The 106,878-nt window shown below is 62.7% G+C and carries 112 protein-coding genes, 4 tRNA genes, 1 pseudogene and 1 riboswitch (1 of these 118 running past the window's edge); of the genes and pseudogenes, 15 read left to right on the forward strand and 102 right to left on the reverse strand.

The genetic code is table 11. From position 1 onward, the window contains the following. The 4 genes from AB3X94_RS31130 to AB3X94_RS31145 form a co-directional block, all read right to left on the reverse strand. On the reverse strand, window positions 1–196 hold the 5' end (the start) of the coding sequence (locus AB3X94_RS31130; protein ID WP_176110155.1) for a cytochrome c1. The gene continues 560 nt to the left of window position 1, outside the view; 196 of the gene's 756 nt are visible here — the first part of the coding sequence; its start codon is at window positions 194–196; the stop codon falls past the left edge of the window. Window positions 197–219: 23 nt separating this feature from the next. After that, the gene (locus tag AB3X94_RS31135) at window positions 220–1,599 is read right to left on the reverse strand and encodes a cytochrome bc complex cytochrome b subunit (protein ID WP_368613574.1); all 1,380 of its coding nucleotides are present in this window, start codon (window positions 1,597–1,599) and stop codon (window positions 220–222) included. After that, entirely contained in the window at window positions 1,599–2,219 is a 621-nt protein-coding gene (petA, locus tag AB3X94_RS31140) for a ubiquinol-cytochrome c reductase iron-sulfur subunit (RefSeq protein WP_368613599.1), read from the reverse strand. Before petA ends, AB3X94_RS31135 begins: the two co-directional genes overlap by 1 nt. Window positions 2,220–2,439: 220 nt before the next feature. Beyond that, window positions 2,440–3,186 (reverse strand): Nif3-like dinuclear metal center hexameric protein, encoded by a 747-nt coding sequence (locus AB3X94_RS31145; RefSeq protein ID WP_176110152.1) that lies wholly within the window; start codon window positions 3,184–3,186, stop codon window positions 2,440–2,442. Window positions 3,187–3,205: 19 nt separating this feature from the next. On the opposite strand from AB3X94_RS31145, the gene AB3X94_RS31150 reads away from it, so the two are divergent. Continuing rightward, a complete protein-coding gene (locus AB3X94_RS31150) occupies window positions 3,206–4,426 on the forward strand; it encodes a Do family serine endopeptidase (RefSeq protein ID WP_176110151.1) in 1,221 nt (406 codons plus the stop codon). Between the two features lie 88 nt (window positions 4,427–4,514). Here AB3X94_RS31150 and tatC read toward each other — a convergent pair whose 3' ends face one another. From tatC to AB3X94_RS31290, 28 genes are all read right to left on the reverse strand, one after another. Then, window positions 4,515–5,300: a twin-arginine translocase subunit TatC gene (tatC, locus tag AB3X94_RS31155; protein ID WP_176110150.1), complete on the reverse strand. Its 786-nt coding sequence runs from the start codon at window positions 5,298–5,300 to the stop codon at window positions 4,515–4,517. A 34-nt stretch (window positions 5,301–5,334) separates the two neighbouring features. Next, window positions 5,335–5,877, reverse strand: a complete 543-nt coding sequence (gene tatB, locus AB3X94_RS31160; RefSeq protein ID WP_176110149.1) for a Sec-independent protein translocase protein TatB — start codon at window positions 5,875–5,877, stop codon at window positions 5,335–5,337. Between the two features lie 48 nt (window positions 5,878–5,925). Then, window positions 5,926–6,171 (reverse strand): Sec-independent protein translocase subunit TatA, encoded by a 246-nt coding sequence (gene tatA, locus AB3X94_RS31165; RefSeq protein ID WP_176110148.1) that lies wholly within the window; start codon window positions 6,169–6,171, stop codon window positions 5,926–5,928. Between the two features lie 272 nt (window positions 6,172–6,443). Then, complete coding sequence (locus AB3X94_RS31170; protein WP_013090689.1) at window positions 6,444–6,809, reverse strand: histidine triad nucleotide-binding protein; 366 nt, start codon at window positions 6,807–6,809, stop codon at window positions 6,444–6,446. A 93-nt stretch (window positions 6,810–6,902) separates the two neighbouring features. Beyond that, entirely contained in the window at window positions 6,903–7,298 is a 396-nt protein-coding gene (locus AB3X94_RS31175) for a DUF4870 family protein (protein ID WP_368613575.1), read from the reverse strand. Window positions 7,299–7,388: 90 nt separating this feature from the next. Next, window positions 7,389–7,784: a phosphoribosyl-ATP diphosphatase gene (locus tag AB3X94_RS31180; protein ID WP_176110146.1), complete on the reverse strand. Its 396-nt coding sequence runs from the start codon at window positions 7,782–7,784 to the stop codon at window positions 7,389–7,391. Further along, a complete protein-coding gene (gene hisI, locus AB3X94_RS31185) occupies window positions 7,781–8,191 on the reverse strand; it encodes a phosphoribosyl-AMP cyclohydrolase (RefSeq protein ID WP_090802086.1) in 411 nt (136 codons plus the stop codon). The genes AB3X94_RS31180 and hisI overlap by 4 nt, the downstream gene beginning before the upstream one ends. 1 nt (window position 8,192) lies before the next feature. Next, window positions 8,193–8,966: an imidazole glycerol phosphate synthase subunit HisF gene (gene hisF, locus AB3X94_RS31190; protein ID WP_176110145.1), complete on the reverse strand. Its 774-nt coding sequence runs from the start codon at window positions 8,964–8,966 to the stop codon at window positions 8,193–8,195. A gap of 247 nt (window positions 8,967–9,213) precedes the next feature. After that, window positions 9,214–9,966, reverse strand: a complete 753-nt coding sequence (gene hisA, locus AB3X94_RS31195) for a 1-(5-phosphoribosyl)-5-[(5-phosphoribosylamino)methylideneamino]imidazole-4-carboxamide isomerase (RefSeq protein WP_169500003.1) — start codon at window positions 9,964–9,966, stop codon at window positions 9,214–9,216. Between the two features lie 181 nt (window positions 9,967–10,147). Next, the gene (gene hisH, locus AB3X94_RS31200; RefSeq protein ID WP_176110144.1) at window positions 10,148–10,789 is read right to left on the reverse strand and encodes an imidazole glycerol phosphate synthase subunit HisH; all 642 of its coding nucleotides are present in this window, start codon (window positions 10,787–10,789) and stop codon (window positions 10,148–10,150) included. Between the two features lie 162 nt (window positions 10,790–10,951). Further along, window positions 10,952–11,539 (reverse strand): imidazoleglycerol-phosphate dehydratase HisB, encoded by a 588-nt coding sequence (gene hisB, locus AB3X94_RS31205; RefSeq protein ID WP_176110143.1) that lies wholly within the window; start codon window positions 11,537–11,539, stop codon window positions 10,952–10,954. 114 nt (window positions 11,540–11,653) lie between these two features. After that, window positions 11,654–12,724 (reverse strand): histidinol-phosphate transaminase, encoded by a 1,071-nt coding sequence (gene hisC, locus AB3X94_RS31210; RefSeq protein WP_176110683.1) that lies wholly within the window; start codon window positions 12,722–12,724, stop codon window positions 11,654–11,656. Between the two features lie 144 nt (window positions 12,725–12,868). Beyond that, window positions 12,869–14,203, reverse strand: coding sequence for a histidinol dehydrogenase (gene hisD, locus AB3X94_RS31215; protein ID WP_368613576.1), 1,335 nt, complete (start codon window positions 14,201–14,203; stop codon window positions 12,869–12,871). Window positions 14,204–14,261: 58 nt separating this feature from the next. Beyond that, window positions 14,262–14,963 carry an ATP phosphoribosyltransferase gene (gene hisG / locus AB3X94_RS31220; RefSeq protein WP_368613577.1) on the reverse strand — a complete coding sequence of 234 codons (702 nt, stop codon included), beginning with the start codon at window positions 14,961–14,963 and terminating at the stop codon, window positions 14,262–14,264. After that, the gene (gene murA / locus AB3X94_RS31225) at window positions 14,960–16,222 is read right to left on the reverse strand and encodes a UDP-N-acetylglucosamine 1-carboxyvinyltransferase (RefSeq protein WP_176124278.1); all 1,263 of its coding nucleotides are present in this window, start codon (window positions 16,220–16,222) and stop codon (window positions 14,960–14,962) included. The genes hisG and murA overlap by 4 nt, the downstream gene beginning before the upstream one ends. A 111-nt stretch (window positions 16,223–16,333) precedes the next feature. After that, window positions 16,334–16,573 (reverse strand): BolA family protein, encoded by a 240-nt coding sequence (locus AB3X94_RS31230; protein WP_013090701.1) that lies wholly within the window; start codon window positions 16,571–16,573, stop codon window positions 16,334–16,336. A gap of 15 nt (window positions 16,574–16,588) precedes the next feature. Beyond that, window positions 16,589–17,353 carry an ABC transporter permease gene (locus AB3X94_RS31235; RefSeq protein WP_176110139.1) on the reverse strand — a complete coding sequence of 255 codons (765 nt, stop codon included), beginning with the start codon at window positions 17,351–17,353 and terminating at the stop codon, window positions 16,589–16,591. Continuing rightward, window positions 17,350–18,282 (reverse strand): ABC transporter ATP-binding protein, encoded by a 933-nt coding sequence (locus tag AB3X94_RS31240; RefSeq protein ID WP_176110138.1) that lies wholly within the window; start codon window positions 18,280–18,282, stop codon window positions 17,350–17,352. Before AB3X94_RS31240 ends, AB3X94_RS31235 begins: the two co-directional genes overlap by 4 nt. Window positions 18,283–18,472: 190 nt before the next feature. Continuing rightward, window positions 18,473–18,793 carry a lipid asymmetry maintenance protein MlaB gene (locus tag AB3X94_RS31245; protein ID WP_368613578.1) on the reverse strand — a complete coding sequence of 107 codons (321 nt, stop codon included), beginning with the start codon at window positions 18,791–18,793 and terminating at the stop codon, window positions 18,473–18,475. Next, window positions 18,790–19,422 carry a phospholipid-binding protein MlaC gene (locus AB3X94_RS31250; protein WP_176110136.1) on the reverse strand — a complete coding sequence of 211 codons (633 nt, stop codon included), beginning with the start codon at window positions 19,420–19,422 and terminating at the stop codon, window positions 18,790–18,792. Before AB3X94_RS31250 ends, AB3X94_RS31245 begins: the two co-directional genes overlap by 4 nt. Before the next feature lie 113 nt (window positions 19,423–19,535). Further along, the gene (locus AB3X94_RS31255; protein WP_368613579.1) at window positions 19,536–20,654 is read right to left on the reverse strand and encodes an MlaA family lipoprotein; all 1,119 of its coding nucleotides are present in this window, start codon (window positions 20,652–20,654) and stop codon (window positions 19,536–19,538) included. An 11-nt stretch (window positions 20,655–20,665) separates the two neighbouring features. Beyond that, window positions 20,666–21,205 carry an outer membrane lipid asymmetry maintenance protein MlaD gene (mlaD, locus tag AB3X94_RS31260; RefSeq protein WP_176110134.1) on the reverse strand — a complete coding sequence of 180 codons (540 nt, stop codon included), beginning with the start codon at window positions 21,203–21,205 and terminating at the stop codon, window positions 20,666–20,668. A gap of 91 nt (window positions 21,206–21,296) precedes the next feature. After that, window positions 21,297–22,064 (reverse strand): lipid asymmetry maintenance ABC transporter permease subunit MlaE, encoded by a 768-nt coding sequence (gene mlaE, locus AB3X94_RS31265; protein ID WP_013090708.1) that lies wholly within the window; start codon window positions 22,062–22,064, stop codon window positions 21,297–21,299. Further along, window positions 22,061–22,882, reverse strand: a complete 822-nt coding sequence (locus AB3X94_RS31270) for an ABC transporter ATP-binding protein (protein ID WP_176110133.1) — start codon at window positions 22,880–22,882, stop codon at window positions 22,061–22,063. Before AB3X94_RS31270 ends, mlaE begins: the two co-directional genes overlap by 4 nt. 94 nt (window positions 22,883–22,976) lie before the next feature. Continuing rightward, window positions 22,977–24,080 (reverse strand): thiamine phosphate synthase, encoded by a 1,104-nt coding sequence (thiE, locus tag AB3X94_RS31275; protein WP_368613580.1) that lies wholly within the window; start codon window positions 24,078–24,080, stop codon window positions 22,977–22,979. Further along, a complete protein-coding gene (locus tag AB3X94_RS31280; RefSeq protein ID WP_176110131.1) occupies window positions 24,077–24,892 on the reverse strand; it encodes a thiazole synthase in 816 nt (271 codons plus the stop codon). The genes thiE and AB3X94_RS31280 overlap by 4 nt, the downstream gene beginning before the upstream one ends. A 107-nt stretch (window positions 24,893–24,999) precedes the next feature. Beyond that, window positions 25,000–25,197, reverse strand: a complete 198-nt coding sequence (gene thiS / locus AB3X94_RS31285) for a sulfur carrier protein ThiS (protein WP_026225709.1) — start codon at window positions 25,195–25,197, stop codon at window positions 25,000–25,002. Between the two features lie 65 nt (window positions 25,198–25,262). Continuing rightward, window positions 25,263–26,393: an FAD-dependent oxidoreductase gene (locus AB3X94_RS31290; RefSeq protein WP_368613581.1), complete on the reverse strand. Its 1,131-nt coding sequence runs from the start codon at window positions 26,391–26,393 to the stop codon at window positions 25,263–25,265. Window positions 26,394–26,614: 221 nt separating this feature from the next. Further along, a riboswitch (TPP riboswitch) is annotated at window positions 26,615–26,738 on the reverse strand. A 433-nt stretch (window positions 26,739–27,171) separates the two neighbouring features. Between AB3X94_RS31290 and AB3X94_RS31295 the strand changes: the two genes are divergently transcribed. The 4 genes from AB3X94_RS31295 (at window position 27,172) to AB3X94_RS31310 (ending at window position 31,209) form a co-directional block, all read left to right on the forward strand. Further along, window positions 27,172–28,923: an ABC transporter ATP-binding protein/permease gene (locus tag AB3X94_RS31295; RefSeq protein ID WP_368592743.1), complete on the forward strand. Its 1,752-nt coding sequence runs from the start codon at window positions 27,172–27,174 to the stop codon at window positions 28,921–28,923. 234 nt (window positions 28,924–29,157) lie between these two features. Continuing rightward, the gene (locus tag AB3X94_RS31300; RefSeq protein WP_368613582.1) at window positions 29,158–29,631 is read left to right on the forward strand and encodes a hypothetical protein; all 474 of its coding nucleotides are present in this window, start codon (window positions 29,158–29,160) and stop codon (window positions 29,629–29,631) included. A gap of 64 nt (window positions 29,632–29,695) precedes the next feature. Further along, complete coding sequence (locus tag AB3X94_RS31305; protein ID WP_368613583.1) at window positions 29,696–30,364, forward strand: hypothetical protein; 669 nt, start codon at window positions 29,696–29,698, stop codon at window positions 30,362–30,364. 101 nt (window positions 30,365–30,465) lie between these two features. After that, complete coding sequence (locus tag AB3X94_RS31310) at window positions 30,466–31,209, forward strand: response regulator (RefSeq protein ID WP_176110126.1); 744 nt, start codon at window positions 30,466–30,468, stop codon at window positions 31,207–31,209. A gap of 91 nt (window positions 31,210–31,300) precedes the next feature. Here the strand turns inward: AB3X94_RS31310 and AB3X94_RS31315 are convergent, their stop codons facing one another. The 3 genes from AB3X94_RS31315 to AB3X94_RS31325 all read right to left on the reverse strand — a co-directional run bounded on the left by AB3X94_RS31315 (window position 31,301) and on the right by AB3X94_RS31325 (window position 32,960). After that, on the reverse strand, window positions 31,301–31,972 hold the full coding sequence (locus AB3X94_RS31315; RefSeq protein WP_176110125.1) for a flagellar basal body L-ring protein FlgH: 672 nt from the start codon (window positions 31,970–31,972) through the stop codon (window positions 31,301–31,303). A gap of 112 nt (window positions 31,973–32,084) precedes the next feature. Continuing rightward, a complete protein-coding gene (locus tag AB3X94_RS31320; protein WP_176110124.1) occupies window positions 32,085–32,798 on the reverse strand; it encodes a hypothetical protein in 714 nt (237 codons plus the stop codon). A 3-nt stretch (window positions 32,799–32,801) separates the two neighbouring features. Further along, window positions 32,802–32,960 carry a DUF6726 family protein gene (locus tag AB3X94_RS31325; protein WP_368613584.1) on the reverse strand — a complete coding sequence of 53 codons (159 nt, stop codon included), beginning with the start codon at window positions 32,958–32,960 and terminating at the stop codon, window positions 32,802–32,804. Between the two features lie 82 nt (window positions 32,961–33,042). Here AB3X94_RS31325 and AB3X94_RS31330 point away from each other — a divergent pair, with 82 nt between their 5' ends. From AB3X94_RS31330 to AB3X94_RS31340, 3 genes are all read left to right on the forward strand, one after another. Next, complete coding sequence (locus AB3X94_RS31330; protein ID WP_368613585.1) at window positions 33,043–33,342, forward strand: hypothetical protein; 300 nt, start codon at window positions 33,043–33,045, stop codon at window positions 33,340–33,342. Window positions 33,343–33,595: 253 nt separating this feature from the next. After that, window positions 33,596–34,336: a response regulator gene (locus AB3X94_RS31335; protein WP_176110122.1), complete on the forward strand. Its 741-nt coding sequence runs from the start codon at window positions 33,596–33,598 to the stop codon at window positions 34,334–34,336. Then, the gene (locus tag AB3X94_RS31340) at window positions 34,333–35,640 is read left to right on the forward strand and encodes an ATP-binding protein (RefSeq protein ID WP_368613586.1); all 1,308 of its coding nucleotides are present in this window, start codon (window positions 34,333–34,335) and stop codon (window positions 35,638–35,640) included. Before AB3X94_RS31335 ends, AB3X94_RS31340 begins: the two co-directional genes overlap by 4 nt. A gap of 173 nt (window positions 35,641–35,813) precedes the next feature. Here AB3X94_RS31340 and AB3X94_RS31345 read toward each other — a convergent pair whose 3' ends face one another. The 4 genes from AB3X94_RS31345 to AB3X94_RS31360 form a co-directional block, all read right to left on the reverse strand. Then, window positions 35,814–36,689 (reverse strand): tyrosine-protein phosphatase, encoded by an 876-nt coding sequence (locus AB3X94_RS31345; protein WP_368613587.1) that lies wholly within the window; start codon window positions 36,687–36,689, stop codon window positions 35,814–35,816. 389 nt (window positions 36,690–37,078) lie between these two features. Continuing rightward, window positions 37,079–38,548 carry a glutamate synthase subunit beta gene (locus AB3X94_RS31350; protein WP_176110119.1) on the reverse strand — a complete coding sequence of 490 codons (1,470 nt, stop codon included), beginning with the start codon at window positions 38,546–38,548 and terminating at the stop codon, window positions 37,079–37,081. A gap of 102 nt (window positions 38,549–38,650) precedes the next feature. Then, on the reverse strand, window positions 38,651–43,354 hold the full coding sequence (locus AB3X94_RS31355; RefSeq protein WP_176110118.1) for a glutamate synthase-related protein: 4,704 nt from the start codon (window positions 43,352–43,354) through the stop codon (window positions 38,651–38,653). Between the two features lie 350 nt (window positions 43,355–43,704). Next, window positions 43,705–44,412: a transposase gene (locus AB3X94_RS31360; RefSeq protein WP_013090727.1), complete on the reverse strand. Its 708-nt coding sequence runs from the start codon at window positions 44,410–44,412 to the stop codon at window positions 43,705–43,707. Window positions 44,413–44,599: 187 nt separating this feature from the next. Here AB3X94_RS31360 and AB3X94_RS31365 point away from each other — a divergent pair, with 187 nt between their 5' ends. Further along, the gene (locus tag AB3X94_RS31365; protein ID WP_013090728.1) at window positions 44,600–45,325 is read left to right on the forward strand and encodes an OmpW family protein; all 726 of its coding nucleotides are present in this window, start codon (window positions 44,600–44,602) and stop codon (window positions 45,323–45,325) included. Between the two features lie 364 nt (window positions 45,326–45,689). After that, complete coding sequence (locus AB3X94_RS31370; RefSeq protein ID WP_176110117.1) at window positions 45,690–46,070, forward strand: YqjD family protein; 381 nt, start codon at window positions 45,690–45,692, stop codon at window positions 46,068–46,070. A gap of 102 nt (window positions 46,071–46,172) precedes the next feature. Here AB3X94_RS31370 and AB3X94_RS31375 read toward each other — a convergent pair whose 3' ends face one another. The 7 genes from AB3X94_RS31375 to pilM form a co-directional block, all read right to left on the reverse strand. Beyond that, a complete protein-coding gene (locus tag AB3X94_RS31375) occupies window positions 46,173–47,360 on the reverse strand; it encodes a deoxyguanosinetriphosphate triphosphohydrolase (protein ID WP_312883647.1) in 1,188 nt (395 codons plus the stop codon). A gap of 159 nt (window positions 47,361–47,519) precedes the next feature. Continuing rightward, window positions 47,520–48,605 (reverse strand): 3-dehydroquinate synthase, encoded by a 1,086-nt coding sequence (gene aroB / locus AB3X94_RS31380; protein ID WP_176110116.1) that lies wholly within the window; start codon window positions 48,603–48,605, stop codon window positions 47,520–47,522. After that, window positions 48,605–49,156, reverse strand: coding sequence for a shikimate kinase (locus AB3X94_RS31385; protein ID WP_026228368.1), 552 nt, complete (start codon window positions 49,154–49,156; stop codon window positions 48,605–48,607). Before AB3X94_RS31385 ends, aroB begins: the two co-directional genes overlap by 1 nt. A gap of 114 nt (window positions 49,157–49,270) precedes the next feature. Continuing rightward, window positions 49,271–50,989 (reverse strand): type IV pilus secretin PilQ, encoded by a 1,719-nt coding sequence (locus tag AB3X94_RS31390; protein ID WP_368613588.1) that lies wholly within the window; start codon window positions 50,987–50,989, stop codon window positions 49,271–49,273. After that, complete coding sequence (locus AB3X94_RS31395) at window positions 50,986–51,921, reverse strand: hypothetical protein (RefSeq protein ID WP_176110114.1); 936 nt, start codon at window positions 51,919–51,921, stop codon at window positions 50,986–50,988. The genes AB3X94_RS31390 and AB3X94_RS31395 overlap by 4 nt, the downstream gene beginning before the upstream one ends. Then, window positions 51,918–52,613, reverse strand: coding sequence for a fimbrial assembly protein (locus AB3X94_RS31400; RefSeq protein ID WP_368613589.1), 696 nt, complete (start codon window positions 52,611–52,613; stop codon window positions 51,918–51,920). Before AB3X94_RS31400 ends, AB3X94_RS31395 begins: the two co-directional genes overlap by 4 nt. Beyond that, a complete protein-coding gene (gene pilM, locus AB3X94_RS31405; protein ID WP_368613590.1) occupies window positions 52,610–53,599 on the reverse strand; it encodes a pilus assembly protein PilM in 990 nt (329 codons plus the stop codon). Before pilM ends, AB3X94_RS31400 begins: the two co-directional genes overlap by 4 nt. 249 nt (window positions 53,600–53,848) lie before the next feature. Between pilM and AB3X94_RS31410 the strand changes: the two genes are divergently transcribed. Then, the gene (locus AB3X94_RS31410; protein WP_368613591.1) at window positions 53,849–56,245 is read left to right on the forward strand and encodes a penicillin-binding protein 1A; all 2,397 of its coding nucleotides are present in this window, start codon (window positions 53,849–53,851) and stop codon (window positions 56,243–56,245) included. A gap of 100 nt (window positions 56,246–56,345) precedes the next feature. On the opposite strand, the gene cyaY is transcribed toward AB3X94_RS31410, so the two are convergent. Further along, the gene (cyaY, locus tag AB3X94_RS31415) at window positions 56,346–56,666 is read right to left on the reverse strand and encodes an iron donor protein CyaY (RefSeq protein ID WP_176110110.1); all 321 of its coding nucleotides are present in this window, start codon (window positions 56,664–56,666) and stop codon (window positions 56,346–56,348) included. 35 nt (window positions 56,667–56,701) lie between these two features. Between cyaY and AB3X94_RS31420 the strand changes: the two genes are divergently transcribed. Together AB3X94_RS31420 and lysA are read left to right on the forward strand one after the other, a co-directional pair. After that, entirely contained in the window at window positions 56,702–57,043 is a 342-nt protein-coding gene (locus tag AB3X94_RS31420) for a lipoprotein (RefSeq protein WP_368613592.1), read from the forward strand. Between the two features lie 9 nt (window positions 57,044–57,052). After that, window positions 57,053–58,315, forward strand: coding sequence for a diaminopimelate decarboxylase (gene lysA / locus AB3X94_RS31425; RefSeq protein WP_368613593.1), 1,263 nt, complete (start codon window positions 57,053–57,055; stop codon window positions 58,313–58,315). Between the two features lie 120 nt (window positions 58,316–58,435). On the opposite strand, the gene msrQ is transcribed toward lysA, so the two are convergent. The 5 genes from msrQ to AB3X94_RS31450 form a co-directional block, all read right to left on the reverse strand. Further along, window positions 58,436–59,137 carry a protein-methionine-sulfoxide reductase heme-binding subunit MsrQ gene (gene msrQ / locus AB3X94_RS31430; protein WP_184228107.1) on the reverse strand — a complete coding sequence of 234 codons (702 nt, stop codon included), beginning with the start codon at window positions 59,135–59,137 and terminating at the stop codon, window positions 58,436–58,438. A 10-nt stretch (window positions 59,138–59,147) separates the two neighbouring features. After that, window positions 59,148–60,143: a protein-methionine-sulfoxide reductase catalytic subunit MsrP gene (gene msrP / locus AB3X94_RS31435; protein ID WP_368613594.1), complete on the reverse strand. Its 996-nt coding sequence runs from the start codon at window positions 60,141–60,143 to the stop codon at window positions 59,148–59,150. A gap of 206 nt (window positions 60,144–60,349) precedes the next feature. Next, window positions 60,350–61,558 carry a c-type cytochrome biogenesis protein CcsB gene (ccsB, locus tag AB3X94_RS31440; RefSeq protein WP_368613595.1) on the reverse strand — a complete coding sequence of 403 codons (1,209 nt, stop codon included), beginning with the start codon at window positions 61,556–61,558 and terminating at the stop codon, window positions 60,350–60,352. Between the two features lie 4 nt (window positions 61,559–61,562). After that, window positions 61,563–63,773 carry a cytochrome c biogenesis protein ResB gene (locus AB3X94_RS31445; RefSeq protein ID WP_368613596.1) on the reverse strand — a complete coding sequence of 737 codons (2,211 nt, stop codon included), beginning with the start codon at window positions 63,771–63,773 and terminating at the stop codon, window positions 61,563–61,565. A gap of 118 nt (window positions 63,774–63,891) precedes the next feature. After that, window positions 63,892–64,545, reverse strand: coding sequence for a cytochrome c (locus tag AB3X94_RS31450; protein ID WP_026228372.1), 654 nt, complete (start codon window positions 64,543–64,545; stop codon window positions 63,892–63,894). 220 nt (window positions 64,546–64,765) lie between these two features. Between AB3X94_RS31450 and yihA the strand changes: the two genes are divergently transcribed. Continuing rightward, window positions 64,766–65,428 (forward strand): ribosome biogenesis GTP-binding protein YihA/YsxC, encoded by a 663-nt coding sequence (yihA, locus tag AB3X94_RS31455; RefSeq protein WP_368592722.1) that lies wholly within the window; start codon window positions 64,766–64,768, stop codon window positions 65,426–65,428. 286 nt (window positions 65,429–65,714) lie between these two features. Next, window positions 65,715–66,713, forward strand: coding sequence for a porphobilinogen synthase (gene hemB, locus AB3X94_RS31460; RefSeq protein WP_176110102.1), 999 nt, complete (start codon window positions 65,715–65,717; stop codon window positions 66,711–66,713). Between the two features lie 123 nt (window positions 66,714–66,836). On the opposite strand, the gene dsbD is transcribed toward hemB, so the two are convergent. The 50 genes and pseudogenes from dsbD to AB3X94_RS31710 form a co-directional block, all read right to left on the reverse strand. Further along, window positions 66,837–68,717 carry a protein-disulfide reductase DsbD gene (dsbD, locus tag AB3X94_RS31465; RefSeq protein WP_368613597.1) on the reverse strand — a complete coding sequence of 627 codons (1,881 nt, stop codon included), beginning with the start codon at window positions 68,715–68,717 and terminating at the stop codon, window positions 66,837–66,839. Further along, on the reverse strand, window positions 68,710–69,036 hold the full coding sequence (cutA, locus tag AB3X94_RS31470) for a divalent-cation tolerance protein CutA (RefSeq protein ID WP_176110681.1): 327 nt from the start codon (window positions 69,034–69,036) through the stop codon (window positions 68,710–68,712). The genes dsbD and cutA overlap by 8 nt, the downstream gene beginning before the upstream one ends. A gap of 232 nt (window positions 69,037–69,268) precedes the next feature. Then, a pseudogene (gene ltrA / locus AB3X94_RS31475) lies at window positions 69,269–70,637 on the reverse strand (group II intron reverse transcriptase/maturase). A 448-nt stretch (window positions 70,638–71,085) separates the two neighbouring features. Then, complete coding sequence (rplQ, locus tag AB3X94_RS31480) at window positions 71,086–71,478, reverse strand: 50S ribosomal protein L17 (protein ID WP_013090750.1); 393 nt, start codon at window positions 71,476–71,478, stop codon at window positions 71,086–71,088. A gap of 190 nt (window positions 71,479–71,668) precedes the next feature. Further along, window positions 71,669–72,646, reverse strand: coding sequence for a DNA-directed RNA polymerase subunit alpha (gene rpoA / locus AB3X94_RS31485; RefSeq protein ID WP_007730697.1), 978 nt, complete (start codon window positions 72,644–72,646; stop codon window positions 71,669–71,671). Between the two features lie 124 nt (window positions 72,647–72,770). Beyond that, window positions 72,771–73,394, reverse strand: coding sequence for a 30S ribosomal protein S4 (gene rpsD, locus AB3X94_RS31490; RefSeq protein WP_013090752.1), 624 nt, complete (start codon window positions 73,392–73,394; stop codon window positions 72,771–72,773). Between the two features lie 147 nt (window positions 73,395–73,541). Further along, window positions 73,542–73,946: a 30S ribosomal protein S11 gene (gene rpsK / locus AB3X94_RS31495; protein ID WP_006052224.1), complete on the reverse strand. Its 405-nt coding sequence runs from the start codon at window positions 73,944–73,946 to the stop codon at window positions 73,542–73,544. Between the two features lie 28 nt (window positions 73,947–73,974). Continuing rightward, window positions 73,975–74,340, reverse strand: a complete 366-nt coding sequence (gene rpsM / locus AB3X94_RS31500) for a 30S ribosomal protein S13 (protein WP_008923332.1) — start codon at window positions 74,338–74,340, stop codon at window positions 73,975–73,977. Between the two features lie 41 nt (window positions 74,341–74,381). Then, window positions 74,382–74,498: a 50S ribosomal protein L36 gene (gene rpmJ / locus AB3X94_RS31505; RefSeq protein ID WP_004199844.1), complete on the reverse strand. Its 117-nt coding sequence runs from the start codon at window positions 74,496–74,498 to the stop codon at window positions 74,382–74,384. 20 nt (window positions 74,499–74,518) lie between these two features. Further along, window positions 74,519–74,737 carry a translation initiation factor IF-1 gene (infA, locus tag AB3X94_RS31510; RefSeq protein WP_004521905.1) on the reverse strand — a complete coding sequence of 73 codons (219 nt, stop codon included), beginning with the start codon at window positions 74,735–74,737 and terminating at the stop codon, window positions 74,519–74,521. A gap of 8 nt (window positions 74,738–74,745) precedes the next feature. Next, window positions 74,746–76,092, reverse strand: a complete 1,347-nt coding sequence (gene secY, locus AB3X94_RS31515; RefSeq protein WP_013090753.1) for a preprotein translocase subunit SecY — start codon at window positions 76,090–76,092, stop codon at window positions 74,746–74,748. Window positions 76,093–76,138: 46 nt separating this feature from the next. Beyond that, entirely contained in the window at window positions 76,139–76,573 is a 435-nt protein-coding gene (gene rplO / locus AB3X94_RS31520; protein WP_018420156.1) for a 50S ribosomal protein L15, read from the reverse strand. Window positions 76,574–76,602: 29 nt separating this feature from the next. Further along, window positions 76,603–76,785 (reverse strand): 50S ribosomal protein L30, encoded by a 183-nt coding sequence (rpmD, locus tag AB3X94_RS31525; RefSeq protein WP_008923335.1) that lies wholly within the window; start codon window positions 76,783–76,785, stop codon window positions 76,603–76,605. An 11-nt stretch (window positions 76,786–76,796) separates the two neighbouring features. After that, window positions 76,797–77,315, reverse strand: coding sequence for a 30S ribosomal protein S5 (gene rpsE, locus AB3X94_RS31530; RefSeq protein WP_004197945.1), 519 nt, complete (start codon window positions 77,313–77,315; stop codon window positions 76,797–76,799). A gap of 14 nt (window positions 77,316–77,329) precedes the next feature. Next, on the reverse strand, window positions 77,330–77,695 hold the full coding sequence (gene rplR / locus AB3X94_RS31535) for a 50S ribosomal protein L18 (RefSeq protein WP_008923336.1): 366 nt from the start codon (window positions 77,693–77,695) through the stop codon (window positions 77,330–77,332). A gap of 12 nt (window positions 77,696–77,707) precedes the next feature. Beyond that, window positions 77,708–78,238 carry a 50S ribosomal protein L6 gene (gene rplF / locus AB3X94_RS31540; RefSeq protein WP_176110100.1) on the reverse strand — a complete coding sequence of 177 codons (531 nt, stop codon included), beginning with the start codon at window positions 78,236–78,238 and terminating at the stop codon, window positions 77,708–77,710. Between the two features lie 18 nt (window positions 78,239–78,256). Then, window positions 78,257–78,652, reverse strand: coding sequence for a 30S ribosomal protein S8 (gene rpsH / locus AB3X94_RS31545; RefSeq protein WP_006052216.1), 396 nt, complete (start codon window positions 78,650–78,652; stop codon window positions 78,257–78,259). Between the two features lie 14 nt (window positions 78,653–78,666). Then, on the reverse strand, window positions 78,667–78,972 hold the full coding sequence (rpsN, locus tag AB3X94_RS31550) for a 30S ribosomal protein S14 (RefSeq protein WP_090802162.1): 306 nt from the start codon (window positions 78,970–78,972) through the stop codon (window positions 78,667–78,669). Window positions 78,973–78,979: 7 nt separating this feature from the next. After that, window positions 78,980–79,519 (reverse strand): 50S ribosomal protein L5, encoded by a 540-nt coding sequence (gene rplE / locus AB3X94_RS31555; RefSeq protein ID WP_176110099.1) that lies wholly within the window; start codon window positions 79,517–79,519, stop codon window positions 78,980–78,982. Window positions 79,520–79,535: 16 nt separating this feature from the next. Then, window positions 79,536–79,844 (reverse strand): 50S ribosomal protein L24, encoded by a 309-nt coding sequence (gene rplX / locus AB3X94_RS31560; protein ID WP_008923340.1) that lies wholly within the window; start codon window positions 79,842–79,844, stop codon window positions 79,536–79,538. Between the two features lie 9 nt (window positions 79,845–79,853). Continuing rightward, on the reverse strand, window positions 79,854–80,222 hold the full coding sequence (rplN, locus tag AB3X94_RS31565; RefSeq protein WP_006998478.1) for a 50S ribosomal protein L14: 369 nt from the start codon (window positions 80,220–80,222) through the stop codon (window positions 79,854–79,856). Window positions 80,223–80,512: 290 nt separating this feature from the next. After that, window positions 80,513–80,785, reverse strand: coding sequence for a 30S ribosomal protein S17 (rpsQ, locus tag AB3X94_RS31570; RefSeq protein WP_007180129.1), 273 nt, complete (start codon window positions 80,783–80,785; stop codon window positions 80,513–80,515). Then, a complete protein-coding gene (gene rpmC, locus AB3X94_RS31575; RefSeq protein WP_007180130.1) occupies window positions 80,782–80,976 on the reverse strand; it encodes a 50S ribosomal protein L29 in 195 nt (64 codons plus the stop codon). The genes rpsQ and rpmC overlap by 4 nt, the downstream gene beginning before the upstream one ends. 10 nt (window positions 80,977–80,986) lie before the next feature. Then, window positions 80,987–81,403, reverse strand: coding sequence for a 50S ribosomal protein L16 (rplP, locus tag AB3X94_RS31580; protein WP_008923342.1), 417 nt, complete (start codon window positions 81,401–81,403; stop codon window positions 80,987–80,989). 2 nt (window positions 81,404–81,405) lie between these two features. After that, a complete protein-coding gene (gene rpsC, locus AB3X94_RS31585; RefSeq protein WP_176110098.1) occupies window positions 81,406–82,212 on the reverse strand; it encodes a 30S ribosomal protein S3 in 807 nt (268 codons plus the stop codon). 11 nt (window positions 82,213–82,223) lie between these two features. Beyond that, window positions 82,224–82,553 carry a 50S ribosomal protein L22 gene (rplV, locus tag AB3X94_RS31590; protein ID WP_007730533.1) on the reverse strand — a complete coding sequence of 110 codons (330 nt, stop codon included), beginning with the start codon at window positions 82,551–82,553 and terminating at the stop codon, window positions 82,224–82,226. Window positions 82,554–82,565: 12 nt separating this feature from the next. Beyond that, a complete protein-coding gene (gene rpsS, locus AB3X94_RS31595; RefSeq protein ID WP_006998484.1) occupies window positions 82,566–82,841 on the reverse strand; it encodes a 30S ribosomal protein S19 in 276 nt (91 codons plus the stop codon). 10 nt (window positions 82,842–82,851) lie between these two features. Next, complete coding sequence (gene rplB, locus AB3X94_RS31600) at window positions 82,852–83,679, reverse strand: 50S ribosomal protein L2 (RefSeq protein ID WP_008923344.1); 828 nt, start codon at window positions 83,677–83,679, stop codon at window positions 82,852–82,854. 2 nt (window positions 83,680–83,681) lie between these two features. Then, window positions 83,682–83,996 (reverse strand): 50S ribosomal protein L23, encoded by a 315-nt coding sequence (rplW, locus tag AB3X94_RS31605; RefSeq protein WP_008923345.1) that lies wholly within the window; start codon window positions 83,994–83,996, stop codon window positions 83,682–83,684. Beyond that, the gene (gene rplD, locus AB3X94_RS31610) at window positions 83,993–84,613 is read right to left on the reverse strand and encodes a 50S ribosomal protein L4 (protein ID WP_008923346.1); all 621 of its coding nucleotides are present in this window, start codon (window positions 84,611–84,613) and stop codon (window positions 83,993–83,995) included. Before rplD ends, rplW begins: the two co-directional genes overlap by 4 nt. Then, window positions 84,613–85,272, reverse strand: a complete 660-nt coding sequence (rplC, locus tag AB3X94_RS31615; RefSeq protein WP_176110097.1) for a 50S ribosomal protein L3 — start codon at window positions 85,270–85,272, stop codon at window positions 84,613–84,615. Before rplC ends, rplD begins: the two co-directional genes overlap by 1 nt. Window positions 85,273–85,471: 199 nt before the next feature. Beyond that, a complete protein-coding gene (gene rpsJ / locus AB3X94_RS31620; protein ID WP_006998489.1) occupies window positions 85,472–85,783 on the reverse strand; it encodes a 30S ribosomal protein S10 in 312 nt (103 codons plus the stop codon). A gap of 127 nt (window positions 85,784–85,910) precedes the next feature. Next, a complete protein-coding gene (tuf, locus tag AB3X94_RS31625; protein ID WP_013090760.1) occupies window positions 85,911–87,101 on the reverse strand; it encodes an elongation factor Tu in 1,191 nt (396 codons plus the stop codon). A gap of 48 nt (window positions 87,102–87,149) precedes the next feature. Then, window positions 87,150–89,252, reverse strand: a complete 2,103-nt coding sequence (gene fusA / locus AB3X94_RS31630) for an elongation factor G (RefSeq protein WP_013090761.1) — start codon at window positions 89,250–89,252, stop codon at window positions 87,150–87,152. Window positions 89,253–89,384: 132 nt separating this feature from the next. Next, window positions 89,385–89,855, reverse strand: coding sequence for a 30S ribosomal protein S7 (gene rpsG, locus AB3X94_RS31635; protein WP_006053291.1), 471 nt, complete (start codon window positions 89,853–89,855; stop codon window positions 89,385–89,387). Window positions 89,856–90,036: 181 nt separating this feature from the next. Next, window positions 90,037–90,417: a 30S ribosomal protein S12 gene (rpsL, locus tag AB3X94_RS31640; protein ID WP_006053290.1), complete on the reverse strand. Its 381-nt coding sequence runs from the start codon at window positions 90,415–90,417 to the stop codon at window positions 90,037–90,039. Between the two features lie 220 nt (window positions 90,418–90,637). After that, window positions 90,638–92,485, reverse strand: a complete 1,848-nt coding sequence (recQ, locus tag AB3X94_RS31645; RefSeq protein ID WP_368613598.1) for a DNA helicase RecQ — start codon at window positions 92,483–92,485, stop codon at window positions 90,638–90,640. Window positions 92,486–92,711: 226 nt separating this feature from the next. Continuing rightward, window positions 92,712–96,950, reverse strand: coding sequence for a DNA-directed RNA polymerase subunit beta' (rpoC, locus tag AB3X94_RS31650; protein WP_176110095.1), 4,239 nt, complete (start codon window positions 96,948–96,950; stop codon window positions 92,712–92,714). 21 nt (window positions 96,951–96,971) lie between these two features. Continuing rightward, window positions 96,972–101,078 carry a DNA-directed RNA polymerase subunit beta gene (gene rpoB, locus AB3X94_RS31655; protein ID WP_176110094.1) on the reverse strand — a complete coding sequence of 1,369 codons (4,107 nt, stop codon included), beginning with the start codon at window positions 101,076–101,078 and terminating at the stop codon, window positions 96,972–96,974. A 370-nt stretch (window positions 101,079–101,448) separates the two neighbouring features. Next, window positions 101,449–101,826, reverse strand: a complete 378-nt coding sequence (gene rplL / locus AB3X94_RS31660) for a 50S ribosomal protein L7/L12 (RefSeq protein ID WP_167045402.1) — start codon at window positions 101,824–101,826, stop codon at window positions 101,449–101,451. Between the two features lie 63 nt (window positions 101,827–101,889). Then, window positions 101,890–102,393, reverse strand: coding sequence for a 50S ribosomal protein L10 (gene rplJ / locus AB3X94_RS31665; protein WP_176110093.1), 504 nt, complete (start codon window positions 102,391–102,393; stop codon window positions 101,890–101,892). A 303-nt stretch (window positions 102,394–102,696) separates the two neighbouring features. Beyond that, entirely contained in the window at window positions 102,697–103,395 is a 699-nt protein-coding gene (gene rplA / locus AB3X94_RS31670) for a 50S ribosomal protein L1 (RefSeq protein WP_176110092.1), read from the reverse strand. After that, window positions 103,396–103,827, reverse strand: a complete 432-nt coding sequence (gene rplK / locus AB3X94_RS31675; RefSeq protein WP_008922976.1) for a 50S ribosomal protein L11 — start codon at window positions 103,825–103,827, stop codon at window positions 103,396–103,398. It abuts the gene before it with no gap. Window positions 103,828–103,987: 160 nt separating this feature from the next. Continuing rightward, window positions 103,988–104,545, reverse strand: coding sequence for a transcription termination/antitermination protein NusG (nusG, locus tag AB3X94_RS31680; RefSeq protein WP_075303275.1), 558 nt, complete (start codon window positions 104,543–104,545; stop codon window positions 103,988–103,990). 1 nt (window position 104,546) lies between these two features. Next, on the reverse strand, window positions 104,547–104,927 hold the full coding sequence (secE, locus tag AB3X94_RS31685; protein WP_176110091.1) for a preprotein translocase subunit SecE: 381 nt from the start codon (window positions 104,925–104,927) through the stop codon (window positions 104,547–104,549). Window positions 104,928–104,962: 35 nt separating this feature from the next. Continuing rightward, a tRNA-Trp gene (locus AB3X94_RS31690) sits at window positions 104,963–105,038 on the reverse strand. Window positions 105,039–105,102: 64 nt separating this feature from the next. Next, on the reverse strand, window positions 105,103–106,293 hold the full coding sequence (gene tuf, locus AB3X94_RS31695) for an elongation factor Tu (RefSeq protein ID WP_013090760.1): 1,191 nt from the start codon (window positions 106,291–106,293) through the stop codon (window positions 105,103–105,105). Between the two features lie 62 nt (window positions 106,294–106,355). Then, a tRNA-Thr gene (locus AB3X94_RS31700) sits at window positions 106,356–106,430 on the reverse strand. Window positions 106,431–106,446: 16 nt separating this feature from the next. Beyond that, a tRNA-Gly gene (locus tag AB3X94_RS31705) sits at window positions 106,447–106,520 on the reverse strand. 40 nt (window positions 106,521–106,560) lie between these two features. Beyond that, a tRNA-Tyr gene (locus AB3X94_RS31710) sits at window positions 106,561–106,646 on the reverse strand. Window positions 106,647–106,878 lie beyond the last annotated feature (232 nt).

Consider the following 106,878-nt stretch of genomic DNA (forward strand, 5'->3'; position numbering starts at 1 on the left):
AGCGCATCAGGTTCGCGCTGTGGCAATTCAGGCAGTAGTTTACAAACAATTGCGCGCCGCGCTGCAAAGAAGCGAAATTGTTCGTGTTGTCCGGCGCACGATTGAGCGGGAAATTCTCGTCCGCGTGGACCGGAGCGGCCAACATCGCAAGCACGGTCGCGCCGACCAGCGCGCACATCGAAAGCATTTTTTTCATCTTCGTGTTCTCCTGGCTCGCGATTAGTGAGGCTTGAACCGCACCCGTTCCGGCGGCTGCTTGAACTTGCCAAGCCGCGTCCAGAAGGGCATGCCGAGGAAAAACGCGAAGTACACCAGCGCGCAGATCTGGGCGATCAGCGTTGCGGCGGGCGATGGCGGCCGCGTGCCGAGGAAGCCGAGCGTCAGGAACGCGATCACGAAGATCCCGAAGAAAAGCTTGTGGAAGAACGGCCGGTAGCGAATCGACCTGACCGGCGAGCGGTCCAGCCACGGCAGGAAGAACAGCGAAATCACCGCGCTGCCCATCACGACGACGCCCCAGAATTTCGATTCGGTGAACACCATCGCGACGATCACCAGCACCGCGAGCACTGGCAACCCGATCTTCCACCTGCCGCGCGCGCGCACGAGCGCGAGCAGCCCCAGTAGCGCAATGACGATCATCAGGACGATCTTGAATGGATCGGTGGTGGCGCGCAGCATCGCATAAAAAGCGGTAAAGTACCAAACTGGCGCAATTTCCGGCGGGGTCTGCAGCGGATTCGCCGGAACGAAGTTGTTGGCTTCAAGGAAGTACCCGCCCATTTCCGGCCCGAAGAAGATGATGGCCGCGAAAATCAGCAGGAAGATCGCCACGCCCATGAAGTCGTGCACCGAGTAGTACGGGTGGAACGGAATGCCGTCGAGGGGCACGCCATCCGGCCCCTTCTTCGCCTTGATTTCGATGCCGTCCGGGTTGTTCGAGCCGACTTCGTGCAGCGCGACGAGGTGCGCGATCACGAGGCCGACGAGGACCAGCGGAATCGCGATCACGTGGAACGCGAAGAAGCGGTTCAGCGTGACGTCGGACACGACATAGTCGCCGCGAATCCACAACGACAGATCCGGCCCGATGAACGGAATCGCCGAGAACAGGTTCACGATCACCTGCGCGCCCCAGAACGACATCTGGCCCCACGGCAGCAGGTAGCCGAAGAACGCTTCGGCCATCAGGCTCAGGAAGATCAGGCAGCCGAAAATCCACACGAGCTCGCGCGGCTTGCGGTAGGAGCCATACAAAAGCCCGCGAAACATGTGCAAATACACGACGACGAAGAACATCGACGCACCCGTCGAGTGCATGTAGCGGATCAGCCAACCCCACGGCACCTCGCGCATGATGTACTCGACCGACGCGAACGCCATCGTCGCATCGGGCTTGTAGTTCATCGTCAGCCAAATGCCGGTGACGATCTGGTTGACCAGCACCAGCAATGCAAGCGAACCGAAGAAGTACCAGAAGTTGAAGTTCTTCGGCGCGTAGTACTCGGAAACGTGCTTCTTCCATGTGGCAGTCATCGGGAAGCGCCGGTCGATCCAACCAGCCAGCCCGGTCGTCTCTACTTCGTGTTCGCTCGCCATTACGCTTCTCCTTTTTCGTCCTTCCCGATCACAAGGGCCGTCGCCGACGTGAACATGAAGCGTGGGATGTCGAGGTTCTGCGGGGCGGGTTTGTTCTTGAAGACGCGGCCGGCCATGTCGTAGGTCGAGCCGTGGCACGGGCACAGGAAGCCGCCGGGCCAGTCGTCGGGCAGATTGGGCTGCGGGCCTTCCTGGAAGCGCGGCGTCGGCGTGCAGCCCAGATGCGTGCAAACGGCGACGGCAACCAGCAGGTGCTTGTTCTCGGCGCGTGAACGGAATTCGTTGTTGCAGTAGTCCGGCAGCGGCATCGAGAAGGGATTCTGCGTGTGAGGGTCCGCCACCTGGCTATCGGCTTTTTGAACATCGGCGAGCATGCGGTCCGTGCGGTTGATGATCCACACCGGCTTGCCACGCCAGGCGACCGTCATCATGTCGCCGGGCTTCAGACCACTGATATCGACTTCGACCGGGGCACCTGCAGCCTTGGCCTTTTCGGATGGTGCAAACGAACTAACAAAGGGTACGACAACGGCAACACCTCCTATGCCGCCTGCTACGGTCGTCGCTACCAGCCAGTTACGGCGGCTGCCATCGACGTGTTCCTCTTCTTTGTCTCGCATCACACGCCCCACTTCTGAGTTGGATTTTTCCTTCACGTCGCTTCTACCGCCGCTAGTTTGCTCGAATGGAGTCGCCATTTACAAGGGCCGATTGCCAAAAACCGTGCGAAGCCCTTGATAACTCAGGGTTTGTCCGTACCGATCGCAAACTTTTTTGTACCTCCTTTTAAGCGCCTTCTACGGTATTCGCGCCTTTTTCTTCGTTAATGCAATTCGCAATTCAAACGGGATTCGGAATGTCGATAAACAGGTGTTCGATATCGAACGATTCGGACAGATGCTTGCCCACCGCCTGCACGCCGAAACGTTCTGTCGCGTGGTGGCCGGCCGCAAGGAAGGCGACGCCGCTTTCCGCCGCCGTATGCATCACCGACTCCGATACTTCGCCGGTCACGTAGACGTCGACGCCCGCGTTGATCGCCGCGTCGAACATCCCTTGCGCGGCGCCCGTGCACCAGCCGACGCGGCGCAGCTGCATATCGGGATCGCCGAACACGAGCGGCGTGCGGCCCAGCGTTTGCTCGATTTCCGCGGTCAGGTGCGAAAGCGAGATCGGCATTGGCAACGTGGCGAGCCAGCCGAGGTCGTTGTCGCCGAAACGCGCGTCGCTGATCCAGCCCATCTTCTCGCCGATCTGCGCGTTGTTACCGAATTCGGGATGATCGTCGAGCGGCAGGTGGTAGGCGAACAGGTTCAGGTCGTTGGCGAGCAACAGCTTCAGTCGAGCGTGCTTGCGGCCGGTGATCTGCGGCGCCTCGTTGCGCCAGAAGTAGCCGTGATGGACCAGCACGGCGTCCGCGCCCCAGTCGAGCGCGGCCTCCAGGAAGGCCACCGACGCGGTCACACCGGTCGCGAGTTTGTTGATCCGGCGGCGCCCTTCGACCTGCAGTCCGTTCGGGCAATAGTCCTTGAAGCGCGCGGTTTCAAGGAGATTGTTCAAGTACAATTCAAGTTCAATCCGATCCATATAGACCTCTTGTCTTCAGATGCTTAGACGCTTTTGGCTGTTATTTGCCCAAGCGGTGACGGTGCTGTTGGCGCTGATGTTCATCATTGCGACCCTCAAACCGCAGTGGCTGCAGCGTCAAGGACAATTCGGCAGACAACTCGCCGAACCGATCGTGGCGCTGCGGGAAGTGGCGCCGGGCATCAGCAAAGGCCATGCCGAAACGTCCTATGCCGAAGCGGCGCAAAAGGCCATGCCCGCGGTCGTCAACGTGTTCTCCAGCAAGGATGGCTCGCTGCCGCCCGACCCGCGCGCCAAAGATCCGCTGTTCCGCTACTTCTTCGGCGACAGGAACAATCGCAAGCAGCAGGAGCAGCCTGCCTCGAATCTCGGCTCAGGCGTGATAGTGAGTTCGGAAGGTTACATTCTAACGAACCAGCACGTCGTAGACGGCGCCGATCAGATCGAAGTCGCGCTCGCCGACGGCCGCACCGCCAGCGCGAAGGTCATCGGCATCGACCCCGAGACCGATCTGGCGGTGCTCAAGGTCAACATGAGCAATCTGCCCACCATCACGCTCGGCCGGATGGACCAGACCCGCGTCGGCGACGTCGTGCTCGCGATCGGCAATCCGTTCGGCGTCGGGCAGACCGTGACGATGGGCATCGTCAGCGCACTGGGACGCAACCACCTTGGCATCAATACGTTCGAAAACTTCATCCAGACCGACGCCCCGATCAACCCCGGCAACTCGGGCGGTGCGCTCGTCGACGTGAACGGCAATCTGCTCGGCATCAACACCGCGATCTACTCGCGCTCGGGCGGCTCGCTCGGCATCGGCTTCGCGATTCCGGTGTCGACCGCGCGCAGCGTGCTCGAGAGCATCATCACGACCGGTACAGTCACGCGCGGTTGGATCGGTGTCGAACCGCAGGACGTGACGCCGGAAATCGCCGAGTCGTTCGGGCTCGATCAGAAGTCAGGCGCGATCGTCGCCGGGGTGCTGAAGAGCGGACCGGCCGACCGCGCGGGCATCAAGCCCGGCGACATCCTGACGAGCGTGAACGGCCAGGTGATCACCGATACCACGCGCCTGTTGAACGTGATCGCGCAGATTAAGCCGGGCACGGCGGCAAAAGTGCATCTGGTACGCAAAGGCCATCAGATCGATCTCGACGTGATGATCGGCAAACGCCCGCCGCCGCCGAAACAGCCGGAAGACGAAAACGGCGGCGATCAGCCAGACGACGAAGGTGGTTGAAGTCAAGGCCGCGACTAACGCAACGAAAAAGGGCAGTCCGTGATGGACTGCCCTTTTCATCTGACGCCTGGCACCGACTCACGGCACATCAATTAGACGGCGGCGGACTCGCATCCTCGACGACCACCGGCTGCTTGCCGACGATCAACCGCGCCGCGACGATGCCGGCTTCGTACAGCAGAATCAGCGGAACCGCGAGGATCAGCTGCGAAAACACGTCCGGCGGCGTCACGACGGCCGACACCACGAACGCGCCGACGATCACATACGGCCGGATCTCCTTCAGCTTCTTCAGGGTCACAACGTTCATCCGCACCAACAGGACGACGACGATCGGCACCTCGAACGTGACACCGAACGCGATGAACATCGTGAGCACGAAGCTCAGGTAATTGTCGATATCGGTTGTCATTTCCGCGCCGAGCGGCGCGTTGTAGTGCGCCATCACGCGGAAGATGGTTGGAAACACGACGAAATACGCGAACGCCATGCCGCACAGGAACAGCGTATAGCTGCTCGCCACGAGCGGCGCGACCAGCTTCTTCTCGTGCTGATAGAGTCCCGGCGCGACGAACGCCCAGATCTGGTACAGCACGACCGGCAGCGCGATCACGAAAGCGACCAGCATCGTCACCTTCATCGGCACGAAGAACGAGCCGGTGACGTCGGTGACGATCATCTTGCCGTCCTTCGGCAGATTCATCATCAGCGGCCGCGCGAGCAGTTTGAAGATGTCCGGCGCCCAGTACACGAGCCCGATAAACACGACGATGACGGCGAGCCCCGCACGGATGATGCGGTCACGCAGTTCGACGAGGTGGGAAATGAAGGTCTCTTCAGTGCCTTCGTTCTGGGATTGCTGGGGGTCGCTCACACCGGCCCTCGGTTAGGGATTGTCGATCTGAACATCAGAAAAACCGCGTCGGACGACGCAGGTTGGCAGGTGTGTGCCGCGCAACGCGCGCGGCGCCCGACTGCACGCGCGTGCGGCGCAGGCTCGCTCGCTTGTACCAGGTGGGGGTGGCGCTTTGCTGGACGCGCCAGTTCTTGCGTTTGGGCGCGGCGGCCGGTGTACTGACCGGCCACGAGGTAACACCGGTGCTGCCGCTGACGCCGCTGCCGGCGTCTTCGAGCGCGCCGCCGGCGATACTCGGCGACACCGACGTACCGCTCTTCCATGCCTCGTTCAGTTCATTCTCGTGCTTGCGCAGATTGTCCTGAACCGCCGTTTCGACGTTGCTCGCGGCCTTCTCGAAATCGGTCTTCATGCGCCGCAGTTCGTCGAGCTCGATTTCGCGCGTGACTTCGGCCTTCACGTCGTTGACGTACCGCTGTGCGCGGCCGAATAGCGCGCCGGCCGTGCGGGCGACACGCGGCAGGCGCTCAGGCCCGAGGACGACCAGCGCGACGACGCCGATCAGCGCCATCTTGGTTAGACCGAGGTCCAGCATGAAGTGAAATGTCCGTCAGAAACGCGGGAACGGCGCAAACGCCGCGGCTTAGCGGTAATCGCCCGATTGCTGCGTCTTTTCTTTCGCTTCGACGTCCACCGCGCCGTTGCGCGGCAACTCGCGCTGCTGCTGTTGCGCGTCGGCCGACGGCGATTCGGCTTCCTTCATGCCTTCCTTGAAGCCCTTCACCGCGCCGCCCAGATCGCTGCCGATGTTGCGCAGCTTCTTCGTGCCGAACACGAGCGCGACGATCAACAGAACGATCAACCAATGCCAAATACTCAACGAACCCATGACTACTCTCCTTAACCCCGACGCCGCATCTCGATGCGGCAAATTTGCCTAATCTGAAGCGCACGCGCTTCGTTTGCCTCTATCTCTACGTTACCGCAGGTCGCACCACCTCGCTCGCAAAGTGCGCCGCAATCTGAACCGCCGTCATTGTGGTCAGGCGATCGCGTCGACGGTATTACACAGCGGTAAAAATAACGGCGGCGCTATTGTCCTCGACCAAAACTCGCGGCGGTGTGCTCTCGCCACGCGGCGCGCATGACCCATGCGCCCGCTCAGCCCATGCGATGCCAGGGGCGCGGTCCCGCGAGAATGTGCGCGTGCAGGTGATACACCTCCTGACCACCGCCCGGACCGGTATTGATTACCGTGCGAAAGCCCGTTTCGCCGCCGCTATACGCGACCCCCAATTGCTCCGCCAGTCGAGCGGCCAACACAAGCATTCTACCAAGCAGAGGCGCGTCGCTTTCCGTGCAGTTCGACAGCGTTGCAATGTGCTTGCGAGGAATCACCAGCACATGCGTTTCGGCCGCCGGACGGATGTCGCGGAAGGCGACGAACTCGTCGTCTTCGTGGACTCTGGTCGAGGGGATTTCGCCAGCGGCGATCTTGCAGAAAAGACAGTTCGGATCGTGACTCATCGTATTCCTGACGCGGTATGACTTAGGCGAGCGAAGCCGCACGCGACGAGGTTCGACCCGAATGCCGGTCCGCGCGTGCGGACGGCCTAGCGTTCAGACCCAGCCGGCCGGATTCGCGAATGGCTTGTTATCGTACAGATACAGCCAGCCTTTGATAATACGGTACAACATCCATATGCTGACCGCCCACAGCACCGGGATGCCGATCACGACGACCAACAGCAATGCGCCGATCGCATAACCGACGAGGCCCATCCAGAACGTGCGAATCTGCCATTCGAAATGCGCTTCGTACGGCGTGCCGGCCACGTCGGCCCGTTTCACGTAGTTGATGATGATCGCGACCAGAACGGTGAGCCCACCGGTCAGCCAATGAACCGCATACAGCGCGTACAGCACGTGCGTGAGCGTGCGCAGGCTGCGCTCCCGCTCAGGTTCCATCGCGTGGCGGTAGACCGGCGGCGGATAGCTTCCTTGCGGCTGTTCCATGCTTGCGTCCTCACGAAGGTGCGGTTACCGCTATATAGGTGCCAGCGCGCGCGACTTCAAGCGGAAATGCCAGATTTCCGCTCCGGCTGCTCAGTCGCCGTTTTCCTCACGCTCGCGGCTCTTGCGCAGCGCCTTTTCCTCGATGCCCGACAGGCCTTCGCGACGCTCGAGTTCGGCGATCACGTCGGCGGGGCTCAGATTGAAATGCGACAACATCACGAGGCAGTGGAACCACAGGTCCGCGACCTCGCCGACCAGCGCCTTCGGCACGCCGCCGTGGCGCGCGTCCTTTGCGGCCAGCACGACTTCGGTGGCTTCTTCGCCGATCTTCTTCAGAATCGCGTCGTCGCCCTTGTGGAACAGACGCGAGACGTACGAGGTGTCTGGATCGCCGCCCTTGCGGCCATCGATCACCGCCGCGAGGCGCAACAGCGTGTCGAGCGTGGAAGCCTCAGCGGGCGACGGGTTTTGCGTGGATTGCGTCATTTGTAGATGTGTTCGGGGTCTTTCAGCACGGGATCGACGGCCTGCCAGTCGCCGTCGTCCACCGAGCCTTCGAATTTCTGGAAAAAGCACGAGTGGCGGCCGGTGTGGCATGCGATGCCCGACACCTGCTCGACTTTCAGCAGCACGACGTCTTCGTCGCAATCGAGCCGCACTTCGTGCACATGCTGCACGTGCCCCGACTCTTCGCCCTTGAACCACAGGCGCTGGCGCGAGCGCGAGAAATATACCGCGCGGCCGGTCTCGACTGTCTTCGCGAGAGCCTCGCGGTTCATCCACGCGAACATCAGCACGTCGTTCGTCGACGCTTCCTGCGCGATCACCGGCACGAGGCCGTTCGCGTCCCACTTGACCTTGTCGAGCCAGTTCACTGCCGAAGGATTCGTCACGTCACAACCTCACCGAAATGCCCTGGTCGGCCATGAAGCGCTTGGCCTCGCCGACCGTGTGTTCGCCATAGTGGAAGATGCTCGCGGCCAGCACCGCGTCCGCGTGACCGCTTTTGATGCCGTCGGCGAGATGCTGCAGATTGCCGACGCCGCCCGAGGCGATCACAGAAACCGGCACCGCGTCCGACACCGCGCGCGTCAGCGCAAGGTCGAAGCCGCTCTTGGTGCCGTCGCGATCCATGCTGGTCAGCAGGATTTCGCCCGCGCCGAGCTCGGCCATCTTGCGCGCCCATTCCACCGCGTCGAGACCGGTGGACTTGCGTCCGCCGTGCGTGAACACTTCCCAGCGCGGCGTTTCGCCGTCGGCAGACACGCGCTTCGCGTCGATCGCGACGACGATGCATTGCGAGCCGTATTTGTCGGTCGCGTCCTTCACGAGCTGCGGATTCGCGACCGCCGACGAGTTCATGCTGATCTTGTCCGCGCCCGCGTTCAGCAGGCGCCGCACGTCTTCGACCGCGCGCACGCCGCCGCCGACCGTCAGCGGAATGAACACCTGCGAGGCGACTGCCTCGATGATCGGCAGGATCAGGTCGCGCTGATCCGAGGTCGCGGTGATATCGAGGAACGTCAGTTCGTCGGCGCCCTGATCGTCGTAACGGCGCGCGATTTCGACCGGGTCGCCCGCGTCGCGCAGTTCGACGAAGTTGACGCCCTTGACCACGCGGCCCGCGGTGACGTCGAGACAAGGGATGATGCGTTTAGCTAGAGCCATGATCGTGCAATTCTGCCAATACCGCTGATGGGGCCGCTCGCTTGCGGGCAAGCGGCACGGTGCCGGCGCGAGCGGTTGCGTCGCGCCGCGAGTGAAGTGCTGGCCGCAGGCCGCCGAGGTTCCGGTTGCGTGATCGTGCGAAGCGCGCTACCCGGCAAGCCATCGGTCGAGCGAGTGCCGCAAGCCGAGGTGAGTGCCACGCCGGCACACGGCGCAAGCTTCCCGGCAAGCGCGGCCGACGCCGCGCTTAAGCGTCGTCCGCTTCGCGCAGCTTGTCCGCGAGCGTTTGCGCGGCCGCGAAGTCGAGGTCGCCCGAATAGATCGCGCGGCCGCAGATCACGCCTTCGATGCCCTCGCCTTCGACTTCGCACAGCGATTCGATGTCCGCGAGGTTCGACAGACCGCCGCTCGCGATCACCGGAATCTTGACCGCGCGCGCAAGGCGCACCGTCGCTTCGATGTTGATGCCTTGCAGCATGCCGTCGCGGCCGATGTCGGTGTAGATGATCGACTCGCAGCCGTAGTCCTCGAACTTGCGCGCGAGGTCGGCCACTTCGTGACCGGTCAGCTTGCTCCAGCCGTCGGTGGCGACCTTGCCGTCTTTCGCGTCGAGACCGACGATGATGTGGCCGCCGAAGGCGGTGCACGCGTCCTGCAGGAAGCCGGGGTTCTTCACCGCCGCGGTGCCGATGATCACGTACGACAAACCGTCGTCCAGATAGCGCTCGATCGTGTTCAGGTCGCGGATGCCACCGCCGAGCTGAACCGGAATCTCACCGCCCACTTCGTCGATGATCGCCCGGATTGCATCGCCGTTCTTGGGCTTGCCGGCGAACGCGCCATTCAGATCGACGAGATGCAGACGACGCGCGCCGCGGTCGACCCAATGTCGGGCCATTGCCGCCGGTTCCTCGGAGAAAATCGTCGCCTGGTCCATATCGCCCTGTTTGAGGCGTACACACTGACCATCTTTCAGGTCGATGGCGGGAATCAGCAGCATAGCAATCGGGTGTTATCTGGGAGTGGATTGAAGGTCGGCGGCAGCGGCTGGCGGATCAGCCCGCCGCAATACCGTCTCGCTAGTTTAGTACAACTCTTTCGGCGCTCCAGTGGGGCGCCGGTCGGATGCGGGACCGCGGCACCGCGCGACGCACGCGCGGCAACGGGATAAAGAAAGGCGTTCACGGGTTCCAGTGCACGAAGTTGCGATACACGCGCAAACCCGCCTCGGCGCTCTTTTCGGGGTGAAACTGGGTGGCGAAAATGTTATCCCGCGCTACAGCCGAGGTAAAGGGCACGCCGTAGACCGTCTCGCCCGAAGTGTGCGTCGGGTTGTCCGGCACCACGTAGTAGCTGTGCACGAAGTAGAAGAATGCGTTGTCGGCGACGCCGTCCCACAGCGGATGCGGCTGCGCCTGACGCACGCGGTTCCAGCCCATCTGCGGGACCTTGAAGCGCGAGCCGTCGTCCTGCAGGCGGCCTTCGAGCTCGAAGCGCACCACCTTGCCGGGCAACAGGCCCAGCCCCGGCGTGTCGCCCTCTGCGCTCCAGTCGAACAGCATCTGCTCGCCGACGCACACGCCCATCAGCGGCTTGCTGCGCGACGCCTCGACGACCGCTTCCTGCAAACCGGACGCGCCGAGACTGCGCATGCAGTCGGGCATCGCGCCCTGGCCGGGCAGCACCACGCGGTCGGCCGCACGGATCGCTTCCGGACGATCGACGATCGCCACGTCCGCTTCCGGCGCCGCTTTGCGCAGTGCCTGGGCAACCGAGCGCAGGTTGCCCATTCCGTAATCCACAATCGCTATCGAAGTTTTCATTTCAAGTTGGGCCGCTCTGCCCTCGATCCATCGATGCCGCCGCGCGGCGTCGAACGACGTGCCGGCAAATGCGGTCCTGCCCGATGAGTCGCGTGAAGGTGAGTGGCCTGAATACGTTGGGGGCGGTGAAACCCTGTGTTAAAGCCTGCTACGGCCGTTCGGTCAGAGACTGCCCTTGGTCGACGGAATCTGTCCGGCCGCACGCTCGTCGAGTTCGACGGCCATGCGCAGCGCGCGCCCGAACGCCTTGAACACCGTTTCGAGCTGGTGGTGAGCGTTGATGCCGCGCAGATTGTCGACATGCAGCGTCACGCCGGCATGGTTCACGAAGCCGCGGAAGAATTCGATCGACAGGTCGACGTCGAACGTGCCGATGCGCGCGCGCGTGAACGGCACGTGGAATTCGAGGCCCGGACGGCCGGAAAAATCGATCACGACGCGCGACAGCGCTTCGTCGAGCGGCACATAGGAATGACCGTAGCGGCGGATGCCCTTGCGATCGCCGATCGCCTTCGCGACGGCCTGGCCGAGTGTGATACCGGTGTCTTCGACCGTGTGGTGGTCGTCGATATGCAGGTCGCCATGCGCTTCGATCTCGAGGTCGAACAGCCCGTGGCGGGCGATCTGGTCGAGCATGTGGTCCAGGAACGGCACACCGGTGGCCAGCTTCTGCTGGCCGGTGCCGTCCAGGTTGATCTTCACACGGATCTGCGTTTCGCTGGTGTTGCGAACGACTTCCGCAAGGCGCATGGCAATTCCTCGAATCTGGCTTAAAAGCGCTAGTAATGTGGGGTGGACTAATGGCGGGCTGCTCAGTGCAGCCGTTCAATGCAGCGGCTCGGTGCCGCCGCTCAATGCGGCGGATTACCGCAACACGAGTTTCAGGCCGGCGAGCAACTGCGCGTTCTCGTTCGGCGAACCGACGGTCAAACGCACGCAGTTGACCAGCAATGGGTGCATTTTACTCACGTTTTTGATCAGAATACGCGCCGTTAGCAGGGTTTCGAACAATACCGACGCATCGGGCACCCGCACGAGCAGGAAGTTGCCCGCGCTGGCGAACACCTGGGCGTCCGGCAGCGCGGCCACCGCCTGCGCGAGCTTCTCGCGTTCGTCGCGCAATTGCGCGGCCTGGGCGTCGAGCACGCCGATGTGGTCGAGCAGGAAATCGGCGGCGGCCTGCGTCAGCACGTTGGTGTTGTACGGCGGGCGCACCTTGTCGAATTCGGTGAGCCACGCGGGCTTGCCGACCAGATAACCGAGGCGGATCCCGGCGAGGCCCAGCTTCGACACCGTGCGCATCACGACGACGTTGTCGAACTGGTCGGCGCGCGGCAGCCAGCTCTTCTGCGCGAACGGCTGATACGCCTCGTCGATCACGACGAGGCTCTTGCCCGCCGCGGCGATGATGCGCTCGATTGCGGCGTCATCGAACAGCGTGCCGGTCGGGTTGTTCGGATACGCGAGATAGATCAGCGCCGGTTCGTGCTCGGCGATCGCCGCGAGCATCGCGTCGGTATCGAGCGTGAAATCGGCTTTCAGCGGCACGCCGACGAATTCGAGATGCGCCAGCTTGGCCGACATCTGATACATGACGAAGCCCGGCACCGGCGCGAGCACCTTCGCGCCCGGCTTCGCGCACGCGACCGACATAATGCTGATGATTTCATCCGAGCCATTGCCAAGCAGCACGTCGCAGCCCGCCGGCACGCCCATCACGTGACGGATGCGCTCGATCAGTTGCTCGGGACGCGGCGCCGGATACCGGTTCAACGCGACGCCGGCCAGACGCTCGCCGAGATGGGCGGCAAGTTCCGGCGGCAGCGGGAACGGGTTTTCCATCGCGTCGAGCTTGATGAAACCGGTGGCGTCCGGAACCGGATAGCTCGTCATTGCGAGCACGTCGCTGCGGATGATGTCTTGAGGTGTCGTCATAGCTTCGGGGCCGGGCCAGGCGAAGACTGCCATGTCGGCGTCGTCGGTGCAGGGCGTTCGGGTTGGTCTCTGTCGTCGTTATTGAACGGGGCGGGTGCTCGATGCGTCGCTCGCGCGGCAGTCTCCGCCCTCGCCGCTTCCGCCTCAGCCGCGTTCGTTGTTGTTCTGCCGCATCCGGAATTCGGCGCTGCGTGCGTGCGCTTGCAGACCTTCGCCATATGCAAGTTCGGCGGCGATCTCGCCGAGCGTCTGCGCGCCCTCCGCGCTGACCTCGATCAGGCTCGAGCGCTTGAAAAAATCATAAACGCCGAGTGGCGACGAGAACCGTGCGGTACGCGACGTCGGCAGCACGTGGTTCGGGCCCGCGCAGTAGTCGCCGAGGCTCTCGCTGGTGTAGCGGCCAAGGAAGATCGCACCCGCGTGGCGGATTTGCTGCGCCCACTGATGCGGCTCCAGCGCCGAAATTTCGAGGTGCTCCGGCGCAATGTCGTTGGCGATCGCGCAGGCCTCGGCCATGTCGCGCACCTTGATCAGCGCGCCGCGGTTTTCGAGCGACGTGCGGATTACCTCGTGGCGCGGCATCGTGGGCAGCAGTTCGTCGATCGCTTCCCGCACACGCGCGATGAACGCGTCGTCCGGGCACAGCAGGATCGACTGCGCGAGCTCGTCGTGCTCGGCCTGCGAGAACAGGTCCATCGCGACCCAGCGCGGATCGGTCGTGCCGTCGCACAGCACGAGAATTTCCGACGGCCCGGCGATCATGTCGATGCCGACCGTGCCGAACACGCGACGCTTCGCCGACGCGACATACGCGTTGCCGGGGCCGCAGATCTTGTCGACCGCGGGCACGGTTTGCGTGCCGTACGCGAGCGCGCCCACCGCCTGCGCGCCGCCGATCGTGAACACGCGATCGACGCCGCCCAACAGTGCCGCCGCGAGCACGAGCGGATTCTTCACACCGTCCGGCGTCGGCACGACCATCACGATTTCGCGCACGCCGGCAACCCGCGCCGGAATCGCATTCATCAGCACCGACGACGGATACGCCGCCTTGCCGCCCGGCACGTAGATGCCCGCGCGATCGAGCGGTGTGACCTTCTGGCCGAGCACGGTGCCGTCGGCTTCGGTGTACTGCCAGCTATGGCTGCCGCACTCGATCTTCTGCTTCTCGTGGTAGCCGCGCACGCGCGCCGCCGCCGCTTCCAGCGACGCACGCTGCTTCGGCTCGAGACTTTCGAGCGCCGCTTCTAGCTCCGCCATCGGCAGTTCGAGCTCGGCCACGCTTTTCGCATCGATGCGATCGAAGCGGTTCGTGTACTCGAGCACTGCGTCGTCGCTCCGCGCCTTCACGTCGTTCAGAATCTGCGCGACCGCGCGCTCGATGGCTTCGTCTTCGCTCGCCTCGAACGCGAGCACCGCATGCAGCGACTTGTTGAAGTCGCGAGCGGTGGAATCGAGTTTGCGAATCTTGGTAGACATACAGGTATCCGTTTCGGTAAGGCGCTCAGTCGCAGCGTGATCAGAGTGCCATCGTCAGTCAGGCCGCCGGGGCGCCGGTTTTCGACGACGCATTGGCAAACGCGTCGAGAATCGGCCGCAACGCGGCGCGTTTGAGCTTCAGCGCCGCCTGGTTCACCACGAGGCGCGACGAAATCTGCATGATCTCCTCCACCTCGACGAGATTGTTCGCGCGCAGCGTATTGCCCGAGCTGACCAAGTCGACGATCGCGTCGGCGAGGCCGACCAGCGGCGCCAGTTCCATTGAACCGTACAACTTGATCAGATCGACGTGAACGCCCTTGGCGGCAAAATGCTCACGTGCGGTTTCAACGTACTTGGTCGCGACACGCAGACGCGCGCCCTGGCGCACCGCGTTCGCATAATCGAAACCCGCCGCGACCGCGACCGACATCCGGCAACGCGCGATGTCCAGGTCGACCGGCTGATACAGGCCGCTGCCGCCATGCTCGAGCAGCACGTCCTTGCCGGCCACGCCGAAGTCGGCCGCGCCGTACTCGACATAGGTCGGCACGTCGGTCGCTCGCACGATGATCACGCGCAGGTTCGCGTCGGTGGTCGGCAGGATCAGCTTGCGCGAACTCTCGGGATCTTCGGCGACTTCGATGCCGGCCGCCGCGAGCAGCGGCAGCGTTTCCTCGAAGATACGCCCTTTCGACAACGCGAGCGTGAGCGGCGCGCTCACCGCCGGCGACGACGACGTTTGCGGCATCGAACTCATGCCTGACTCCCGGATACGCGGCGCACCTTCGCACCGATCGCGTTGAGCTTCGCTTCCATGCGGTCGTAGCCGCGATCGAGGTGATAGATACGGTCGATCAGCGTCTCGCCCTCGGCGCGCAGCGCGGCGATCACGAGACTCGCGGACGCGCGCAGATCGGTGGCCATCACCTTCGCGCCGGACAGTTTCTCGACGCCGGTCACGAGCGCTGTGTTGCCGTCGATCGTGATGCTCGCACCGAGGCGGTTCAGCTCCTGCACGTGCATGAAGCGATTTTCGAAGATCGTCTCGACGACCTGCGACGTACCGTCGGCGATCGTGTTGAGCGCCATGAACTGCGCCTGCATGTCGGTCGGGAATGCCGGGTATTCGGAGGTGCGGAACGTGACCGCGCTCGGGCGCTTGTCCATGCGCACGCGCATCCAGTCGTCGCCTTCCTCGACCGTCACGCCCGCTTCGCGCAGCTTTTCGGTGACGGCTTCGAGCAGCAGCGGACGCATCTTGCGCAGCGTGACGTCGCCGCCTGCCGCCGCGACCGCGCACAGGAAGGTGCCCGCTTCGATGCGGTCCGGAATGACCGTGTGCTTCGCACCGTGCAGCTTGTCGACGCCCTGGATCACGAGCCGATCCGTGCCGATGCCTTCGATCTTCGCGCCCATCGCGACGAGCAGATGCGCGAGGTCGACCACTTCGGGTTCACGCGCGGCGTTCTCGATGATCGTTTCGCCTTCCGCGAGCACCGCCGCCATCAACAGGTTCTCGGTACCGGTCACGGTGATCATGTCGGTGACGATGCGCGCGCCCTTCAGACGCTTCGCTCGCGCTTCGATGAAGCCGTGCTCGATCGTGATCTCGGCGCCCATCGCCTGCAAACCCTTGATGTGCTGATCGACCGGACGCGCGCCGATCGCGCAGCCGCCGGGCAGCGACACGCGCGCATGACCGAAGCGCGCGACGAGCGGACCGAGCACGAGGATCGACGCGCGCATCGTCTTCACCATCTCGTACGGCGCGACGAGGTTGTCGACCTTCGACGCGTCGAGCGCGACGCGCCCTTCGCCCGCCTCGATACGCACGCCCATCTGGCCGAGCAGCTTGAGCATCGTGCGCACGTCCTGCAGATCGGGCACGTTCTCCAGATGCACCGGATCGGCGGTCAACAGACCCGCGCACAGGATCGGCAATGCCGCGTTCTTCGCACCCGAGACGACAACTTCACCGGAGAGCGGGTAGCCACCTTCAATGATGAGTTTATCCATGCCTGTCGGTTCCTGATCGGCCCGGTTCGCGCCCGGACCTGCTTTGTCTGTGTTCGGCGCGCCGCTAGCTGCGTCGCGCCCTTCGTGAGTAACTCGCACTAAATTTCCAGATTACGCGTTCTGCCATTCGGCGGGCGTCAGCGTCTTCATGCTGAGCGCGTGGATTTCTTCGCGCATGCGCTCGCCGAGCGCCGCATACACGAGTTGGTGACGTTGGATCAGGCGCTTGCCTTCGAAGCTCGGCGAGACGATCGTCGCAAAGAAATGCTGACCGTCGCCTTCGACTTCGAGATGCTCGCACGCGAGTCCAGCTGCAATGTACTGTTTGACCTGTTCGGGAGTCGGCAACATGAGAGAAGCTCCTCGTCAGTGGCGCAGCTTGTAGCCGGTGGCGAGCATGCGCATCGCCACGACAGCCAGCACCACGAAGAAACCGGCGACGATCGCGAGGCTCGCGAGCGGGTCGATATCCGACACGCCGAAAAAGCCATAGCGAAAGCCGTCGATCATGTAGAAAAACGGATTGAGCCGCGATACTTCGCGCCACCCGGGGGGCAGCGTATGCGTCGAGTAGAACACGCCCGACAGAAAAGTGAGCGGCATGATCAGAAAGTTCTGGAACGCGGCGAGCTGGTCGAATTTTTCGGCCCAGATGCCGGCGATCAGACCCAGCGTGCCGAGGATCGCCGCGCCGAACATCGCGAACACGATGATGTAGAGCGGCGCGGTGAACGCGAGCGGCACGAACCAGATCGTCACGATGAACACACCGAAGCCGACGCACAGCCCGCGCGCCACGGCCGCGAGCACGTAGGCCGCGAACATCTCGTAGTGCGACAGCGGCGGCAGCAGCACGAACACGAGGTTGCCGGTGATCTTCGATTGGATCAGCGACGAAGAACTGTTCGCGAACGCGTTCTGCAGCACGCTCATCATCACGAGACCCGGAATCAGGAAGCTCGTGTATTCGACGCCCGGATAGACCTCGACATGGCCGCGCAGCGCGTGGCCGAAGATGGTCAGATAAAGGAGCGCGGTGATGACCGGCGCGAGCACGGTCTGGAACGATACCTTCCAGAAACGCAACAGTTCTTTATAAAACAGCGTGCTGAATCCACTGTAGCCGCTCATGCGAGCCCCTCGATCACTTCTGGACCGTTCATCACCTGAACGAATACGTCTTCGAGGTCGGCCTTGCGGACCTCGATTTCTTCGAATGTACAACCGGCCCCGCGGCATTGCGCGAGGATGCGCTCGACGTCGTCGTAGCTCGTCAGGCGCAGCAGGTGCTGGCGACCATTGCCGTTGCCCGCGCCGCTTTCCGCCTCGAGCGGACGCAGATCGGCGGGCAGCACGCCCTGCGCGAAGCGCACGAACAGCTGCATGCCGGCGAAGCGCTGCAGCAGCGTGCTGGTGCGATCGAGCGCAACGACCTCGCCTCGGCGCAGCATCGCGATGCGGTCGCACAGCGATTCGGCTTCTTCCAGGTAGTGCGTGGTCAGCACGATCGTGTGGCCTTCGTGATTCAGGCGCGAGATGAACTTCCACAGCGTCTGGCGCAGTTCGACGTCGACGCCCGCGGTCGGCTCGTCGAGCACGATCACCGGCGGACGGTGCACGAGCGCCTGCGCGACCAGCACGCGGCGCTTCATGCCGCCCGACAGCGCGCGCATGTTGGCATCGGCTTTTTCGGTGAGATCGAGATTGGCCATGATCTCGTCGATCCACGCGTCGTTATTGCGCAGACCGTAGTAGCCCGACTGGATGCGCAAGGTTTCGCGCACTGTGAAGAACGGATCGAACACGAGTTCCTGCGGCACCACGCCGAGCGCGCGGCGCGCATTGCGGAAATCGTCGACCACGTCGTGACCGCGCACCGCGATGCTGCCCTCGTCGGCGCGGGCGAGACCCGCGAGTATGCTGATGAGCGTCGTCTTGCCCGCGCCGTTCGGACCGAGCAGTCCGAAGAACTCGCCTTCTTCGACCGTGAGGCTGACGCCCTTGAGCGCCTGCAAGTCCTTGTAGCGCTTCTTGACGTTACGAATTTCTATGGCTGACATGACTATGGGCCGCGTGCGTCGCGGCGCCTGAAGTAGCCCCGATGGAGCCTGGGGACGAGCAAATGCTGGAAGAAACGGAACCGGGGCCAATTAGGGGGCCAGTTCAACGCCCCAAAAAAACGTTTGATTATAGGGCAAAAACTGACACCCCCGGCCTGGCCGGAAGGAGGGAGACGGCGCTAGAGGAGCGTCAATGTCGCGCTGACGCAACCATGCTGGAGGCGACAGGAGAGAGAAGCGTATCGACGCCGTAGGCCTGCGCGAGACTGGCGAGACCAGCCGGCAGATTGACGATTTCGAACTTGCCGCCGCGCGCCGCCGCGGCCCGCACCCACGCGAGCAGGACCGCGAGCGCCGACGAATCGAATTGCGTGAGCGGCCCGCAATCGACGCCGCGCGCGCCCGCCGCAATACGTTGCAGACCCGCCGCGAGCGCGGCCTTCGCGCTCTCGTGGGTCAGCGTCGCGCCGCTGTCGAAGCGGTTCGCGACCTGGTTCAGCACGTCGCTCACGACTGCTTGCCCGCGGCGAGTTGCTGATTGCGCTGCGTGAGGAACTGGATCAGTCCGTCCACGCCCTTCTGCTGGATCTGCTCGTTGAACTGCTGCTGATACGCCTGGATCAGCCACGCGCCGAGCACGTTGAGGTCATACACGCGCCAGCCTTGCGCCGTCTTGTACAGGCGATAGTCGAGTTCGATCGGCTGGCCATTGTTCATCACGACCGAGCGCACCACCGTGTCAGTGTCGTCCGGGTTCATGCGGAACGGCTTGAACTGGATCTGCTGGTCGCGCACCTGCGCGAGCGCGCCCGAGTACGTGCGGATCAGCAGCATCTTGAACTGCTCGACCACCTGGTTCTGCTGCTCGGGCGTCGCGGTGCGCCAGTTGCGGCCCATTGCGAGCTGGGTGGTGCGGCGGAAGTCCGTGTACGGCAGGATCTTTTCGTTGACGAGCGCCGTGATGTGGGTGATGTCGCCCTGCTGGATCGACTTGTCGCCGCGAATCGCGTCCATCACCTGCTGGGTGACGGTTTTGATCAGCGCCTCGGGGGAGTTGGTGTCGACGGTTTGCGCCGATGCGCCCGCGCTGATGAATGAAAACAACACGGCAAACAACGGAATCAGGAAGAATTTTTTCATATCGAGCTTTGCCTCAAAAATAGTGCAACGGTGTGAGCGACCTTATCACGCGAGTTTGACGGCAATCCATGCGCAAACTGCGAGAGTCGTATCGATCTGTTACGGCTGCACGTTCAATGCAATCTGAACGACGGGAAGTTGAAGCGCGTGGGCGGCACCAGCTGACCGGCCGGAATCTGCGTTTCAGGGCCGCCTTTCAGGTCGAGCGGCGGGGTTTCGGTGCCCGACGCGGCCTCCGGCGCCGACGCGCCCGGCGGTGCCGACGCGCCTTGCGGTGCCGACGCGCCTTGCGGTGCCGACGCGCCTTGCGGTGCCGACGCGCCTTGCGGTGTTGCCACGGCCGCGCCGGATGCGGGAGCCGCCTTTGCCGCAGCACCCTGCGTGCCCGCGGCGGCGCCCGCCGCGCCGGTTGCAGCGCCGGCCGGCGCACCTACCGCCCCTGCGGCCGCGCCCGTCTCGCCTTCGTCGTACTTCGGCAGCGGCGCTTCCTCTTCATAGCTCGGCAGGTCCTGCGGACGCCGGCGGTTATCCGACAGCAGATACTGGCGGCGCTGCAGATACGCATTGCGCACGAACGAGTATTTGTCGAGCGCCGCGCCTTCCAGCAGGTTGCTCGCGCCGAGCAGGTTCGCGCGCGTATTGACGATGTTCAGGCCCCACAGGGCCCAGCTCAGGCCCGGCGGATCGATGTAGCTGATCGGGTTCACGTAGTAGTTGCCGAGCGAGCCGAACGCGTCTCGCACCGTGCTCGGCCCGAACAGCGGCAGCACGAGGTAAGGGCCCGCCGGCACGCCGTAGTGGCCGAGCGTCAGACCGAGGTCGTTGTCGTGCTTGGGCAGCTTCGCGAGCGTCGCGACGTCGAACAGGCCGCCGACGCCGAACAACGTGTTGATCACGATCCGCATGATGTCCGACACGCCGTCCGCGATACGCAACTGCAGCAGATTGTTCGCCGCGATATAGATGTCGCCGATGTTCGAGAAGAAGTTCGTCACGCTGTCGCGCACCGGCTGCGGCGTGACAAACACGTAGCCCTGCGCGACCGGCTTGATCGCGTACTGGTCGACCTTGTCGTTGATGGTGAAGATCGTGCGGTTCAGCCCTTCGAACGGGTCGCCCTTGGTCGGCGTCTGCACGGTCGTGCAACCGGCGAGCAGCGCAGCCGCCACGGCGACCTTGCCGAACTGTAGGACGCGCGCGCCGCTGCGCGGGGTCTGCAGTTTCGTCTGCATCGTTGTTCTCCTTATTGGCCTGACTGGCCGGCAGCGCCGGAGGCCGGCGCGCCCGGCGCCGGTGCGGGGGCGGATGCAGCGGGCTTCGCTGCGCCGGAGTCCGCGGCCTTGCTATACAGGAACTGGCCGATCAGGTTTTCCAGCACGATCGCCGATTGCGTCATCGCGATGGTATCGCCCGCCTTCAGCATTTCCGAGTCGCCGCCCGGCTCGAGCCCGATGTACTGCTCGCCGAGCAGACCCGAGGTCAGGATCTTCGCCGAAGTGTCTCTCGGAAACTCGAATTGCTTGTCGATATCGATCGTGACGAGCGCCTGGTAGGTGTTGCTATCGAAGCCGATCGACGCGACCCGGCCGACCGTCACGCCGGCGCTCTTTACAGGCGCGCGCGGCTTCAGCCCGCCGATGTTGTCGAACTTGAGCTTGACCGGGTAGGTTGCCTGGAACGACAGCGAGCTCATATTGCCGGCCTTCAGCGCAAGAAACAGCAACGCCACGAAACCCAGCACCACGAACAGGCCGACCCAGAAGTCGAGAACATTCTTTTTCATCGTCATCCCAAAGTGAATCCGCCGCGCCGCCGCCGCTTCCCGCCGTGCGCGGCGCATCGTACGCCGCTGGCAGCCGGCACGCTGCGCGGCCTTAGCTGAACATCAGTGCGGTCAACAGGAAGTCGAGCCCGAGCACCGCGAGCGACGCGTACACGACCGTGCGGGTCGTCGCGCGCGACACGCCTTCCGGCGTCGGCTTTGCCTCGTAGCCCTGAAACAGCGCGACGAAGGTCACCGCGAGACCGAACACCACGCTCTTGACGACCCCGGCGCCGACATCGCGCCACACGTCGACGCCACTTTGCATCTGCGACCAGAACGCGCCGGCATCGACGCCGATCAGCAGCACGCCCACCACGTAACCGCCCAGCACACCGACCGCGCTGAAGATCGCCGCGAGGATTGGCATCGAGATAATGCCGGCCCACAGGCGCGGCGCGATCACGACTTTGACCGGATCGACGGCCATCATTTCCATCGCGGTGAGCTGCTCGCCGGCCTTCATCAGGCCAATTTCGGCGGTCAGCGACGTGCCCGCGCGCCCGGCGAACAGCAGCGCGGTCACGACCGGCCCGAGCTCGCGCACCAGCGACAGCGCGACCAGTAACCCGAGCGCCTGCTCGGAGCCATAACGGTTCAGCGTGTAATAGCCCTGCAGCCCGAGCACGAAGCCGACGAACAGTCCCGACACCGCGATGATCACGAGCGAATAATTACCGACGAAGTGGATCTGCTTCGTGACAAGACGCGGACGGCGCAGCAGCGGGAAAATTTCGAGCACGAGCCGCAGGAAGAAGCGCGTCGCGTAGCCGGCGGTGCCGAGCCCGGTGATGACCGAGCGACCGATCGTACTGATCATGACTGGCCTCCGCCGATGCCGAAGTCCGCCGCGAGCGGCGTCTGCGCCGGATAGTGGAATCTGAACGGGCCGTCCGGCGCGCCGTCGATGAACTGCCGCACCGTCGGGTCGGTCGACGCGCGCAGCTCGTCCGGCGTGCCTTCGGCGAGCACCCCGCCGCTGGACAGGAAGTACACGTAATCGGCGATCGCGAACGATTCCGGCACATCGTGCGTGACGAGAATCGACGTCGCGCCGAGCGCCTGGTTCAGCGTGCGGATCAGATTTGCGGTGATGCCGAGCGAGATCGGGTCGAGGCCGGCGAACGGTTCGTCGTACATCATCAGTTCGGGATCGAGTGCGATCGCGCGCGCGAGCGCCACGCGCCGCGCCATGCCGCCCGAAATCTCCGACGGCAGCAAATCGCGAGCGCCGCGCAGGCCGACCGCGTTGAGCTTCATCAGCACGAGGTCGCGCAGCAGTTCTTCGGGGAGATCGGTGTGCTCGCGTAGCGAAAAGGCGACGTTCTCGAACACCGACATGTCGGTGAACAGCGCGCCGAACTGGAACAGCATGCCCATCTTGCGGCGCAGCGCGTAAAGGCCTTCGCGCGTCTGCCCGCCGATGTCCTGGCCATGGAACAGCACCTGGCCGCGTTGCGCGCGCACGAGGCCGCCGATCAACCGCAGCACCGTGGTCTTGCCGCAACCCGAGCCGCCCATGACCGCGACGACCTGACCGCGGCGAAAGCGCAGATTCAGATTCGACAGGACGAGCCGGTCGCCGTAACCGAAGTCGACGTCGCGCAGCTCGAGTATGGTCTCGGGGGAGGAAGGCACCAAACTGACAATCCTTTTACACGGAAGGCCGAATTATAGGGCCATCATGCAAAAGCTGCCTTGAGGTGCCCCGTTCCTTGACTATGCCTGACGATTATTGCGTAAACGTGTGTTGCAGCGCAGAAACCGCGGCGGCTGGGTCGGCCGCTTCGGTGACCGCGCGCACCACCGCCGCGCAGCCGACGCCGGTCGCGAGCACCTCCGGCAGCACCTGCAGATCGATCCCGCCGATCGCGACGAGCGGCACCACACCGTCGAGCAGCCGCACATAGCGTGCGAGGCGTCGCAAGCCCTGCGGCGCGGTCGGCATGACCTTGGTCGTGGTCGGGAACACCGCGCCCAATGCAATGTAACTCGGACGAAAATGCAGCGCCTTCAGCATCTCGTAGAAGCCGTGCGTGGACAAGCCCAGACGGATGCCCGCGTCGGCCAGCGCGGACAGATCCGCTGTATGAACGTCTTCCTGGCCGAGGTGCACGCCGTACGCGCCCGCCTCGAGCGCCGCCTGCCAATGATCGTTGATGAACACCTGCGCGTCGTGCGCGCGGCCGGCGACCACACAGCGGGCGATCTCGCGCTTCAGTTCGTCGGCGGGTTCGGCCGACTTGCGGCGCAACTGCACCGTCTTCACGCCGTAGCCGACCACCCGTTCGACCCAGTCCGCGGTCGGCAGTACCGGATACAGGCCGAGCTTGTCGGGGCAGCGCGGGAACGCCTTGGCGGGTGCCAGCGGCAGATCGGCAAGGCGCGGAAAGCGGCCGAGGTCGGACGGGAAAGCGTCGTCGGCGCGGGTCTCGTCGCCGTCGCGCCACGCGAGCGCGAGCACCAGCGCGTCGTGCGGATCGAAACCGCAGTCGAGGAACGCGGCCAGCGCGGGAATCCAGTCTTCCGCCAGATGGCCTTCGAGGCCGTATTTCTCACCGCCCAGATGCAGCGTCGCACGGTTTTCCGCAGCGACGATCACGCCCGCGCCCCGCGTCAGCCAGCGCGCGATCTGCTCGCCGTGCTGCTGCGCGTCGGCGATCACGATCAGGTCGCCACCGTTCGGTTCGTCCGGCGCGGTCAGGCAGATGCGCCACGGCGCGTGGGTCGGCGGCCAGTCGCCAAGCCGCGCGCGGATGCGCTCGGCGGCTTCGATGAGTTCGTCGGCCGTCGGCCAGAACAGATCGCGGTCCTTCAGCGTCAACGACTGCGTCATGCCGCACCTCCATCCTGATGCCAGAACGGCATGCCGACCACCGGCGTGCTCGCGTGCGCACTCTCGCGCTCGGCCATCGGGCCCGCGAGATACGCCTGCCGGCCCGCCTCGACGCCCAGCGCGAACGCGCGCGCCATCGCGTCGGGGTGCGTCGCCTGCGACACCGCCGTATTCAGCAGCACGCCGTCGAAGCCCCACTCCATCACCTGGGCCGCATGCGACGGCACGCCGAGCCCGGCATCGACGATCAGCGGCACGTCCGGCAGCCGCTCGCGCAATACGCGCAGCCCGTACGGATTGATCACGCCCTTGCCGGTGCCGATCGGCGCGCCCCACGGCATCAGCGCCTCGCAGCCGGCGTCGAGCAGACGGCGGCCGATCACCAGATCTTCGGTGCAGTACGGCAGCACCTTGAAGCCATCCTTGACGAGCCGCGCGGCGGCTTCGATCAGGCCGACCGGGTCGGGCTGCAGCGTGTAGTCGTCGCCGATCAGTTCGAGCTTGATCCACTCGGTCTCGAAGATTTCGCGCGCCATATGCGCGGTCGTCACCGCTTCACCGACGCTCAGGCAGCCCGCCGTATTCGGCAGCAGCGGCACGCCGTGGCGCTTGAGCAGATCGAAGAAGCCGGCTTCCGCGTTGCCCTCGTTCATCTGACGGCGCAGCGCGACGGTGACCATGCCGGGGCGCGCGGCGTCGATCGAATCGGACAGCGATTGCAGCGACGGGTAGCGCGACGTGCCGAGCAGCACGCGGCTTGCGAAAGTTTGACCGTATAGGGTCAGCGCGTCGGCGCTCTCGTGAGAAGTCATTTGCATCATCCTGGTTTGCCGTCGCGGCTAGAACCGACCGCGTGACGGCAATGGGTTTTCGGCGACGGTTGTTGCATTCGGTAAGCAGCAGGCTGGCGCGAGCGCGCTCAGCCGCCCGCGACCGGCTGCACGACGTCGAGCCGATCGCCCGTTTGCAGCGCGCGCGCCGCATGCTGCGCACGCGCGACGAAATCGCCGTTGAGCGCGACCGCGAACGGCGGACGCGCGCCAAAGGCGGCAAGCGCATCGGCGACAGTCGCGCCCTCGGGCAGCGACAACGGCTTCTGATTGATATGAATGTCCATGGTGTTCGAATACGGTTCAATCGATGGCGCAAGCGGCATCGCGTGCGGCACGTTTGCCGCTACGCTCAGGCCGGCTCATGCGCGAAATACTGTTGGAACAGCTCGCTCCAGCGTGCGTCGCGCCGCCAGCCGGCGAATGCGTCGGCGTCCCGGACGCGGCCGTCGAGCAGCGCGCTCGCGAAGCGCACGGCTTCGTCGGCGACTTCCGGCGCGATCATAAAGCCGTGCCGATACAGGCCGTTCACGCGCAACGTGCGCGCGCCGTCCCAAAGCAGCGCGGGACGGTGATCGGGCAAGGTCGGCCGGCACTGCGAATTCAGCTCGAGGATGCGCGCCTCGCCGAAGCCCGGATGCACCGAGAACGCCGCGCTCAGCAACTCGAGCGCCGAACGCACGCTGACGGGCGACATGTCCTCGCCCTCCACCTCGGTCGCGCCGATCACGTAGAGGCCGTTCTGCTTCGGCGCGATATACAGCGGGTAGCGCGGATGCAGCAGCCGCACCGGGCGAGTCAGCTGCAGGTGAGGTGCATGCACCCGCGCAACTTCACCGCGGATGCCGCGCAGCGTCGGCAGCACAGGCTTTGCGCCGAGCCCGCGGCAATCGATCGTGATACCGGCGTCGGGCAGCGACGCGTCGTCAATCGGCGTGTTCCAGTGCGTGTCGACGCCGCGCTCGGCAAGCCCCGCGGCGAGCGCGGACAGCACCTGGCGGTTGTCGAGCTGGCCCTCGCGCGGCAGTAGCCAGCCCTGACTGAAGCGGCCGGCCAACGCGGGTTCGGCGGCGCCGAGCTGCGCGCCCGAAAGCGCGACGAAGCCGCCGTCGAGCAACTCGGCCGGCGCGTTCGCGCGCACGCGGCGCTCGAACAGCGGCGCCTCCGTGCGATCCGCGTGATGCCAGACGACGAGCGTGCCGTTGCGCTGGAAAAACACCGGCTCCGGCAGTTCGGCGAGCACGCGCGGCCAATTTTCGAGCGAACTCGCACCGAGCCGCGTGATCAGCAGCTCGGCGCTGGCGGCTTCTGCCAGCGGCGCGAGCATCGCCGCGGCGACCCACGCGGCAGCTTGCGAGCCGGCGGCATCGCCGCGCTCATAGAGCGCCACGCGATGTCCGTCGCCCGCGAGGCGCCACGCGACCAGCCGGCCGCACAAACCGCCGCCGAGCACGGCGAAATCAGGTCGAGCGGAATGGCTCATCGCGCCCGCTCCGTTTGACAGCGGCGGGCGAAACCAAAGCGGCACGGCACGCCGGAGCCGGCGTGACGAAGAGAAAGATGCATGTCTGAAGAATAGGCGGTCATCGAGTCCTTTCCGTACGGCCAAAAACGCACGTACCCAGGACGAAACCGGCGGGTGAAGCCGGCCGGTCACGGCGTGTGCATGTGAGCTGCGCTCGCCGCCCGGCGGGGAATGGAAGACGGTTGCTTCCGGAAACTTCCCGCGCCGGTATTACCCGGATCGGGTGCAAAGGGTCTCTCTCAGCCTCGCCGCCCCGGCATGAAAATCATGCCGCCTGTGGGCGAAGCACCCCTGTTTCGTCGCAGGTCATTAGACCATAAAAGGCGCGGCGCCCGCAAACCAGCGGTCCGCCGTCGCTGCCGCGATTTTGATCTGGCACCGTCTAGCGAGATGGCGATGCGAAGCGGCCCGGCGCTCTGGCACAATGCCGTGACCGGTGCCGAAAAAACGCGGCGCGCGCGGCACTCGTGGCCGCATGCGTGGCGGCGGCATCCCGGCGGACGCCGGCCCCGAAAAATTAATTTTCGCTTAAGGGCGTCACGCCAGAATCGGGCGCCCGTCCGGACTCGCGTTCATCGAGCGCGAGGGCGCGATGCCCGGCCAGGTATCGCAGACCCGCCTCAGCCACGGCCTCGCAAAGGGCCGGCTGTCAGCGGGATCGCCCGACATGGGTCAACCAGATCGGACCCGTACGCCGCCGGAATGCACTTCGGGTCAGCACTTCATCAGGACGCTCATGACACCACATACTTCCGCCAGCCCCGCGCTGCCGTCCGACGAAAAGGTCTCCGCCTGGAGCCTGATCAAGCCTTACTGGGTTTCCGAGGAACGAGGCATCGCATGGGCGCTGCTCGTCGCGATCATCGTGATGAACCTGATCGTCGTCTGGATCAACGTGCGCTTGAACCGCTGGAGCGCAGACTTCTACAACGCGCTGCAGCAGAAGAACGTCCACGACTTCCCGCATCTGCTGATGATTTTTACCGGACTCGCGTTCGGCTTCATCATCCTCGCCGTGTATGGACGCTATCTGCGTCAGATGCTCGGCTTCCGCTGGCGCCAGTGGCTGACCACGCGCTACCTGAACGAGTGGCTCAACGACAGCGCGTTCTACCGCATCGAGCGCGACCGCCTCGCCGACAACCCCGACCAGCGGATCAGCGACGACCTGCAGTCGTTCGCGACCACCACGCTGTCGCTGACGCTCGATCTGCTGTCGACCGTCGTCACGCTGGTGTCGTTCATCACGATCCTGTGGACGCTCGCGGGCGCGCTGAGTATTTCGCTCGGCGGCATGCCGCTGCATATCCCCGGCTATATGGTTTGGGCCGCCGCGCTGTATGCGGTGGTCGGTTCGCTCGTTATGCAGAAGGTCGGCCATCCGCTCGTGTCGATCAACTATCAGGCGCAGAAAGTCGAGGCGGATTTCCGTTTCGGTCTGATCCGGCTGCGTGAGAACGCCGAGCAGATCGCGTTCTACAACGGCATGGAAACCGAGAAGACGAACGCGCGCACGTTGTTCGGCCGCATCCGCGACAACTGGTGGCAGGTGATGAAGTACACGAAGCGCCTGACCTTCGTGCTGAGCTTCTACGGCCAGATCGCGATCATTTTCCCGATCGTCGTCGCCGCGCCGCGCTACTTCGCGGGCGCATTCACGTTCGGCGTGCTGATGCAGATTTCGAGCGCGTTCGGCACCGTCAGCGATTCGTTCTCGTGGTTCATCAACAGTTATACGAGCCTCGTCGAATGGCGCGCGACCGTGAACCGGTTGCGCGAATTCAAGCGCGTCGTGCATTCGCCGCGTCTGAAGGAATCGGTGTCGCCGGCCACGGAACACGGCGGCATCAATCTGCATTTCGTCGACAGCAACTCGCTTACCACCGACAGCCTCACGCTCGCGCTGCCCAATGGCAACCCGCTGTCGCGCATCCGCGATATCGCGATCCGGCCGGGCTCGCGCTGGCTCGTGCGCGGTCCGTCGGGCGCCGGCAAGAGCACGCTGATGCGCGCGCTCGCGGGTCTGTGGCCATTCGGCGACGGCTCGATCGACGCGCCGGTGAACGCGCGCATGATGTTCATCCCACAGGTCAGCTACATGCCGATCGGCACGCTGAAGGCCGCGCTCGCGTATCCGTCGGCGGCGGACACCTATGGCGACGACGAATGCCGCGACGCGCTCATCACCTGCCATCTGTCGGAATACGCAGACCGTCTGCAGGAAACGGGGCATTGGACCCGCGTGCTGTCGCCGGGTGAGCAGCAGCGCTTCGCCGCCGCGCGCGTGCTGCTGCACAAGCCGGACTACCTGTTCCTCGACGAAGCGACCAGCGCGCTCGACGCGGAAAACGAGGCGCGGCTCTATCGACTGTTCACCGAGAGGCTGCCGAAGGCGGCGATCGTCAGCGTCGCGCATCGCGAATCGCTTGCTGCGTTCCATGACGAAACGCTCGACGTCGAGCGTTCGGCCGAAGCGATAGCGGCGTGAGCGACGCGCACAGCGTTCACTTCAATTAAGCGCACGACGCCGCCCCCGCGCGTCGTGCGCAACATCCGGAAAGACACGAGAAGAGTTCGGAAGCATTTGCGAAGCGCGCAAGCTGTTCCGCGCTTTGAAAATGCCCGCGAGCAGCGACGATAGTCGTACGGGCCGCGCCATGCGTCGGCCTTCGTTGACGTTAGTCACGTCTTTGATCGCAACCGCTCTCCGGACTTCTCGCCCATGTCATTCGCTCGCCGTGTTTCACCTCTGCTCCCGACTTTGCTCCCGCGCCTCGCGCTCGCCTGCGGCGCGGCGCTGCTCTTCACAAACACCGTCGACGCCGCGCAAACCGCCGAGCCGAACCAGCCTGCGGATATCTGCGCGGCGCTCACGCACATCGTCGATGCGAGCGATTTCCGGCAACTGCCGAACGAGACCGCCGCGCAACTGCCGGGCGTCTCCCATTCCGACGATTGCCGCGCTACCGCGCACGCGTACGACTGCCACTGGCGCGCGCACTGGCAAGCCGACGGCGTCATCAACGATCCGCTCGAAGAACTCGGCGCCGACATCGCCGCCTGCTTTCCGCGCGTCGTGCACGACGTCAACACACCGGTGCGCCAGCATTTCGTCGTGACCACCGACGCGCGCCGCGTGAACGTCACCGCGAGCGTGCAAGGCCAGAACGAACTGCGACTGCGCGTGACGCGCTGAGCGCGCGGCCGTCGCTGCTTTCGATGACCCAGCGAATCTTGTGACCGGGATCGGGCGCTGCCTCATGACCTCGCCGCCGACCGTGCGCGCGCCAGCCGCAACCAAGCCTTCGCGTCCGGGTCGGGTTGCCTCGCTGATAGCGCGGCGTCGCTGCGCCCTCGCCGCCTTCGCCGCGACGCTGACGCTCACGCTCGACGGCTGCGCATGGACGCTGATCCAGGCCGCCGACGCCAGCGGCTCCGTGATCCAGGCCGGCTACGCGATCGCGTCGAACTACTCGTCGCCGACCTTCGTCAACGGCCGGCCCGCCGATGTGCAGCACGTGTGCATCGAAGTGAATCCGACGGTGTCGGTCGGCGATTTCGTGCCGGCGCTGCAGCTCGCGCTCGAGCGGCGCGGCATTCGTTCGGACGTCTACAATCCGGGAACCTCGCCGGCCGGCTGCGAAGCGCGGCTCGTCTACAACGCCGCGATCGACTATGGGCGCCGCTCGTTCAGCGACGAATCCATCCAGTACCTGTCGATCATCGATCTGACACTGATCCAGAGCGGCCGCATTCTCGTCACCGCGCGCTATCAGACCGGCGGCCTGAACACCGACCGCTTCTCGTCTGCCTCGGTGAAGCTCGGCGGGTTGATCGAGCGGATGGTCGTCGATCGGACCGATTTCGCGCGTCAGGAGCAGCAACAGCAGACCCTGCAAACCTCGCAGGCCTTCCCGCCGACCCGCTGAAGACCCGCGGCTGTGCGTTCGCTTGCAGCGCCTTACACGGGAAAGGATTGGAAAGCGGTATGCGCTTTGCGCGGCCCGTGCGCATCACTAAGATGACCTGAATGAACCAGACCATCCTGATCGTCGATGACGATCCCGTTGTACGCGAGCTCGTCAGCGAATATCTGCACGGGCGCGGCTTCAACGTCTCCACCCTCGAAAATGGCTTGGCGTTGCAGCGCAGATTGCAGCAGGAGCGTCCCGCGCTCGTCGTGCTCGACATCATGATGCCGGAGCTCGATGGGATCAGCGCGCTGCGCGCGTTGCGCGTCGCCGGCGACGACATTCCCGTGATTCTGCTGACCGCGCGCGCCGATCCGATCGATCGCGTGATCGGCCTCGAACTCGGCGCCGACGACTATCTCGGCAAGCCGTTCGAACCGAGCGAGCTCGTCGCGCGGATTCGCACGGTGCTGCGGCGTCGCGGCTCGATCGCGCCAGGCGCGCCGGAGCAACGCGCGCCCTATCATTTCGGCCGCTTCGAAGTGAACTTCCCCGCGCGCGAACTGCGCCGCGACGGCGAACGCATCACGCTGCGTTCGAGCGAATTCGCGATGCTGAAGGTGTTCGTCACGCACGCGATGACCGTGCTCACACGTGCGCAGCTGCTCGAGAAACTGCACGGCAATAGCGAAGCGCATCGCAATCGCAGTCTCGACGTATCGATCTGGCGCTTGCGTCGGCTGATCGAAGTGGACCCGTCGGAACCGCGCTACGTGCAGACGGTGTGGGGACGCGGCTACGTGTTCGTGCCGGATGGCGAAATCGGCGCCGCCGAACGCGGGCTCGCGCCGCCGCCCGGCTAGCGGCGCGAGTCGATCTGATCGGAGCCAGTCGATGCGATCTGCGCGTCGCGCACTACGCGCAGCGCGCTGACGCGGCTGACGCGGCTGACGGTCAAAACGTCAGCACACTCAGAAACATCCGCTGCAGCCAGCCCATCGTCGTCGCGTCGTTGACCATGCCGAGGCCCGCCTGTTCGATGCGCGCGTTCGCGACCTTGCTCGACGCAACGTAATTGCCTGCTTCGATATCCTTGGGATTGACGATGCCCGACAACCGAAGACGGTCGCGGGTACCGCTCATCGCGATCACCTTCTCGCCCGACACGACGAGATTGCCGCCCGACACGGTGCCGATCACGGTCACGGCGAGCGTGCCCGTCATATCGCTGATGTCGCGCAGATTGCCTTGCCCCTTGTAGTCGGTGCTGGCCGAGCCGATGTTGAACAGTTTCGCGAGCCGCGCGGCGGCGTTCGTCGATTGGTCCGCGGCGGTCGCGGTGATGCTGCTCGCACGGTTCGCCGATGCGCTCGCGCTGTTGTTGCCGCTATACGATTCGGACAGCCGGATCGTCAGCACGTCGCCGATATGCTGCGCGCGCGGCGTCTCATACAGCAGCAGCGGCGCACCGGCCTGATAGATCGCGCCTTGCGTGTTGACGTTCAGCGGCGCGGACGCGAGCGGCGGCGCCATCGGCGTTTCGACGATCGACCTGGTCTGCGTGCTCGAACAGGCCGCGAGACAGCTCGCGGCGCCGAGCACGAGGGTCAGACGTAGCGTGGTCATGCTGGCTCCGTGGCGAAAGGATGAAATGGAGTTAAAGCGTGGCGGCGCTAGCCAGACGCCATCCGCTTTCGGCGTTGGGTTCGCACCGATAATCAGGCTTGCCAGGCAATCATCAGCCCGCGTCGGCGCCGCTCGCCTGCCACTGCCGCACGACCGCTTTCATCCACGTATCCGAGCCCTTCAGCAGATACGTGAGCGTACCGTTGCGGCTGCCCGGCAGAAAGCACAGCGTGATCGAACTGACCGCGTTCTCCCATACGTACATCGGCATCGCGCCCGGCGCCGCCGCGTTGCGCGTCGCGAGACGCGGCGGCCCATAACGATCCTCGAGCGCGTCGCGCAGATCCTCCGCGGTCAGCTCGTCGATCACGAACGACATCTCGTAGAGACGCAATGCGCCTTGCCCGTCGATGCGCGTGAAGCGCATCACGTGTTCGAGCGCCGGCGCGCCATCGACCACCGCCTGCGAGACCGCCCAGCGCTGATCATCGCGATGCGCCCAGCGGCACGCGACGCTCAGGCTATCGTGCGATTTCAGCCGCATGCCGAGCGCACCTGCCTGCACGTCGGTCTCGCAGATCGGCACGCTGCCGACCGGCGTCGCGCGCACGGCCGAGCCCGCGCGGAATTCGTCGATCGTGATGCCGAGCGCGACGCCGCGAAACGAAAACGGCGCATCCGGCGAGCGCCGCCGCGTGTCGGTGACGACGCTATTCGATGCCGCGCTGGCCGCCTTCGGACTGCGCGCGACAGGCTGCGCATGCGCGGCGCACGACAGCACACCGCCGAGCAGCATCAATGCACCAACCATCCTGGTGAGCATCATGATTCAATCGATCGCGGAAGCACACATGTCGAAAGGCGTCGCCGCCGCACGGCCGACGACCGGCAGCACTTTCAGGGTCGCCGCCGTGACCCGGCATGGCAGCGCCGCGGCGCCGCAGCCGCCGAGCGGCAACAGCAGCGCGCCGGCAACGAGCCACGCCACGACGCGACGCCGATGCTCAGTAGTTCTGGATAACGGCACGCGGACCTCGCCGGTTCACGCGGTCGTGTTGACCAGGTGGCCGATGAGCCCCGTCCCCGGCGCAGGCAGTGCAGGCTGCGCGAGCGCGCTGCTTTGCTGCGATTTCGCCGCTGCACCAGTGGTGCTGGAACTGGCGGACTTCTCCGTGGCTGGTGTCTTCGCCAGCGTGGAGAACGGCGTGGAACTGAGGGTGTTGTGGATCGTCATGATGGACCTCGCGAAGGCGCGCATTGCGCGGGTGTCGGTTGAGCGCCGCGAGCCGTCATCCGAGGCAGCTGGCCTCGTTCGGCGTGCGGCGCGACTTGCTGCGGAACGAATCATCGCGCCGCGCAGGCGCCGATGATGGGCGAAGCAAAGCATGCTTTCGCGCGGTTGTTACGACCCGTTCCGTGGGCTTGCGAGGGCTTTCGAGTGCTTGCCAGGTGTTGTCATCGCGTGGCGGTCGTGCGGAGAGCAGGATCAGGCAGTGCTAAAGTAGGCGCGGAACCTTCGCTGATCCGCCCCGGCGCAAGCCCGCCAGCGCCACGTGGCGCACAGTAAGCGTTGGTAAGGAAATGCGCGGTCGCGCGTCGGGCGCGCCCGTCTAGAATTTCGCCATGAATCCACAGGTCCTTATCGTCGACGACGATCCGGTCGTACGCGATCTGCTTTGCAAGTTTCTGCAGTCGAACGGCTTCGATGCGTCCGTGCTGCATGACGGCACTCATTTGCAGCGTCGTCTCGAGCGCGAGCGGCCGTCAGTCGTCGTACTCGACATCATGATGCCGAACACCGACGGCCTGCGCGCGCTCACCGCGTTGCGCGCCGCCGGCGACGACATCCCGGTGATCTTCGTGACTGCGCGCGGCACGGTGGCCGATCGCATCGTCGGTCTCTCGCTCGGCGCGGACGACTATCTGACCAAGCCATTCGATCCGCGCGAACTGCTGGTGCGCATCCAGACCGTGCTGCGCCGGCGCGGGCCATCCACCACGAGCGCGCCGGAAGCACGCAAGCGCTATCGCTTCGGTCCGTTCGAACTGGACTTCGCGACGCGCTCGCTGACCCGCGACGACGCCAAGCTGCCGCTGCGCGACAGCGAATTCGCGCTGCTGAAGATCTTCGTCAACAACCCGTACAAGGTGCTGTCGCGCGTGCTGATTCACGATCTCGTGCATCGCGACAACCTCGCGTTCCGCGACCGCAGCCTCGACGTGCCGATCTGGCGCCTGCGCCGCGTGATCGAGGACGACCCGTCGAACCCGTGCTATGTGCAAACGGTGCGCGGCAAGGGCTATGTGTTCGTGCCCGACGCCAATGGCACCCCCTTCGAGGACGGGGCCGCCCCGAGCGCATGAGAAATCCGCTGAACACGCTGTTCGGCAGAATGGCGTTGCTGTCGGCGGCGGTGCTGTTCGCGATTCAGGCGAGCTGGTTCGTGCTGGTGACGATGCAGCCGCCGCGCCATGAGATCGACGGCTTCGCGCGCGGCATTCTGCTGGTGCTGCAGGCGATCAACGGCGAGCCGATCAAGGGCACCGCGCTCGCGCCGGCGATGCGCGTGCATCTGGTACCCACCTGGAACATGCCGACCAGCGTGCATCTGCGCGAGCCGCACGAGCATATGCTGGTCGAGTTGAGCCGGCATCTGCGCGAGAACCTGCCGGCCGGCACGCAGATCGCCGTCGACGATCTGCGTCCGCCGCAACTGTGGGTGCTGTTTCCGGGCAAGTCGAACTGGGTCGTCGTGCCGGTCGATGTCCCGCCGCCGCCGCGCTTTCTGATCGAATCGGTCTCGATGCTGGCCGCCGGGTTGATCCTGTCGTTGTTCGCGGTTTGGCAGATGCAACGGCCGTTGCTGCGCGTCGCCGATGCGTCGCGCGCATTCGGCTCGGGCGGCCGGCCTGACCCCGTGCCGGTGCAGGGCCCGCGCGAACTGCGCGATCTGATCGGCTCGTTCAACGACATGATGCGGCGCCTGAACGAAGCCGGCGACGACCAGGCGGTGATGCTCGCCGGCGTCGCGCATGATCTGAAGGCGCCGCTCACGCGCCTGAAGCTGCGCGCGAGCGTGCTGGTCGACGAAAACGAGCGTGCCGGCCTGATCCGCGACGTCGATTCGCTGACCAACATCGTCCAGCAGTTCCTCGAATTCGCGGGCCAATCGGCGGATGCCGGACCGCCGGTCGAAGTCGACGAGTTCTTGCGCGAGCAGTTTTCCTCGGGCGATTACGCGGAGGCCGCCGAACCCGCCGAAGCGGCGGACCCCGCCGAAACCCAGCTTTTCGCACTCGACTTGCGCGCTGGCCCCTCGTTCACGCTGCCGCGCACGCTGCTCGACCGGCTCGTGACGAACCTCGTCGACAACGCGCTCGAACATGGCATGCCGCCGGTGGAAATCTCAACCGCGTGCAACGACGGTCATTGGATCATCAGCGTGCGCGACCACGGCCCCGGCATTCCCGACGACCGCATCGCCGCGGCGATGAAGCCGTTCGTGCGGCTCGACGCCGCGCGCGGCGGCGAAGGCCATTGCGGCCTCGGTCTCGCGATCGTCGCGCGGCTCGCGCACCATCGCGGCGGACGCTGCCTCGTGCGCAATCATGCGCGGGGCGGGCTCGAGGTACGGATCGAATTGCCGGTGGACCCGGCGCTGACGTGAGGATGCTCGCAGGTAAGGGGACGCGGACCGGGGCACTTACCTGCCCTTACCGCATCGACTGTCGCGCGGGTCGCGGCCTTATAGTCGCCCCCGGCAACCTCGATGCCGCCCTTCTCCGTCCGCCCGCTCCTCTGGGGCGGACTTTTTTTTCGCTATCGGACGGCCGAAGCGCGTCAATGCACGAGCCGATTGCGCAGCGCGTCGACCGTCGCGGTGGAAAGACCGAGGCCTTGCGTTAAATAGTTCGCCATCGTGCCGTAGCTCGCCTGGACCTGGTCGAAGCCCGCCTGCAGATAATTCTCGTCGACGTCGAACAACGGCGCTCTCGCCGCGGCGATGGCCGCGCCTTCCTGCGCGCGCAGCGTGGTAGTTTGCGCAGCGATCGATGGCGCGAGATAGACGTTGCTCAGCAGGTAGTCCTGCATGATCACGTCGAGCGGAACGTTGGCGATGCTGAGCAGCAGCGCCGCGACCCAGCCCGCGCGGTCCTTGCCCGCACTCGAGTGGAATAGCTGCGCGCCCGTGCCGTTGGCGAGCGCGCCGAGCAACGCGCCATAGGCGGCTCGCTGCGGGCCGCCCGTCACATACGCGCGCGCCTGAGCCTGCATGAACGCGACGGCGTCGACGGGCGAATCGACCGGGGGTGTAACGAAGTCGTTCGTGCCGAGCACATTCAGGGCGGAGGATGTCGCGCCGCCCGGCAGCACGTCGGCGGTGCGCGCGATTTCCGCGGGCGTGCGCAGGTCGTAGACCGACACGATGCCGAGCTTGTCGAGCGTCACCGCGTCCGTGCCGCTCAGCGTCAGCGCATTCGCGCGAAAGAACACGCCGCGCCGCATCTGCTTGCCGTCGACGGTCAGATAGCCGGCACCCGCGCCGCCGACATCGCGGAAATTGCTGACCGACACGAGTCGCGGCGTAGCCGGCTGCTCGGCTTCGAGACTGCCGCCGCACGCGGATAGCAGCGTGCTGCCGAAACCCGCGGCCAGCATCGCACCGGCCGAGCCCCTCAGAAAGCGTCGCCGCGCCGCCGACGTTTCGCCCAGCATGCCGCGCTCCACGGGCACGGTCGTGCTCGTAAGGGCGCGGAAAGGCGAACGGTTTTTCGCGGTGACGGGCATCGGAGGCGACGGATTATAGGAGGATCGAGTGGGCAGCCGGGCTGCAGACGCAGTTTAACGTTGACCAATAAGTTTTGCGTTACATCGTAGCGGTTTGTAAGAGAAAAAGAGGGCCGGGTGCGCGCCAATAAATGCCGCGTGACGCTCGCGCGCTGTCGCAAATGACGCGGACATGACGCACTGCGACGAGGCAAAAGAAAACCGGGCTCCCCCTTTCAGGCGAGCCCGGTTTCTTTCTTACTGCATCGCTTTACCGCTACAGGTGTCCTTCATGGGGCACCTTGTCGTCTCCACGTCTTCCTGCAAATTGAAGACGCTTAACGCGGCAGTTCCGAATGACCCATCAGGAACGCATCGACCGAACGTGCGCACTGACGGCCTTCGCGGATCGCCCATACCACGAGCGACTGGCCGCGACGCATGTCGCCCGCCGTGAACACCTTGTTCACCGACGTGTAATACGCCTTGTCGCCCTCGGTCGTGGCGCGCACATTGCCGCGCGCATCCTTGTCGACGCCGAATGCTTCGAGCACCGGGGAGACCGGCTGCGTAAAGCCCATCGCGAGCAGCACGAGGTCGGCCTTCATTTCGAATTCGGAGTTCGGCACTTCGACCATCTTGCCGTCCTTCCATTCGACGCGCGCGGCGATCAGCTTCTCGACCTTGCCGTTCTTACCTTCGAGGCGCTTGGTCGCAACCGCCCAATCGCGCTCGCAGCCTTCCTCGTGCGACGACGACGTGCGCAGCTTGATCGGCCAGTACGGCCACACGAGCGGCTTGTTCTCTTCTTCCGGCGGCTGCGGCAGGAGTTCGAACTGCGTGACGCTCTTCGCGCCATGACGGTTCGACGTACCCACGCAGTCCGAACCGGTATCGCCACCGCCGATCACGACGACGTGCTTGCCCTTCGCGATCAGCTGGTTCGGCACCTTGTCACCGGCGTTGACCTTGTTCTGCTGCGGCAGGAATTCCATCGCGTAGTACACGCCTTCGAGCTCGCGGCCCGGCACCGGCAGATCGCGCGGCGTTTCCGAACCACCGGCGATCACGACCGCGTCGAACTGCTCATTCAGCTCGGCCGGCGTGATGGTTTCCTTCGCGGTGTTGCCGATGTGCGCCGGCAACGAGTCCGGTTTGCCGATGAACACGTTGGTGCGGAATGTCACGCCTTCGGCTTCCATCTGGCGCATGCGGCGATCGATCTGCCACTTCTCCAGCTTGAAGTCGGGGATGCCATAACGCAGCAGGCCGCCGATGCGGTCGTTCTTCTCGAACACGGTCACGTCATGACCGGCGCGCGCGAGCTGCTGCGCAGCCGCGAGACCCGCGGGGCCCGAGCCGACCACGGCGACCTTCTTGCCGGTCTTGTGCTTCGGCGTTTGCGGCGCGACCCAGCCTTCGGCCCAGGCCTTGTCGATGATCGCGTGCTCGATCGACTTGATGCCGACCGGGTCGTCGTTGATGCCGAGCGTGCACGCCGCTTCGCACGGCGCCGGGCAGATGCGGCCCGTGAACTCGGGGAAGTTGTTGGTCGAATGCAGCACTTCGATCGCGTTCTTCCAGTCCTGACGGAACACCAGGTCGTTGAAGTCCGGGATGATGTTGTTGACCGGGCAGCCGTTGTTGCAGAACGGAATGCCGCAGTCCATGCAACGCGCGCCTTGAATCTTCGCTTCGTCGTCGGTCAGTGCCGCGACGAATTCCTTGTAGTGCTTCACACGCGTGAGCGGAGCCTCGTACGTCTCGTGGCGACGTTCGAACTCGAGAAAACCGGTTGCCTTGCCCATGTGGTTCTCTTCTCTATCTGTATCTAGGGGTAATCTGGACCCGCCGCGCGTCGATCGATCGGAACGCGGCGGGTACGTCTAAATGTGACTTCCGACGGCAGCTCAGGCGGCGAGCACTTCGCTGTTCGCCTTCTTCGCGGCGAGTTCGCCGAGAGCGCGCTTGTATTCGGTCGGGAACACCTTCACGAACTGACGGCGTGCCGCGTCCCAGTTTTCGAGCAGCGCCTTCGCGCGCGGGGAGCCCGTGAACTGGAAGTGACGCTCGATGAGCCCCTTGAGCAGCGCTTCGTCGGTCGTGTCGCGGTGCCATACGCCCTTGTCGACCGTGCGCTCCTGTTCGGCCTGTTGCAGCACCGGGTCGAGCGAAACCATCGACTTGTTGCACTTGCTCGCGAACGTGCCGTCCGGATCGAACACGTACGCGATACCGCCCGACATGCCGGCCGCGAAGTTACGGCCCGTCTCGCCGAGCACGACCACCGTGCCGCCCGTCATGTATTCGCAGCCGTGATCGCCCGTGCCTTCGACGACCGCCGTCGCGCCCGAATTACGCACGCAGAAACGCTCGCCCGCGACACCGCGGAAGAAGGCTTCACCTTCGATCGCGCCGTACATCACCGTGTTACCGCAGATGATGTTCTCTTCCGACTTGCCGCGGAAATCGTTGGTTGGACGGATGATGATGCGGCCGCCCGACAGGCCCTTGCCGACGTAGTCGTTGCCGTCGCCGACCAGATCCAGCGTGATGCCCTTTGCGAGGAACGCGCCGAAGCTCTGACCCGCGGTGCCTTTCAGCTGGATGTGGATCGCGTCGTCCGCGAGACCTTCGTGGCCATACTTCTTCGCGATCGTGCCCGACAGCATCGCGCCGACCGTGCGGTTCACGTTGCGCACCGGCTGGATGAACGACACGTGCTCGCCCTTCTCGATCGCGGCCTTCGCCTTCTCGATCAGCGTGTGGTCGAGTGCGCGGTCGAGGCCGTGATCCTGCACGTCGACGTGCTTGCGCGCGACTTCGGCCGGCACTTGCGGCTGATAGAACACGCGCGAGAAGTCGAGACCCTTCGCCTTCCAGTGCTCGATGCCCTTCTTCGTGTCGAGCAGTTCCGCGCGGCCGATCAGGTCGTCGAACTTGCGGATACCGAGTTGCGCCATGATTTCGCGCGCTTCTTCCGCAACGAAGAAGAAGAAGTTCACGACGTGTTCCGGCTGGCCCTGGAACTTCGCACGCAGTACCGGATCTTGCGTCGCGACGCCGACCGGGCACGTGTTCAGATGGCACTTGCGCATCATGATGCAGCCTTCGACGACGAGCGGCGCCGTCGCGAAGCCGAATTCGTCCGCGCCGAGCAACGCGCCGATCACGACGTCGCGGCCAGTCTTCATCTGGCCGTCGGCCTGCACGCGGATACGGCCGCGCAGACGGTTCAGCACCAGCGTCTGCTGCGTTTCGGCAAGGCCGAGTTCCCACGGCGTGCCCGCATGCTTGATCGACGACAGCGGCGACGCACCCGTGCCACCGTCATGACCGGCGATCACGACGTGATCGGCCTTCGCCTTGGCGACACCGGCGGCAACCGTACCGACGCCCGACTCCGACACGAGCTTCACCGAGATGCTCGACGACGCGTTGACGTTCTTCAGATCGTGAATCAGCTGTGCCAGGTCTTCGATCGAGTAGATGTCGTGGTGCGGCGGCGGCGAAATGAGGCCGACGCCCGGCACCGAGTAACGCAGCTTGCCGATGTAGTCCGACACCTTGTGGCCCGGCAGCTGACCGCCTTCGCCCGGCTTCGCACCCTGCGCCATCTTGATCTGGATCTGGTCGGCCGACGCGAGGTACTCCGCCGTGACGCCGAAGCGGCCCGACGCGACCTGCTTGATGCGCGAGCGCAGCGAATCGCCTTCCTTGAGCGGGATGTCGACGACCACTTCGTCGCCGATCACGGACTTCATCGAGTCGCCGTTCCTGATCGGAATGCCGCGCAGCTCGTTGCGATAACGGTTCGCGTCTTCACCGCCTTCACCAGTGTTCGACTTGCCGCCGATGCGGTTCATCGCGACGGCGAGCGTAGCGTGCGCTTCGGTGCTGATCGAGCCCATCGACATTGCGCCGGTCGCGAAACGCTTGACGATTTCCTTCGCCGGTTCGACTTCGTCGAGGGGGATCGCCTTGGTCGGATCGAACTTGAACTCGAACAGGCCGCGGAAGGTCATGTGACGCTTGGTCTGATCGTTGATCAGATGCGCGTATTCCTTGTACGTCTGGTACGAGTTGCTGCGCGCCGAATGCTGCAGCTTGGCGATCGCATCCGGCGTCCACATGTGTTCCTCGCCGCGCACGCGGTATGCGTACTCGCCGCCCGCGTCGAGCATGTTCGCGAGAACCGGGTTGTCGCCGAAGGCTTCGCGATGCAGACGGATCGCTTCTTCCGCGACGTCGAACAGACCAATGCCGCCGACCTTCGACGACGTGCCGTGGAAGTACTTCGCCACCAGATCCGACGCAAGACCGACCGCTTCGAAAATCTGCGCGCCGGTGTACGACATATAGGTCGAAATGCCCATCTTCGACATGACCTTCTGCAGGCCCTTGCCGACCGCCTTCGTGAAGTTGTAGACCGCCTTCTCCGCCGACAGGTCGCCCTTCAGGCCGGCCGCGAGCTGGCTCAGCGTTTCCATCGCGAGGTACGGGTGCACGGCTTCCGCGCCATAGCCCGCGAGCAGCGCGAAGTGGTGCGTTTCACGCGCCGAACCGGTTTCGACGACGAGACCCGTGCTCGTGCGCAGACCTTGCTGCACGAGGTGCGTGTGGATCGCGGCGGTGGCGAGCAGCGCCGGAATCGCGACGTTGTCGCGGTCGGTCTTGCGGTCCGACACGATCAGCATGTTGTAGCCGGACTTGACCGCATCGACTGCTTCCGCGCACAGCGAGGCGAGACGCGCTTCGATGCCTTCCTTGCCCCAGGCGACCGGATAGCAGATGTTCAGTTCATAGGAGCTGAACTTGCCGCCGGTGTACTGATCGATCGCGCGGATCTTCGCGATGTCCTTGAAGTCGAGCACCGGCTGCGACACTTCGAGACGCATCGGCGGGTTGATGTTGTTCGTGTCGAGCAGGTTCGGCTTCGGGCCGATGAACGACACGAGCGACATCACCATGTTTTCACGGATCGGGTCGATCGGCGGGTTCGTGACCTGCGCGAATAGCTGCTTGAAGTAGTGGTAGAGCGTCTTGTTCTTGTTGGACATGACCGCCAGCGGCGAGTCGTTGCCCATCGAGCCGACGGCTTCCTCACCCGCTTGCGCCATCGGCGCCATCAGGAACTTCAGGTCTTCCTGGGTGTAGCCGAACGCCTGCTGGCGATCCAGCAGCGCAGCAGCTTCGCGGCGTTCCGTGACGACGTCTTCCGCCTTCGCCTCGATTTCGTCGAGCTTGATGCGCACGGCGTCGATCCAGCTCTTGTACGGCTTGGCGTTGGCGAGGTTGTCCTTCAGTTCCTTGTCGTCGATGATGCGGCCGTGCTCCATGTCGATCAGGAACATCTTGCCCGGCTGCAGACGCCACTTCTTGACGATCTTCGATTCGGGAATAGGCAGCGTGCCGGCTTCCGACGCCATGATGACGAGGTCGTCGTCGGTGACGATGTAGCGCGCCGGACGCAGACCGTTACGGTCGAGCGTCGCGCCGATCTGGCGGCCGTCGGTGAACGCGATCGCGGCGGGGCCGTCCCACGGCTCCATCATCGCGGCGTGGTATTCGTAGAACGCCTTGCGGTTTTCGTCCATCAGCGTGTGCTGTTCCCAGGCTTCCGGGATCATCATCATCATCGCGTGGACGAGCGGATAGCCGGCCATCACCAGCAGTTCGAGACAGTTGTCGAACGATGCGGTGTCCGATTGGCCCGGATAGATCAGCGGCCAGAGCTTCGGCAGATCGTCGCCGAGCACGTGCGAGGCGATCGCGCCGGTGCGCGCGTTCAGCCAGTTGACGTTGCCCTTCACCGTGTTGATTTCGCCGTTGTGGGCGATCATGCGGTACGGGTGTGCCAGTTCCCACGCCGGGAACGTGTTGGTCGAGAAGCGCTGATGCACAAGGGCGAGCGCCGACACGACACGCTCGTCCTGCAGGTCGCGGTAGTAGACGCCGACCTGACCCGCGAGCAGCAGACCCTTGTAGACGACCGTGCGCGCCGAGCACGAAGGCACGAAGTATTCCTTGCCGTGCTTGAGCTTCAGCGCCTGGATGCGGTGGCTCGCGGTCTTGCGGATGATGTACAGCTTCCGCTCGAGCGCGTCGGTCACCATGATGTCCTTGCCGCGACCGATGAAGATCTGGCGGATCAGCGGCTCGCTCGCCTTCACTGTCGGCGAGATCGGCATCGCGTGGTCGACCGGCACGTCGCGCCAGCCGAGCACGACCTGACCTTCGGCCTTCACCGTGCGCTCGAGCTCCTGTTCGCAGGCGATGCGCGACGCATGCTCCTTCGGCAGGAAGATCATACCGACGCCGTATTCGCCAGCCGGCGGCAGCGTCACGCCCTGGCGGGCCATCTCTTCGCGATAGAAGCCGTCCGGAATCTGGATCAGGATGCCCGCGCCGTCGCCCATCAGCGGATCGGCGCCGACGGCGCCCCGATGGTCGAGGTTCTCGAGAATCTTCAAGCCCTGCTGGATGATTTCGTGACTCTTGTGGCCCTTGATATGGGCGACGAAGCCGACGCCGCAAGCGTCGTGCTCGTTTTGCGGGTCGTACAGACCTTGGGCGGCGGGAACCGGGTGAATCGGTTGCTGGTGGTCGTTCATGGGGACACCGTCTGTGAGGAGGCCGGACAGGCCGTTAAACCATTGTTTTTTTGCCGCAGTGCGCTTCGCAACCACGACGGCGCTCTTCTCGCAGCCAGACTGCGCGAGACGAAAAGCGTCGGAAATCGGAATATACGCGACGAATCAAGGAAATAGCAAATAAAACATAGTGATCCGCCCCCGATTACCAAAATGGTGCGTTGCGGCTATTTTTTATTGGTGTCACATCAATTCGGCGCAAAAGAAAACGGCATACGAAATGCCGTCTTCATGCAGTCCTTTGATGCAAAACGCTTTATTCGAATTTAAAGCCGCTCTATCGGCGGTGCTGGGTAGCGGGTGTCGCCGCGTCACTGCGTATGCGGCGTCTCGCGCACCTTGCGTGGCCGGCCACGCGGTAGCGGGGACACACGTCGGTTCGCGGCGCGCGCCGCCCATTCGCGGTAAGTGTCGCTGCCGAGTACCCAACCCTTCAACGTGGCTTGCTGGAGCTGACTTGCTTCGCGCTCGTCGAGCGGCTGCTCGCACAGTTCGCGATAAGCACGCTGTCGCTCGAACGGCGTATTGCCGAGAGACCAGTAGAGAGGGTGATCCGTGATCAGGCTGTCGAGGGTAAGGCCGATGTGATGACGATAGCTCGACCAACGATAATCCTCCGCCGCGTTAACCAGCTGCAAGCGCACCGGACACATCTCGACCACCCTGCTCGCCAGCAGGAAGTAACGCTCGCCTTCGATCACCGTGGCCCGGTAACGGCCCTCCCACAAGGTGCCGCGACGGGCATAGCGCCGGTTGAAGTGCGCGACGTAGCGCCGCCCGACAGCCTGCATCGCCTTGGGCAGACTCGACTCCTCGGTGGGCGTGACGAGCAGTTGCACGGCGCCCGGCATCAAGGCATAAGCGTGGATGGAAAGGTGATGGTCCCGGGAAGCCGCCTTCAGACAGTCGATGAAAAGCTCGTAGTCCTGGTCGTCGACGAAGGCGGGCTGCTGATCGAGCCCGCGGAGGATGACGTGCTGCGGCTGGTCGGGGACATAAAGACGTGCAAGCCGTGCCATGCTGGAGTGTCCAATAGTCGCGTTGGTATATACCCGAAGGTCCGAAGATCCGCATGCGCGCAAGGTTCGGCGCCATGCGGCCAAGCCAGAAACCATACGGTGCTTAGGGAGAAAACTCTAACCGCCGCGTATGGTTTGTTTCAAACGTTGTAGTCATAATGAGCGGGCCTTTTTTGGAGGAGCACATATGAAATTAAAACAGGCCGTAACGGGGATGGCAGTGCTTGCCTGCATGAGCACGGCGGCGCACGCACAATCGGCCGGCAGCTTTTACGTCACGACGGGCTGGTTCCATCTGGCGCCCCAATCGAGCAGCGACCCGCTGACCGTAACCAGCATTGGCGGTAGCCCAACCAACATTACCGAAGCCAACACCGGCGCTTCGCTGGGTTCGGCCGACACCATCGGCTTCACCGCCGGATACTTCGTCACTGACCACATCGCCACCGAATTCGTCATTGGCGTCCCGCCTACTTTCGACCTGTCAGGCACGGGTAGCCTCGCGCAGTTCGGCAAGATCGGGCAGGCCAAACAGTGGAGCCCGACTCTGCTGTTCAAGTACTACTTCAACGCGCCGACCGCTGCTTTCCGGCCGTATCTCGGTGTCGGTGTGAGCCGCATCTGGTTCACCGACGAGCACATCACCAACAGCTCATTCCAAGCCAACGTTCTGCATGGTCCGACCAGTGTCTCGACGGATAGTTCGTGGGAACCCGTGTTTAATGCGGGCTTCCATTACTCCTTCAATCAGCACTGGTTCGCCGGCGTGTCGATCTCGTACCTGCCGCTCAGCACGACCGCGAAGCTCAATTCGGCGGCCACCACGCCGGTCGGCACGCTGACCGTGCAATCGCAGACCAAGATCAAGCTGAACCCGATCGTCACCTACGTCAACATCGGTTACCGTTTCTAACGCATCGCGACAGCAGGTGGCTTGAATTAGGGTAGTCGAATTTTCGCGCCCTGGGGAACGCCGTCATCGAGCAGATGACGGCGTTTTTGTTTGGCGTCCCCGTCGCATCGGCATGGCAGTGTCGTCCGGCATCGGCGTTTGTAAATTTGACGCGAATGCGGCGCAACTGCGTGCAATATCTGGCAACGTTACGGCCACACGAAGCGTGTCGCGAGCCGCGCGCTATCACGTTACGGGCGATGCGACGCTTGGCATCGAAGTTGCATTAGATGGCGTTTCCTAGGCTGCAACGTGATACTGCGTCTGCGCATAGCGTGTCCGCGCGACGATGCGCGGGGCCTTTCAACTCATCGACGGAGCGACCATGACAGCACTTCCAAATACGCGAGACGCCCTCGGCGAATCCTGGACCAGCGCGAGTCGCCGTGCGCGGCGCATCGCTCGCCATAGCCGCCATGCGGCCGAAGATATCGCGGTCGAGTTGCGCACCCTGCTGTCGGAACTCGAATCGACCTTGGCCGACGGCACGCAGGCCGACGCCGTGGCCTTGCGCGGCAAGCTGCGCAAACAGCTGGACGCCGCGCGCGAGCGGCTGAACGACACGCGCGATGCGATGCGCGACCGCGCGGGCGTCGCGATCTCGGACGCCGATCACTATGTGCATGAAAATCCGTGGCAGACGATTGCGATCGTCGGCGGGCTTGCACTGGTGGCGGGAGCGCTGTTCGCGTCGCGTTCGCGATGACGCTGGCTTGCGCGGCTTGAGGGTGCTGGCAAGGAGACGCGACGGCCGCTTCGATGCGGCAAGGTCGAACGTTGCCCTCTTGCCGCGCCTAGCCGCTAACGACTAGTTATCGTCGATCACGAACAGCCGCCGATACTCCTTCAGCGCGTAGCGATCGGTCATCCCCGCGATGTAATGCGCGATCAGACGCGGCTGGCGCGTCGCATCGCTCGATTGATAGTCCGGCGGCAGCAGCCGCGGATCGTCGGTGAACGCGTCGAACAGGCCGACCACGACGCGGCGTGCCTTGTTGGCCATGCGCATCACACGATAGTGGCGGTACATGTTTCTGAACAGAAAGCGTTTGAGCGCCGCGGCCTGCGCGGCGATTGCATCACTGTGCGCGACGAGCGGGGGCGCCGCACGCACGTCGTCGAGTGACGCCGGTGCGTAGCGGGCGAGATTGGCCCGCGTGGTCTCGATCAGATCGACGATCAGCGTATTGATCACGCGCCGCACCGTCTCGTGAATCAGCCGACGTCCTTCGATCTGCGGGTAGTCGCCGCGCGCCGCCTCACAATGCGTCTGCCAGAGCTCCACTTCGGCGAGCTGCTCGAGCGACAGCAGACCGGAGCGCAAACCGTCGTCGACGTCGTGATTGTTGTACGCGATTTCATCGGCGACGTTGGCGATCTGCGCTTCGAGCGACGGTTGACGTCCTTCGAGAAAGCGCTCGCCCAATTCGCCGAGCCGGCGCGCGTTGTCGCGCGAGCAATGCTTGAGGATGCCCTCGCGCGTCTCAAAGCACAGGTTCAGACCGTTGAATGCTCCGTAGTGCTCCTCAAGTTCGTCGACGACCGCGAGACTCTGCAGGTTGTGCTCGAAGCCGCCGTGCTCGCGCATGCATTCGTTCAATGCGTCCTGGCCGGCATGGCCGAACGGTGTATGGCCGAGATCGTGCGCCAGCGAAATCGCTTCGACCAGATCTTCATTGACGCGCAAATTCCGCGCAACCGAGCGCGCGATCTGCGCAACTTCGAGGCTATGGGTGAGGCGCGTGCGAAACAGGTCGCCCTCGTGATTGACGAAGACCTGAGTCTTGTACTCGAGCCGCCGGAACGCGGTGGAGTGGACGATGCGGTCGCGGTCGCGCTGAAATTCGGTGCGCGCGCTCGGCGCGGTTTCCGCATAGCGCCGCCCGCGCGAATGGCTCGAATGCGCCGCGTACGGCGCGAGATGCGCTTCGAGCGCCTGCTGGGTCGGCGCGGGGACGGCGGGTGCGGCGATCGCGGCAGCGGCATCCGCAGCGATGGCTGTGGCGCCGATCGCGCCGTTCCCGGCGCCTGCGCGCGCACTTGTCGAGTCATGCTGGATATCGTCGCTGCGCCTGTCAGTCACCGGGTTCTCCGAAACATGGGCGGCGCCTCGTGACGCGAGTGCGCGAAGCGTGGCTGCAGGGCCGTGCTGAATCTAGACGGCGGCGGCCAGCGTCGCATGCACTTCGGCGTCGGGCGCGCGGGTAATCAGCGTCTCACCGAAACGCTTCAGCAGAATGAACTTGATCGCGCCGCCTTCCGCTTTCTTGTCGATCTGCATCAGCTCGACGTAGCGATCCGTGCCGAGAGCGGGGGCACGCGTGGGCAGATGCGCGGCAAGCACCACGTCGACGAGTCGTTTGCGCGACGCTTCGTCCAGATGGCCGAGGCGCACGGACAGATCCGCCGCCATCACCATCCCGCAGCCGACCGCCTCGCCGTGCAGCCACTCGCCATAACCGAGCCCGGCTTCGATCGCGTGGCCGAACGTATGGCCGAAGTTCAGGATCGCGCGTAGACCGCCTTCGCGCTCGTCCTGCGCCACCACCGACGCCTTGATCTCGCAGGAACGTTTGACCGCCTCGGTCAACGCCGCCGGTTCGCAGCGGTTCAAAGCCTCGATATTGGCCTCGATCCAGGTGAAGAAACCGGCATCGGCGATCGCGCCGGTCTTGATGACTTCGGCGATGCCCGCCGCGAGTTCGCGCTCGGGCAGCGACCGCAATACCCCGATGTCGGCGATCACCGCCTGCGGCTGGTAGAACGCGCCGATCATGTTCTTGCCGAGCGGATGATTGATGCCGGTCTTGCCGCCGACCGACGAATCCACCTGCGACAGCAACGTGGTCGGCACCTGGATGAACGGCACGCCGCGCATGTAGCAGGCGGCGGCAAACCCGGTCATGTCGCCGATCACACCGCCGCCGAGCGCGATCAGCGTGGTCTTGCGGTCCGCGCGCGAGCCGAGCAGCGCGTCGAAGATCAGGTTCAGCGTCTGCAGATTCTTGTGCGCTTCGCCGTCCGGCAGAACGACCGTGGACACCTGCTTGTTCAGCGGCGCGAGCGCCGCGCGCAGCTTGTCGCCGTAAAGCGGATCGACGGTGCTGTTGGTGACGATCGTGACCGAGTTGCCGGCGATATGCGGCTTGAACAGCTCGGTCTGGCCGATCAGGTCGGCACCGATATGGATGGGGTAGGCGCGCTCGCCCAGTTCGACGTTGACGGTAATCATACGGTCCATTATGACGCAGGATGTTTGGCGACGCCGGCCATCTCGAGCTGCATCAGAACCATGTTGACGAGTCCGTTGACCGAAGGCCGGCCGGTTTCGATCACGAAGTGCGCGCATTCGCGGTACAGCGGGTCGCGCACTTCATAGAGCGCTTCGAGGCGAGCCTTGGGGTCTTCCGTTTGCAGCAGCGGACGATTCTTGTCGCGCCGCGTGCGCAGCCACAGGTCATGCGGATTGGCGCGCAGATAGATCACGAGGCCGCGGCTTTTCAGCGCTTCGCGGTTTTCCGGCCGCAGCACCGCGCCGCCGCCGGTCGCGAGCACGATATTGTCGCGCGCCGTCAGCTCCGAGATCACGCTGGCTTCGCGATCGCGAAAGCCCGCTTCGCCCTCGAGCTCGAAGATCACGGGAATGCGCGCGCCCGTGCGCGCCTCGATTTCATGGTCGGAATCGAAGAACGGGCGCTCGAGACGGCGCGCAACCGCCCGACCCACAGTGGTCTTTCCTGCCCCCATGAGCCCTACGAAAAAAACATTGGCGTGTGCGTCCCGCGCTTGCAACGGTGTCCTCTGGCTAATCCGGTGTAGTTCGTGCCGCAGCTTACTGGCAAAGCGGCTGCCTTGTCGAGCCTGCGCGCCGCCGACGGACGGCGGCGCAAGCGTGCCCTATATGCCCTAATTTTCCCGCACCACGCGCGGCGTGATGAAAACCGCCAGTTCACTGCGCGTGTCGCGATGAGTCCGATGGCGGAACAACGCGCCCAGAACCGGTATTTTGCCAAGGATGGGCACCCGCTCGACGTCGTCGCGGTCGTCAGTCTCGTAAATTCCGCCGATCGACACCGTACCACCATCCTCGACCTCGACGCGCGTTTGCACGTGCTTGGTGTTGATCGCGGGCCCGGCGTCGGTCTGCTCGCCGACGCTGTCCTTCGCGACGTCTAGATCGAGCACCACGCGGCCATCCGGCATGATCTGCGGCTCGACCTCCAGTTTGAGCGTCGCGCGGCGAAACTGCACGCCAGATACGCCCTGGCCGACCTTCGCCTGATATGGCAGCTCGGTGCCCTGCTCGACGATCGCCTTCATCCGGTCCGCCGTCACGACCCGCGGGCTCGACACGATTTTCCCATGTCCCTCTGATTCGAGCGCCGAGAGTTCGATATTGAGCAGCCGTGTAGCGTGCGCCGCGAATAGCGTGAGGCCGGCGGTCGCGGCATCGAATCCGGAAATCGGACGGGCCGACAGATCGTACACGGTGCCGTCCGCTCCTCCCGTCAGCCCCCTCGACGTACCATCCGCGCTCGTGCCGGCCACCGACAGCCGCACCCCGAGATTGCGCGAAAAGCCCTGGTCGCCTTCGACGATCTGCGCCTCGATCAGCACCTGGCGAGTCGGCCGGTCGACGGAGGCGATCAGCGCCGCGATCTGTTCGAGCCGCCCAGCGAGATCGGTGACGAACAGCAGGTTGGTGCGCGGATCGGCGGTGACGGCGCCGCGTTTGGACAGCACGCGCTGGGTGCCGGAACCGGTCAGCAGGCGCCGCACGTCCTCGGCGTGCGCGTAGTGCAGCTCGAACGTGCGGCTCGCGAGCGGTTCGAGGTCCGCGGCGCGCGCGTGAGCTTCGAAGCGCTGACGTTCGCGCGCGGCGAGTTCGGCGGCGGGCGCGACCCAGATGACGTTGCCGTGGCGCTCCATCGCCAGATTGTTGACGTCGAGCAGCGTGTCGAACGCGTTGCGCCACGGCACCTGATCGAGCCGTATCGACACGGCGCCGCGCACTTTGTCGCTGGCGACGATGTTCAGGCCGGTGAACTCGGCGAACGCTTTCAGGACTGCGCCGAGTTGCGCATGCTGGAAGTTCAGCGAAATCGGCTTGTTGCCCGCGGGAAGACCCGAGTCGGCAGCGGCCGCTGCGTCGGCGAGGCGCGGCCGCGGCGGCAGCGGAACCGGCGGGCCCTCCAGACTGGGCGTGCCGGCGCCGTCGTCGCGGGCGGTAACGGCGGGTTGTTTTGGCGACGATGGCAGGATCTGGCCGTTGGCGGCGTCGTCCGGGGAAGCGTCGGCCGCTATCGCGGCACGCGGGGCCGGCTCGACGGTGTCCGGGTCCGGGGCCGCGCCTGGCGCAGAAACATAGGCGAACGGATTCGCCGCCTGGCCGATGCCGCCGCTCGGCAGCGGCGCTGTCTCGAGGGCGGTATTGGCCGATACGGCTGGATCGTCGAGCGCGGCGTAAGTCGGCAACGGCGGTAGCAACGGTGGCGTCGCTGCCTGTGCGACCCCACCGCCCAGCGTCGCAGCGAAGTAGAGCCCGAAACACAGCCCGCAGACGACACGGACCTCGCGTTCGCCCCGCAACATCGCCACTCTCAATCGCTTGAGTGTGCGCATCATGACGCCTCCGTCTGCATCAGCGTCAGCGTGCGCGTCGCGCCGCCGTTCGCGAGCGTAATGCCTAGCGCGTCGAGCTGCGTGACCCGCTCGACGCCCAGTTGCTGGCCGGCCGCGACAGTCGTCGTGCCGTCTGGCGTGTCGAGCAGGGCGAGCCCGCGGGTACGATCGCGCAGCAAACCGATAAGCCGCAACTCGGAAACATCGCCCGGCTCGCCGCTCGCGGAGATCTGCGGCTTCGCGAACGGATCGAAGAATACGAGGCCTTCGTCGTCGGCGGCGGCCTCGTCGGCGTCAGCGCTTACGCCGGCGCTCGCAGCCGGGGTCGCGGACGCCGGCCGCAGCGCGTCGTACACCTGCAGCGTCGCGGCCACCGCGAGACCTTTGCCGTCCTGCTTGACGGTCACATCGACGGGAACGATCAGCACCGGCAGTTGCGCTAACCCGTGGAAAAATGCCATCAGGTGGACGAAGTCCGTGCGCGCGGTGAGCTGCAGCTCGCGCTTGCGCTCGACGCCCTCGCCGCTCGCCGCGCCCGGTTCGACCGCGAGCAACAGGACGCCGCTCTGCGTGGCCAGCTCGGAGACGATGCGCACGTCGTCGGCGGAATTCCACTGCACGGCGCTCGACACCGTGGCCGGCATCGCCGCGGCTGCACGGCGCAGCGACGGCAGCTGCGCTAGCGCGTGGCGCGCCTGCGCGAGACGCTGCGTGCCGAGCGCGAGCGCCGCGCGGCTCGCTTCCAGTCCGGCGAGATCGGCCGTGTTCCAGCCGTACGCGCCGAAGGCGAACACCAGCGCGGCGATTGCCGTCGCGACAAGCCAGCGACGGTGCGAGCTCCAAGCCTCGAGCGGCATACGCGCCCGCTTGACCCAGCGTGAAACGAACGCGGCGCCGTACGGTGCACCGCCCGGCTCGAAAAATGTCGTGCTCATCGTGCACCTCCCTTTCGTGCGGCCCGCGACGCGTGCGTCGCTTGGAGCGGCGGTTCGCCCCAGCGCAGGCGCGCATCGAATTCCACCGGTCCGCCAATCGTCGGTTCCGTCGATGCGCCGCCCTTCCCAGTCGGCCGACGTAAATCGCGCATCTCCGCGCCCTGCACGCCGTGAATCGCGCCGAGCCGCTTGAGCCACTCAGCCGACGCGAGATGGCCGCTCGAAGTTGCCAGCAATTCGGTCTCGTACTCGCGCTGTCGAAACTGCCGCAACACGATGCGCTCGCCGGGCTCGAAGCTCAGCGCGTCGAGCAGATCGCGCAGATGCGCGAGCGGCCTCGCGAGACTCGCGGCGCGCCCCGCGGCTTCGCGTTGCGCCTGTTCGGCCCGCGACAACTTCGCGTGCTCCGCGAGCGGCGCAGCGAGCGGGGTGAGCGCCTGCTCGACTGCTGCGCGCCGCGCATCCAACCGCGCCGCGGCAAAGCTCTGCCAAGCGGCGACGAGCAGCACGCCCGCGGCACCGACGCACGCCGCCACGGCCCAGTCGCGCATGCAGCGGCGCCGTGCGAGTCGCGCGTTGCGTTGGCGGTACGGCAGCAGATTGAAGCCGCCTAGCCACGGCACAGCGGCACGCTGGTCACACCGATTGGGACTCGCGGCCACGCCAGATGAAAACGACAGAGCGCCCCTCATTCCAGCACCCCACGCAACGCGAGCCCAAACGCGACCGCGCCAGCCGGCTCGTGCAGCAACGCGTCGTCGAGCGGCCGTGCGTGGCTGCCGAGCAGCGCGCACTCGAACGGCAGCGCCGAGCAGCCGAGCACGTCGCCAATCTCGGCGAGCGAAAAGCCGACGCCGTCGAGCAGTTCGATTTCGCCGCCGATCAGCGCACAGTCGAACTCCGGCCCCTGCGTGAGATCGCGCAACGCGTCGGCGAGATCGGCATGCTCGGGCGCCGGATAGCGCATCTCGCCGACGTTCGCGCCATCGACGACACTCCAGCCGTACACGCCGTCCGTACCGACCCACACCGCCGCGTACGGTTCGTTCGGGTCGAGTTCGCGACTCGCCGCATGGCGCAGTGCGCGCAATGCGGCGTGCGGTTCGCCATCGATAGCGGACAGCGAAATGCCCGCGGTCGCCGCGCATTCGATCCGCGCTTCCAGATGCTGACGCGAGGTCGCGGCGATCTTCACCGAGCGCTGCGGAGACGGCGTCTCGTCGACGTACCAGTCGACCGCGAGTGCATGACGCTCGAGCCCGGCGATGCGCTCGGCTTCGCCCATCACCGCGGGCGCGAGTCCGGCGAGCGCGACGCCGCCGTCCTCCGCCTCGCAGTCGCTCTGCGCGGCGAGCCGCGCGAGCGGCACTGTCGTCGTGAGCGTGGCCGACGCAGGCACCGCCATCGCGCAGCGCAGCGCGTGCGTCGCGCATACGCGCGGCAAGCCGGCGAACGCATCGCGCAATGCCCGCGAAACGGCCTGCCGATCGACGATCTCGGCGCCCGCCATCACGCCGGCCGCGAGCGGCACCGTGCTGATATGTTCGAGATGCAGCGCACCCCGTGCGCGTTGACTCACCACCACGAGACGCACGTTTTGCGAGCCGACGTCGATGCCGGCGGCGAAACGCTGCCGGCCCTCCCTCACCGCCTGAAGCCATGAATTTCTATAAGCCATACCGCCCTCCCTCTGAACGCGAATAACGAGGGATCATTGTCGGCAGACGCGCGTCCTAACGACATTCAGCCGAATGGCTAACGCGGCTGCGAAGCCGCCCCGAGCGGCATCAAAGCGACTACAGTTGGGACTACAGCGAAGTCGTTCCCGCGCCGCCTGGCATGTGCCGATTGCACGCCATCCGTAAGCCTTCCGAAAGCAGAAAAACCCTGGCGGCTATAATCGCGGGACTGTTTTTCCGGTACTCCTATGCAAGCCACGTCTCCTACGTCTCCGCCGCCCGCGCCGAAAAAGCGCAAACGTCCGTTATGGCTGAAGCTGATCCTCGGCTTTGTCGGCTTGATCGTGGCGGGCATCGTGTCCGTGGCGCTGGTGCTCGGCTATGCGCTCGTCGTCGCGACACCGAACCTGCCGTCACTCGATGCGCTGACCGACTATCAACCCAAAGTGCCGCTGCGAATCTATACGGCCGACCACGTGCTGATCGGCGAATTCGGCGAGGAGCGGCGCGACATCGTGCACATCCAGGACGTGCCCGACAGCCTGAAGAAAGCGATCCTCGCGATCGAGGACGCGCGCTTCTACGAACACGGCGGCGTCGACCTGACCGGCATCGCGCGAGCCGGCATCGTCGCGCTGACCAACGGCCATGCGACTCAAGGCGCCAGCACGATCACGATGCAGGTCGCGCGCAACTTCTTTCTGTCCAGCGAGAAAACCTACACGCGCAAGATCTACGAGATGCTGCTCGCGTACAAGATCGAGTCGAAGCTGAGCAAGGATCAGATTCTCGAGGTGTACATGAATCAGATCTATCTCGGTCAGCGCGCGTACGGATTCGCGAGTGCGGCGCGCGTGTACTTCGGCAAGGACCTAAAGGACCTGACGCTCGCCGAATCGGCGATGCTCGCCGGTCTGCCGAAGGCGCCGTCCGCGTATAACCCGGTCGTCAATCCGAAGCGCGCGAAGGTGCGCCAGGAATACATCCTGCAGCGCATGTACGAACTGCATTACATCACCCCGGAACAGTACGACGAGGCGAGCCGCCAGCGGCTCGTCGTGAAGGGCATGGGCAAGGAGTACAGCGTGCACGCGGAATACGTCGCGGAAATGGTGCGGCAGATGATGTACGCGCAGTACCGCGAGGAAGCCTACACCCGCGGCCTGAACGTCGTGACCACGATCGACTCGGCCGATCAGGACGTCGCCTATCACGCGGTGCGCAAAGGCTTGATGGACTACGAGCGCCGTCACGGCTATCGCGGCCCGGAGGCGTTCATCGATCTGCCGGCCGACGCCGACGAGCGCGAGCAGGCCATCGACGATGCGCTGCTCGAGCATCCCGACAACGGCGAAATCATCGCCGCCGTCGTCACGGCGGCGAGCCCGAAGGCGGTGCAGGCGGCCTTCATCGACGGCAACGTCGCGACGATTCAGGGCGACGGCCTGCGCTATGCGCAGTTCGCGCTCGGCCCGCGCGCGCAGCCGAATCAGCGCATCCGGCCCGGCGCGATCGTGCGGCTCGTGAAGAACGACGAGGGCGACTGGTCGATCACGCAATTGCCGCAGGTGGAAGGCGCGTTCATCTCGGTGGTGCCGCAGGACGGGGCGATCCGTTCGCTGGTCGGCGGCTTCGACTTCAACAAGAACAAGTTCAATCACGTGACGCAGGCGTGGCGTCAGCCGGGCTCGAGCTTCAAGCCGTTCATCTATTCGGCGTCGCTCGAAAAAGGCCTCGGGCCCGCGACGATCATCAATGACGCGCCGCTCTTTTTCAGCGCCGCCGAAACCGGCGGCCAGGCGTGGGAGCCGAAGAACTACGGCGGCGGCTTCGACGGTCCGATGACGATGCGCACCGCGCTGCAGAAGTCGAAGAATCTCGTGTCGATCCGCATCCTGAACCAGATCGGCCCGAAGTACGCGCAGCAATACATCACGCGCTTCGGCTTCGACGCGGATCGCCATCCCGCCTATCTGCCGATGGCGCTCGGCGCGGGCCTCGTGACGCCGCTGCAGATGGCGGGCGCGTTCTCGGTGTTCGCCAACGGCGGCTACCGGATCAATCCTTACCTCATCGCGGAAGTCACCGATCAGCGCGGCGGCGTCGTAGCGCAAGCGCAGCCGCTCGTGGCCGGCCGAAACGCGCCGTATGCGATCCAACCGCGCAACGCCTATGTGATGAACAGCCTGCTGCAAAGCGTCGCGCAGCACGGCACCGGCGCGAAGAGCAACGTGCTCAAGCGCACCGATCTCGCCGGCAAGACCGGCACGACCAACGACTCGCGCGACGCGTGGTTCGCTGGCTATCAGCACACGCTCACCGCGATCGCGTGGATCGGCTACGACAATCCGCGCAGCCTCGGCGACAAGGAAACCGGCGGCGGCCTCGCGCTGCCGGTGTGGATCGAGTACATGGGACGCGCGCTGAAGGGTGTGCCCGAGTACAAGATGGCACGCCCCGACGACGTCAGCGAAATCGGCTCGGAGCTTTATTTCGACGATTTCACCCCGGGCCACGGGTTCATCGCAACGGTCGGCGTCAGTCAGGCGACGCTCGACGCCCAGGCGAGCGCCGCGGCCGCCGCGCCGGAACAGGTCGGCGAGCAGGAGAAGCAGGACATCATGAATCTGTTCCGCGGGCACTGAGGCCCCGTCGAGGTACCGTAAGAAAGAAAAAACCGCCGCGTTCGTCACGCGGCGGTTTTGTTTAGAGAGCGTCTCGTGCTTCGCGCTAATTGCGCCACGCTCATTGCGCGGCGAACTGCACCGGCTCGCCAGCCTGCTCGGTCGCATACTGCGACAGCGCCGCGAAAAACTCCGAGCCGCTGCGCGTGTCGCGCCATTCGCCGTCGACGAAACGGAAGTGAAAACCGCCGGCCTTCGCCGCGATCCAGATCTCGCTCATCGGCGGCTGAAGATTGACGATGATCTTCGTGCGGTTCTCGAATTCGAGCGTCAGAACGTTGCCGCTGCGCTCGAGCTCGATGTCGGCGTCGATGTCGTCGAGCGCGCTCTCGATGGCGGCCAGCACGGCTTCCGCACGGGTCAGGTAATCACTATCGGACATGCTAAACTCCATCGATTATTCATTCAGGGACAGTCATGCGAGTCGTAACTCGGATGCGCGCGGCAGCGCCCGGCCGCGCGATTGTAGCGGTTTTAGCCATTCTCGCAGGTTGTGCGCTCACCGGCTGCGGCCAACGCGGCTCGCTCTATCTGCCAACCGTACCGCCGCTGCCCGCCCCGCCGGCTCACCGCACGCAAACACCGTCGACCGATCAAACGCAACCGGCTAACGGCGCGGCCAACGCGGACTCGATCCCGGACACCTCGGGTACGCCGCTCACGCTCGCCCCCGAAGACCAACTCAAGACGCCGCCCGCTTCGGGGGCATCGGCTCCCGCAGTGCCGCTGCCCGCCTCTGCCGCCCCTTCCGCTCAATAAGACTTTCGCATGACTCGATCCGCATTTGACTACGTCGACGGCGTATTGCACGCCGAAGGCGTGTCCGCCGTTTCCCTCGCCGAGCAGTTCGGCACGCCGCTGTACGTCTATTCGCGCGCCGCGCTCACCGCGGCGTGGAACGCCTATGCGGGCGCCTGCGCCGGGCGTCGCGCGAGCGTGCACGTGGCCGTCAAGGCCAATAGCAATCTGGCGGTGCTGAACGTATTCGCGCGCCTCGGCGCGGGCTTCGACATCGTGTCGGGCGGCGAACTCGCGCGCGTGCTCGCGGCCGGCGGCAAAGCGGAAAACACCGTGTTTTCTGGCGTCGGCAAGCAGGCGAGCGAAATGCGCGACGCGCTCGCGGCGGGCGTCAAATGCTTCAACGTCGAATCGATTCCCGAGCTCGATCGACTCAACGCGGTGGCGGGGGAGATGGGCAAGAAGGCACCGGTGTCGCTGCGCGTGAATCCCGACGTCGACGCGAAAACGCATCCGTACATTTCCACCGGCCTGAAGACGAACAAGTTCGGCGTCGCGTTCGAGGATGCACGCGCCACTTATCAGGCGGCCGCGGCGATGGCGAATCTCGAGGTGGTCGGCATCGACTGCCATATCGGCTCGCAAATCACCGAAGTCGCGCCTTACCTCGACGCAATCGACAAAGTGCTGGAGCTCGTGGAGCAGATCGAGCAGGACGGCTTGACGATTCGCCATATCGACGTCGGTGGCGGCCTCGGCATCACATATGACGACGAAACGCCGCCGGAAATCGGCGAGTTCGTGCGCACGGTGCTCGATCGCATCGAAGCGCGCGGCCACGGTCACCGCGAAGTCTATTTCGAACCTGGCCGCTCGCTGGTCGGCAACGCGGGCGTGCTGCTCACGCGCCTCGAGTTTCTGAAGCCGGGCGAGGACAAGAACTTCGCGATCGTCGACGCGGCGATGACCGATCTCGCACGCCCCGCGATGTACGACGCGTATCACGCAATCGAGCCGGTCGTGAAGCGCGACGTCCCTGCGCACGTCTATGACGTGGTCGGCCCGGTCTGCGAAAGCGGCGACTGGCTCGGCCGCGAACGGCTGCTCGCGGTCGAGCCCGGCGATCTGCTCGCGATCCGTTCGGCCGGCGCGTATGGCTTCGTGATGAGCTCGAACTACAACACCCGTGCGCGCGCCGCCGAAGTGATGGTGGATGGTACACAAGCGCACGTAGTTCGGGCGCGCGAAGAGATCAGCCAGCTGTTTGCGGGCGAAACGATTCTGCCGGCGTAAACGTCGGGGCTGGCTGCAGAGCCAACGGTAAATGAAGCGCAGCAACAAAAAATGGCGATGCCTCCTCGGCGTCGCCATTTTTCTTTGCAGCAGCGTGCGTGACGCGAATGGTTCGCGCAATCACCGTCGGCGCGTTGTCATCCTTCGCTCACGTATCCACACAACCAGCCGCCACCCCAGCAGCGCGATCATCACCGCGCCGTAAATCTTCGGCAGCAGCAGATCGTGCTTGCCCGCCTTCATCCACCAGAAATGCAGGATGGCGAGCGCGCCGATCACGTAGATCGCACGATGCAGCGTCTGCCAGCGACGTCCGAGCTTGCGCACCATCGCGCGCGGCGACGTGACCGCAAGCGCGATCAGCAGCACGAAGGCGGCGAAGCCCACCGTGATGAAGGGCCGCTTGCCGATGTCCTTCAGTATCTCCGCCACATCGAACCACTTGTCGAACCACAGGTACGTGGTGAAATGCAGCGTCGCATAGAAGAACGTATAGAGTCCGAGCATCCGACGGAAACGCACGAGCGCGGCGACGCCGGTCAGACGGCGCAGCGGCGTCACCGCTAGCGTGATGCATAGGAACACGAGCGTCCACAGGCCCGTCGAGCGGGTGATGAATTCGATCGGATTCGAACCGAGCCGGTCGGTCAGGCCAAACAGCACGAGGCGTGCGAGCGGATAGAGCGCCGCGACGAAGACCGCGACTTTCGCCGGGACGACCCAGCGCGCGCCGCCCGCGGCCCGCGGCTTGGCCGCCGACATCGGCGCCGTGCGCCGTGTCGCAGCCTCGCTGCGGGTGACAGTTTGCGTGTCGGTTGCCATCGCGCTCGCCTTAGAAGTTCTTCTTCAGGTCCATGCCTTGATAGAGCGATGCGACCTGATCGCCGTAACCGTTGAACATCAGTGTCTTGCGCTTCGGCGTAAAAAAGCCGTCTTCGCCGATTCGCCGTTCCGTAGCCTGGCTCCAGCGCGGATGATCGACATTCGGATTCACATTCGAATAAAACCCATATTCGTTCGATGCGTACGTGTTCCAGCTGGTCGGCGGCTGCTTCTCGACGAAACGGATTTTCACGAGCGACTTCGCGCTCTTGAAGCCGTACTTCCACGGCACCACCACGCGCACCGGCGCGCCGTTCTGATTCGGCAGCACCTGGCCGTAGAGGCCCATCGTCAGCAGCGTCAGTGGGTGCATCGCTTCGTCCATCCGCAGGCCTTCCGAGTACGGCCACTCGAGTATGGGCTGCGACAGCCCGGGCATCTGCGACGGATCGGCGAGCGTGATGAATTGCACGTACTTCGCATTGCCGGTCGGCTCGACGCGTTTAATTAACTCCGAAAGCGAGACGCCGATCCACGGCACCACGATCGACCAGCCTTCGACGCAGCGATGCCGGTACACACGTTCCTCGAGCGGCGCGAGCTTCAGCAGGTCGTCGATGTCGTAGACCTTCGGATTCTTGATCTCACCCTCCACGCTCACCTTCCACGGATGCGGCCGCAACGTGCCCGCGTGCTGCGAGGGGTCGGATTTGTCGGTGCCGAACTCGTAGAAATTGTTGTAGGTGGTGATGTCCTTGTACGGCGTGATCTTGTCGAGCGCGACGAACCTGGTGTTGGTTTTCGCCGCGAGCTTCTGCGCCTTCGGATCGGGCGACGAGTATGTCGCGAGCGCCTCGCCGCTCACGCCGATCAGGCTGCCGAACGCCATCGCGCCCGCTGCCTGCAGGATGCGTCGGCGGTTCTCGAACACGTGCCGCGGCGCGATTTCGCTGCGCGCGATGTCATCGCCGGTAAGTTGAATCCTATCGCTTCGCTTGATCCACATCGTGCTGCTCCTTGCCGGCCCGCCGCGTCATGCGCGTTGCGGTGCCATATTGATGATCGCCCGTTTGGGGGCGCCTGTCATCCACGGGTACCTGCTCAGCTGCTTGATTGGTGAACACCGGGGCGCGACGAATATTCCGTCCACCATGAAAAAACCGCCGGTGCAAAAGCACACGGCGGTTCTTAGTCGGTTCAGCGCGGCGGATCTTACAGCTTGCCGTAGCTATGCAAGCCCGACAGGAACATGTTCACGCCGAGGAACGCGAAGCTCGTGACCAGCAGGCCCGTCAGCGCCCACCATGCGGCGATAGCGCCGCGCAAGCCCTTCATCAGACGCATGTGCAGCCAGGCCGCGTAGTTCAGCCAGACGATCATCGCCCACGTCTCCTTCGGGTCCCAGCTCCAGTAGCCGCCCCACGCTTCGGCGGCCCACAGCGCGCCGAGAATCGTCGCGATCGTGAAGAACGCGAAGCCGACCGCGATCGACTTGTACATCACGTCGTCGAGCACGTCGAGCGCCGGCAGACGATCCGCAAGGACGCCGCGTTCCTTCGCCAGATAGGCGACGCCGACCATCGCCGACAGCGCGAAGCTGCCATAGCCGATGAAGTTCGCCGGCACGTGAATCTTCATCCACCAGCTTTGCAGCGCCGGCACGAGCGGCTGGATCTGCTGCGCATCGCGCGAGACCGAGTACCACATCAGGAAGCCGACGGCCGCGCTGATCACGAGCAGCACAAACGCGCCGAGCGCGCGCGTGTTGTAGTGCTGCTCGTAGTACAGATAGAAAAGCGCGGTGATCAGGCTGAACAGCACGAACACTTCATACAGATTCGAAATCGGAATATGGCCGACGTCCGAGCCGATCAGGTACGACTCGTACCAGCGCACCATCATGCCGACGAAACCCATCAGCACCGCCACCCACGTCATCTTCGAGCCGATCGCGGCGCCTGTCGGCGAGCGTGACAGCAGCGCGATCCAGTAGAACACGGTTGCGAAGACGAACAGCGCGCTCATCCACAGGATCGCGGACTGGCTGGAGAGGAAATACTTGAGGAAGAACGCGTTGTCGGCACGGCTCAGATCGCCTTGGTAGATCTGGATCGCAAGCAGCGAAAGAGCGGCGATTGCCACCATCAGCGGACGCACCGGCTTCCAGCGCCAGCCGAGCACCACGAAAACCGGCACTGAGCACACCAGCACCAGTTTGTCGTAGTAGTTCATGAACGGGTAGTAGCGCGACAGCGCAAAGCCGGCGCCCCCGACCAGCGCGAGTGCGAACAGCCAGTCAAAGATACCCAGGCGTTTCAGGAACGGCCGTTCGTCGAATTGCTGGAGTTCGGGCGCGCTGCTCGCAAACGCCTTGTCGGCGCGTGAAGCAGAAGAAGAGGAGGAAACCTGAGTCAAGTCCATGATCTTACCGGGTCGAATCCTGTGAACTTGCCGACGGGGCGGCGGCCTGAGCGGCCGGACGGGCATCGGCTGCTTCGATGAGTTTCGCGCCCAGTGCGGCGCTCACGGCGTCGCGCGTCCGGACGAACTCCTTCTCGAAGTCTAGCGTCTTACGCGCGCTCGACATCGCCATCACGACGTTCGTGCCGTGGTCCGTATCCTTGAGCCAGAACCACAGACGCCGTTCGCGGACGTAGAACATCGAGAAGATGCCCAATACGAGAAGCAGGCTGCCAAGATACACGACTTTTTTGCCGGGCGCGCGCGTCAACTGAAATACCGAAGCTTGCACCTGCTTGAATGAGTCAAGCTGCAAATAGACCGGTGATCCATACAGAAAGCTGTCGGATATCGCATTAAGCGAGCTCTGAATGAAGCGGCTCGTGTCCGCATTGGCCGGCGCGGCGGGCTCGCCGAGCCGCTGGCGCGACAGTTGCCACAAGTCCCACGTGACGCCTTCGAGCATCCGAAGCAGCAGGCCCGCGGCCTTTTCCTGCTCGCCCTTCGGTACCGAGCGGTCGATAAACCCAGCGACTGCCTGGAAGCCGCCGAGCGTTTCGCCGTTCGGCATCTTCATGCTGGCGTCGGCGCCCGCAAAAAGGGTCAGCACGCGCAACGCGCTTTCCTCCAGATGTTGCTGCAGCTCCGCATTCGGGCCCGGCACCGAGCGCTGCGCAAACTGATGAGCGGCGATGGCGCGTTGGCTCGGGTCTTCGAGCGTGGCGCGCAGGTTCATCCATTCCTTGAGCGTGCCGCCGCTGTCGGCGGGAATGCGCAGGTAGCGGAACGGATCGTCGGGATTCAGGCGCATGCCGGCGAGGAACATCTTCTCGCCGTTCACGTCGACGGGCAGCATGTAGTTGTTGTACTCGCGCGCCTGTCCATCCTTGCCGCGAATCTTGTACTGCACCGACGGGCCGACGTTGTGCAGGTCGAGCGGCTTCGAGGATTTCGCGCCGGAGCCGAGACGCTCGTCGAACGCTTCCTTCAGCGAGTGCTGCGCAGCGACCCCGCGCGCATCGTTCTGGCCATTGGCGTTGGAGATGTTTTCGACGTTAATCGCGCGGAAGTCGGTGAATTCGACGGTCTGGCCGTCGGCGAGCGGCGTGGCCGAGCTCAACGGCGCGCTGCCGCCGATCGTGCCGCCAAACGGCGCCGGCTTCGCGCTCGGGCCGGACATCGGGAAGGCGGTCATTAGCATCTGCGAGCCGCCGTCCTGGAAACTCGACTGATAAATCGACACGCCGTCGTATTCGAACGGCTTGTTGACCTCGACGCGCGCTGGCACGCGCGCGCCGGTCTTGTGATCGACCACGACGATGTCGCTCGCGAACAGCTTCGGCATGCCGGTCGTGTAGTAATCGACGATGAACTTGTTCAGTTCGATCGAAAACGGCAGGTCCTGAATCAGTGAACCGTTGGGCTGATTCAGGATCGCGGTCGACACGTGCTGCCCCTCGGGCACCCACGCGTAGCCGCGGAACGTCGGGTTCGACTGCGACAGCCGATGCTCGGGCGAAATCTCGCTGATAACGGTGTTCGAGTTGATCGGCGACTTGTCGAACAGCCACATTTGCAGCTTGATCGGCAGATTGCTGTCGAGCAGGCCGCCGAGGCAGATCACGACGATCGCGAGGTGCGCGGAGATGTAGCCGAACTTCGTCAGCGCGCCACGCTTTGCGGCGATCAGCGTCGCGCCGTCCGACTCACGCGTGACGAACTTGTAGCCGAGCTTCGCCGACAGTTTCGCGAGCACTGCCGCGGTCTGCGCGCGCGTGCCGTGCACGGCGAACTCGCCCTTGTGATGGAACGCACGCAGGCTGCCTTCGCGAACCTTGTCCTTCCAGCTCTTCGCATCGGAGAGCATCTTCGGCGCATTGCGGATCACGCAGAGCGACACCGACACCATCAGGAAGCCGAGAATCAGCACGAACCACCACGAGCTGTACACCGTGTAGAGGCTCAGCGCGCGGAAGATGTCCGCCCAGAACGGACCGAACTGGTTGACGTAGTTGGGATACGGATCGTCCTGCGTGAGGACGGTACCGATGATGCTGGCGATCGACAGGATCACGAGCAGCGCAATGGCGAAACGCATCGAGCTCAGGAGCTCGATGGAGCTGCGCATGACGCGATTGCCCGACTTCGACTGCAGACCCGACGTGGTGACGCTCATTCAAACTCCGACTGAACAGCAAAAAAGGGTGAAGGGCTGTCGTAGCTACGACACCCTCACCCTTTTCTTGTTTTTCACCGGCCTCGCCGGGCCGGTTGGATTCGCGCGGGCGAACCGCTTAATGCAGACCCGCGATGTAGTCGGCAACCGCCTTGATCTCGTTGTCCGACAAACGCGATGCTATCGCATGCATCGCGTCGCTGTTATTACGAGCGCCCGGACCTTGCGTGAACGCGGTCAGCTGCGTCACCGAGTACTCGGCCCACTGTCCCGACAGGCGCGGATACTGGATCGGAATGCCCTGTCCCGTGGGGCCGTGGCAGGCCGCGCAGGCGGGCACGCCCCGGTCGGCAATCCCACCGCGATAGATCTGCTGCCCCACCGCGACCGTGTTCTTATTGTGCGCATAGCCCGGCTTGGGCGTCTGCGTCGAGAAGTAAGCCGCAACGTTGATCATGTCCTGATCGGAGAGCGCGGCGGCCATGCCTGCCATGATCGCATTATTGCGCGCGGCCTGTTTGGCGCCCGGTTGCGTCTTGAAATCTCGGAGCTGCTTGACGAGATACTCAGGATGCTGGCCCGCCAGCTTCGGATATGCACCGCCGGCACTGTTGCCGTCTGCCCCGTGACAAGACGCGCACACTTGTACCGCGATTGCCTGCCCCCGATTGATGTCCGGCTTTGCCGGATCTGCTGCTCGTGCCTGAATTGCCAAACCTGAAAGACCTGCCGTTACATGAAGCACCATCAGAGTCTTGCACAGTCGATTCATTCGCACACCCTGTCTCGTCTTGTGGGATTTTAGAGGTTCTGCAAAGTACGACGACGGCGACCGAGTGACCGCCAGGAGCCGCCAAGGCACGTGGGGCGGGCTCCCAAGGTTTTCAGTAAACCATCGTATTGTACAATAACTCGCTAATCGCTTAGACGCCAGTCGGGCTTGACCCCGTTCCCGCTGCGGGCTCCGCGGCGTCTCCAATCTGGCTTCCACCATGCCCTTCCTGCTCCACGAATCCCGCTTCTATACCACCGTCAATCATCTGCGTGACCTGCCGGCCACCGCGCAGCCCGAGGTCGCTTTCGCAGGACGCTCGAACGCAGGCAAGTCGACGGCGATCAACGTGCTCTGCAATCAGAAGCGACTTGCGTTCGCGAGTAAGACGCCTGGCCGCACGCAGCACATCAATTATTTTTCGGTTGGCAAGGCAGATGAACCGGCCGGCTATCTGGTCGACCTGCCGGGCTACGGTTATGCGGAGGTGCCGGGAGCGGCGAAGGCTCACTGGGAAGCGTTGCTGTCCACGTACCTGCAATCGCGCTCGCAACTGCGCGGCATGATCCTGATGATGGATTCGCGGCGCCCACTGACGGAGCTCGATCGACGCATGATCGAGTGGTTCGCGCCGACCGGCAAGCCGATCCACACGCTGCTCACCAAATGCGACAAATTGACGCGTCAGGAAAGCACGAACGCGTTGCGCACCGCGCAGAAGGGATTGGCCGAATATCGAGCCGCCGGCTATCGCGGCGAGTTGACCGCACAACTCTTTTCGGCGCTCAAGCGAACGGGCCTCGACGAAGCGCATGAGCTGATCGAGAGCTGGCTGATCCCCGGCGCGGTGGACGAAGCAGGTGAAAAGCCGGCTGGGGGCTGACTCACTATCGATGCCGGAATCCCTCAGCCCGTGTGACGCGTGATATGCCTTGAATACCCGTATGAGAGCGCATTTCCCGCCACCCATAAAAAAACCCGCCGCTTGAACGGCGGGTCAAACAGCCTAATCGAAAAAACGACAGGCACCCGCTCAGGGAGGAGAAGCGGGGAGGTCAGCGCTAGGCGCCTTGCTCGATCGGTATGATATACCATTGTCTCGAAAAGTTTCCGGGAGCGGAGCCAGGTGCCATTTGTCCACTCCACCTATCCACGATCTTCGATTCGATATGAGCTTCTACCCGCACTACCGTCCGCGCCGCATGCGCCGTGACGACTTCTCGCGCCGCATGATGCGCGAAAACATCCTCACCACGAACGACCTGATTTACCCGGTATTTATCGTCGAGGGCACCAACGTTCGACAAGCGGTGCCGTCGATGCCGGGCGTCGAGCGCGTGTCGGTCGATCTGCTGATGGGCGTCGCGGAGCAGTGCGTGGAACTGGGCGTGCCGGTGCTGTCGCTGTTTCCCGCGATCGAGCCCTCGCTGAAGACGCCCGAAGGCCGCGAAGCGGCCAACCCAGCGGGTCTGATCCCGCGCGCGGTGCGTGAATTGAAGAAGAATTTTCCGGAGCTCGGCGTGCTCACCGATGTCGCGCTCGATCCGTACACGAGCCACGGTCAGGACGGCGTGCTCGACGAAGCCGGCTACGTGATGAACGACGAGACCGTCGAAATCCTCGTCGAGCAGGCGCGTGCGCAGGCGGAAGCCGGCGTCGACATCGTCGCGCCGTCAGACATGATGGACGGCCGCATCGGCGCGATCCGCGAAATGCTCGAGAGCGAGGACCACATCCACACCCGCATCATGGCGTACGCGGCGAAGTACGCTTCGGCGTTCTACGGCCCGTTCCGCGATGCCGTCGGTTCCGCGACGAACCTCGGCAAGAGCAACAAGATGACCTACCAGATGGACCCGGCCAATTCGGACGAGGCGCTGCGCGAAGTGCAGGCCGACATCAACGAAGGCGCGGACATGGTGATGGTCAAGCCGGGCATGCCGTATCTGGACATCGTGCGTCGCGTGAAGGACGAGTTCCAGTTTCCTACCTACGTGTACCAGGTGAGCGGCGAATACGCGATGCTGAAGGCCGCCGCGCAGAACGGCTGGCTCGATCACGACAAGGTCATGATGGAATCGCTGCTGGCATTCAAGCGTGCCGGCGCGGACGGCGTGCTGACGTATTTCGCGCTGGATGCCGCGAAGATCCTGCGATCGCAAAAGTAAATCAACGCGCGGTTTAGCACGCGACTGTCGAGACAACAAAAAAGGAGACGAACCTTGGGTTCGCCTCCTTTTTTTGCTGCTCGTTTGCGCCGGAGCGGCCTTTCAACACCCCGCGGCGTTCGATTACACCCCCGACGCACTCGCCCGATCCAGGGTGCGCAGGAATTTATCCGCCGATTCGTAGCCGACCACCCGCAGCACTTCCTTGCCCTCCTGATCGAAGAAAATAATCCCCGGCGGCCCGAACAGGTTGAAGCGCTTGAGCAGCGCCTGATCGTCGGTATTGTTCGCAGTGACGTCGGCGCGCAGCAGATTCATCTGCTTCAGCTTCGCCTGAACGCGCGGGTCGCTGAAGGTGAATTTCTCCATTTCCCTGCAGCTCACGCACCAGTCCGCGTAAAAATCGAGCATGGCAGGCTGTGCGGCCGTTTTGACGGCCTGGTCAAGCTGCTCCGATGAACGAACCGGTGCGAACGTCAAATCGCTTTGCGACGCCGTTGCGACCGCGCTGGAGCCATCTTTCGCGATGCCCGCCTGATTGCCGGCGCGAGCCGCGAGCACCGCCAGCGGGCGCAGCGGGTCCGACGATCCCGCGGCGAGGCCAATTAGAAGCGCGGCCGCCCAGACGGCCATCACGACTCCGACCGCCCGCCCGAATCGGTGCCATATCGAGCCGCCCGCGACCGACCTGGAAAACAGGCCGAGGGCGACCGCCGCGATCAGCAGCCAGAGCGCACTCAATAGCATCGTCGCCGGGCCGCCGAGCACCGGCCAAACGATCCACAGCGCCGCGGCGAGCAGAACCACGCCGAAAAACACTTTTACGCTGTCCATCCACTTGCCCGCGCGCGGCAGCAGCGTGCCCGCGCCGAGGCCAATAATTAGCAGCGGCAGCCCGAGCCCGATACCCATCGAGAAGAGCGCCGCGCCACCGAGCACGGCGTTGCCGGTGTGCGCGATGAACGCGAGCACCGCAAAAAGCGGTGCGGTCATGCACGCGCCGACAACCAGCGCCGACAGCGCGCCCATCACGGCGACCGCGGTAAATTTGCCGCCCGAGCGTCCCGCTGACACGCTCGACATGCGATCGCGCCAGCGCGGCGGCAGTTCGAGATCCACACCGGCGATCAGCAACAGCGCGAAAATCGTCAGAAGGCCGCCGAACGCGCCCAGCACCCACGGATTCTGCAGCCATGCGCCGAGACTCTGCCCGACGAGTGCCGCCGCGACGCCCAGCACCGTGTAGACGAGCGCCATCCCGATTACATACGCGACCGACAGCGCGAAACCACGCCCACGCGTGACGCGCGCCCCCTCACCGATGATGATCGCAGACAGGATCGGAATCATCGGATACGAGCACGGCAGCAGGCTCAGAATTGCGCCCGCAACAAAATAAAGCCCTACGATCGCAAAGAAACCGCCTCGCTGTAGCAGCGTCTGCGCGTAGTCGGCGCTGGTCGCGCGTTCGTACCACGGTTCGTCATCAGTGGCCGCGAATTGGTGCGCGGTTGGACCCGCTGCTGCGCGGCCAGCCGGCTGCAGCGCCTCGCCGCTCACGTGATAAACGCGCTCCATCGGCGGGTAGCAGATGCCAGCGTCGGCGCAGCCCTGCGACGTCACCGCGAGATCGAGCGGTCCCGCGGCCCGCTTCACCGGAATATGAATCGTCACCTCGTTGCGATACGTCTCGACATTCTTGTTGAATGTCTGATCGAACTTCACGTGACCGTCGGGCAGTTGAGGCTCGCCAAGCGTCGCTGTGCCGTTGCGGGTCGCGAAAGCGAAGCGCTCGCGGTACATGTAGTAACCATCCGCAATCTTGTAGGTGACGACGACTTGCCCGGGCTGCTCGGTCGCACTGAACCGGAACGCGACCGACGGGTCGAGGAAGTCGTCCGCGGCGCGCGCGAGGGTGGCGAGTTGCGCGAGGAACACGCAGCCGAGCAGAAAGAATGTGGTGCGCAGCGTAGCGAACGCGCGCCGGTCGAGACCGTTAAACATGAAGAGGGCGTTGGGTTTCAGCAGTGATCCACTGGCCGTAGGCGGCCGAGGCCGTCGCTTGCCATGAGAGGATTTCCGGCGTGTCGTAGGGATGGTGAGCCTGAATGTATTGTTCAAGTTCGAGCGCGCGAGCGGCGCTGGTCTTGAACAACAGCTGGATTTCCTGCGCGGTTTCGATCGCGCCCTGCCAGTGATAGCTCGAATGCACGCTGCCTAACTGCGTGACGCATGCACAAAGGCGCACGGCGAGCGCGCTGGCGGCGAGTTTTTCAGCGACGGCCGCATCCGGCACCGTCGTCAGTACCAAGGTCACTTTCACACTCACACCAGGCTCCGGCGACGCAGGATTTCGATGCCGTTATCCTATCACCTGGCCATGTCGCCTCGCAGAGCGCCCTGCAGCGCGGCCGCGGCATTTGGTCACTGCGACACGGCTTGCCGCATCGATGAAAAATTTGCCGCCAAATCGGCATCGGCGACGGCCATGAGGCCGTACCCCTGCCACACCACCCGGCGTGTGGGTCCGCACCGGGCGGTTCGGGAAGTCGAGGTTATGAGAGGCGTGGCACACCCAGCCGATCGAAGTATCCGAGAGTCAGTACACTATTCAGGAGCTTGTCGCTGTTACGCCACCAGCGGCGACTGTTCGCCGCCACCTGTTGCGCCACAGCGGGCGGCGCCCCCAGCGCACGCAGTTCCCCGGTAGATGGTCGGGCCGCGGCGCCATTGCTTAAGCTGGATGACACGCAACCGGTGACGCATCCACTTGTCCAGACCCAGCCAGACTCGTGGCGTTTGCGCCAACCGGAAGTACGCCTTCCAGCCCAGCACATAGGGCCGTAACCGTTCCACCACGTCCTTCATGCTGCGCCCGCCGTTACGGCCGGTCAGTTCACGAATGCGGCGTTTGAACGCCAGCAGCGGTTTGGTCGCCACCTTGCGCTTGATGACACCGCTGGACGCTACCCACAGGCTGTAGCCCAGGAACTTGCGACCGAACACACTGGCCACCGCGCTTTTGGTCTCGTTGACCCTCAACCGCAGTCGCCCATACAGACGACGCAGCAGCGCCATTACCCGCTCGCCTGCATGGCGGCTGCGAACGTAGACATTCTCATCGTCGGCATAGCGCGCGAAGCAGTGGCCTCGCCGCTCCAGTTCCTTGTCCACCTCATCGAGCAGCACGTTGGCCAGCAATGGCGATAGCGGCCCGCCATGCGGCGTGCCCTGTTCGCGCTGCGGAACCACGCCGCCATCCATGATGCCGCTGTTCAGATACGCCCGGATCAGCCGGATCACCCCAGCGTCCCCGATACGTTTCTGTAAACGGCCAATCAGGATGTCGTGGTTGACCCGGTCGAAGAACTTCTCCAGATCAACGTCCACCACGATTCGCCGGCCCGACTGCACATGCGACTGCGCGGCCAACACCGCGTCGTGCGCACGTCGCCCAGGCCGGAAGCCATAGCTGTGCTCGCTGAAGGTGGAGTCCAGAACCGCTTGCAGCACCTGCAGCAGCGCCTGCTGGATCAGCCGGTCCGTGACCGTCGTGATGCCAGGCTCGCGCTCGCCTCCGTCCGGTTTCGGGATCGTCACCCGCCGTAGCGGACCGGGCCGGTACGTCCCCTTCAGCAACTGTTCCCGGATCGCGGGCCACGCCGTCACCAGATGGCGCGACGCCTGGTCAATGTCCAGACCGTCCACGCCAGCGGCTCCCCTGTTGGCCGGTACCCGTTTGAACGCCTGCTTCAGGTTCGCTCTCGTCAGCGCCGCCATCAGCAGCGATGACCCTGTCTCCCTGGATTCATGGCGCGGGCAAGAGGCTTCGTCGCTCACGGGCATGGACGCAGCTTCACCGCGTGTGCCTCCCGCTCGCCCCGCTTGCGCGGGCATCTGACGCAATTCCTGTCGCATCGACATGTCACTGGACACTTCTTCCCGTTCGGCCCTTCGTCACCAGCTTCGGTCTCTTCGACCTGTCCTGCGACTACTACGGTCTTGCTGCCTTCTCGCTCCGGCTCGACGCCGTCGCCCTTTCAGGCATGAGGCAAGATCTCCCCAGGTAACAACGCACTCCTTCATCGCACAACCGCCTATCTACGCCGCTTCGCCTTGGTCACGAGAGCTTTGTGGTTGTTTGCCCACTCGCCCTGCTTCACAGCGCCTTCTATACGGTTCTTGTTCATCGGCTCGCGATTTACGCTCCACGCTTCCTCCCCACAGCCGGTCGCCTTCATGCAGTTGCGCTTCACTTCATTCGCTATGACCAGCTTTTGGCGGGACTTACACGCGGAGGAGTGCGCCCATGCTGGGCGCACAAACAAAAAAGCCAGGCGATGCGCCTGGCTTTTCGTTCAAACCAAAAAGCTTACTCAGCTTCTTGCACTTCCGTTTCTTCAACTTCCGGACGGTCGAGGAGTTCGACCAGTGCCATCGGCGCGTTATCGCCAACGCGGAAGCCGAACTTCAGCACGCGCAGGTAGCCGCCCGGACGGTTTGCGTAGCGCGGGCCGAGCACGTCGAACAGCTTCGTGACCGAGTCACGGTCGCGCAGGCGGTTGAACGCCAGACGACGGTTTGCCAGCGACGGCTTCTTGCCGAGCGTGATCAGCGGCTCGACGACTTTACGGAGTTCCTTCGCCTTCGGCAGCGTGGTCTTGATGACTTCGTGCTCGATCAGCGAGTTGGACATGTTACGGAGCATTGCCAGACGGTGGCTGCTCGTGCGGTTCAGTTTCCGCAGACCATGACGGTGACGCATGTTAATTCCTTCAGTTCAAAGTTTTGGTCCAGCTCTTCTATCGCACTCGTTCTGCAGCATCGGCAGCAAACAGTGAGCGCACGGGCCGGTAGTTAAAAAAGACAAGACGCGGATTTTAAAGGAAAATCCGCGTCCTTGCCAGTCTAGTGCAGCAGTGCAATCGCGGCTTACCCCGGAGCGAGTTGTCCGCTTACTTGTCGAGACCAGCCGGCGGCCAATTCTCGAGCTTCATGCCGAGCGTCAGACCGCGCGATGCCAGAACTTCCTTGATCTCGTTCAGCGACTTGCGACCGAGATTCGGAGTCTTGAGCAGCTCGTTCTCGGTACGTTGGATCAGGTCGCCGATGTAGTAGATGTTTTCGGCCTTCAGGCAGTTCGCGGAACGAACCGTCAGCTCGAGATCGTCGACCGGGCGCAGCAGGATCGGATCGATCTGCGGTGCGCGCGACGGCGCTTCCGCCGCTGCTTCGGTACCTTCCAGCGCCGCGAACACCGACAGCTGATCGACCAGAATGCGCGCCGATTGGCGGATCGCTTCTTCCGGCGAAATCACACCGTTGGTTTCGATGTTCATCACGAGCTTGTCGAGGTCGGTGCGCTGCTCGACGCGCGCGCTTTCGACCGCGTAGCTCACGCGACGAACCGGCGAAAACGACGCGTCCAGCACGATTCGGCCGATGATCTTGGCCGACTCTTCACCGTAACGACGCACATTGCCCGGCACATAGCCGCGGCCCTTTTCCACCTTGATCTGCACGTCGAGCTTGCCACCCTTCGACAGATGCGCAATCACGTGATCCGGATTGATGACTTCGCAGTCATGTGCGAGTTCGATATCGCCCGCTGTGACCACGCCTTCGCCTTCCTTGCGCAGCGTAACCGTCACTTCGTCACGGTTATGCAGCTTGAAGACGACGCCCTTCAGGTTCAACAACAGGTTGACCACATCCTCTTGCACACCGTCGAGCGTCGAATACTCATGCACGACGCCTGCAATCGTCACCTCGGTCGGGGCATAGCCGACCATCGACGACAACAGCACGCGCCGAAGCGCGTTACCCAAGGTGTGGCCGTAACCGCGTTCAAACGGTTCCATGACCACTTTCGCGTGGCTCTCGCCAAGCGATTCAACTGCAATGATCTTGGGCTTCAACAAACTGGTTTGCATAGGTTTTCCTTTTCAATACCCTCGGCTCGTTACACCGATAAGGCTGACCGGTAACAACCTGAAAATAAACAGCCGAGACGCCCCCTTGCGCAACGCAATCAGGACGCCCCGGCCGTCAATCCGATTACCGCGAATACAATTCGACGATCAGGCTTTCGTTGATGTCGCCAGCGATGTCGCTGCGTTCCGGCTTCTGCTTGAACGTACCTTCGAACTTCTTCGCGTCGACCGCGACCCAGCTCGGCATGCCGCCTTGTTCAGCGAGCGACAACGCCTCGATGATGCGAGCCTGCTTGCGCTTCTGTTCGCGCACGGCGACGACGTCGCCAGCCTTCACTTGCATCGACGGGATGTTCGTCACGACGCCGTTCACCGTGATCGCCTTGTGGCCAACCAGCTGACGTGCTTCAGCACGCGTCGAGCCGAAGCCCATCCGATACACGACGTTGTCCAGACGCGATTCGAGCAGTTGCAGCAGGTTTTCACCCGTGTTGCCCTTCAGGCGGTCTGCTTCAGCGAAGTAGCGACGGAATTGGCGCTCGAGGACACCGTAGATACGCTTTACTTTTTGCTTCTCGCGCAACTGCGTGCCATAGTCGGACGTACGCGCGCCCGAAGTACGGCCGTGCTGGCCGGGCTTGCTGTCCAGCTTGCACTTGTCAGCGAGCGAGCGGCGCGCGCTCTTCAGGAAGAGGTCAGTGCCTTCACGGCGGGACAGCTTGGCCTTGGGGCCGATATAACGTGCCACGTTGATTCCTTCTGTGATTAATCACGCGAATGCTTCCACTCGCGCTAGTCCGAACCCTTTGGGTCGAACGGTGGGCTTAGTTTATTCAATAACGCGCGCAGCCCGCCGCCGCGCAAGGCGGCAACAGGCGCTCGCAAAACCAGCGTCTTAGATACGACGACGCTTCGGCGGACGGCAGCCGTTATGCGGGACCGGCGTCACGTCGGAGATCGCGGTAATCTTGATGCCAAGACCATGCAACGCGCGCACCGCCGATTCGCGGCCAGGACCGGGGCCCTTGATCCGCACTTCGAGGTTCTTCACGCCGTATTCCATCGCCACTCGGCCAGCCGATTCAGCTGCGACCTGAGCTGCAAACGGGGTCGACTTACGCGAACCCTTGAAGCCCTGACCACCCGACGTTGCCCAGGCAAGCGCGTTGCCTTGACGGTCGGTGATCGTGATGATGGTGTTGTTGAACGACGCGTGAACGTGAACCACGCCCTCGGCGACGTTCTTCTTGACCTTCTTGCGAACGCGTTGCGCCGCGGAGTTGTTCGAAGCCTTAGCCATTACGTTTTCCTGTAACTGTCAGTTCCGCTTACTTCTTCAGCGACTGCGCTGCACGACGCGGACCCTTGCGCGTACGGGCATTCGTACGCGTACGCTGGCCGCGCAGGGGCAGACCCTTACGATGCCGCACGCCACGATAGCAGCCGAGATCCATCAGGCGCTTAATGTTCATCGTCGTTTCACGGCGCAAATCGCCTTCAACGATGAACTTGCCGACTTCTTCACGCAGCTTTTCGAGGTCTGCGTCAGTCAGGTCTTTGACCTTCTTCGAAAATGCCACACCAGCAGCGACGCAAATGTCGCGCGAGCGCGTGCGACCGATACCGTAAATAGCCGTCAGGCCGATTTCAGTATGCTGGTGATTCGGGATGTTAACCCCTGCGATACGAGCCATTGTTTTTCCTCAAACAAAAAGCGCAAGCAAAAGCGCGGCGTTCAGCCTTGACGCTGTTTGTGGCGCGGATCAGAGCTGCAAATCACGCGCACAACGCCTTTGCGCTTGATGATCTTGCAATTGCGGCAAATGCGCTTAACCGATGCCATCACTTTCATGATATTACCCTTTTTTCAAATCACTTCGCCCGGAACACGATCCGCGCACGCGACAGATCGTAAGGGGTCAATTCAACCGTCACCTTGTCGCCCGGCAAGATTCGGATGTAGTGCATCCGCATCTTGCCGGATATGTGTCCCAACACGACATGGCCGTTTTCCAGCTTCACCCTGAAGGTAGCGTTAGGCAGGTTTTCAATTACTTCGCCCTGCATCTGGATCACATCGTCTTTGGCCATAAGTCCTTTCAACGCATCGGGACGCCGCCGCCTTTGAAATTAGCTTTCTTCAGCAGCGATTCATACTGTTGCGACATAACGTACGACTGCACCTGCGCCATGAAATCCATTGTGACGACGACAATGATCAGCAGCGACGTTCCACCAAAATAAAACGGCACGTTCCAGCGCAGCACCAGAAATTCGGGCAGCAGGCAAACGAACACGATGTAGATCGCACCGGCCAGCGTCAGACGCGTAAGGATGCGGTCGATATATCGCGCCGTCTGATCGCCCGGGCGGATGCCAGGGACGAAAGCGCCACTCTTTTTCAGGTTGTCGGCCGTTTCCCTGCTGTTGAACACCAGTGCGGTGTAGAAGAAGCAGAAGAAAACGATCGCCAACGCGTACAGCAACACGTACACGGGTTGACCGGGCTTCAGGGCTTCGGCCACATTGTGCAACGTGTCTGCGAACCAGCTGGTACGCGAACCCGAACTGAACCAGTTCAGGATAGTTGCCGGGAAGAGAATGATCGACGATGCGAAGATCGGCGGAATCACGCCCGACATGTTCAGCTTCAGCGGCAAATGCGAAGACTGGCCGCCGTAAATCTTGTTGCCTACCTGCCGCTTTGCGTAATTCACAAGGATCTTGCGCTGGCCGCGTTCGATGAACACCACCAGATACGTCACAGCAGCAATCAGCGCGACGACGATAATCGCCGAGATGATACTCATCGAGCCGGTTCGCACCAGTTCAAAGAGACCACCGATTGCGTTCGGGAAGCCCGCCGCAATACCGCCGAAAATGATGATCGAGATACCATTGCCGAGCCCGCGCTCCGTGATTTGCTCCCCCAGCCACATCAGGAACATCGTGCCGGTCACAAGCGTCACGACCGTCGTCAACCGGAAAACCATCCCCGGATCGATCACGAGGCCAGGCTGATTTTCCAGCGCCACGGCAATGCCGAACGCCTGAAATGTCGCCAGCACGACCGTAAAGATCCGCGTGTACTGCGTAATCTTCCGCTGACCTGCCTGCCCTTCCTTTTTCAGCGCTTCGAGTTGCGGCGAGACAATCGCCAGTAACTGCATGATGATCGACGCCGAAATGTACGGCATGATCCCCAACGCGAAAATGGTGAACCGCGAAAGTGCGCCACCCGAGAACATGTTAAACATGCCAAGGATGCCGCCCGACTGGCTTTGGAACAACTTCGCCAGTTGGTCCGGGTCGATACCCGGCACCGGAATATGCGCGCCGATGCGGTAGACGACCAGCGCCAGCAGCAGGAATACTGCTCGCCGACGCAGATCGCCAAACTTCGCCGCGCTGCGACCGGGTTTTGCGAGACTCGGGCTGTTAGCCAAGTACCTTCTCCGATGCAAATGCTAGTGACGGCAAATAACTTGCGCGTTACTCGGCAAACGAGCCACCAGCTGCTTCGATAGCAGCACGTGCGCTCTTGGTCGCACCCAGACCCTTCACAACGACCTTGCGCTTGAGCTCGCCGGTCGCGATGATCTTGGCGCTACGGATCAGCTCGCCGACCAGGCCGGCTTGTTTGAGAGCCAGCAGATCGATTTCGTCAACCGGCAGCTTCTCGAGATCCGAGAGACGCACTTCACCGACGAATTCCTTCGTCAGCGAGGTGAAGCCACGCTTCGGCAGGCGACGTTGCAGCGGCATTTGACCGCCTTCGAAGCCAACCTTGTGAAAGCCGCCCGAACGCGACTTCTGACCCTTGTGACCACGGCCAGCGGTCTTGCCGAGGCCGGAGCCGATGCCGCGACCAACGCGACGCTTTGCGTGCTTCGCGCCTTCAGCCGGCTTCAGGTTATTCAATTCCATTATCAACTCCTTGAGTCCTGGTCAGCCGCTTAGCTGATGACCTTAACGAGGTACGAAACCTTGTTGATCATGCCGCGCACAGCCGGCGTATCCTGCAACTCGCTAACCGAGTTGAGTCGGCGCAGGCCCAAGCCACGCACCGTTGCGCGGTGCGATTCACGGGTGCCGATCAGGCTCTTGACGAGCTGGACCTTGACAGTTTTATCAGACATGGTGTCCACCTTTAGCCCAGAATTTCTTCGACGGACTTACCGCGCTTCGCAGCGATGTCGGCCGGCGTGGACTGCTTGCGCAGGCCGTCGAGCGTCGCACGAACGAGGTTATACGGGTTCGTCGAACCGTGGCTCTTGGCCACGACGTTCTGCACGCCCATCACGTCGAACACTGCGCGCATCGGACCGCCAGCGATCACGCCGGTACCGTCCTTCGCCGGAGCGAGGAGAACCGTTGATGCGCCGTGCTTACCATGCACTTCGTGTTGCAGGGTACCGTTCTTCAGCGGCACCTTGAACATGTTGCGGCGAGCCTGTTCCATCGCCTTCTGGACAGCGACCGGCACTTCCTTCGCCTTGCCCTTGCCCATACCGACGCGGCCATCACCGTCGCCAACCACGGTCAGTGCGGCGAAGCCGAGAATACGGCCACCCTTCACGACCTTGGTCACGCGGTTGACCGAGATCATCTTTTCACGAAGGCCGTCGTCGCGTTCGTCAGCCTGAACTTTAGCTTGCATCTTTGCCATGACGAATTCTTCCCTTAGAACTTGAGTCCGGCTTCGCGCGCCGCATCAGCCAGCGCTTTCACGCGGCCGTGGTAACGGAAACCCGAACGGTCGAAGGCGACGGATTCGATGCCGGCAGCCTTAGCCTTTTCTGCAATGCGCTTGCCGATCAGGGTTGCAGCAGCAACGTTGCCGCCCTTGCCCGATTGATCGGCCAGTTGCGCACGCACTTCGGCTTCGAGCGTCGACGCGCTGGCGAGCACCTTGGTGCCGCACGGCGAGAACACTTGCGCATAGATGTGCGTGTTCGTGCGATGCACGGCGAGACGCGCGACCTGCAGCTCAGCGATCTTGATACGCGTCTGACGAGCGCGGCGCAGGCGAGATTGAGTCTTATCCATGATTGCGCACCCTTACTTCTTCTTCGTTTCTTTGAGGATCACAACCTCATCGGCGTAACGCACGCCCTTGCCCTTATAGGGCTCCGGCGGACGGTAGCCGCGCACTTCTGCAGCGACTTGACCGACTTGTTGCTTGTTGATCCCCTTGATCACGATTTCGGTTTGCGACGGGGTTTCTGCCTTGACGCCAGCCGGCATCTGGTGCACCACCGGGTGCGAGAAACCCAACGACAAGTTCAGCTTGTCGCCTTGCGCCTGTGCGCGATAACCGACGCCAACCAGCGTCAGCTTGCGCTCGAAACCCTTCGTCACGCCGTACACCATATTCGCAACCAGTGCGCGCATGGTGCCCGACATCGCATTCGCTTCGCGGCTTCCGTCGACCGGCTCGAACTTCAGCGTGCCGTTGTCGTTAACCACCTTCACGAGACTGTTGGCAGCCTGCGAAATCGTACCCAGCGGACCCTTGACAGTAATGCTGTCGGCGCTCAGGGCCACTTCCGCGCCTTGCAGCGCGATCGGGCTCTTACCTACTCGAGACATGTTTCTCTCCTTTCGGCCTTAAGCGACGTAGCAGATGACTTCGCCGCCAACGCCCGTTGCACGTGCCTTGCGATCCGTCATCACGCCCTTGGGCGTCGACACGATTGCCACGCCGAGGCCATTCATGACCACGGGGATGTCGTTACGGCCGCGGTACACACGCAGACCAGGCTTCGAGACGCGTTCGATGCGCTCGATGACCGGGCGGCCAGCGTAATACTTCAACACGATGTTCAATTCCGACTTCGCACCTTCGGACTTCACTGCGAAATCATCGATATAACCTTCGTCCTTCAGGACCTGCGCAATCGCAACCTTGACTTTCGACGAGGGCATAGTCACCGAAACCTTCTCGACCATCTGCGCATTGCGGATGCGAGTCAGCATATCGGCGATAGGATCACTCATGCTCATTTATGTTTCTCCTATTACCAGCTCGCCTTGGTCAGGCCAGGGATCTCGCCGCGGAACGCGATTTCACGAATCTTGTTACGCGCCAGGCCGAATTTACGGAACGTCCCGCGCGGACGACCGGTAATTGCGCAACGGTTGCGCTTACGGGTCGGGTTAGAGTTGCGCGGCAGTTGCTGCAGTTCCAGACGTGCTGCGTAATGCTCTTCTTCCGACTTGCTCGTGTCGCCAATGATTGCCTTCAGTGCAGCACGCTTGGGAGCGTACTTGGCGGCGAGGCGAGCACGCTTCTTTTCACGTTCGATCAGTGCCAGTTTAGCCACGGTAACCTCAGTTTCTGAACGGGAACTTGAAGCCGGCGAGCAGAGCCTTTGCTTCGTCGTCAGTCTTCGCAGTCGTCGTGATGCTGATGTTCAGCCCACGCAGTGCGTCGATCTTGTCGTAATCGATTTCGGGGAAAATGATCTGCTCTTTCACACCGATGTTGTAGTTGCCGCGACCATCAAACGCCTTACCCGACACGCCACGGAAGTCGCGCACACGGGGGAGCGCAACCGTCACGAAACGGTCGAGGAATTCGTACATTGCCTGGCCACGCAGCGTGACCATGGCGCCGATCGGATAGCCCTGACGGATCTTGAAGCCAGCAATTGCCTTGCGCGCCTTCGTGATCACCGGCTTCTGACCTGCGATCTTCGTCAGATCGCCAACCGCGTTTTCGATGATCTTCTTGTCAGCGACGGCTTCGCCAAGACCCATATTCAGGGTGATCTTGGTGATGCGCGGCACTTCCATCACGGACTTGTAACCGAACTTCTCGATGAGGCCGGGTACAACCTTTTCTTTGTAAAACTCTTGCAAACGAGCCATTTTTTACTCCGCAGCGTCAGGCGCTCAGCACGGCACCGGTCGTCTTCAGGAAACGGACCTTCTTGTCTCCTTCGACCTTGATGCCTACACGCGATGGCTTGCCATTCGCGTCGACCAATGCGACGTTCGAAATTTGCAGCGGCATCGTCTTGGCTTCCACGCCGCCCGTCGTACCCTTCATCGGGTTCGGCTTGACGTGCTTCTTGACGAGATTGATGCCCTCGACGGTCACGGTCTCGCCGTGAACGGCCAGCACAACGCCACGCTTGCCCTTATCTTTGCCGGTGATGACGATAACTTCGTCACCCTTGCGAATCTTGTTCATCGCGACTCCTTACAGCACTTCAGGCGCCAGCGAAACGATCTTCATGAATCGTTCGCTACGCAACTCGCGCGTGACTGGCCCGAAAATACGGGTGCCGATCGGTTCGAGCTTGGTGTTGAGCAACACAGCTGCGTTGCCGTCGAACTTGATCAGCGAGCCGTCCTGGCGGCGCACGCCCTTGGCGGTGCGAACCACCACGGCGTTGTAGATTTCGCCTTTCTTCACGCGCCCGCGCGGCGTTGCCTCTTTGACGGTCACCTTGATGATGTCGCCAATGCTGGCATAACGACGCTTCGAGCCGCCGAGCACCTTGATGCACATGACTTCACGTGCACCCGTGTTGTCGGCCACTTCAAGCCGAGTTTCGGTCTGGATCATGGTTTATCTTTCCCAACTTAATCCGGTCACACCACCATGGTGCTTCCCGGTCAGTCTTGGTCCCGTCAGCCGATCGGCTGCTTGGGTTAGAACAGCAGCGACGGCAAACGAAACCCGCCATCGCAATCCGGTGAATCCTTCGGCACAGGCTGGCGCCCGGACCGCTTCCCCCACCAACTTCGCCCGCGACGGGGCTCCCATAAAGAGGGAAGACCGAGATTATATCAAATAATCCCGGTCTTGCAAGCGAAACTTACTGCGATTTCAACTACTTCTACTGCTTTGCGACATCAGATGACGCGAGCAGCCTCGACCAGGCGAGCCACAACCCAAGCCTTCGTCTTCGAAATCGGACGAGTTTCCTGGATTTCAACGAGGTCGCCCTCGTTGTACGTGTTCGCGTCGTCATGCGCGTGGTACTTCTTCGAACGCACGACGTACTTGCCGTAGATCGGGTGCTTCACGCGGTGCTCGACCAGCACGGTAACCGTCTTGTCCATCTTGTTGCTGACGACCTTGCCGACCAGCGTCCGCTTGAGCGAGGTTTTTACGCTATCGTTCATTTCTGGTTCGCCTTCTCAGTCAGGACGGTCCGCACACGTGCGATGTCGCGACGAACCTTCTTCAGCTGGCTCGTGTTCGTGAGCTGCTGGGTCGCGAGTTGCATGCGCAGGCCGAATTGCGCCTTCAACAGGTCCGACAGCTCCTTGTTGAGCGCGGCCTGATCTTTCTGGTGAAGTTCGGAAGCCTTCATCATTTGCTCCTTAGGCGCCGAGCTGACGCACGATAAACGTCGTCTTCAGCGGCAGCTTCGCTGCAGCCAGACGGAACGCTTCGCGCGCCAGTTCTTCGGTTACGCCGTCCATTTCGTACAGCATCTTGCCCGGTTGAATCTCAGCGACGTAGTACTCTGGGTTACCCTTACCGTTACCCATACGAACTTCCGCCGGCTTGGTCGAGATCGGCTTGTCCGGGAAGATCCGGATCCAGATGCGGCCACCGCGCTTGATGTGACGCGTCATTGCACGACGCGCCGCTTCAATCTGGCGCGCGGTCAGACGGCCACGACCGACAGCCTTCAGGCCGAACTCACCGAACGACACCGCGTTGCCGCGGGTAGCAACGCCGGTGTTACGACCTTTCTGCTCTTTGCGATACTTTCTGCGTTTCGGTTGCAGCATCGTTATTCTCCAGTCTTCCCGTCGCCGCCGGTACCGCCAGCACGACGAGGAGCGCCACGGCGTGCACCTGCCGGGCCACCACCTTCACCATCACGACGCGGACGGCGATCGCCACCCGGACGTGCGTTGCGGCGCGGACGTTTTTCTTCGGCGACTTCTTCGACCACCGGTGCGTCATTGCGGCCGAGCGTATCGCCCTTATAGACCCACACCTTCACGCCGATGATGCCGTACGTCGTCTTTGCTTCCGACGTTGCGTAGTCGATATCTGCACGCAGCGTGTGAAGTGGCACGCGACCTTCGCGGTACCATTCCGTGCGAGCGATTTCGATACCGTTCAGACGGCCTGCGCTCATGATCTTGATGCCTTGAGCACCCAGACGCATCGCGTTCTGCATCGCACGCTTCATCGCGCGACGGAACATGATCCGGCGCTCGAGCTGCTGCGTGATCGAATCAGCGATCAGTTGCGCGTCGGTTTCCGGCTTGCGAATTTCTTCGATGTTGACGTGAACCGGAACGCCCATGCGCTTTTGCAGCTCGGACTTCAGCAGTTCGATGTCTTCACCCTTCTTACCGATCACGACACCCGGACGCGAGCTGAAAATCGTGATACGCGCGTTCTTTGCAGGACGCTCGATCACAACGCGGCCGACGGACGCGTTTTTCAGCTTCTTCTTCAGGTACTCACGAACACCGATGTCTTCCTGCAACATCGCCGCGAAATTGTTGTTGTTCGCGTACCAACGCGAAGCCCAATTGCGGCTGACGGCCAAACGGAAGCCAGTCGGATGAATTTTCTGTCCCATCGTATGACCCCTTAATTCCCGACCGTCACAGTGATGTGACAGGATTGCTTCTCGATGCGGTTACCACGGCCCTTGGCGCGCGCGGTAAAACGCTTCAGCGATGCTGCCTTGTCGACGTAGATGCTCGTGATCTTGAGCTCGTCGATATCGGCACCTTCGTTGTGCTCCGCATTCGCGATCGCCGACAGCACGACCTTCTTCACGATTCCCGCAGCCTTCTTCGGCGAGAACGTCAGAACGTTCAGCGCCTTGTCGACCGGCAAACCGCGGATCTGGTCAGCCACAAGGCGCGTTTTTTGCGCCGAGATGCGGGCACCGCGATGAATTGCTTTCACTTCCATCTTGATTGCCCCTTATTTCTTGGCCTTCTTGTCGGCCGCGTGACCCTTGAACGTACGGGTCAGTGCGAACTCGCCAAGCTTGTGGCCGACCATGTTTTCCGTGACATACACCGGAACGTGTTGACGGCCGTTGTGAACGGCGATCGTCAGACCGATGAAGTCCGGCAGGATCGTCGAGCGACGCGACCAGGTCTTGATCGGTTTCTTGTCACGCGATGCTGCAGCCGCCTCAACCTTCTTCAGCAAATGGGCGTCGCAGAACGGACCTTTCTTAATAGAACGTGCCATTGCCTACTCCTTAACGCTTGTGACGGCGCTGGACGATCATGCTCGTCGTGCGCTTGTTGCTGCGGGTGCGATAGCCCTTCGTCGGCGTGCCCCACGGGCTCACCGGATCGCGGCCTGCCGCAGTCTTGCCTTCGCCACCACCGTGCGGGTGGTCGACCGGGTTCATTGCAACGCCACGCACCGTCGGGCGAATGCCGCGCCAGCGGTTCGCGCCCGCCTTACCGATTTGACGGAGGCTGTGCTCTTCGTTGCCCACTTCTCCGATCGTCGCGCGACATTCAACGTGCACGCGGCGGATTTCGCCCGAACGCAGACGAACCTGCGCGTAGACGCCTTCGCGAGCAAGCAGCATCGCCGACGTGCCAGCCGAACGCGCCATTTGCGCGCCCTTGCCCGGCAGCATTTCGATGCAGTGAATCGTCGTACCGACCGGAATGTTGCGGATCGGCAACGTGTTACCTGCGCGGATCGGCGCTTCCGAACCCGACATCAGTTGCTGACCAACGGTGACACCCTTCGGAGCGATGATGTAGCGGCGCTCGCCGTCTGCGTACAGAACCAGCGCGATGTTCGCGCTACGGTTCGGGTCGTACTCAAGACGTTCGACCTTTGCCGGAATACCATCCTTCGTGCGACGGAAGTCGACGACACGATAGTGATGCTTGTGACCACCGCCCTTGTGACGCGTAGTGATGTGACCGTTGTTGTTACGGCCGGCGGTCGACGACTGTGTGTCGAGCAGTGCCGCAAACGGCTTGCCCTTGTGCAGTTCTTTGTTGACCACCTTGACCATCGCGCGGCGGCCCGGCGAAGTCGGCTTAACTTTCACGATTGCCATGATTACTTGGCCTCCGCTTCAAAGTTGATTTCCTGGCCGGGCTTCAGGCAGACGTACGCCTTCTTCACGTCTTTGCGCTTGCCCATGAAGCGGCCAAAGCGCTTGGCTTTGCCCTTCGCGACCAGCACGTTGACGGAGTCGACTTCCACCTTGAACAGCAGCTCGACTGCAGCTTTCACTTCCTGCTTCGTAGCATCCGGCGCGACTTCGAACACAACCTGCTCGTTCTTGTCGGCAACCAGCGTCGCCTTTTCGGAGACCACCGGCGCGAGCAGGACCTGCATCAAACGATGATCGTTCTTGCGAATCTCGCTCATGACAGCAACTCCTCGATCTGGGCGACCGCAGCCTTCGTGATCAGGACTTTCTTGAAGTAGATCAGCGACAGCGGGTCGGCGTAACGCGGCTCGACAACCGCCACGTGGGCGAGATTGCGCGACGCGAGGTACAGGTTTTCGTCAACCGTGTCGGTAATCACCAGCACGGAGTCGAGACCCATCGCCTTGAATTTTTCGGCCAGCAGCTTCGTCTTCGGCGCCTCGAGCGTCAGCTCGTCGACCACCGAGATGCGGCCTTCGCGGGCCAGCTGCGAGAAGATCGAGCAGAGACCTGCGCGATGCATCTTCTTGTTGACCTTGTGCGAAAAGTTTTCTTCCGGCGAATTCGGGAAGATGCGGCCACCGCCGCGCCACAGCGGGCTCGACGACATACCGGCGCGGGCGCGGCCTGTACCCTTCTGGCGCCACGGCTTCTTGGTCGTGTGCTTGACCTGCTCACGATCCTTCTGCGCGCGGTTGCCGCTACGAGCGTTCGCCTGGTACGCAACCACCACCTGGTGAATCAGGGCTTCGTTATAATCGCGGCCGAACACGACGTCCGACGCGCTAACGCCTGCACCTTCCTGACCATTGGCATTCAGGAGCTTAAGTTCCATTATTTCGCTCCTTTCACGGCACGCGTCTTCACGGCCGGCGTAACGAATACCTTGCCACCCTTCGCACCCGGAACGGCGCCCTTGACCAACAGCAGCTTGCGGTCAGCGTCGATACGAGCGATTTCGAGGTTTTGCACCGTTACCTTCTCGTCACCCATGTGACCAGTCATGCGCTTACCCGGGAAAACACGACCCGGATCCTGCGCCATACCGATCGAGCCCGGCACGTTGTGCGAGCGCGAGTTACCGTGCGAGGCACGGCCCGACGAGAAGTTGTAACGCTTGATGGTACCGGCGTAGCCCTTACCGATCGACACGCCTTGCACGTCGACCTTCTGGCCCACTTCGAACAGCTCGGGACCAACCACGGTGCCGTTCGACAACTCGGCGGCCTTAGCGGGGTCGATCTGAAATTCTTTGAGGATTTCACCGGCTTGAACGCCGGCTTTGGCGAGATGACCTGCCAACGGCTTCGTCACGCGCGATGCGCGGCGCGTACCGAAGGTAACCTGCACGGCCGTGTAGCCGTCGGTTTCAACAGTCTTGATCTGCGTCACGCGGTTGTCGGACACGTCCAGCACGGTGACGGGAATCGAATCCCCCTCAGCCGTGAAGATACGGGTCATGCCAACCTTGCGACCTACGAGTCCAAGGCTCATCGTTTTCTCCATTCCCGACTGCGATTGGTCGGGGCTAATTTACAAAATGTCGGCGCCGTTTCGGGCATGAGACCATGCTGCAGCACACCGACTTTTTACGCAAATGCGCGAAAAGCTCACTAGTATAGCGAGCCTTTTCGTTTTCCGCAAGCAATCAAAGACTTAGCGCTGCCCGGATCGCCGGACAAGGGCTGAAGCCTTATTGCAGCTTGATTTCAACGTCGACGCCAGCCGGCAAATCGAGCTTCATAAGCGCATCAACGGTCTTGTCCGTCGGGTCGACGATGTCCATCAGACGCTGGTGCGTGCGGATTTCGAGCTGATCGCGCGACGTCTTGTTGACGTGCGGCGAACGCAAAATGTCGAAGCGTTGAATGCGGGTCGGCAGGGGCACCGGGCCACGAACGATTGCGCCAGTCCGCTTTGCCGTGTCGACGATTTCAGCTGCCGATTGATCGATCAGGCGATAGTCGAAAGCCTTCAGGCGGATGCGGATTTTCTGGTTCTGCATGACAAATTCCTTGGAAAGAGCGAGGCGATATTGCACCGCCGAGTAGAAAAAGAACGTAGGCTCGGGCGCTTGCGGAGAGCGAGCGCCCGAGCCCGGGCGCTACATACTGCTACAGCAATCTGCGATTTTACTCGATGATCTTTGCGACGACACCAGCGCCGACCGTACGGCCACCTTCGCGGATTGCGAAACGAAGGCCTTCTTCCATCGCGATCGGGTTGATCAGCTTCACCGTGATCGACACGTTGTCGCCCGGCATCACCATTTCCTTGTCCTTCGGCAGCTCGATCGAGCCCGTCACGTCCGTCGTACGGAAGTAGAACTGCGGACGGTAGTTGTTGAAGAACGGCGTGTGACGGCCGCCTTCGTCCTTGCTCAGCACGTACACTTCAGCCGTGAAGTGCGTGTGCGGGTTGATCGAACCCGGCTTGGCCAGAACCTGGCCACGCTCCACGTCTTCACGCTTCGTGCCGCGCAGCAGGATACCAACGTTGTCGCCAGCCTGACCCTGATCGAGCAGCTTGCGGAACATTTCCACGCCCGTGCAGGTCGTCTTGGCCGTTGCACGGATACCGACGATCTCGATTTCCTCGCCGACCTTGATCACGCCACGCTCGACGCGGCCCGTCACCACCGTGCCACGACCCGAGATCGAGAATACGTCTTCCACCGGCATCAGGAACGAACCGTCAACCGCGCGCTCCGGCGTCGGGATGTACGTGTCCAGCGCGTCGGCCAGGTTCATGATCGCCACTTCGCCCAGCTCGCCCTTGTCGCCTTCCAGCGCGAGCTTGGCCGAACCCTTGATGATCGGCGTGTCGTCGCCCGGGAAGTCGTACTTCGACAGAAGTTCGCGAACTTCCATCTCGACGAGCTCCAGCAGCTCAGCGTCGTCCACCATGTCGCACTTGTTCAGGAACACGATGATGTACGGAACGCCAACCTGACGCGCCAGCAGGATGTGCTCACGCGTTTGCGGCATCGGGCCGTCAGCAGCCGAGCACACCAGGATCGCGCCGTCCATCTGCGCCGCACCCGTGATCATGTTCTTCACGTAGTCAGCATGGCCCGGGCAGTCAACGTGTGCGTAGTGGCGGTTAGCCGTTTCGTACTCGACGTGCGCGGTGTTGATGGTAATGCCGCGCGCCTTTTCTTCCGGCGCCGCGTCGATCTGGTCGTACGCCTTCGCTTCGCCGCCAAACTTCTGCGTCAGAACCGTCGTGATCGCTGCCGTCAGCGTGGTCTTGCCGTGGTCAACGTGACCGATCGTGCCCACGTTCACGTGCGGCTTGGTCCGTTCGAATTTACCTTTAGCCATGTTTCTCTTCTTTCAGTAAGTTAATCGTTGAATGACTTTGCCGCGCGATTACTTCGACTTCGCGTTGATGATCGCTTCCGACACGTTGCGCGGAGCTTCAGCGTAGTGCTTGAACTCCATCGTGTACGTTGCACGACCCTGCGTCAGCGAACGCAGCGACGTCGAGTAGCCGAACATTTCCGACAGCGGTACTTCGGCGCGAACGATCTTGCCGCCACCAACCATGTCTTCCATGCCCTGGACGATACCGCGACGGCCCGACAGGTCGCCCATCACGTTGCCCATGTAATCTTCCGGCGTTTCGACTTCCACAGCCATCATCGGTTCGAGGATGACCGGGCTTGCCTTACGCATTGCTTCCTTGAACGCCATCGAACCGGCCATGCGGAACGCATTTTCGTTCGAGTCAACGTCGTGGTACGAACCGAACGTCAGGTGAACCTTCACGTCAACGACCGGGAAGCCCGCCAGCACACCAGCCTTCAGCGTTTCCTGGATACCCTTGTCGACTGCCGGAATGTATTCACGCGGAATCACGCCGCCCTTGATCTCGTCGAGGAACTCGTAACCCTTGCCTTGTTCGTTCGGCTCGAGCGTGATGACTGCGTGACCGTACTGACCGCGGCCGCCCGACTGCTTGACGAACTTGCCGTCAACGTCAGCCGCCGTGCTGCGGATCGTTTCGCGGTAAGCCACCTGCGGCTTGCCGACGGTCGCTTCCACGCCGAATTCACGCTTCATCCGGTCGACCAGAATTTCGAGGTGCAGTTCGCCCATACCCGAAATGATCGTTTGACCCGATTCTTCGTCCGTCTGAACGCGGAACGACGGATCTTCCTGGGCCAGGCGGTTCAGTGCCAGACCCATCTTTTCCTGGTCAGCCTTGGTCTTCGGCTCGACAGCCTGCGAAATTACCGGCTCCGGGAAAATCATGCGTTCGAGCACGATCGGGTTCTGCGGATCGCACAGCGTGTCGCCCGTGGTCGCCTCTTTCAGGCCGACCGCGGCAGCGATGTCGCCGGCGCGCACTTCCTTGATTTCTTCGCGCTGATTCGCGTGCATCTGCAGAATACGACCCAGACGTTCCTTCTTGTCCTTTGTCGCGTTCAGCACCGTGTCGCCCGAATTGACGACACCCGAGTACACACGGAAGAAGATCAGTTGGCCGACGAACGGGTCGGTCATGATCTTGAATGCCAGTGCCGAGAACTTTTCGTCGTCGGCCGCGCGGCGCTCAGCCTTTTCACCGTTTTCCAGTTCGCCGGTAACCGGCGGAATGTCGATCGGCGACGGCAGGAAGTCGAGCACGGCGTCCAGCATGCGCTGCACACCCTTGTTCTTGAATGCGGTGCCGCACAGCATCGGCTGGATTTCGCAAGCGATCGTACGGTCGCGCAGACCCTTGATGATTTCCTCTTCGGTCAGCTCGCCCGACTCGAGGTACTTGTTCATCATGTCTTCGTTCGCTTCAGCCGCGGCCTCGACCATCTTTTCACGCCATTCGTTGCACGTGTCGACGAGTTCTGCCGGGATGTCTTCGTACGAGAACTTGGTGCCTTGGGACGCGTCGTCCCAAATGATCGCCTTCATCTTCATCAGATCGACGACGCCCGTGAAGTTCTCTTCCGCGCCAATAGGCACGACGACCGGAACCGGGTTCGCCTTAAGACGCAGCTTGAGCTGGTCGTAGACCTTGAAGAAGTTCGCGCCGGTACGGTCCATCTTGTTGATGAACGCAAGACGGGGAACCTTGTACTTGTTAGCTTGACGCCACACGGTTTCCGACTGGGGCTGCACACCGCCCACAGCGCAGTACACCATGCACGCGCCATCGAGCACGCGCATCGAGCGCTCGACTTCGATCGTGAAGTCGACGTGACCCGGGGTGTCGATGATGTTGATGCGGTGCTCGGCGCGGTCGCCCGCCATGCCCTTCCAGAATGCCGTGGTAGCAGCGGAAGTAATCGTGATGCCGCGTTCCTGTTCCTGCTCCATCCAGTCCATGGTTGCAGCGCCGTCGTGAACTTCACCAATCTTGTGGTTCACGCCCGTGTAGAACAGAATGCGCTCGGTCGTCGTCGTTTTGCCGGCGTCGATGTGAGCGCTAATACCGATGTTACGGTAGCGCTCGATAGGAGTCTTGCGAGCCACTTTGATCCTCTATTGGGATGGCGCGATGCGAGAGATACCCATCGCGCTGTAACACAAACGGGCGAGGCGCCCTTGAAGCGCACCCGCCCGGAATTTCTTTCCGTTTTTCCACTAAACCCGGGTCGGGAAAGCTTAGAAACGGAAGTGCGAGAACGCCTTGTTGGCTTCTGCCATCCGGTGAACTTCGTCGCGCTTCTTCATCGCGCCGCCACGGCCTTCGGCCGCTTCGGATAGTTCACCTGCCAGACGCAGGGCCATCGACTTCTCGCTGCGCTTCTTCGCGGCTTCACGCAGCCAACGCATCGCCAATGCCATACGACGCGACGGGCGCACTTCGACCGGAACCTGATAGTTCGCACCACCAACGCGGCGGCTCTTCACTTCGACCACCGGCTTGACGTTGTTGAGCGCCACCGTGAACACCTCCAGCGGGTCCTTGCCACCCTTGGTCTGGATCTGTTCGAAAGCGCCGTACACGATACGCTCGGCAACCGACTTCTTGCCGGAGAGCATCAGGACGTTCATGAATTTTGCTACATCAACGTTGCCGAACTTCGGATCCGGCAACACTTCCCGCTTGGGGACTTCGCGACGACGCGGCATGTTTCTTCCTTTACCTTTTCAGTTGGAGCTGATTGCAGCCCCGCGGCCACCAACTAACCCGATTCATCCGTAAGACTAACCAGCCTGGTCGGGTGACCACTTACTCGATAGCACCGGCGATTCCGGCACCATCGCTATTACCGCCTTTGCAGGCGACCTGAAACTACGATTGACCGACTAATTACTTGCCAGCCTTGGCACGCTTCGCACCGTACTTCGAGCGAGCCTGCTTACGATCCTTGACGCCCTGGGTATCCAACGAGCCGCGAACCATGTGGTAACGCACACCCGGCAAGTCCTTCACACGGCCGCCGCGAATCAGCACGACCGAGTGTTCCTGCAGGTTGTGGCCTTCACCACCGATATACGAAATGACTTCGAAGCCATTCGTCAGGCGAACTTTGGCGACCTTACGGAGTGCAGAGTTCGGCTTCTTCGGCGTCGTGGTGTACACACGGGTGCACACGCCGCGACGCTGGGGGCAGTCCTGCAAGGCCGGGCTCTTGCTCTTCGTCGTTTCCGACGTGCGGCCTTTGCGAACCAGTTGATTGATGGTTGGCATTGTTTATTCCTGAAATTGAACAAAATCGACGCATCTGTTTCCAGGCAAAGCGGAAACGCCTGCGCATCGAACTTCCGGTTGGCCGACCTACGCACGAACTGAAGCCGCGCGCACGCATCCCAAGAACCGGAACCTAGCATAATATTCCGAAAATACTAAGGGAGTCAACAGGTTGCGATGTTTCGCATCCCTGTCAATCCGGCGAAACAGCCAGATGAGGTCAGTCGGCCGCTACGACGTTTAGCAATTCGTAACCGAAACGGTCAAGTTTACGGGCGCCCATGCCAGGAATCCCACGCAGATCCTCGATCGAATCCGGGCCGAGACGGGCGATTTCCGCAAGCGTCGCGTCGTGGAAAATCACATAAGCCGGCACGCCGTCGCTCTTCGCGGTTTCGGTGCGCCACATGCGTAGACGCTCCCAGCGGGCGCGCTCGCGAGGGCCCATGCCGATGGTCGGATCGGCGCGTTCGCTCGTACGCCCCGCCGATTGACGCGTGCGTGTGGGCTTGACGTAGCGCCGCATCGTCACCTTCTGCTCGCCCTTTAGCACCGGCTTGCTCGCCTCCGTGAGCACGAGCGAACCGAAGCCCTCGTGGTCGACCGTCAGGTAGCCGAATGCGACTAGCTGACGGAAGATCGCGCGCCACTCCGGCTCACCGAGCGCTGCGCCAATACCAAACGTGGTCAGCTTCTCGTGCCCGCGCTGCAGGATTTTCTCGCTGCGGTTGCCGCGCAAAATATCGATCAGGTGTCCGGCGCCAAAATGAAAGCCGCTCGCGCGCTGCGCGCGAAACACGCATGACAGGGCCATCTGAGCCTCGCGCGTCGCATCCCATGTCGGGGGCGGCTCGAGGCAGTTGTCGCAGTTGCCGCACGGTTGGCTCGTTTCGCCGAAGTACGCGAGCAGGCGCACCCGTCGGCAGGTCGCGGTTTCGCACAAACCGAGCAGCGCATCGAGCTTGCCGGTCTGGACGCGCTTGTGGGCGTCATCGGCTTCGGATTCGTCGATCATCTTGCGCTGCTGCACGACGTCGCCGAGCCCGTAGGCCATCCACGCGTTCGACGGCAGCCCGTCCCGGCCCGCGCGGCCGGTCTCCTGGTAGTACCCTTCGACGCTCTTTGGCAAATCCAGATGGGCGACGAACCGCACGTCGGGTTTGTCGATGCCCATGCCGAACGCGATCGTCGCGCACATCACGATGCCTTCCTCGCGCTGGAACATTTCCTGATGCTTCTGGCGCACTTCGAATTCCATGCCGGCGTGGTATGGCAGCGCGCGCATGCCCTTTTCCTTCAGCCACTCGGCGGTCTCCTCGACCTTGCGGCGCGACAGGCAATAGACGACGCCCGCGTCGGTCGTACCGTCGGCCTTCGTATGCTCGGCGCGGATGAAGTCGAGCAGTTGCGTGCGTGCGTTGTCTTTTTCGGCAATGCGATAGCGAATGTTCGGCCGATCGAAACTCGACACGAACACGCGCGCATCCTCGAGCGCGAGACGGTGGATGATTTCGTCGCGCGTGATCGCGTCGGCGGTCGCCGTCAGCGCAATGCGCGGCACATTCGGAAAGCGCTCGTGCAGCACCGACAGCTGGATATATTCGGGCCGGAAATCGTGTCCCCATTGCGACACACAGTGCGCTTCGTCGATCGCGAAAAGACCGATGCGCGTGCGCTCGAGCAGTTCCTGGAAGCGCGACGTCATCAGCCGCTCCGGTGCGACGTAGAGCAGATCGATGTCGCCGTCGCGAAGCGCCCGCTCGGTGGCCATCGCCTCCGCGCTCGACAGCGTCGAGTTCAGGTATGCGGCCCGCACGCCGACTTCGGTCAACGCGGCCACCTGATCCTGCATCAACGCAATCAGCGGCGACACCACGATGCCGGTGCCAAAGCCGCGTTCGCGCCGCACCAGCGACGGAATCTGATAGCACAGCGATTTGCCGCCGCCCGTCGGCATCAGCACGAGGCAATCGCCGCCATCGGCGACATGCTCGACAATTTCGCCCTGCTGCCCTCTGAACGCGGGATAACCAAAGACTTCGTTGAGGATTTCGAGCGGACGGGACATGTATTTGACAGAGACGGCGAAGGGAACGGCACGCAGGCGGTGAGACGAATTTTACCAACGCATTCGCGCCGCGCCCGCGCTTTGCGACAACCTTGGCCATCCGGCCTAGGGATGCGCCGGCGCATGGCACCGATGCACGTGCAAAAAATGAGCAAAAAAAAGCCGCTCAGTCGAAACTGAGCGGCTTTCGTGGCTCGTCAGGCAAGGCGGCTTGCGCCGCCAGCGCTTACTCGCCCGAGTGCTGCTGTTCGGCAGCCGGGGCTTCCGGCGTACCGAATTCGAACGACTCTTCCGCTGCGATCTGATCGAAACGCTCGCGGTCGGCCAGTTCCTTGCTCTTGCGCGCCTTGTGGAACGCGAGACCGGTACCGGCCGGAATCAGACGGCCGACGATCACGTTTTCCTTCAGGCCACGCAGGTCGTCGCGCTTGCCCATGATCGCCGCTTCGGTCAGCACGCGGGTCGTTTCCTGGAACGACGCCGCGGAGATGAACGAATCGGTCGACAGCGACGCCTTCGTGATACCGAGCAGCACGTTTTCGTACGTTGCCGGACGCTTGTCTTCCGCGATCATACGGTCGTTCTCGTCGAGCATGTCCGACCGCTCGACCTGTTCGCCCGGGATGAAACGCGTATCGCCGTTGTCCGTGATCTGCACGCGGCGCAGCATCTGACGCACGATCACTTCGATGTGCTTGTCGTTGATCTTCACGCCTTGCAGACGGTACACGTCCTGCACTTCGTCCACGATGTAACGCGACAGCGCCTCGACGCCCTGCAGACGCAGGATGTCGTGCGGATCCGCCGGTCCGTCGACGATCATTTCGCCCTTGTTGACGACCTGACCATCGTGCACCAGAACCTGCTTTTCCTTCGCGATCAGGAACTCGTGCTGGTTGCCCTCGAGGTCCGTGATAACGAGACGCTGCTTGCCCTTCGTGTCCTTACCGAACGACGTCGTACCCGTGACTTCCGCCAGGATACCTGCATCCTTCGGCGAACGTGCTTCGAACAGTTCCGCCACACGCGGCAGACCACCGGTAATGTCGCGCGTCTTCTGCGATTCGGTCGGGATACGTGCAAGCACTTCACCAACCTGCACCTGCTGACCGTCCTTCACGGTGATCAGCGCGCCGACCTGGAAGCCGATCTGCACCGAGTGCTCGGTGTTCGGGATCTTCACTTCCTCGCCGTTCGCATCGAGCAGCTTGACCTGCGGACGCACCGTCTTGGACGCCTGCGAACCACGACGCTTCACGTCGATCACGACGAGCGTGGACAGCCCCGTCACATCGTCGATCTGCTTCGCGACCGTCACGCCTTCCTCGACGTTCTCGAACTTCACCGTACCACCGTACTCGGTGATGATCGGACGCGTCATCGGATCCCACGTGGCCAGTTGCGTGCCGGCCTTGATCTGCGCGCCGTCGAGCTGCAGCAGCGTGGCGCCGTACGGCACCTTGTGACGCTCGCGCTCGCGGCCGTGATCGTCGGTGATCATCGCTTCGCCCGAACGCGAGATGACGATCTGCTCGCCCTTCGCATTCGTAACGTAGCGCATCGTCGACGTGAAACGCACCGTACCGTTCGACTTCGCTTCGACCGACGAAGCCACCGCCGCACGCGACGCCGCGCCACCGATGTGGAACGTACGCATCGTGAGCTGCGTGCCCGGTTCACCGATCGACTGCGCTGCGATCACGCCGACCGCTTCGCCGACGTTCACCAGCGAGCCGCGGCCGAGGTCGCGCCCGTAGCAGGCCGCGCACAGACCATAACGGGTTTCGCAGGTGAGCGGCGTGCGCACGCGCACTTCGTCGATGCCGAGGCGTTCGATATCTTCGACCGCGTCTTCGTCGAGCAGCGTGCCCGCTTCGAACAGCGTTTCCTGCGATTCCGGGTTGACGATGTCAGCCACCGCCACGCGACCCAGAATACGGTCACGCAGTGCTTCGACCACTTCACCGCCTTCCACAAGCGCCTTCATCGCCACGCCGTTCGACGTGCCGCAATCTTCCTCGACGACGACCAGATCTTGCGTCACGTCGACCAGACGACGCGTCAGGTACCCCGAGTTAGCGGTCTTCAGTGCCGTATCAGCCAGACCCTTACGTGCGCCGTGGGTCGAGATGAAGTACTGCAACACGTTCAGACCTTCGCGGAAGTTCGCCGTAATCGGCGTCTCGATGATCGAGCCGTCCGGCTTCGCCATCAGGCCGCGCATACCAGCCAGCTGACGGATCTGAACCGCGGAACCACGAGCGCCCGAGTCCGCCATCATGTAGATGGAGTTGAACGACTCCTGACGCGTCTGGTTGCCGTCACGGTCCGTGACCGGTTCCGTCGACAGCTGCTCCATCATCGCCTTGCCGACCGCTTCCGACGTCGCCGACCAGATGTCGACCACGTTGTTGTAGCGTTCCTGCGCGGTGACGAGACCCGACATGTACTGACGGTCGTATTCCTTCACCTTCTTCGCGGCGTCGCCGACGATGGTTTCCTTCTGCGGCGGCACGAGCATGTCGTCGACGCAGATCGAAATACCAGCGCGCGTTGCCAGGCGGAAGCCCGACTGCATCAGCTGGTCGGCGAAAATCACCGTCTCACGCAGACCGCACTTGCGGAACGCAGTGTTGATCAGACGCGAGATTTCCTTCTTCTTCAGCGGCTTATTCAGCACCGAGAACGGCAGACCCGGCGGCAGAATTTCCGACAGGATCGAACGGCCGACCGTGGTTGCGTACAGCGTGATCTTCGGCACGAACGCCGGCGCGCCTTCCGACTTGTCTTCGTTGTGGACCATTTCGGTGATCCGCACGTTGACGCGCGAGGCCAGCTCGACTTCCTTGTTCTCGTACGCGCGCAGCACTTCCGACACGCCCGTGAACGTCAGGCCTTCGCCCTTGCCGTTCACCGCTTCGCGCGTCGCGTAGTACAGGCCGAGCACGATGTCCTGCGACGGCACGATCGACGGATCGCCGTTGGCCGGGAACAGCACGTTGTTCGACGCGAGCATCAGCGTGCGCGCTTCCATCTGCGCTTCGAGCGACAGCGGCACGTGAACGGCCATCTGGTCACCGTCGAAGTCGGCGTTGAACGCCGCGCAGACGAGCGGGTGCAGCTGGATTGCCTTACCTTCGATCAGCACCGGCTCGAAAGCCTGGATGCCGAGACGGTGCAGCGTCGGCGCGCGGTTCAGCATGACCGGATGTTCGCGGATCACCTCTTCGAGGATGTCCCACACCACCGGCGTCTGGTTCTCGACTTCCTTCTTCGCAGCCTTGATGGTGGTAGCGACACCCATCACTTCGAGCTTGTTGAAGATGAACGGCTTGAACAGTTCGAGCGCCATCAGCTTCGGCAGACCGCACTGATGCAGCTTCAGCGTCGGGCCGACCACGATCACCGAACGGCCCGAGTAGTCGACGCGCTTACCGAGCAGGTTTTGACGGAAGCGACCGCCCTTACCCTTGATCATGTCTGCGAGCGACTTCAGCGGACGCTTGTTCGCGCCGGTCATCGCCTTGCCGCGACGGCCGTTGTCGAGCAGCGAGTCGACGGCTTCCTGGAGCATCCGCTTTTCGTTGCGGACGATGATCTCAGGCGCCTTCAGCTCGAGCAGACGCTTCAACCGGTTGTTACGGTTGATCACGCGGCGATACAGGTCATTCAAGTCTGACGTTGCGAAACGGCCGCCGTCGAGCGGCACCAGCGGACGCAGTTCCGGCGGCAGCACCGGCAGCACTTCGAGGACCATCCAGTCCGGCTTGATGCCCGAACGCTGGAATGCCTCGAGCACCTTCAGGCGCTTCGCGTACTTCTTGATCTTCGCTTCCGAGCCGGTGTTGCGCAGCTCCGTGCGCAGCATTTCGACCTGCTCGTCGATGTTGATCGCGCGCAGCAGCTCGCGAATACCTTCCGCGCCCATTTCGGCACGGAATTCGTCGCCGTATTCCTCGACCTTGTTGTAGTAATCCTCTTCGGTCATGATCTGCCGCGCTTTGAGCGGCGTCATGCCCGGATCGATCACCACGTAGGCTTCGAAGTACAGCACGCGCTCGATGTCGCGCAGCGTCATGTCGAGCACCATGCCCAGACGCGACGGCAGCGACTTCAGAAACCAGATGTGCGCAACCGGCGAGGCCAGTTCAATGTGGCCCATGCGCTCGCGACGCACCTTCGCAAGCGTCACTTCGACGCCGCACTTCTCGCAGATCACGCCGCGGTGCTTCAGGCGCTTGTACTTGCCGCAAAGGCATTCGTAGTCCTTGATCGGACCGAAAATCTTCGCGCAGAACAGACCATCGCGCTCCGGCTTGAACGTGCGGTAGTTGATGGTTTCCGGCTTCTTGACTTCACCGAACGACCACGAACGGATCTTGTCCGGCGAGGCCAGACCGATCTTGATCGCGTCAAAAACTTCAGGTTGTTGGACTTGCTTGAATAGATCGAGCAAAGCTTTCATCGCTTCTCTCCAGTAGTCCGATTAGTTCCGGTCCAGGTCGATGTCGATACCCAGCGACCGGATTTCCTTCACCAACACGTTGAACGACTCAGGCATGCCGGCATCGATCACGTGATCGCCCTTGACCAGGTTCTCGTAAACCTTGGTCCGGCCCGTCACGTCGTCCGACTTCACCGTCAGCATTTCCTGCAGCACGTACGATGCGCCGTACGCTTCGAGCGCCCACACTTCCATTTCACCGAAACGCTGGCCACCGAACTGCGCCTTACCGCCCAACGGCTGCTGCGTCACGAGCGAGTACGGACCCGTGGAACGCGCGTGCATCTTGTCGTCGACCAGGTGGTGCAGCTTCAGGTAGTGCATGTAGCCGACCGTCACCGTACGTTCGAACATCTCGCCCGTGCGGCCGTCAAACAGACGCACCTGGTTCTTCGACGGCGTCATGCCGAGGTTCTCAGCGATCTCGTCCGGGAACGCCAGATCCAACGCGCGCGACATTTCTTCTTCCGTCGCACCGTCGAACACCGGCGTTGCAAACGGCACACCTTCGCGCAAATTCTTCGCCAGTTCGAGGATTTCGTCGTCGCTAAAGCTGTCCAGCTCTTCGGCGCGGCCCGATTCGTTGTAGATCTTGATCAGGAATTCGCGCAGTTCAGCGATCTTCGCCTGACGCTGCAGCATTTCGCCGATACGCCAGCCGAGACCCTTCGCGGCCCAACCCAGATGCACTTCGAGAACCTGACCCACGTTCATCCGCGACGGCACGCCGAGCGGGTTCAGAACGACGTCAGCCGGACGGCCGTCGGCCATGTACGGCATGTCTTCGATCGGCACGATCTTCGACACGACACCCTTGTTACCGTGACGGCCTGCCATCTTGTCGCCAGGTTGCAGACGGCGCTTCACTGCCAGATACACCTTGACCATCTTCAGCACGCCCGGCGGCAGTTCGTCGCCCTGGGTGAGCTTCTTGCGCTTCTCTTCGAACGCGAGGTCGAACTGGTGACGCTTCTCTTCGATCGAGTTCTTGATCGCTTCGAGCTGGGCCGCTGCTTCTTCATCCGCGAGGCGGATGTCGAACCAGTGGTAGTGGTCCAGATCTTCGAGGTAAGCGCGCTCGATCTTCGTGCCCTTCGCGAGCTTCTTCGGACCGCCGTTCGCAACCTTGCCTTCGAGCATTCGCGCGAGACGCTGGAACGCATCGCCTTCCACGATACGCAGCTGGTCGTTCAGGTCGAGGCGATAGCGCTTCAGTTCATCGTCGATGATCTGTTGGGCGCGCTTGTCGCGCTGGATGCCTTCACGGGTGAACACTTGAACGTCGATCACGGTACCGCTCATGCCCGACGGCACACGCAGCGACGTGTCCTTCACGTCAGATGCCTTCTCACCGAAGATCGCGCGCAGCAGCTTTTCTTCCGGCGTCAGCTGGGTTTCGCCCTTCGGCGTGACCTTGCCGACCAGCACGTCGCCCGCTTCGACTTCCGCGCCGATGTACACGATGCCCGACTCGTCGAGACGGCCAAGCTGCACTTCCGCGAGGTTCGAGATGTCGCGCGTGATTTCTTCCGGTCCGAGCTTCGTGTCGCGAGCAACGACATTCAGTTCTTCGATGTGGATCGACGTGTAACGATCGTCTGCAACCACCTTCTCCGAGATCAGGATCGAGTCTTCGAAGTTGTAGCCGTTCCACGGCATGAACGCGATCAGCATGTTCTGGCCGAGCGCGAGCTCGCCCAGATCGGTTGATGCGCCGTCAGCCAGCACGTCACCTCGCGCAACCTTGTCGCCCATCTTCACGATCGGACGCTGGTTGATGTTCGTGTTCTGGTTCGAACGCGTGTACTTGATCAGGTTGTAAATGTCGACACCGACTTCACCTGCGACCGCTTCGTCGTCGTTCACGCGAATCACGATACGGCCCGCGTCGACGTAATCGACCACACCGCCACGCAGTGCCTGAACCGTCGTGCCCGAGTCGACCGCCACGGTGCGCTCGATGCCCGTACCAACGACCGGCTTTTCCGGACGCAGACACGGCACAGCCTGACGCTGCATGTTCGAGCCCATCAATGCGCGGTTCGCGTCGTCGTGCTCGAGGAACGGGATCAGCGATGCTGCAACCGACACGATCTGCGACGGCGCCACGTCCATGTACTGGATGCGATCCGGCGTGACCATCAGCGTTTCGCCAGCTTCACGCGACGACACGAGCTCGTCGGTCAGCGTGCCGTCGTCAGCCACCGCCGCGTTCGCCTGAGCAATCACGTAACGGCCTTCTTCGATCGCCGACAGGTAGTCGATCTGGTCGGTCACCTTGCCGTCCGCAACCTTGCGATACGGCGTTTCGAGGAAGCCGTATTCGTTCAGGTGCGCGTACAGAGCGAGCGAGTTGATCAGACCGATGTTCGGACCTTCCGGCGTTTCGATCGGGCACACGCGGCCGTAGTGGGTCGGATGCACGTCGCGGACTTCGAAGCCGGCGCGCTCACGCGTCAGACCGCCCGGGCCCAGCGCGGAAACACGACGCTTGTGCGTGATTTCCGACAGCGGGTTGGTCTGGTCCATGAACTGCGACAGCTGCGACGAACCGAAGAACTCGCGGATTGCCGACGAAATCGGCTTCGAGTTGATCAGGTCGTGCGGCATCAGGTTTTCGCTTTCGGCCTGGCCGAGGCGTTCCTTCACGGCACGTTCGACACGGACGAGACCCGCGCGGAACTGGTTCTCCGCGAGTTCGCCGACGCAACGCACACGACGGTTGCCGAGGTGGTCGATGTCGTCGACTTCACCCTTGCCGTTGCGCAGCTCGACAAGGATCTTGATCGTCGCGAGGATGTCGTCGTCCTGCAGCGTCATCGGACCGACGATTTCGTCGCGGCCGACCCGGCGATTGAACTTCATACGACCCACCTTCGACAGGTCGTATGCTTCTTCGCTGTAGAACAGACGGTTGAACAGTGCCTCGACCGCTTCTTCGGTCGGCGGCTCGCCCGGGCGCATCATGCGGTAGATCGCAATGCGCGCGGCCATCTTGTCGGCCGTTTCGTCGATACGCAGCGTCGACGAGATATACGGACCCTGGTCCAGATCGTTCGTGTAGAGCGTCTGGATGTCCTTGATCTTCGCCTCACGCAGCTTCTCGAGCACGGACTCGGTGATTTCGTCGTTCGCGTTCGAGATGACTTCGCCGGTATCGCCGTCGATCACGTTCTTCGCGAGCACACGGCCGAGCAGATAGTCTTCCGGCACCGAGATGAACTTGGTCTTCGCGTTATCGAGGTCGCGAATGTGCTTCGCGTTGATCCGCTTGTCCTTCTGGACGATCACGTTGCCGTCGCGGTCCGTGATATCGAAGCGCGCGACTTCACCACGCAGACGCTCCGGCACGAATTCCATCTGCGCGCCTTCCGGCATCAGCGTGAAATTGTCGAACACGAAGAAATTTGCGAGGATCTGTTCGGGCGTCAGGCCGATTGCCTTCAGCAGGATCGTGACCGGCATCTTGCGACGACGGTCGACGCGGAAGTAGAGCACGTCCTTCGGGTCGAATTCGAAGTCGAGCCACGAGCCGCGGTAAGGAATGATACGTGCCGAGAACAGCAGCTTGCCCGAGCTATGCGTCTTGCCTTTGTCGTGTTCGAAGAACACGCCCGGCGAACGGTGCAACTGCGAAACGATTACACGTTCCGTGCCATTGATGACGAACGAACCGGTCGGCGTCATGAGCGGGATTTCGCCCATGTATACTTCCTGTTCCTTCACTTCCTTGACGACCGGCTTGCTCGGCGATTCCTTGTCGAGCAGCACCAGACGCACCTTGGCGCGCAGCGCCGAGCAGTACGTCAGACCGCGCTGCTGGCATTCCTTGATGTTGAATGCCGGCGGCGACAGCATGTAGCTGACGAACTCGAGACGCGCGAAGCCGTTATGCGAAACGATCGGGAAAACGGAAGTAAACGCTGCCTGCAGGCCTTCCGGCTTGCGTTGCGTAGACGACGTATCTGCTTGCAGAAACGTGCTGAATGATTCAAGCTGGGTAGCCAGCAGGAAAGGTACTTGGTGAACGATGGGGCGCTTCGCAAAACTCTTGCGAATGCGCTTCTTCTCGGTGAAGGAATATTGCATACGATCTCCGAATCACGGCGGGCATAGTTGTCGAGGCAGGATACCTTGATGAGACAACCCGAGTGTTCACCGACTGAGACCCGATGGCCGTCCGATGGCTTGAACGAGCCTAGAAGCTTGGTGGTTGGCCGCTACCAACCGCTGGCTGACGGCAGCGGATGCCTGTGTTGCCCGCTGCCCGACCAAACTTGCCTTCTGCAGTCGCTTCAGAAGACAAAGAGAAGCGCCGGTCAATGTTACCGATTGGCGATTTTCTTTGGCTTCTGGGGATTACGCCCTTGCCGGCATACACCTGCAAAAACGCAGCCCCCACAAAGCACAAAAAGGCCGGCGGTGAAAAACCGCCAGCCTTCGCACAGCGCGTTGAAACTTACTTGATTTCAACCTTCGCGCCGGCTTCTTCCAGCTTCTTCTTGGCTTCTTCAGCTGCAGCCTTGGGCACCGCTTCCTTAACGGGCTTCGGTGCGCCGTCGACGAGATCCTTCGCTTCCTTCAGGCCGAGACCCGTCAGTTCGCGAACAGCCTTAATGACGGAAACCTTGTTTGCACCGGTTTCAGCCAGAATGACCGTGAATTCGGTCTGCTCTTCAGCAGCAGCAGCGCCGCCGCCTGCGCCTGCCGGGCCTGCCACTGCAACAGCAGCTGCCGACACGCCAAACTTTTCTTCGAACGCCTTAACCAGCTCGTTCAGTTCCAGAACCGACATCGAGCCTACGGCTTCGAGGATGTCTTCTTTTGCGATTGCCATTTGAAATACTCCTAAATTGAATTCGGATACAGCCAGCGATCAATTACGCTCGACTGAAGTGCATTACGCAGCGGTTTCTTCGCCTTGTTTCTTTTCTGCCAGCGCGGCCAGAGCACGCGCAAAGCCCGAAACAGGTGCCTGCATAACGAACAACAGCTTGGAGAGCAGTTCCTCGCGGCTCGGGATGTTTGCCAGCGCTTGCACGCCAGCCTTGTCCATCACCTTGCCTTCGTAGGAACCAGCCTTGATGACCAACTTGTCATTGCCCTTGCTGAAGTCATTGACGACCTTAGCAGCAGCAATTGCATCTTCCGAGATGCCGTAGATCAGAGGGCCAGTCATCTGCTCTGCCAGCGGAGCAAACGGGGTACCCTCGACGGCGCGACGCGCCAGCGTGTTCTTCAACACGCGAAGGTAAACCTGTTGCTCGCGCGCTTTCGCGCGCAGCTTGGTCAGATCGCCAACCGCGATTCCACGATACTCAGCCAGAACCACGGTCTGAGCTTTCGCGACTTGCGCGGCAACCTCAGCGACGACGGCCTGCTTGCTTTCTTTGTTGAGTGGCACGGTTAACCTCCAGATTCGATACACGCAGCGTGCGCCTTGTGTACCGCGTTCAATAACGGCGTCCGACCAGTCAGGAGTATTTCGACCGTCCTAAGCCCGCATTCCTACGGACATCGGACGGCTTCATCACTACAAAACCTTTTCGGGTTCGCCATCTGCGTTGGCCTTACATTAAGGACTCGCCCGCCTGCTGCGTGCCCGCCAACGGTCTTTGACAACCGGTTGCGCAATGCAGACTGCCACCTCGCAACCGCCCAAAGCCCTTAAAAACCGCCCCGATTCGCACCAGAGCGGCCAAATTCATTACTGTGCAGTGATCGACGTCTGGTCGACGCGAACGCCCACGCCCATCGTGCTCGACAGCGCGACCTTGCGGAGGTACACGCCCTTGCTCGTTGCCGGCTTCGCCTTTTGCAGCGCTTCGATCAGCGCGTTCAGGTTGTTGCGCAGGGCTGCCGGTTCGAACGAAGCACGGCCGATCGTTGCGTGGATGATACCGGCCTTGTCGACACGGAATTGCACCTGACCCGCCTTGGCGTTCTTGACCGCAGTCGCGACGTCCGGGGTTACCGTGCCAACCTTCGGGTTCGGCATCAGGCCGCGCGGCCCCAGGATCTGACCGAGCGTACCGACAATACGCATCGTGTCCGGCGAAGCGATTACGATGTCGAAGTTCAGGTTGCCGGCCTTGACCTGTTCAGCCAGGTCTTCCATACCGACGACGTCAGCACCAGCGGCACGAGCCTGCTCAGCCTTGTCCCCCTGCGCGAACACAGCGACGCGCACCGACTTACCCGTGCCAGCCGGCAACACGACCGACCCACGAACCACTTGATCCGACTTCTTTGCGTCGATGCCGAGTTGCACGGCGACGTCGATCGACTCGTCAAACTTCGCGCTTGCACATTCCTTCACGAGCGACAGAGCATCCTCAATCGGATACAGCTTCTGACGATCCACTTTGGCTGCAAATGCTTGCAGACGCTTCGAAAGCTTAGCCATTTACACGCCCTCCACGGTGATGCCCATCGAGCGGGCGCTACCAGCGATTGTACGAACCGCTGCATCCAGATCAGCAGCCGTCAGATCGGGCATCTTGGTCTTGGCGATATCTTCGGCTTGAGCGCGGGTGATCTTGCCGACCTTGTCGGTGTGCGGCTTGCTCGAACCCTTGTCGAGCTTCGCTGCCTTCTTAATCAGAACCGTTGCCGGCGGCGTCTTCAGAACGAACGTGAAGCTCTTGTCTGCGAATGCCGTGATCACGACAGGAATCGGCAGACCCGGCTCCATTGCTTGAGTCTGCGCGTTGAACGCCTTGCAGAACTCCATGATGTTCAGGCCGCGCTGACCCAGTGCCGGACCAACCGGCGGCGACGGGTTGGCTTTACCTGCAGGAATCTGCAGCTTGATAAAGCCGATAATTTTCTTTGCCATTTCGAGAACCTCTTTGGACCGCCGACCTACTTGCGGACGCTCAGTGAGTAGTAGCGCGTGTTCGCCGACAGTTGGCTAATTACGCTCCTCAACGGCCATTACGCGGACCGTAAGCGCGAAAGACGGAACGCACCCAGCGATGCGCTCCGTAAAACTTGGACTACAACTTTTCGACCTGACCGAATTCCAACTCGACCGGCGTTGCCCGGCCGAAGATCGTAACGGAAACACGGACTCGCGACTTTTCGTAGTTCACTTCTTCGACGCTGCCGTTGAAATCTGTGAACGGGCCTTCTTTTACCCGCACCATCTCGCCTACTTCGAACAGGGTCTTCGGACGCGGCTTCTCCACGCCCTCCTGCATCTGCGACATGATTTTTTCAACTTCCCGAGGGGAAATCGGACTCGGGCGGTTGCGCGCCCCGCCTACAAAACCGGTCACCTTCGCCGTGTTCTTCACGAGGTGCCACGTTTCATCTGTCATTTCCATCTCGACTAAAACGTAGCCGGGGAAAAAACGACGTTCCGTCACTGATTTGTGACCACCCTTTACCTCAACAACTTCTTCTGTGGGAACGAGGATCTGCCCGAACTGATCCTGCATGCCAGCCCGCTCGATGCGCTCCTGGAGCGCTCGCTGCACACTCTTCTCCATACCTGAGTATGCGTGCACCACGTACCAACGCTTGCCACTCGGGGATGCCGGAGTATCACTCATATCATTTCCAACCCAGAATCGCCGAGAAAATCGCCCACTCGATGGATTTATCACAAACCCAGAGAAAGATGGCCATCACGACTACGAAGCCGAACACTACAAGCGTCGTTTGCGTGGCTTCTTTGCGAGTCGGCCAAACGACCTTACGGACTTCTTTATACGAGTCTTTGGCGAAAGCGATGAAACCCTTGCCCGGCGCCGAGAGAAGCCCGACTGCGACACCCGCGATCGCACCAATGGCCAAGGCAGCTCCGCGGATGTACCATTCCTGGCCACTAAGCCAGAAGAACCCCACGAACCCGGCCAAGACCAGCAACACACCGGCGATCAACATCATCTTGTCGCCGGATGTATTTACAGTTTCGACGGAAGGATTCGCCATAACACCTTAACGAAGCGCCACTACGACGCGATAGTTGGCAGGGGCAGAGGGAATCGAACCCCCAACCTTCGGTTTTGGAGACCGACGCTCTGCCAGTTGAGCTATACCCCTAAACCATTTGGGGTTGACGACGCCGCCAACCCCGATACAACCGATTATCGAGAACTGTCTGGCGTTACTCGATGATCTTTGCGACGACACCAGCGCCGACCGTACGGCCACCTTCGCGGATTGCGAAGCGGAGGCCTTCTTCCATCGCGATCGGGTTGATCAGCTTCACCGTAATCGACACGTTGTCGCCCGGCATCACCATTTCCTTGTCCTTCGGCAGCTCGATCGAGCCCGTCACGTCCGTCGTACGGAAGTAGAACTGCGGACGGTAGTTGTTGAAGAACGGCGTGTGACGGCCGCCTTCGTCCTTGCTCAGCACGTACACTTCAGCCGTGAAGTGCGTGTGCGGGTTGATCGAACCCGGCTTGGCCAGAACCTGGCCACGCTCCACGTCTTCACGCTTCGTGCCGCGCAGCAGGATACCAACGTTGTCGCCAGCCTGACCCTGATCGAGCAGCTTGCGGAACATTTCCACGCCCGTGCAGGTCGTCTTGGCCGTTGCACGGATACCGACGATCTCGATTTCCTCGCCGACCTTGATCACGCCACGCTCGACGCGGCCCGTCACCACCGTGCCACGACCCGAGATCGAGAACACGTCTTCCACCGGCATCAGGAACGAACCGTCAACCGCGCGCTCCGGCGTCGGGATGTACGTGTCCAGCGCGTCGGCCAGGTTCATGATCGCCACTTCGCCCAGCTCGCCCTTGTCGCCTTCCAGCGCGAGCTTGGCCGAACCCTTGATGATCGGCGTGTCGTCGCCCGGGAAGTCGTACTTCGACAGAAGTTCGCGAACTTCCATCTCGACGAGCTCCAGCAGCTCAGCGTCGTCCACCATGTCGCACTTGTTCAGGAACACGATGATGTACGGAACGCCAACCTGACGCGCCAGCAGGATGTGCTCACGCGTTTGCGGCATCGGGCCGTCAGCAGCCGAGCACACCAGGATCGCGCCGTCCATCTGCGCCGCACCCGTGATCATGTTCTTCACGTAGTCAGCATGGCCCGGGCAGTCAACGTGTGCGTAGTGGCGGTTAGCCGTTTCGTACTCGACGTGCGCGGTGTTGATGGTAATGCCGCGCGCCTTTTCTTCCGGCGCCGCGTCGATCTGGTCGTACGCCTTCGCTTCGCCGCCAAACTTCTGCGTCAGAACCGTCGTGATCGCTGCCGTCAGCGTGGTCTTGCCGTGGTCAACGTGACCGATCGTGCCCACGTTCACGTGCGGCTTGGTCCGCTCAAACTTACCCTTGGCCATTTTCGACTCCTAAGAGGATTTTCCGTACGTTGCGCCGGGCGCAAACAATCACCGATTACTTCTGGTGCCCATGGGCAGGATCGAACTGCCGACCTCTCCCTTACCAAGGGAGTGCTCTACCACTGAGCCACATGGGCGCTACATCTGTGCTGCTGGAGCGGGTGAAGGGAATCGAACCCTCGTCGTAAGCTTGGAAGGCTTCTGCTCTACCATTGAGCTACACCCGCAAGGATCATGGATTCCCAACAACTGCTGCAACTTGCATTCTGGTGGAGGAGGTTGGATTCGAACCAACGTAGGCGTAAGCCAACAGATTTACAGTCTGCCCCCTTTAGCCACTCGGGCACCCCTCCGCAGAGAACTAATGATTATGGTGGAACAACATCCTTTTGTCAAGACCTGCTTGACCGTTCCGATCCCAACGCTCTCACTTATATAGTGATCGGCTGTTAGCTTTCCGTAAACGCAGAAACCCCACCGCTGGGCGGTGGGGTTTCTGGCTTTGGGGGAGCCTGACGATTACCTACTTTCACACGGGCAATCCGCACTATCATCGGCGTGGAGTCGTTTCACGGTCCTGTTCGG

It is taken from the genome of Paraburkholderia sp. BR10923 (assembly GCF_040948765.1).
Classification (GTDB): Bacteria; Pseudomonadota; Gammaproteobacteria; order Burkholderiales; family Burkholderiaceae; genus Paraburkholderia; species Paraburkholderia youngii.

Bases quoted from the DNA above. Each gene is read 5' to 3' on its own strand.
- AB3X94_RS31135 (WP_368613574.1), bottom strand. From the start codon at position 1,599: ATGGCGAGCGAACACGAAGTAGAGACGACCGGGCTGGCTGGTTGGATC.
- petA (WP_368613599.1), bottom strand. From the start codon at position 2,219: ATGCGAGACAAAGAAGAGGAACACGTCGATGGCAGCCGCCGTAACTGG.
- AB3X94_RS31145 (WP_176110152.1), bottom strand. From the start codon at position 3,186: ATGGATCGGATTGAACTTGAATTGTACTTGAACAATCTCCTTGAAACC.
- AB3X94_RS31150 (WP_176110151.1), top strand. From the start codon at position 3,206: ATGCTTAGACGCTTTTGGCTGTTATTTGCCCAAGCGGTGACGGTGCTG.
- tatB (WP_176110149.1), bottom strand. From the start codon at position 5,877: ATGCTGGACCTCGGTCTAACCAAGATGGCGCTGATCGGCGTCGTCGCG.
- tatA (WP_176110148.1), bottom strand. From the start codon at position 6,171: ATGGGTTCGTTGAGTATTTGGCATTGGTTGATCGTTCTGTTGATCGTC.
- AB3X94_RS31170 (WP_013090689.1), bottom strand. From the start codon at position 6,809: ATGAGTCACGATCCGAACTGTCTTTTCTGCAAGATCGCCGCTGGCGAA.
- AB3X94_RS31175 (WP_368613575.1), bottom strand. From the start codon at position 7,298: ATGGAACAGCCGCAAGGAAGCTATCCGCCGCCGGTCTACCGCCACGCG.
- AB3X94_RS31180 (WP_176110146.1), bottom strand. From the start codon at position 7,784: ATGACGCAATCCACGCAAAACCCGTCGCCCGCTGAGGCTTCCACGCTC.
- hisF (WP_176110145.1), bottom strand. From the start codon at position 8,966: ATGGCTCTAGCTAAACGCATCATCCCTTGTCTCGACGTCACCGCGGGC.
- hisA (WP_169500003.1), bottom strand. From the start codon at position 9,966: ATGCTGCTGATTCCCGCCATCGACCTGAAAGATGGTCAGTGTGTACGC.
- hisH (WP_176110144.1), bottom strand. From the start codon at position 10,789: ATGAAAACTTCGATAGCGATTGTGGATTACGGAATGGGCAACCTGCGC.
- hisB (WP_176110143.1), bottom strand. From the start codon at position 11,539: ATGCGCCTTGCGGAAGTCGTTCGCAACACCAGCGAAACGCAGATCCGT.
- hisC (WP_176110683.1), bottom strand. From the start codon at position 12,724: ATGACGACACCTCAAGACATCATCCGCAGCGACGTGCTCGCAATGACG.
- hisD (WP_368613576.1), bottom strand. From the start codon at position 14,203: ATGTCTACCAAGATTCGCAAACTCGATTCCACCGCTCGCGACTTCAAC.
- hisG (WP_368613577.1), bottom strand. From the start codon at position 14,963: ATGAGTTCGATGCCGCAAACGTCGTCGTCGCCGGCGGTGAGCGCGCCG.
- murA (WP_176124278.1), bottom strand. From the start codon at position 16,222: ATGGATAAACTCATCATTGAAGGTGGCTACCCGCTCTCCGGTGAAGTT.
- AB3X94_RS31230 (WP_013090701.1), bottom strand. From the start codon at position 16,573: ATGTTGCCGACTCCCGAACAGGTCAAACAGTACATTGCAGCTGGACTC.
- AB3X94_RS31235 (WP_176110139.1), bottom strand. From the start codon at position 17,353: ATGAGCGGCTACAGTGGATTCAGCACGCTGTTTTATAAAGAACTGTTG.
- AB3X94_RS31240 (WP_176110138.1), bottom strand. From the start codon at position 18,282: ATGTCAGCCATAGAAATTCGTAACGTCAAGAAGCGCTACAAGGACTTG.
- AB3X94_RS31250 (WP_176110136.1), bottom strand. From the start codon at position 19,422: ATGAAAAAATTCTTCCTGATTCCGTTGTTTGCCGTGTTGTTTTCATTC.
- AB3X94_RS31255 (WP_368613579.1), bottom strand. From the start codon at position 20,654: ATGCAGACGAAACTGCAGACCCCGCGCAGCGGCGCGCGCGTCCTACAG.
- mlaD (WP_176110134.1), bottom strand. From the start codon at position 21,205: ATGAAAAAGAATGTTCTCGACTTCTGGGTCGGCCTGTTCGTGGTGCTG.
- mlaE (WP_013090708.1), bottom strand. From the start codon at position 22,064: ATGATCAGTACGATCGGTCGCTCGGTCATCACCGGGCTCGGCACCGCC.
- thiE (WP_368613580.1), bottom strand. From the start codon at position 24,080: ATGACGCAGTCGTTGACGCTGAAGGACCGCGATCTGTTCTGGCCGACG.
- AB3X94_RS31280 (WP_176110131.1), bottom strand. From the start codon at position 24,892: ATGACTTCTCACGAGAGCGCCGACGCGCTGACCCTATACGGTCAAACT.
- thiS (WP_026225709.1), bottom strand. From the start codon at position 25,197: ATGGACATTCATATCAATCAGAAGCCGTTGTCGCTGCCCGAGGGCGCG.
- AB3X94_RS31290 (WP_368613581.1), bottom strand. From the start codon at position 26,393: ATGAGCCATTCCGCTCGACCTGATTTCGCCGTGCTCGGCGGCGGTTTG.
- AB3X94_RS31295 (WP_368592743.1), top strand. From the start codon at position 27,172: ATGACACCACATACTTCCGCCAGCCCCGCGCTGCCGTCCGACGAAAAG.
- AB3X94_RS31300 (WP_368613582.1), top strand. From the start codon at position 29,158: ATGTCATTCGCTCGCCGTGTTTCACCTCTGCTCCCGACTTTGCTCCCG.
- AB3X94_RS31305 (WP_368613583.1), top strand. From the start codon at position 29,696: ATGACCTCGCCGCCGACCGTGCGCGCGCCAGCCGCAACCAAGCCTTCG.
- AB3X94_RS31310 (WP_176110126.1), top strand. From the start codon at position 30,466: ATGAACCAGACCATCCTGATCGTCGATGACGATCCCGTTGTACGCGAG.
- AB3X94_RS31315 (WP_176110125.1), bottom strand. From the start codon at position 31,972: ATGACCACGCTACGTCTGACCCTCGTGCTCGGCGCCGCGAGCTGTCTC.
- AB3X94_RS31320 (WP_176110124.1), bottom strand. From the start codon at position 32,798: ATGATGCTCACCAGGATGGTTGGTGCATTGATGCTGCTCGGCGGTGTG.
- AB3X94_RS31330 (WP_368613585.1), top strand. From the start codon at position 33,043: ATGAGCCCCGTCCCCGGCGCAGGCAGTGCAGGCTGCGCGAGCGCGCTG.
- AB3X94_RS31335 (WP_176110122.1), top strand. From the start codon at position 33,596: ATGAATCCACAGGTCCTTATCGTCGACGACGATCCGGTCGTACGCGAT.
- AB3X94_RS31340 (WP_368613586.1), top strand. From the start codon at position 34,333: ATGAGAAATCCGCTGAACACGCTGTTCGGCAGAATGGCGTTGCTGTCG.
- AB3X94_RS31345 (WP_368613587.1), bottom strand. From the start codon at position 36,689: ATGCTGGGCGAAACGTCGGCGGCGCGGCGACGCTTTCTGAGGGGCTCG.
- AB3X94_RS31350 (WP_176110119.1), bottom strand. From the start codon at position 38,548: ATGGGCAAGGCAACCGGTTTTCTCGAGTTCGAACGTCGCCACGAGACG.
- AB3X94_RS31355 (WP_176110118.1), bottom strand. From the start codon at position 43,354: ATGAACGACCACCAGCAACCGATTCACCCGGTTCCCGCCGCCCAAGGT.
- AB3X94_RS31360 (WP_013090727.1), bottom strand. From the start codon at position 44,412: ATGGCACGGCTTGCACGTCTTTATGTCCCCGACCAGCCGCAGCACGTC.
- AB3X94_RS31365 (WP_013090728.1), top strand. From the start codon at position 44,600: ATGAAATTAAAACAGGCCGTAACGGGGATGGCAGTGCTTGCCTGCATG.
- AB3X94_RS31370 (WP_176110117.1), top strand. From the start codon at position 45,690: ATGACAGCACTTCCAAATACGCGAGACGCCCTCGGCGAATCCTGGACC.
- aroB (WP_176110116.1), bottom strand. From the start codon at position 48,605: ATGGACCGTATGATTACCGTCAACGTCGAACTGGGCGAGCGCGCCTAC.
- AB3X94_RS31390 (WP_368613588.1), bottom strand. From the start codon at position 50,989: ATGATGCGCACACTCAAGCGATTGAGAGTGGCGATGTTGCGGGGCGAA.
- AB3X94_RS31395 (WP_176110114.1), bottom strand. From the start codon at position 51,921: ATGAGCACGACATTTTTCGAGCCGGGCGGTGCACCGTACGGCGCCGCG.
- AB3X94_RS31400 (WP_368613589.1), bottom strand. From the start codon at position 52,613: ATGAGGGGCGCTCTGTCGTTTTCATCTGGCGTGGCCGCGAGTCCCAAT.
- pilM (WP_368613590.1), bottom strand. From the start codon at position 53,599: ATGGCTTATAGAAATTCATGGCTTCAGGCGGTGAGGGAGGGCCGGCAG.
- AB3X94_RS31410 (WP_368613591.1), top strand. From the start codon at position 53,849: ATGCAAGCCACGTCTCCTACGTCTCCGCCGCCCGCGCCGAAAAAGCGC.
- cyaY (WP_176110110.1), bottom strand. From the start codon at position 56,666: ATGTCCGATAGTGATTACCTGACCCGTGCGGAAGCCGTGCTGGCCGCC.
- AB3X94_RS31420 (WP_368613592.1), top strand. From the start codon at position 56,702: ATGCGAGTCGTAACTCGGATGCGCGCGGCAGCGCCCGGCCGCGCGATT.
- lysA (WP_368613593.1), top strand. From the start codon at position 57,053: ATGACTCGATCCGCATTTGACTACGTCGACGGCGTATTGCACGCCGAA.
- msrQ (WP_184228107.1), bottom strand. From the start codon at position 59,137: ATGGCAACCGACACGCAAACTGTCACCCGCAGCGAGGCTGCGACACGG.
- msrP (WP_368613594.1), bottom strand. From the start codon at position 60,143: ATGTGGATCAAGCGAAGCGATAGGATTCAACTTACCGGCGATGACATC.
- ccsB (WP_368613595.1), bottom strand. From the start codon at position 61,558: ATGGACTTGACTCAGGTTTCCTCCTCTTCTTCTGCTTCACGCGCCGAC.
- AB3X94_RS31445 (WP_368613596.1), bottom strand. From the start codon at position 63,773: ATGAGCGTCACCACGTCGGGTCTGCAGTCGAAGTCGGGCAATCGCGTC.
- AB3X94_RS31450 (WP_026228372.1), bottom strand. From the start codon at position 64,545: ATGAATCGACTGTGCAAGACTCTGATGGTGCTTCATGTAACGGCAGGT.
- yihA (WP_368592722.1), top strand. From the start codon at position 64,766: ATGCCCTTCCTGCTCCACGAATCCCGCTTCTATACCACCGTCAATCAT.
- hemB (WP_176110102.1), top strand. From the start codon at position 65,715: ATGAGCTTCTACCCGCACTACCGTCCGCGCCGCATGCGCCGTGACGAC.
- dsbD (WP_368613597.1), bottom strand. From the start codon at position 68,717: ATGTTTAACGGTCTCGACCGGCGCGCGTTCGCTACGCTGCGCACCACA.
- rplQ (WP_013090750.1), bottom strand. From the start codon at position 71,478: ATGCGTCACCGTCATGGTCTGCGGAAACTGAACCGCACGAGCAGCCAC.
- rpoA (WP_007730697.1), bottom strand. From the start codon at position 72,646: ATGCAAACCAGTTTGTTGAAGCCCAAGATCATTGCAGTTGAATCGCTT.
- rpsK (WP_006052224.1), bottom strand. From the start codon at position 73,946: ATGGCTAAGGCTTCGAACAACTCCGCGGCGCAACGCGTTCGCAAGAAG.
- rpsM (WP_008923332.1), bottom strand. From the start codon at position 74,340: ATGGCTCGTATCGCAGGGGTTAACATCCCGAATCACCAGCATACTGAA.
- rpmJ (WP_004199844.1), bottom strand. From the start codon at position 74,498: ATGAAAGTGATGGCATCGGTTAAGCGCATTTGCCGCAATTGCAAGATC.
- infA (WP_004521905.1), bottom strand. From the start codon at position 74,737: ATGGCCAAAGACGATGTGATCCAGATGCAGGGCGAAGTAATTGAAAAC.
- rplO (WP_018420156.1), bottom strand. From the start codon at position 76,573: ATGGAATTGAATAACCTGAAGCCGGCTGAAGGCGCGAAGCACGCAAAG.
- rpmD (WP_008923335.1), bottom strand. From the start codon at position 76,785: ATGTCTGATAAAACTGTCAAGGTCCAGCTCGTCAAGAGCCTGATCGGC.
- rpsE (WP_004197945.1), bottom strand. From the start codon at position 77,315: ATGGCAAAGATGCAAGCTAAAGTTCAGGCTGACGAACGCGACGACGGC.
- rplR (WP_008923336.1), bottom strand. From the start codon at position 77,695: ATGGATAAGACTCAATCTCGCCTGCGCCGCGCTCGTCAGACGCGTATC.
- rplF (WP_176110100.1), bottom strand. From the start codon at position 78,238: ATGTCTCGAGTAGGTAAGAGCCCGATCGCGCTGCAAGGCGCGGAAGTG.
- rpsH (WP_006052216.1), bottom strand. From the start codon at position 78,652: ATGAGCATGAGTGATCCTATCGCCGATATGCTGACTCGCATCCGCAAT.
- rplE (WP_176110099.1), bottom strand. From the start codon at position 79,519: ATGGCTCGTTTGCAAGAGTTTTACAAAGAAAAGGTTGTACCCGGCCTC.
- rplX (WP_008923340.1), bottom strand. From the start codon at position 79,844: ATGAACAAGATTCGCAAGGGTGACGAAGTTATCGTCATCACCGGCAAA.
- rplN (WP_006998478.1), bottom strand. From the start codon at position 80,222: ATGATCCAGACCGAAACTCGGCTTGAAGTGGCCGACAACACGGGTGCA.
- rpsQ (WP_007180129.1), bottom strand. From the start codon at position 80,785: ATGAACGATAGCGTAAAAACCTCGCTCAAGCGGACGCTGGTCGGCAAG.
- rpmC (WP_007180130.1), bottom strand. From the start codon at position 80,976: ATGAAGGCTTCCGAACTTCACCAGAAAGATCAGGCCGCGCTCAACAAG.
- rplP (WP_008923342.1), bottom strand. From the start codon at position 81,403: ATGCTGCAACCGAAACGCAGAAAGTATCGCAAAGAGCAGAAAGGTCGT.
- rpsC (WP_176110098.1), bottom strand. From the start codon at position 82,212: ATGGGACAGAAAATTCATCCGACTGGCTTCCGTTTGGCCGTCAGCCGC.
- rplV (WP_007730533.1), bottom strand. From the start codon at position 82,553: ATGGAAGTGAAAGCAATTCATCGCGGTGCCCGCATCTCGGCGCAAAAA.
- rpsS (WP_006998484.1), bottom strand. From the start codon at position 82,841: ATGGCACGTTCTATTAAGAAAGGTCCGTTCTGCGACGCCCATTTGCTG.
- rplB (WP_008923344.1), bottom strand. From the start codon at position 83,679: ATGGCAATCGTGAAAGTTAAGCCGACTTCGCCGGGCCGCCGCGCGATG.
- rplW (WP_008923345.1), bottom strand. From the start codon at position 83,996: ATGAGCGAGATTCGCAAGAACGATCATCGTTTGATGCAGGTCCTGCTC.
- rplD (WP_008923346.1), bottom strand. From the start codon at position 84,613: ATGGAACTTAAGCTCCTGAATGCCAATGGTCAGGAAGGTGCAGGCGTT.
- rplC (WP_176110097.1), bottom strand. From the start codon at position 85,272: ATGAGCCTTGGACTCGTAGGTCGCAAGGTTGGCATGACCCGTATCTTC.
- rpsJ (WP_006998489.1), bottom strand. From the start codon at position 85,783: ATGCAGAACCAGAAAATCCGCATCCGCCTGAAGGCTTTCGACTATCGC.
- tuf (WP_013090760.1), bottom strand. From the start codon at position 87,101: ATGGCTAAAGGTAAATTCGAACGGACCAAGCCGCACGTGAACGTGGGC.
- rpsG (WP_006053291.1), bottom strand. From the start codon at position 89,855: ATGCCGCGTCGTCGCGAAGTCCCCAAGCGGGAAGTGTTGCCGGATCCG.
- rpsL (WP_006053290.1), bottom strand. From the start codon at position 90,417: ATGCCAACCATCAATCAACTGGTTCGCAAAGGCCGCACGTCGGAAACG.
- recQ (WP_368613598.1), bottom strand. From the start codon at position 92,485: ATGTCCCGTCCGCTCGAAATCCTCAACGAAGTCTTTGGTTATCCCGCG.
- rpoC (WP_176110095.1), bottom strand. From the start codon at position 96,950: ATGAAAGCTTTGCTCGATCTATTCAAGCAAGTCCAACAACCTGAAGTT.
- rpoB (WP_176110094.1), bottom strand. From the start codon at position 101,078: ATGCAATATTCCTTCACCGAGAAGAAGCGCATTCGCAAGAGTTTTGCG.
- rplL (WP_167045402.1), bottom strand. From the start codon at position 101,826: ATGGCAATCGCAAAAGAAGACATCCTCGAAGCCGTAGGCTCGATGTCG.
- rplA (WP_176110092.1), bottom strand. From the start codon at position 103,395: ATGGCTAAGCTTTCGAAGCGTCTGCAAGCATTTGCAGCCAAAGTGGAT.
- rplK (WP_008922976.1), bottom strand. From the start codon at position 103,827: ATGGCAAAGAAAATTATCGGCTTTATCAAGCTGCAGATTCCTGCAGGT.
- nusG (WP_075303275.1), bottom strand. From the start codon at position 104,545: ATGAGTGATACTCCGGCATCCCCGAGTGGCAAGCGTTGGTACGTGGTG.
- secE (WP_176110091.1), bottom strand. From the start codon at position 104,927: ATGGCGAATCCTTCCGTCGAAACTGTAAATACATCCGGCGACAAGATG.
- tuf (WP_013090760.1), bottom strand. From the start codon at position 106,293: ATGGCCAAGGGTAAGTTTGAGCGGACCAAGCCGCACGTGAACGTGGGC.